The organism is Mucilaginibacter sp., assembly GCF_025362475.1.
Taxonomy (GTDB): Bacteria; Bacteroidota; Bacteroidia; order Sphingobacteriales; family Sphingobacteriaceae; genus Mucilaginibacter.
This window is the reverse complement of record NZ_JANYGH010000073.1, coordinates 1-91,311: the sequence shown is the minus strand read 5'-3', so window position 1 is coordinate 91,311 and position 91,311 is coordinate 1. Positions and strand designations below refer to the sequence as shown.

The 91,311-nt window shown below is 40.8% G+C and carries 75 protein-coding genes and 2 pseudogenes; 23 read left to right on the top strand and 54 right to left on the bottom strand.

All coding sequences use genetic code 11. The annotated features are described in order from the left end of the window. The 3 genes and pseudogenes from Q0R88_RS25720 to dcd all read right to left on the bottom strand — a co-directional run. A pseudogene (locus Q0R88_RS25720) lies at positions 1–390 on the bottom strand (TonB-dependent receptor); the annotation flags it as partial. Between the two features lie 67 nt (positions 391–457). After that, positions 458–3,184, bottom strand: a complete 2,727-nt coding sequence (locus Q0R88_RS25715) for a TonB-dependent receptor plug domain-containing protein (protein ID WP_295721397.1) — start codon at positions 3,182–3,184, stop codon at positions 458–460. Between the two features lie 255 nt (positions 3,185–3,439). Next, positions 3,440–3,976: a dCTP deaminase gene (dcd, locus tag Q0R88_RS25710; RefSeq protein ID WP_295721395.1), complete on the bottom strand. Its 537-nt coding sequence runs from the start codon at positions 3,974–3,976 to the stop codon at positions 3,440–3,442. Positions 3,977–4,176: 200 nt separating this feature from the next. Here dcd and Q0R88_RS25705 point away from each other — a divergent pair, with 200 nt between their 5' ends. The 3 genes from Q0R88_RS25705 to Q0R88_RS25695 all read left to right on the top strand — a co-directional run bounded on the left by Q0R88_RS25705 (position 4,177) and on the right by Q0R88_RS25695 (position 6,310). Beyond that, the gene (locus Q0R88_RS25705) at positions 4,177–4,821 is read left to right on the top strand and encodes a 4'-phosphopantetheinyl transferase superfamily protein (RefSeq protein WP_295721393.1); all 645 of its coding nucleotides are present in this window, start codon (positions 4,177–4,179) and stop codon (positions 4,819–4,821) included. Continuing rightward, the gene (gene lipB / locus Q0R88_RS25700; protein ID WP_295721391.1) at positions 4,821–5,576 is read left to right on the top strand and encodes a lipoyl(octanoyl) transferase LipB; all 756 of its coding nucleotides are present in this window, start codon (positions 4,821–4,823) and stop codon (positions 5,574–5,576) included. The genes Q0R88_RS25705 and lipB overlap by 1 nt, the downstream gene beginning before the upstream one ends. 68 nt (positions 5,577–5,644) lie before the next feature. Beyond that, positions 5,645–6,310, top strand: a complete 666-nt coding sequence (locus Q0R88_RS25695; RefSeq protein WP_295721389.1) for an SGNH/GDSL hydrolase family protein — start codon at positions 5,645–5,647, stop codon at positions 6,308–6,310. 45 nt (positions 6,311–6,355) lie between these two features. On the opposite strand, the gene Q0R88_RS25690 is transcribed toward Q0R88_RS25695, so the two are convergent. Beyond that, positions 6,356–7,783, bottom strand: a complete 1,428-nt coding sequence (locus Q0R88_RS25690; protein ID WP_295721387.1) for an L-serine ammonia-lyase — start codon at positions 7,781–7,783, stop codon at positions 6,356–6,358. 285 nt (positions 7,784–8,068) lie between these two features. Between Q0R88_RS25690 and Q0R88_RS25685 the strand changes: the two genes are divergently transcribed. Then, entirely contained in the window at positions 8,069–8,383 is a 315-nt protein-coding gene (locus tag Q0R88_RS25685) for a DUF2752 domain-containing protein (RefSeq protein ID WP_295721386.1), read from the top strand. Here Q0R88_RS25685 and Q0R88_RS25680 read toward each other — a convergent pair. Next, positions 8,365–9,093 (bottom strand): RDD family protein, encoded by a 729-nt coding sequence (locus Q0R88_RS25680; RefSeq protein ID WP_295721384.1) that lies wholly within the window; start codon positions 9,091–9,093, stop codon positions 8,365–8,367. The two genes, Q0R88_RS25685 and Q0R88_RS25680, sit on opposite strands and share 19 nt — an antisense overlap. Before the next feature lie 90 nt (positions 9,094–9,183). On the opposite strand from Q0R88_RS25680, the gene Q0R88_RS25675 reads away from it, so the two are divergent. The 6 genes from Q0R88_RS25675 to Q0R88_RS25650 are packed head-to-tail and all read left to right on the top strand — an operon-like array spanning position 9,184 to position 15,270. Then, positions 9,184–10,158, top strand: a complete 975-nt coding sequence (locus Q0R88_RS25675; RefSeq protein WP_295721382.1) for a stage II sporulation protein M — start codon at positions 9,184–9,186, stop codon at positions 10,156–10,158. After that, on the top strand, positions 10,142–11,026 hold the full coding sequence (locus tag Q0R88_RS25670) for a hypothetical protein (protein ID WP_295721380.1): 885 nt from the start codon (positions 10,142–10,144) through the stop codon (positions 11,024–11,026). The genes Q0R88_RS25675 and Q0R88_RS25670 overlap by 17 nt, the downstream gene beginning before the upstream one ends. A 4-nt stretch (positions 11,027–11,030) precedes the next feature. Further along, a complete protein-coding gene (locus Q0R88_RS25665; protein ID WP_295721378.1) occupies positions 11,031–11,759 on the top strand; it encodes a DUF4129 domain-containing protein in 729 nt (242 codons plus the stop codon). Continuing rightward, entirely contained in the window at positions 11,756–12,934 is a 1,179-nt protein-coding gene (locus Q0R88_RS25660; RefSeq protein ID WP_295721376.1) for a DUF4350 domain-containing protein, read from the top strand. Before Q0R88_RS25665 ends, Q0R88_RS25660 begins: the two co-directional genes overlap by 4 nt. A gap of 1 nt (position 12,935) precedes the next feature. Further along, on the top strand, positions 12,936–13,913 hold the full coding sequence (locus Q0R88_RS25655; RefSeq protein WP_295721374.1) for a MoxR family ATPase: 978 nt from the start codon (positions 12,936–12,938) through the stop codon (positions 13,911–13,913). 10 nt (positions 13,914–13,923) lie between these two features. After that, positions 13,924–15,270, top strand: a complete 1,347-nt coding sequence (locus tag Q0R88_RS25650; protein WP_295721372.1) for a DUF58 domain-containing protein — start codon at positions 13,924–13,926, stop codon at positions 15,268–15,270. 173 nt (positions 15,271–15,443) lie between these two features. Here Q0R88_RS25650 and Q0R88_RS25645 read toward each other — a convergent pair whose 3' ends face one another. The 9 genes from Q0R88_RS25645 to Q0R88_RS25605 all read right to left on the bottom strand — a co-directional run bounded on the left by Q0R88_RS25645 (position 15,444) and on the right by Q0R88_RS25605 (position 24,396). Then, positions 15,444–15,986 carry a mechanosensitive ion channel domain-containing protein gene (locus Q0R88_RS25645; protein ID WP_366088006.1) on the bottom strand — a complete coding sequence of 181 codons (543 nt, stop codon included), beginning with the start codon at positions 15,984–15,986 and terminating at the stop codon, positions 15,444–15,446. Between the two features lie 608 nt (positions 15,987–16,594). Next, positions 16,595–18,226 (bottom strand): chaperonin GroEL, encoded by a 1,632-nt coding sequence (gene groL / locus Q0R88_RS25640; RefSeq protein ID WP_295721370.1) that lies wholly within the window; start codon positions 18,224–18,226, stop codon positions 16,595–16,597. A 108-nt stretch (positions 18,227–18,334) separates the two neighbouring features. Beyond that, positions 18,335–18,610, bottom strand: a complete 276-nt coding sequence (gene groES / locus Q0R88_RS25635; RefSeq protein WP_076375713.1) for a co-chaperone GroES — start codon at positions 18,608–18,610, stop codon at positions 18,335–18,337. 246 nt (positions 18,611–18,856) lie between these two features. Further along, positions 18,857–19,198 carry a preprotein translocase subunit SecG gene (secG, locus tag Q0R88_RS25630; RefSeq protein ID WP_295721366.1) on the bottom strand — a complete coding sequence of 114 codons (342 nt, stop codon included), beginning with the start codon at positions 19,196–19,198 and terminating at the stop codon, positions 18,857–18,859. Positions 19,199–19,212: 14 nt separating this feature from the next. Next, on the bottom strand, positions 19,213–20,652 hold the full coding sequence (locus Q0R88_RS25625; protein ID WP_295721363.1) for a hypothetical protein: 1,440 nt from the start codon (positions 20,650–20,652) through the stop codon (positions 19,213–19,215). Between the two features lie 21 nt (positions 20,653–20,673). Next, complete coding sequence (locus Q0R88_RS25620; RefSeq protein ID WP_295721361.1) at positions 20,674–21,183, bottom strand: LptE family protein; 510 nt, start codon at positions 21,181–21,183, stop codon at positions 20,674–20,676. A gap of 4 nt (positions 21,184–21,187) precedes the next feature. Beyond that, positions 21,188–22,447: a sigma-54 dependent transcriptional regulator gene (locus Q0R88_RS25615; protein WP_295721359.1), complete on the bottom strand. Its 1,260-nt coding sequence runs from the start codon at positions 22,445–22,447 to the stop codon at positions 21,188–21,190. A 28-nt stretch (positions 22,448–22,475) separates the two neighbouring features. Continuing rightward, on the bottom strand, positions 22,476–22,826 hold the full coding sequence (locus Q0R88_RS25610) for a four helix bundle protein (RefSeq protein WP_295721357.1): 351 nt from the start codon (positions 22,824–22,826) through the stop codon (positions 22,476–22,478). A 70-nt stretch (positions 22,827–22,896) separates the two neighbouring features. After that, positions 22,897–24,396 (bottom strand): MiaB/RimO family radical SAM methylthiotransferase, encoded by a 1,500-nt coding sequence (locus Q0R88_RS25605; RefSeq protein WP_295721355.1) that lies wholly within the window; start codon positions 24,394–24,396, stop codon positions 22,897–22,899. A 153-nt stretch (positions 24,397–24,549) separates the two neighbouring features. Here Q0R88_RS25605 and Q0R88_RS25600 point away from each other — a divergent pair, with 153 nt between their 5' ends. Beyond that, a complete protein-coding gene (locus Q0R88_RS25600) occupies positions 24,550–26,355 on the top strand; it encodes a hypothetical protein (RefSeq protein WP_295721353.1) in 1,806 nt (601 codons plus the stop codon). Between the two features lie 114 nt (positions 26,356–26,469). Here Q0R88_RS25600 and sprA read toward each other — a convergent pair whose 3' ends face one another. From sprA to Q0R88_RS25530, 14 genes are all read right to left on the bottom strand, one after another. Further along, complete coding sequence (gene sprA / locus Q0R88_RS25595) at positions 26,470–33,471, bottom strand: cell surface protein SprA (RefSeq protein ID WP_295721351.1); 7,002 nt, start codon at positions 33,469–33,471, stop codon at positions 26,470–26,472. 60 nt (positions 33,472–33,531) lie between these two features. Beyond that, entirely contained in the window at positions 33,532–34,116 is a 585-nt protein-coding gene (ruvA, locus tag Q0R88_RS25590; protein WP_295721349.1) for a Holliday junction branch migration protein RuvA, read from the bottom strand. 10 nt (positions 34,117–34,126) lie between these two features. Continuing rightward, positions 34,127–36,439, bottom strand: coding sequence for an NADP-dependent malic enzyme (locus tag Q0R88_RS25585; protein ID WP_295721347.1), 2,313 nt, complete (start codon positions 36,437–36,439; stop codon positions 34,127–34,129). 119 nt (positions 36,440–36,558) lie between these two features. Further along, positions 36,559–37,821, bottom strand: coding sequence for a lytic transglycosylase domain-containing protein (locus Q0R88_RS25580; protein ID WP_295721345.1), 1,263 nt, complete (start codon positions 37,819–37,821; stop codon positions 36,559–36,561). 64 nt (positions 37,822–37,885) lie between these two features. Next, on the bottom strand, positions 37,886–39,310 hold the full coding sequence (gene gatA / locus Q0R88_RS25575) for an Asp-tRNA(Asn)/Glu-tRNA(Gln) amidotransferase subunit GatA (RefSeq protein WP_295721343.1): 1,425 nt from the start codon (positions 39,308–39,310) through the stop codon (positions 37,886–37,888). Positions 39,311–39,408: 98 nt separating this feature from the next. Beyond that, a complete protein-coding gene (gene tatA, locus Q0R88_RS25570; RefSeq protein WP_295721341.1) occupies positions 39,409–39,573 on the bottom strand; it encodes a twin-arginine translocase TatA/TatE family subunit in 165 nt (54 codons plus the stop codon). Positions 39,574–39,645: 72 nt separating this feature from the next. Then, positions 39,646–40,068, bottom strand: a complete 423-nt coding sequence (locus Q0R88_RS25565; protein WP_295721339.1) for a twin-arginine translocase TatA/TatE family subunit — start codon at positions 40,066–40,068, stop codon at positions 39,646–39,648. 54 nt (positions 40,069–40,122) lie between these two features. Beyond that, positions 40,123–41,406 carry a peptidoglycan DD-metalloendopeptidase family protein gene (locus Q0R88_RS25560; protein WP_295721337.1) on the bottom strand — a complete coding sequence of 428 codons (1,284 nt, stop codon included), beginning with the start codon at positions 41,404–41,406 and terminating at the stop codon, positions 40,123–40,125. A gap of 16 nt (positions 41,407–41,422) precedes the next feature. Further along, positions 41,423–42,211 (bottom strand): DUF4292 domain-containing protein, encoded by a 789-nt coding sequence (locus Q0R88_RS25555; RefSeq protein ID WP_295721335.1) that lies wholly within the window; start codon positions 42,209–42,211, stop codon positions 41,423–41,425. After that, on the bottom strand, positions 42,189–43,817 hold the full coding sequence (locus Q0R88_RS25550) for a tetratricopeptide repeat protein (protein WP_295721333.1): 1,629 nt from the start codon (positions 43,815–43,817) through the stop codon (positions 42,189–42,191). The genes Q0R88_RS25555 and Q0R88_RS25550 overlap by 23 nt, the downstream gene beginning before the upstream one ends. 184 nt (positions 43,818–44,001) lie before the next feature. Beyond that, complete coding sequence (gene dut, locus Q0R88_RS25545) at positions 44,002–44,436, bottom strand: dUTP diphosphatase (protein WP_295721330.1); 435 nt, start codon at positions 44,434–44,436, stop codon at positions 44,002–44,004. Then, positions 44,436–45,938, bottom strand: coding sequence for an oligosaccharide flippase family protein (locus tag Q0R88_RS25540; protein WP_295721328.1), 1,503 nt, complete (start codon positions 45,936–45,938; stop codon positions 44,436–44,438). Before Q0R88_RS25540 ends, dut begins: the two co-directional genes overlap by 1 nt. 40 nt (positions 45,939–45,978) lie before the next feature. Next, positions 45,979–46,257 (bottom strand): acylphosphatase, encoded by a 279-nt coding sequence (locus Q0R88_RS25535; RefSeq protein ID WP_295721326.1) that lies wholly within the window; start codon positions 46,255–46,257, stop codon positions 45,979–45,981. Positions 46,258–46,400: 143 nt separating this feature from the next. Then, positions 46,401–47,567, bottom strand: a complete 1,167-nt coding sequence (locus Q0R88_RS25530) for an amidohydrolase family protein (RefSeq protein ID WP_295721323.1) — start codon at positions 47,565–47,567, stop codon at positions 46,401–46,403. A gap of 155 nt (positions 47,568–47,722) precedes the next feature. Here Q0R88_RS25530 and rlmN point away from each other — a divergent pair, with 155 nt between their 5' ends. Both rlmN and Q0R88_RS25520 read left to right on the top strand, forming a co-directional pair. Next, positions 47,723–48,790, top strand: coding sequence for a 23S rRNA (adenine(2503)-C(2))-methyltransferase RlmN (rlmN, locus tag Q0R88_RS25525; protein WP_295721321.1), 1,068 nt, complete (start codon positions 47,723–47,725; stop codon positions 48,788–48,790). Between the two features lie 23 nt (positions 48,791–48,813). Continuing rightward, a complete protein-coding gene (locus Q0R88_RS25520; RefSeq protein WP_295721319.1) occupies positions 48,814–49,512 on the top strand; it encodes a phosphoribosyltransferase family protein in 699 nt (232 codons plus the stop codon). 227 nt (positions 49,513–49,739) lie between these two features. Here Q0R88_RS25520 and Q0R88_RS25515 read toward each other — a convergent pair whose 3' ends face one another. The 3 genes from Q0R88_RS25515 to Q0R88_RS25505 all read right to left on the bottom strand — a co-directional run bounded on the left by Q0R88_RS25515 (position 49,740) and on the right by Q0R88_RS25505 (position 55,036). Continuing rightward, positions 49,740–52,868, bottom strand: a complete 3,129-nt coding sequence (locus Q0R88_RS25515; RefSeq protein WP_295721317.1) for a PAS domain-containing protein — start codon at positions 52,866–52,868, stop codon at positions 49,740–49,742. A 3-nt stretch (positions 52,869–52,871) separates the two neighbouring features. Further along, positions 52,872–54,158: a serine hydroxymethyltransferase gene (gene glyA, locus Q0R88_RS25510; RefSeq protein WP_295721314.1), complete on the bottom strand. Its 1,287-nt coding sequence runs from the start codon at positions 54,156–54,158 to the stop codon at positions 52,872–52,874. 131 nt (positions 54,159–54,289) lie between these two features. Next, a complete protein-coding gene (locus Q0R88_RS25505; protein ID WP_295721312.1) occupies positions 54,290–55,036 on the bottom strand; it encodes a segregation/condensation protein A in 747 nt (248 codons plus the stop codon). Between the two features lie 226 nt (positions 55,037–55,262). On the opposite strand from Q0R88_RS25505, the gene dxs reads away from it, so the two are divergent. From dxs to Q0R88_RS25490, 3 genes are all read left to right on the top strand, one after another. Further along, positions 55,263–57,194 (top strand): 1-deoxy-D-xylulose-5-phosphate synthase, encoded by a 1,932-nt coding sequence (dxs, locus tag Q0R88_RS25500; RefSeq protein WP_295721399.1) that lies wholly within the window; start codon positions 55,263–55,265, stop codon positions 57,192–57,194. 467 nt (positions 57,195–57,661) lie between these two features. Then, the gene (locus Q0R88_RS25495) at positions 57,662–58,534 is read left to right on the top strand and encodes an ABC transporter ATP-binding protein (protein WP_295721310.1); all 873 of its coding nucleotides are present in this window, start codon (positions 57,662–57,664) and stop codon (positions 58,532–58,534) included. Between the two features lie 4 nt (positions 58,535–58,538). Beyond that, a complete protein-coding gene (locus tag Q0R88_RS25490) occupies positions 58,539–60,116 on the top strand; it encodes a hypothetical protein (protein ID WP_295721308.1) in 1,578 nt (525 codons plus the stop codon). A gap of 136 nt (positions 60,117–60,252) precedes the next feature. Here Q0R88_RS25490 and Q0R88_RS25485 read toward each other — a convergent pair whose 3' ends face one another. The 16 genes from Q0R88_RS25485 to upp all read right to left on the bottom strand — a co-directional run bounded on the left by Q0R88_RS25485 (position 60,253) and on the right by upp (position 76,852). Beyond that, the gene (locus Q0R88_RS25485) at positions 60,253–61,842 is read right to left on the bottom strand and encodes a gliding motility protein RemB (protein WP_295721306.1); all 1,590 of its coding nucleotides are present in this window, start codon (positions 61,840–61,842) and stop codon (positions 60,253–60,255) included. A 31-nt stretch (positions 61,843–61,873) separates the two neighbouring features. After that, entirely contained in the window at positions 61,874–63,010 is a 1,137-nt protein-coding gene (gmd, locus tag Q0R88_RS25480) for a GDP-mannose 4,6-dehydratase (protein ID WP_295721303.1), read from the bottom strand. 175 nt (positions 63,011–63,185) lie between these two features. Continuing rightward, complete coding sequence (locus Q0R88_RS25475) at positions 63,186–63,749, bottom strand: DUF3109 family protein (protein WP_295721300.1); 564 nt, start codon at positions 63,747–63,749, stop codon at positions 63,186–63,188. A gap of 8 nt (positions 63,750–63,757) precedes the next feature. Further along, positions 63,758–64,534, bottom strand: coding sequence for a DUF3108 domain-containing protein (locus Q0R88_RS25470; protein WP_295721298.1), 777 nt, complete (start codon positions 64,532–64,534; stop codon positions 63,758–63,760). 158 nt (positions 64,535–64,692) lie between these two features. After that, positions 64,693–65,208 carry a DUF2480 family protein gene (locus Q0R88_RS25465; RefSeq protein WP_295721296.1) on the bottom strand — a complete coding sequence of 172 codons (516 nt, stop codon included), beginning with the start codon at positions 65,206–65,208 and terminating at the stop codon, positions 64,693–64,695. A 345-nt stretch (positions 65,209–65,553) separates the two neighbouring features. Further along, positions 65,554–67,683, bottom strand: coding sequence for a peptidylprolyl isomerase (locus Q0R88_RS25460; RefSeq protein WP_295721294.1), 2,130 nt, complete (start codon positions 67,681–67,683; stop codon positions 65,554–65,556). 92 nt (positions 67,684–67,775) lie between these two features. Next, positions 67,776–68,357 (bottom strand): LPS export ABC transporter periplasmic protein LptC, encoded by a 582-nt coding sequence (lptC, locus tag Q0R88_RS25455; RefSeq protein WP_295721292.1) that lies wholly within the window; start codon positions 68,355–68,357, stop codon positions 67,776–67,778. Between the two features lie 7 nt (positions 68,358–68,364). Then, positions 68,365–69,678: a hypothetical protein gene (locus Q0R88_RS25450; protein WP_295721290.1), complete on the bottom strand. Its 1,314-nt coding sequence runs from the start codon at positions 69,676–69,678 to the stop codon at positions 68,365–68,367. Further along, positions 69,671–70,414, bottom strand: coding sequence for a type III pantothenate kinase (locus Q0R88_RS25445; protein WP_295721288.1), 744 nt, complete (start codon positions 70,412–70,414; stop codon positions 69,671–69,673). The genes Q0R88_RS25450 and Q0R88_RS25445 overlap by 8 nt, the downstream gene beginning before the upstream one ends. After that, a complete protein-coding gene (purQ, locus tag Q0R88_RS25440) occupies positions 70,414–71,106 on the bottom strand; it encodes a phosphoribosylformylglycinamidine synthase subunit PurQ (RefSeq protein WP_295721286.1) in 693 nt (230 codons plus the stop codon). Before purQ ends, Q0R88_RS25445 begins: the two co-directional genes overlap by 1 nt. A gap of 159 nt (positions 71,107–71,265) precedes the next feature. After that, positions 71,266–72,252: a DUF6427 family protein gene (locus tag Q0R88_RS25435; protein ID WP_295721284.1), complete on the bottom strand. Its 987-nt coding sequence runs from the start codon at positions 72,250–72,252 to the stop codon at positions 71,266–71,268. A gap of 126 nt (positions 72,253–72,378) precedes the next feature. After that, the gene (locus tag Q0R88_RS25430; RefSeq protein ID WP_295721282.1) at positions 72,379–73,386 is read right to left on the bottom strand and encodes a glycosyltransferase family protein; all 1,008 of its coding nucleotides are present in this window, start codon (positions 73,384–73,386) and stop codon (positions 72,379–72,381) included. A gap of 344 nt (positions 73,387–73,730) precedes the next feature. Beyond that, entirely contained in the window at positions 73,731–74,585 is an 855-nt protein-coding gene (locus Q0R88_RS25425) for a UDP-2,3-diacylglucosamine diphosphatase (protein ID WP_295721281.1), read from the bottom strand. A gap of 262 nt (positions 74,586–74,847) precedes the next feature. Next, the gene (locus Q0R88_RS25420) at positions 74,848–75,375 is read right to left on the bottom strand and encodes a DinB family protein (RefSeq protein WP_295721278.1); all 528 of its coding nucleotides are present in this window, start codon (positions 75,373–75,375) and stop codon (positions 74,848–74,850) included. Further along, positions 75,372–76,064, bottom strand: coding sequence for a YjjG family noncanonical pyrimidine nucleotidase (locus tag Q0R88_RS25415; protein WP_295721276.1), 693 nt, complete (start codon positions 76,062–76,064; stop codon positions 75,372–75,374). The genes Q0R88_RS25420 and Q0R88_RS25415 overlap by 4 nt, the downstream gene beginning before the upstream one ends. 143 nt (positions 76,065–76,207) lie before the next feature. Next, positions 76,208–76,852, bottom strand: coding sequence for a uracil phosphoribosyltransferase (gene upp / locus Q0R88_RS25410; RefSeq protein WP_295721274.1), 645 nt, complete (start codon positions 76,850–76,852; stop codon positions 76,208–76,210). Between the two features lie 150 nt (positions 76,853–77,002). On the opposite strand from upp, the gene uvrB reads away from it, so the two are divergent. The 6 genes from uvrB (at position 77,003) to Q0R88_RS27230 (ending at position 82,988) form a co-directional block, all read left to right on the top strand. Beyond that, positions 77,003–79,027 carry an excinuclease ABC subunit UvrB gene (uvrB, locus tag Q0R88_RS25405; protein ID WP_295721273.1) on the top strand — a complete coding sequence of 675 codons (2,025 nt, stop codon included), beginning with the start codon at positions 77,003–77,005 and terminating at the stop codon, positions 79,025–79,027. A gap of 150 nt (positions 79,028–79,177) precedes the next feature. Next, positions 79,178–79,429: a DUF4834 family protein gene (locus Q0R88_RS25400; protein ID WP_295721271.1), complete on the top strand. Its 252-nt coding sequence runs from the start codon at positions 79,178–79,180 to the stop codon at positions 79,427–79,429. 6 nt (positions 79,430–79,435) lie between these two features. Next, positions 79,436–79,732: a hypothetical protein gene (locus tag Q0R88_RS25395; protein ID WP_295721269.1), complete on the top strand. Its 297-nt coding sequence runs from the start codon at positions 79,436–79,438 to the stop codon at positions 79,730–79,732. A gap of 83 nt (positions 79,733–79,815) precedes the next feature. Further along, positions 79,816–82,305 (top strand): YfhO family protein, encoded by a 2,490-nt coding sequence (locus Q0R88_RS25390; protein ID WP_295721267.1) that lies wholly within the window; start codon positions 79,816–79,818, stop codon positions 82,303–82,305. Positions 82,306–82,397: 92 nt separating this feature from the next. Beyond that, entirely contained in the window at positions 82,398–82,628 is a 231-nt protein-coding gene (locus tag Q0R88_RS25385) for a DUF433 domain-containing protein (protein WP_295721265.1), read from the top strand. Continuing rightward, positions 82,629–82,988, top strand: coding sequence for a DUF5615 family PIN-like protein (locus Q0R88_RS27230; protein WP_366087983.1), 360 nt, complete (start codon positions 82,629–82,631; stop codon positions 82,986–82,988). A 5-nt stretch (positions 82,989–82,993) separates the two neighbouring features. On the opposite strand, the gene Q0R88_RS25380 is transcribed toward Q0R88_RS27230, so the two are convergent. From Q0R88_RS25380 to Q0R88_RS25360, 5 genes are read right to left on the bottom strand one after another with little or no spacing between them, the layout of a single operon-like run. After that, a complete protein-coding gene (locus Q0R88_RS25380; protein ID WP_295721263.1) occupies positions 82,994–83,746 on the bottom strand; it encodes a glycosyltransferase family 2 protein in 753 nt (250 codons plus the stop codon). Then, positions 83,739–85,016 (bottom strand): glycosyltransferase family 4 protein, encoded by a 1,278-nt coding sequence (locus Q0R88_RS25375; protein WP_295721261.1) that lies wholly within the window; start codon positions 85,014–85,016, stop codon positions 83,739–83,741. Before Q0R88_RS25375 ends, Q0R88_RS25380 begins: the two co-directional genes overlap by 8 nt. A 42-nt stretch (positions 85,017–85,058) precedes the next feature. Further along, on the bottom strand, positions 85,059–85,958 hold the full coding sequence (locus tag Q0R88_RS25370) for a sugar transferase (protein ID WP_295721259.1): 900 nt from the start codon (positions 85,956–85,958) through the stop codon (positions 85,059–85,061). Between the two features lie 12 nt (positions 85,959–85,970). After that, positions 85,971–86,744: a class I SAM-dependent methyltransferase gene (locus Q0R88_RS25365; RefSeq protein ID WP_295721257.1), complete on the bottom strand. Its 774-nt coding sequence runs from the start codon at positions 86,742–86,744 to the stop codon at positions 85,971–85,973. Positions 86,745–86,775: 31 nt separating this feature from the next. Beyond that, complete coding sequence (locus Q0R88_RS25360) at positions 86,776–87,786, bottom strand: glycosyltransferase (protein ID WP_295721255.1); 1,011 nt, start codon at positions 87,784–87,786, stop codon at positions 86,776–86,778. 53 nt (positions 87,787–87,839) lie between these two features. Here Q0R88_RS25360 and Q0R88_RS25355 point away from each other — a divergent pair, with 53 nt between their 5' ends. Beyond that, entirely contained in the window at positions 87,840–89,315 is a 1,476-nt protein-coding gene (locus Q0R88_RS25355) for a polysaccharide biosynthesis C-terminal domain-containing protein (protein ID WP_295721253.1), read from the top strand. Positions 89,316–89,339: 24 nt separating this feature from the next. Here the strand turns inward: Q0R88_RS25355 and Q0R88_RS25350 are convergent, their stop codons facing one another. After that, a complete protein-coding gene (locus Q0R88_RS25350; protein WP_295721251.1) occupies positions 89,340–90,422 on the bottom strand; it encodes a right-handed parallel beta-helix repeat-containing protein in 1,083 nt (360 codons plus the stop codon). A gap of 181 nt (positions 90,423–90,603) precedes the next feature. Then, a pseudogene (locus Q0R88_RS25345) lies at positions 90,604–91,311 on the bottom strand (translational GTPase TypA); the annotation flags it as partial.

The window sequence follows — 91,311 nt, the reverse complement described above, 5'->3', positions numbered from 1 at the left end:
CCAATTGGTATAGGCACGTATTTGATAACTGCCGGGCCTGGTTAAAACGGGCAGCGCAAAATCGCCCCAACCTATACCTGTACTTAGGGGTATAGCTATCCTGTTTATTACAGAATCTTTTTCGGTAAGTAATTCAACATGTACTATATTACTAATGACTGATAAACCATGGTTCTCGCCCGCAACCGTATATGCCTTAAACCAGATGGTATCGCCAGGCATATAGGCTTGTTTATCAAGATGCAGGTAAACCTTCTCTACCGGGTTCGCCAACGAATACCTATCAAGCGAATTTATAGTGTGGGCTAAAAAAGCACTATCCGTTTGGGCAAAACCTTTAAAAGCAACAAATAAAAGACCTGTTAAAATACAAGTAAAAATAAATTTCATATCAACTGATAATAAAAAGCAAGATTTTGGATAACAGATGCCATTGATAAAACATCATCAAGTGATATTACTCAACTTTATAGGTATACACCTGGTGGCCCAAATTACCATCAATATCTATTCCCTCAATTAAAACTCTGTAGGTGCCTTTGGCATCGGCGTTAAAGAATGATAGTGTAGCATTGCCATCCTTATCTGTTAAGATATCTGATTTCCAATAAATGGTTGATCGAAGATCCTGCATCTGGGTATTTGTTTTGGGATCATCATATTGCGGCGAATAAAATTCCCGTGCTTTATAGTACCCTTTTGGCGCATAAGTAACCACGCCCGGCGCATATTTATTATATCCACTGCCATCTCCGCCCCGCCTTGTTGTAATTACCAACACCCCGCCATTTCCCCTGAAACCGTATATAGCTGTATTACCAATTGTGCGTAAGACCTCAACGCTCCCTACATCGTTTGTACTTAAGGTATTTAAATAGTCGCTCTCTACCGGTATACCGTCAACCATTATGGTCATTGGTGTACTCTGGCTGCGGGTTGAATACGGCACCCCGTTTTTAAAGATCACGCCAAATATTTTCATTTGCAAGGTGCTGACAAAATTAGCGCCAAAATTTTCGAAATCTTTATAGGTAAGTACCTGGTCGGCATTACCGGGGCCATTTAAATTATTGGAGTTTTTAACCAGTTCTTTCTTATCTTTCACATCCCGTACAACAACCTCTTTTAATAGAATAGTATGGTTGCCAATACCGTATTTTATATCCTCGCTATACTTGTTTTTACTGTTTTTAAGGTATGCAGAAAGTCCGGCGCTTATATTTACCTGGATGTCGGCCGCATTTTTATTTTTCCCGGAAGCCTGTGGAACAACCTTATCCAGTTCAATATCAATACTTTTACGATCCTTTGCCGTGCGGGCCTGTATAACAAAGCGGATGCTGTCCCTGAAAACAAGATCTTTAAAAACAAAATTACCTTTGGCATCAGATACGGTATCAATTACAAAAACTCCGCCCGATGTGGTAAACAATGTTATTTTACCTCCTGCTACAGGCTTGCCCCAAAGGCTCTTTAAATGCCCCGATATCTGCAGTGTTTTTTCGGGCTGAAAAACTATAGGTTCAAAACTATCATCCAATAACTTTTTCCATTCAAAACGGCGATAGCCCTGGGTTAATAGCAGCACATCCAGATCGGCCTGCGGTGTTGCATTTATATTATGAAAATAATAACCCGGTTTTTCAATGTAACCTTTCAGATCAGACGTGAGTAATATGTTCGAGAAAATACTTTCTTCGGCCGTTTCATCTACAGAAACCTTCGACAAATCAATAACAGCTGCCGAAAAGCTGGCGCTTACGGGTTTACTTTGATTGTTTTTGGCATTAAGGCTGATATTTACCTTTTGGCGGGGAGCATAGGATTGCTTATCTGATGATATGGAAAGTTTAAGTTCATCACTGTTCCTTACAAACACCAACCGCTCATTTAATGGCACTCCTTTATCATTAAACAAGGTAAACTGCACAATGCCCGATGGGAATTTACTTTTGGGCACCACAGCAGCAAATGATTTACCTCCATCGGCGCTATTGCCTGCATAATAAATTTCGCCGCCACTTTGGGCAACCAGCATCAGACCGCCAGTAGGTGTATCAGTGGCCAGCAGATCCTTGCCCGGCAATATTTTCACAGCGATGTCATCATCGTAAGAATTATCAATACTCAAAACATACCCATTATCTATTGCCTTGGGCAAATCAAATACCCCTTCAGAACCATCGGCATAGGTAACGTGGGCTTTATAGGTTTTACCGCTAAACGGAATCAGCTTAAAAACGCCCATACCCAAATGTGTACTGCTAAATGTGGCAACCTGCTGGTTTTGATCGTCAACAACAGTTCCTTTAATATTAGCGCCTAAGCCATCGGCGCCCACAGCCTTAAAAGCAACCTTTGAATTTATGCCATTAACCAGGCTGCCGCTTTCCGGAAAAAACTGAACGTCAACTTTATTGGATACCGCTTTTATCGCCACTACTTTTTCAACTGTTTTTTTATCAGCAAGCTTCATAGTGGTTACAATGTGCCCGGTTGCGGCTATATCGCCGGTTGTATTTATAAAAGCAGACTCCAGATTCCCTTTATCATCGGTAATACCTTTGCCCTTAAAAACAGTCTTCCCGTTTAGCTCAACATGGTAACTTACCTCTTTAGCTTTATAGGGTTCGCCATTTATATCTGTATAATTAATTAGCGCGTTTACTTTTTGCTTCCCGTTTTGAATGCTGTAGGTAAATGCGGTTTTAGTGAAAACTGTATTATTAATACTATTAACAACAGTGAAGGTTTTATCAAAAAAATAAGCCTCGCTTTCATTACGCATCCAATTGGTATAGGCACGGATGCGGTAAGTGCCTTCTTTCATCGAATCGGCAAGGGCAAAATCACCGCTGGCCAACCCGCTTGTTAATGGAAGTTTAATGCTGCGTTTTACGGAATCATTTTCGTCTATCAGGTCAACATTCAATATTTCGCTAAGAGCCGATAGCTGGTGCTTGCTACCTATGGTAACATAGGCTTTGAACCAAATATCATCCCCTATGGCGTAGTTGGGTTTATCAAACTGCAGGTAAACTTTTTCCTGCGGATGATTGGCCCGCCACTTATAAAGCTGATCAACCAGATTATGTAAAAGATCATCGCCCGGACCTGTAAAACCTAAAATAGCTGTAATGATAACAGTTATTAATAAACCGATGGTTAATTGTTTATTTTTCATCAAGGTAAATAAAATTCAATCTACAGAAATATTGTAATACTGTTATAACAAGTATGTTACCGACTTATAGGTGCAAATTTTTGAGTATTCAGATGCCGGGCATCATGAGCGCCGTGAAGATAAAGTTCGTTTTTCATAATTAGGTTAGGTTATTAAGTAGCCGGTTTGACAATGGTATTAAATAAAGGTTTAATGTAATAAAAAATAAATTTCATTACACCATCAAAACCCAAATATAAAACCTGCCGCCGCAGCTTAAAACTTATTCTTCCACATCATGCTTTCAACCGGGCGGGTGGTAGGGTTGTTGTATTTGGCGTTGCTTTTGGTGTTATACAGGGTTTCAATTTCACCCTCCACAACAAAATATATTAGCTGCCCAATAGGCATACCGGGGTAAATGCGTACAGGTTGCGCGCATGAAATTTCCAGTGTCCAGGTGTTACAAAAGCCAACATCGCCTTTGCCGGCAGTGGCATGTATATCAATACCCAGGCGGCCTGTGCTCGATTTTCCTTCCAAAAAAGGTACGTGCTTGTGTGTTTCGGTGTACTCTACTGTTACCCCCAGGTAAAGGGTATTTGGCTGCAAAACAAAACCTTCTTTTGGTATTTCAAAGCTATCAATCTCGTTATGTTTTTTAGCATCAAGCACCCTATCGCGGTAAGTAGCCAGGTGTTTGCCCAAATGCACATCATATGAATTGGTGCCAAGGCAGTCGCGCTGAAAGGGTTCAATTATTATTGTTCCTTTTTCTATTTCTTCGAGAATGCGCTTATCAGATAATATCATAGCCTGTTTTTGGAAGGGCCTAAATTATAAAAATTAAAATAAAGGCACCGGTAATTATCCAAACATTGTTAAAATCGGCAAAAGCACAAGAATGATTGAATATCATATTAAAAATCAATACTTTACGAATATGATACGGCAATTATTATAATTAAAATTATTTCACATAAGTTTGCATCCAATTTTGCAATTTTACTTTTATGGCGATAGCATACAGGCAGCGTATTGATGATGATACAGAGTTTGCACTCTGGAAAATTGAGGAGGAGGCTAATGACCTGTATGTGCAGCTACAATTAAACGACGAGGAAAAAGCCTTTGTTGAAAAATTGAGCAAAGGCAAACGCCACCTGCACTGGCTGGGCACACGCGTACTGCTGCGTAAGATGCTGCGTACCGATGAATATATTGACTGCAGAATTGACTCGCATGGCAAGCCTTACCTGGTAAACCTCCCCTACCATATCTCGTTAAGCCACTCTTTTGACTATGCTGCCGTGATGATTAGCAAAACACATAAAGTGGGGATAGATATTGAGCAGATTCAGCAAAAAGTAGAGCGCATTGCCAGTAAATTTATGCAGCCCCAGGAACTTGCTTTTATTAACAGCAATAAAAAAATTGAACACCTGTACGTTTGCTGGTGCGCCAAGGAAGCCATTTACAAATGCAACGGGCAAAAGGAGGTTTCATTTGCCAATAATATTATTTTGGAGCCTTTTAATTTTGAACACCATGGCGCGTTAAATGCCAATTTGCATAAAAAGCACCTTAACATTGATTATACGGTGGGCTACATGCAGTATGAAAATTATATGATTGGTTATGTTAAAGGGGATATGTGATGAAAAATAAAAAAGTTTTTTTCCAGGATTGGGGATTGATAGATTACCAGCAAGCCTGGGACAGGCAGGAAGATCTGTTCTCGACCACGGTGAAAACTAAACTGGATAACCGCAACAACGAAATAGCTTATAGCGAAGCTGCTAAAAGCCTGGTTCCTGCGGATGCCTATAAACCTTTTGTTGCCGACGAAACCTTTAATTACCTGGTATTTTGCGAACATCCGCACGTATACACTTTAGGCAAAAGCGGCAAAGCCGAACATTTACTGTTAGACGAGGAAGGACTGAAAGAAAAACAGGCCGTTTATTATACCATTAACCGTGGTGGTGATATTACCTACCATGGCCCGGGCCAAATTGTATCTTACCCTATACTTGATCTCGATAACTTTTTTACCGACATCCACCTTTACCTGCGCACATTGGAAGAAGCGGTAATCCTCACCCTTGCCGATTATGGTTTGCAAGCCGGGCGTTACCCCGGCTATACCGGTGTTTGGTTTGATGCCGATAATGAAAAGGCGCGCAAAATTTGTGCTATGGGTGTGCGCTGCAGCCGTTGGGTAACCATGCATGGGCTGGCGTTTAATGTAAATACCAATCTTGATTACTTTAAAAACATAGTGCCCTGTGGCATTGATGATAAGGCTGTAACCTCCATGCAGCAGGAACTTGGCCACGAAGTTGAAATTAATGAAGTTAAAAAAATCCTAAAGCATCATATTTCCGTATTGTTTGATATGGAGATGATGTAATGAAAACACTATTTTTAATTCTATTTTCGATAAGCGCGCTATCCGCGTGCACAAAAAAGACTGATTCAATGCAGAATAACAGCAATAACACTACAACTACGCCGCCTGTTGTAGTGCCCGTAACTATTAAAGACACTTTAAGCTACCTTGCCCTTGGCGATTCATATACCATTGGGCAATCAGTTACGGCACAGGAATCATTCCCCTACCAGCTTGCCGCCCAACTACCCGATTTTAAGGTGACCGAGCCGCATATCATAGCCCGGACCGGCTGGATAACCGATCAATTGATATCCGCAATAAATGATGCCAATGATATAAAAGGTAAAACCTATGATTTTGTAACGTTGCTTATTGGCGTTAATGATCAATATGGGGGTTACAGCCAAACCAACTACCGGGTTAAATTTGTACAGGTTTTAAATACGGCCATCAAGTTTGCAAAGGGTAATCAGAAACATGTGTTTGTGCTATCCATCCCCGACTATGGTGTTACTCCTTACGCCCATGGCGATGATGGCAAAATTGGCCCGGAAATAGACCAGTTTAACGCCATTAACCTTGAAGAAAGCAAGAAGGCAGGCGTTAACTATATTGATATTACCCCTATATCCAAAGAAGCCGCTTTTGATCTTACCCTACTGGCTAATGACGGCCTTCACCCATCGGCCAAAATGTATAATATGTGGGTTCAAAAGCTTGTGCCTGAAATATTAAAGCAGTTTAAAAAGTAAGTTGCCAACCAATAAATCCAACTCCCCCTTCAGGGGGCTTGGGGGCTAACATTCCGGCAGGCTGATAGGAATATTAATCGCCAGTCCCCCGTCAGATGTTTCTTTATATTTCGAGTTCATATCCAGGGCGGTTTGCCACATGGTTTTAACCACGGCATCCAGGCTTACTTTGGCTTTTTCGGGATTACTCTGCAAGGCCAGTTGCGATGCGGTGATGGCTTTTATGGCTCCCATCGTATTCCGTTCGATGCAGGGGATCTGTACCAGGCCGCCAATGGGATCGCAGGTAAGGCCAAGGTGATGTTCCATAGCTATCTCGGCAGCCATTAATACCTGCCTTTGTGTGCCACCCAGGCATTCTGTTAAAGCCGCGGCCGCCATTGCTGATGATACGCCTATTTCTGCCTGGCACCCACCCATCGCTGCGGATATGGTGGCGCCTTTTTTAAATATGCTCCCAATCTCTGATGCGGTAAGTAAAAACTGGATAACCTGCTTATCGGTATTACAATCGCAAAAAATAATAAAATATTGCAGCACAGCTGGTATAACACCGGCGGCACCATTGGTTGGAGCGGTTACAACACGGCCAAAAGAGGCGTTTTCCTCATTAACAGCCAGCGCGAAACAACTTACCCAATCCAGTATATTTTTAAAGCTTCCACCTGTTTTGCGGATGGCGGCAACCCATTCATCATAATTTGAATAGGTATTACTACCAATTAGTTTACTGTTTAGTTTAAAAGCGCGCCTTGCCACGTTTAAGCCACCGGGTAACTGGCCGGTAGTGTGGCAACCACGATACATACATTCTTTTAGCGCTTTATATATATTTAAAACTCCCAAATGGGTTTCCTGCTCGCTGCGCCAGGCCAGCTCATTTTCCATCACTACTTCGGATATCTTTAAACCGGTTTTCATGCACCAATGGAGCAAGTCGGCAGCGGTATCAATCGGGAATGGCAGATCGACTTCATTTTTTGATTGTGCCGATGCACCCTCTTTTACCACAAAACCGCCACCTATAGAATAATAAGTTTCTGATATCGCCCTGCCATTACTTAAAAACGCCTGAAAAGTTACCGCGTTGGGGTGAAAAGGCAAGCTTTCGTTAAACAAAAAAAGCAGGTCATCAGCCACAGAAAAATTAATCGACCTTGTTCCGCCTAATATTAATTGATGCGATGATGTTATATGATCAATTTTAGGAGTGATCTGGTCAACCTCAAAAGTTACAGGATCATCGCCGCTAAGACCCAACAGAATGGCAATATCAGTACCATGGCCTCTTCCGGTTTTAGCAAGGGAACCATAAAGCAATATCTTCACCTGTTCAACCATAGGCAGTACCTCCTGTTGTTCAAGCGATTGTACAAATTGCTGAGCAGCGCGCCAGGGGCCAAGCGTATGCGAACTTGATGGGCCTATCCCTATCTTAAACATGTCAAATACCGAAATCTGTTCTCTTTGCATCAGGTCAAAATTAAAAATAATATATCATTGAAGCTTTGTAATAAATATGATAGATGAGGTAATTTTTAGTTAGAGGCTGTCTAAAAATGACTATTAAATATTTTTAGACTTCTAATGAAGCACATACCCACGCGTCATTGCGAGGTACGAAGCAATCTCTAAGCTGTACAGAGGGGCTCACAAGATCGATCTGCCTATTGGGAGATTGCTTCGTACCTCGCAATGACGACATGTTTTTTATTTTTAAACAGCCTCTAAAATATTTTTTTATAATTTGGTGCTATTATGAATTGGCTGCAGCATCATTTAATCCCATGCCCCTTTAAATATTTAACCGGCGTTGATTGCCCGGGCTGCGGCTTTCAGCGTTCTGTAATGGCCTTATTACAGGGCGACATTCACAAAAGCTTTGGGATATACCCTGCTGCCATACCCTTACTTTTATTTTTTGCATACGGCATTGCCGACAGGTATTTAAAATTGGATACATCAAAATCAACCATAAAAAAATCTTTTTTTATGGTTGCAGGCAGTATAGTGCTTATAAGTTATTGCATTAAAATGTGGGGGCTTTACAACCACTACAACATATCAGCCTGAGCTACTATGTGGCTGTAATCTTTAATTATGGTTTCTAAAAATTGCATATCGTTCATGCCGGGCGGCAAAGCAATTTGAAAATGATCCATAATACGCCGGGCCATATTATATACTATCATACTGTTACGGGTTCGCATGTAATTATGGAGCACATCGGCAATTAAATTAATATCATCATCTGTCAACTGGCTCACTTCTTTAAAAACCGGCACGTAGGTATCATCAGATGGCCTGAATACCAGGTTATTCATTTGCGTACGCGGATGTGTTTTCACCATAGCAGTGCCGGCAGCTATATCACCAATGCGCTGCCCATTATCAGTAACAATTGCCGAAACAAGAGCGCCGAGATAAGCGGTTAACGGGAAATCAACAAATCTTAATACCCAGCGTAATAAATACTGACTAAAAGTTGGCCGGTTACCATCAAGGCTGATCACCTTTATTTTAAGGATGCGCTTGCCCAGGCTCTGTCCGTTTAAAAAAACCTCGCAAACTAAATCGTAAAATGCAAAAGCTACGCCTACAACTATGAAATAAAAACTTACCCCAAATTCAGTCAATCCGTTGATGGCCAAAATCCCCCCAACGATACTTAATGCAATAAATATCCCATAATCAATTAACAGCGCCAGTATGCGCTCCCCAATACCGGCTATCTCATAATCAATATCAATGTTTTGGGTGGTATGGACTGTTATCGTTTGCATCTTAACAAAGATATATTTGTTATTTAAAAATATGATTGCTTATTAAAGTTTTGTGAGTATTTTAAACAAAAAAATAATCGCTAAAAAAAGATGCGCGAAGCCCTGTTTATTAAACAAAGTTCAAAAAAATGGAAGGAATACGAGGAGAATAAGACAAATGATCCGGATGAACTTGCATCGGCTTTTATCGCTATAACAGATGACCTGGCCTACGCTAAAACTTTTTATCCAAAATCAAAAACAACACAATATTTAAATGGCCTTGCTGCCAGTTTTCATCAATCTATCTATAAAAACAAAAAGGAAAAAACCAATCGCTTTATAAGCTTTTGGCAATATGAGCTTCCGCTTATATTTTATACTTACCGAAGGCAGCTTCTTTACTCTTTTATTTTTTTTATAATCTTCACGCTCATGGGTGTCCTATCTGCAAAGTACGATACCAATTTTGTAAAACTGATCATGGGCAATGATTATGTGAATATGACTAATGATAACATAGCCAAAGGCGATCCTTTTGGTGTATATAAAGATAGCTCATCTGTTGCCATTTATTTGATGATAGCTGCCAACAACACAAAAGTTGCTGTCATTTTTTTTGTACTGGGGATTTTCTTTTCGATAGGAACATTGTATGTGAGTTTGCAAAATGGCATTATGCTGGGCTCGTTTCAATACTATTTTTTTAGCAAAGGTCTTGGTCTGCAATCTGTGCTGGTAATATGGATTCATGGCACATTGGAGATTTCGTCATTTATCATTGCAGGCGCAGCCGGGCTCATTTTGGGGAACAGTTTACTTTTCCCTAAAACCCACACCCGTTTGGTATCGGTAAAAAACGGTGCAAAAGCAGGGTTAAAAATAACTATAGGCATAATCCCTATCATTCTTACAGCCGCCTTTTTTGAAAGTTTTGTAACCCGGCATACCGAAATGCCTGCCTGGTTAAGCATAACTATTTTAGCATCGTCATTGGTGTTCATCATTTGGTACGTAATATTGTACCCGGCATTACTAAATAAAAAACTAAACACAAACCTTATAATTAATGAAACAACCTATTGAATTAAGACGTGTTCGCGATTTTGGCGAAATTATAAATGACACATTTACTTTTTTAAAGGAAAACTTTAAACCCTTATTTAAAGCATTATTTATTATATGCGGTTTTTTTGTGCTTGCAGGCGCTGCTACAACCGCCCTTACCCAACTAAAATTAGTAGGCTTAACAACCACAAAATTCAATCCCGATACGTATGATTCTGCAACAACAGCTTACTCATATGCAATAACCGTTATTGTAAATGCGCTTATACTGGTATTTGCGCAGTTAAGCATATACCTGGTTACGCTTTGCTATATTGCTGTTTACCTGGAAAGAAAAGATAGACAGCCTACCTTTGCCGAGGTTTGGGGATTTTTTAAATACTACTTTTGGCGGGCGCTGGGCAGTAGCGTATTAATGGTACTGCTAATGTTTGTAGGTTTTCTTTTATGTATCATTCCCGGCATATACCTGATGCCGCCGCTTTACCTTTTATTTCCCATTATAGTGATGGAAAATACCTCATTCAGCTATGCTTTCAATAAAAGTTTCACATTAGTAAAAGATAACTGGTGGACGGTTTTTGGGGTTATCGTCATCATGAGTATCATCGTAAGCGTTTTGGGCGCCTTTATTAATGTACCCATGAGCCTGATACTTACAACCCGCTCATTTGTATCGCTTAAAAGCTTTAATACACCAATTGTGATATTTTTCAGCATTATGCGCAATGTGTTAATGCTTGCGTACACCTTACCGGCAATTGCATTAACGATGTGCTATTTCAGCCTTTCGGAGCAAAAGGATGGCACCGGTATTTTAGGCCGTATTGATACGTTTGGCAAAGGCACCGATAACAGCAATGATTTGCCTGCCGAACAATATTAAGCTTATGCAAAAACTGTTATTTACGTTTTTATTTGTACTGATAGCGGGTTTATTTTCGGGCGGGGCATTTGCTGCATCGGTAAAAAAAACACCTGCAAAATTACAAACAGATAGCTCGGCCATTGTTGTTAAAAGCTTTAGCGCCGACTCCATCAATACATACAAAAAGGCCAAAGAATTTAATTACAACGGTACCGTTATAGAGGCCCCCAGTGCCTGGGATAGATTTTGGGCGTATTTTTGGAACAAGCTTTTTGGCAAATTGAGTAACAGCCCGTTAGCCGGCGCGTTTATTAAATACACTTTGCTGGCGCTTGCAGTTGCCTTACTTGTATATGTAAGCTTTAAGCTTGTAGGGATGGACGCCGTTAAGCTATGGATGGGGCAGGCAAACAAAACCCTGCATTATACCGAGTCGCTTGAAAACATACACGAAATAAACTTTGACGCCGAAATTGAAAAAGCCATAGCCCTGCATAACTACCGGCTGGCCGTACGCCTGCTTTATTTAAAATGCCTCAAGCAATTAAGCGATAATGAACTTATACGCTGGCAAACTGATAAAACCAATTCGGCTTATATTTATGAATTAAACGATCCTTCATTACGGCAGGCTTTTACACTATTAACCCGCCAGTTTGAATATGTTTGGTACGGCGGCTTCTCTATTGATAGCAATGCATTTAAAAACATTAACCAGTTGTTTCAAAACTTTAAAAAACAACTGGCATGAAAGATCTTAAATATTATATCATTGGGGCAACCGCATTATTTACCATTTATATAGTCGCCAACTTAAACCGCCCCAAACCTATAAACTGGGCAGAAACATTTGTTAATAAAGATAAAACGCCCTTTGGCACCTATATAATTTACAAAAGGGTTAAGGATCTTTTCCCGGGAGCTACGTTAAATCCGCGCCGCGAACCCGTTTATAATGCCCTCACTAATGAGAGCCTGAAGGAATCTTCATACATCATTATATGCCCAGGGATTGATGTAACCAAAGTCGAGTATGGACAACTGGTAAAATACATTGCCAAAGGCAATGACGTTTTTATTGCGGCATCTGATTTTGGCACTTTACTCCAAAAAAAGCTACATATAGATACAAGAGCAGATTTTACTTTCCAGCAGGGGAAAACGCCTATAAGATTTTTAAACCCGGCCTTAGATACTGCAAAATTTCACCAGCTTGATAAAGGATGCGGCAGTTTTTATTTCAATAGCATTGATACCGCAAAGGCAACCGTATTAGGTCAGAATGATAGCCGCAAAGCCAATTTTATAAAATACCGCTTTGGCAAAGGCAATTTGTACCTCATGGCTAACCCTAAAATGCTGAGCAATTATAGCCTGCTTACACCCCAGGGCGCTGCTTATGCAGCTACGGCATTATCGTACGTTAGAAACACCAAGCAGCTGCTATGGGATGAGTATTATACCCAGGGATCTGGCGATGCAGAATCACCTATGCGCGTATTTTTATCAAATCCGGCTTTAAGCTGGGCTTATTACATATCACTTTTCAGTTTGCTGATTTTTGTATTGTATGAAGTAAAACGCAGGCAACGCATTATACCTGTAATTGCACCGCTGCAAAACTCAACCATTGATTTTGTTACTGTAGTTGGCCAGGTTTATTACGAAAAACGAAACAACGCCAATATCGCGCATAAAAAAGCCATCTATTTTTTAGAGTACCTGCGCGATCAGCATAAATTAAAAACCGGCAAACTGGATGAGGAATTTACCGAAATAATGACCAGGAAAACTGGTATTGAGCCCCAATTGGCACGTAATATTGTGAATGCTATAAATTTTATAAATACGCATGCACACATTACCGATCAGGAACTAATTAAACTTAACTATCTTATTGAACAATTTTATACCCAATCCAGGTAATATGGAAAATGAATTTTTTGAACAACGAACCGATTTGAGCAAGCTGGGCACAGCGGTTGAACAAATAAAAGCTACACTCGCAAAAATAATTGTTGGCCAGCAGGAATCAATTGATCTGCTGATTGCGGGTATCCTGGCAGATGGGCATATTTTAATAGAGGGCGTACCCGGGGTAGCTAAAACACTTACTGCAAAACTTATTTCAAAGGCTATTGATGCCCGCTATTCGCGCATACAGTTTACACCAGACCTCATGCCTTCTGATATCCTGGGCACATCGGTTTTCAATCCCAAATCAACTGAGTTTGAGTTTAAGCGGGGACCTATCTTCGGCAATATCATCCTGATAGATGAAATAAACCGGGCACCTGCCAAAACACAATCTGCATTGTTTGAGGCAATGGAGGAAAAACAGGTAACCGTAGATGGCCACACCTATAAAATGGAGGAGCCTTTTACAGTATTGGCTACCCAAAACCCCGTTGAACAGGAGGGCACCTATCGCCTGCCGGAAGCACAGCTTGATAGGTTCCTTTTTAAAATAGAGATCAAATACCCCTCACTGGCCGACGAAATAGCCATCATTACCCAACAACACCAACAAAAAACAACCGACCAGCTAAACCATATTGAACCGGTATTATCGGCAGCAGAAATTATTGCATTAAGGCAACAGGTAAAAGCCCTGCATGTTGAACATAAATTGCTTGAGTTTACCGCAAAAATTGTTTTTGAAAGCCGCAATCACAAGGCGTTGTACCTGGGTGGTTCGCCACGGGCATCACTGGCCATAATCAATGGGGCTAAAGCATTGGCGGCAATCAGAGGGCGTGATTTTGTAACCCCCGAAGATATTATCTACGTAGCTGCACCTGTTTTAAGGCACCGTATTATGCTTACTCCGGATAAGGAAATGGAAGGCGTAACACCAGATGAGGTTATAGCCCAGATTATACAAAAAATAGAAATACCACGATAACATACCCGGAGTGAAAAAAATATACGGCCTGTTTTATACGGATCTTTTTTTAACCAACCGCCTGTTTGCGGGTTTGGGGGCCTGCGCGGTGTTGTTCCTGCTTTCCTTCTTTTTCACATGGCTGGGTTCTATTCCCGAGCTGGTGTTTTGGTTACTGTTATCGTTGGTTTTAATTGATATAGTAATGCTTTACAAAACCAGGAATGGTGTATTTGCAAAGCGCCATGCACCCGAAAGGTTAAGCAATAGCGATAACAATGATCTTGGCGTATACATTGAAAACTGGTATTCTTTTAATATAAGCGCCGGCATTATTGATGAGATCCCTTTTCAGTTTCAAAAGCGAGATGTTTGGTTTAAAACAAACTTAAAATCACACGAGCGTAAACTGATCAACTACGTGTTACGGCCCACAAAACGCGGCGAATATGAGTTTGGCGATATTCACGTTTACGCAAAATCGCCTTTAGGCTTTATCAGTCGTCGTTACACATTTGAACAGGCGGAAACATTACCGGTATATCCATCGTTTCTGCAGATGCGTAAATTCGAGCTAATGGCGATATCAAACCGGTTAACAGATATCGGTATTAAAAAAATACGGCGCATTGGCCACAGCCTTGAATTTGAACAGGTGAAAAGCTATGTTGCCGGCGACGATTATCGTACCATAAACTGGAAAGCCACCGCGAGGCAAGGCAACCTCATGGTTAACTCCTATACCGATGAAAAATCACAGCATGTATATTGTGTAATTGATAAATCAAGGGCTATGAAAATGCCTTTCGATGGGTTGAGCTTGCTCGACTATGCCATAAATGCAAGCCTGGTGTTATCAAGCGTGGCATTGATAAAAGAAGATAAAGCCGGCTTGATCACCGCATCAGAAAAAATTGGCGCCGTTATTCCCGCCGATAGGAAGCCTGCGCAGCTGAATAAAATACTGGAGGTTTTATACAAGGAACGGACGCGTTACCTGGAAACCAATATGGAGCTGCTTTACAGCACCGTACGTAATGTAATAAAGCAACGCAGCCTGGTAGTGTTTTTCACCAATTATGAAAGCATGAACGCCCTGGAAAGGCAATTACCTTATTTAAAAAGGATTGCCAAATTCCACCTGCTGCTGGTCGTGTTTTTTGAGAACACCGAACTTAAAACCCTTAGCGAAAAACCGGCGAAGGATGTTGAAGGCATCTACATAAAAACCATTGCCGAAAAATTCGCCTACGATAAAAAACTTATTGTAAAGGAGCTGGCTAAATACGGGATACAATCTATATTAAGTCCGCCGCAAAATTTGACGATTAATACAATTAATAAGTATCTGGAGTTGAAGGCTAAGCAGAAGATTTAAGAAGAAAATACAGTGAAACTACAAAGGTGGAAATCACAAGCGGCGAAGACTTACGAAGTTTTAAAAACTTCGTAAGTCTGGGATTCTATAACTTGCCACGCTGCGCTCGCAATAACGTGGCGCATATAAAACATTATTTCTTAACTCTTGATTCTTACCTCTTGACTCCCTTATTATCCTGCCTTAGGGAAAGCAACTCCATTGGCGCTAAATTCTTTAAATATTTTTTCCTGGAGGTCAATTTTGGCGGTTAAGAAATTGGCGGGCACAACCCATACATTTATAGTGATCCTAACGGAATCTATTTCCATCGAGATAATGCCTACTCTTGCCGCTGGTTCATCAAGCAAATTTTCCGTGGTATTGATGGCGTTATTAATGATCGCCTTTACCTTATCCAAATCATTGGCATAAGCTATCTTAATCTCGAAATCAAGCCTACGCCTGCCTTCGCGCGTTACGTTCACTATAACCTCGTTAAATAGCTTACCATTGGGAATAATAACCTGCTTATTATCGGCAGTAATTAAAACGGTATAAAACATCTGGATAGATGTTACCCTGCCATCCTGCCCCTGGGCTACTATGCTATCATCAAGCTCAAATGGTTTTAATAAAAGTATAAGTACCCCACCAGCAAAATTTTGAAAAGTTCCTGATAACGCTAAACCCGCTGCAACACTAAAGGCACCTATTATGGTTGTGAAAATGGTCATTTCCCAAGTCATAATATTCATTACCCATATCACCAGCAGTACGTAAAGCGAGGTAATTGTTAAACTTAAAAAGAAGGGTTGTAATGAAGAATGAATGCCCCTTTTGAGCATTCTATCGCGGAGCCGCGTGCGTAAGAACCTAATTAACCAAAGACCTATAAAAAAAATAATTATTCCAGCTACGTATTTGGGGCCTTTAGTAATCAGCCAAACGTGGAACATTTGATAAAACTCTTTTACTTCCATAATTGGAAGCAAAAGTAAAAATTAATTACTTACCGTAAATAGTAATGAATAGTTCAGGGCCTTTAAACAGCAGCCAATCTACTATGGCACTGTGCAATTGTTTTGATTTTTGTGTAATATTTTTCATGACGATATCCTTTATTCAAATCCTGTGCCTAAGGTTGAACCTTTTAGGATTGTTACACAAAATTACGTATTAACGCCACATATAGTTTTCAAAATTAATCAAATGATTAATTAATGACTATCCGTTTACGTTTGAATGACTATACAGAGACCACAAAAGCAAAATCCCTGTATGGAAAACCATACAGGGATTTGCAATATATAACAGCTGACTATTTTATTAGCCAGGGGAGATATTACATCATACCACCCATGCCACCGCCACCCATTGGTGGACCAGCTGGAGCATCTTCAGGATCATCAGCCAATACAACTTCTGTTGTTAACAACATAGCTGCAATTGAAGCTGCGTTTTCTAAAGCTACACGACCTACTTTAGTAGGATCGATAACGCCTGCACCAATCAGGTTTTCGTATTTATCGGTACGGGCATTGTAACCGAAGTCACCAGTGCCTTCTTTAACTTTTTGTACAACGATAGATCCTTCAATACCTGCATTTTCGCAGATCTGACGTAGAGGCTCTTCAATAGCACGACGGATGATCTGGATACCAGTGTTCTCATCTTCGTTTTCACCTTTAAGATCAGCTAAAGCAGCAACCGCGCGGATGAAGGCTACACCACCACCAGCAACAATACCTTCTTCAACAGCCGCACGGGTTGCGTGTAAAGCATCGTCAACACGGTCTTTTTTCTCTTTCATTTCAACTTCTGTAGCAGCACCTACGTAAAGTACAGCAACACCACCAGATAATTTGGCTAAACGTTCCTGTAATTTTTCGCGGTCGTAATCAGATGTAGTTGATTCGATCTGAGATTTGATCTGGCCAACACGACCTTTGATCTCATCGGCAGAACCAGCACCATTAATAATGGTTGTGTTATCTTTATCAATGATGATTTTCTCAGCAGTACCTAAGTAAGTAAGATCAGCATTTTCTAATTTGTAACCTCTTTCTTCAGATATTAAAGTACCACCAGTTAAGATAGCGATATCCTCTAACATAGCTTTCCGACGATCGCCAAAACCTGGAGCTTTAACAGCAGCAACTTTCAGTGACCCGCGAATTTTGTTAACTACCAAAGTAGCTAATGCTTCGCCATCAAGATCTTCGGCAATGATTAATAATGGTTTGCCTGTTTGTACTTGTTTTTCAAGTATTGGAAGCAATTCTTTCATCGAAGAGATCTTTTTATCATAGATCAGGATGTAAGGATTTTCCAATTCAACTTCCATTTTATCTGCATTGGTAACAAAGTAAGGAGAAAGGTAACCACGGTCAAACTGCATACCTTCAACAGTTTTAACTTCAGTTTCAGTTCCTTTAGCTTCTTCAACAGTGATAACACCGTCTTTACCAACTTTAGCCATAGCTTCAGCAATTAATGAACCGATAACCTCGTCATTATTTGCAGAGATAGATGCTACTTGTTTTATTTTGTTATTGTCTTCACCAACAGTTTGTGATTGAGCTTTTAAATTCTCAACAACAGCTGAAACAGCTTTATCAATACCACGTTTTAAATCCATTGGATTTGCACCAGCAGCTACGTTTTTAATACCTGCAGTTACAATAGCCTGTGCTAAAACAGTAGCAGTAGTAGTACCATCACCTGCAATATCAGCAGTTTTTGATGCAACTTCTTTAACCATCTGGGCACCCATATTTTCTAAAGCATCTTTCAGTTCGATTTCTTTAGCTACAGTTACACCATCTTTAGTGATGATAGGTGAACCGAATTTTTTATCAATAATTACGTTTCTGCCTTTAGGACCTAATGTTACTTTAACTGCATTAGCTAAAATATCAACACCGCGTTTTAAGGCGTCGCGTGCTTCAACATTGTATTTAACTTGTTTTGCCATGTTTTTAATTTTTTTGTTGGAATGTTTTAAAGTTGGAATGTTAGAATATTATCATTGCAAGTTCAAGGCAACTTTAAAACCTTTAAACTTTACAACCTTTCAACAATTTTATAATACTGCGTAAATATCAGATTCACGCATAATTAAATACTCTTTACCTTCATAAGTAATTTCGGTACCGGCATATTTACCATATAAAACCTGGTCGCCCACTTTTACTGTTAAAGGCTCATCTACTTTACCGTCGCCTACTGCAACGATTGTTCCACGCTGAGGTTTTTCTTTAGCGGTATCCGGGATGATAATTCCCGAAGCGGTTTTCTCTTCGGCAGCTGCGGCTTCTACAACCACTCTGTCGCCGATTGGTTTAATGTTTAATGACATAGTTATATTAGTTTTTAATTTTATTTAAGTTGTGACTGCAAATGCTCATCAATTATGCCAAGCAAATATAATGGCAAATATTGGCATATTTAACTGTTGTAATGGCAGCAAATACACGTGTTTAATTTCTATCGTTAACGCTATTTTAACCTACCCGTGTCATGATGTCAGTACGATTATATCAAACAAAAAAGGCTTTGGTGTTATCCAAAGCCTTTTTTGTTTGATATAGAACCTATAACTTAATTACGGTTTTTTAACTGGAGCCGGAGCCGGTAATGACTGAGCAGGACCAGGAGCCGTAGTAGTAGGTTTGGATGCTTTTTCAATTTGGTTTTGCAAAGCAGGGTTTTCGCTGCTTGTTGAACCGCCTTTTGCAACAACGTTAATAGCTAATGCTAAAACCATGATGCCAATGGCCAGGATCCAGGTACCTTTTTCTAAAAAGTCGCCGGTTTTTTGAACACCCATTAATTGTGATGAGCTTGAAAAATTAGATGATAAGCCACCACCTTTAGGGTTCTGGATCAATACGATAAGCCCTAAAAGAGCACATACAATAATGGCAAGGATAATTAAAATGTACATTTCTTTATTTTATATTAATTCGTTTTCTTTTCTAACTGTTCAATTTGGTGGGCAAAGTAACGGCTTTTTTCCGGAAATTTCAACATCAATTTTTTATATGTCGTAATTGCTTTGTGATATAGCATCTGATCCGAATAAATCTGGGCCAGTGTTTCGCTCACCAGTTCGTTTTTATCTTCCGAACTCTTTTTAGCTTTATTTTCGTTATCCAGCTTATTTATAGATGGCGGCCTTATCTGCGGCTCTTCCTTTATAAATTTCTCGATGATGATATCTTCCTTACGTTTAATCTCCGGGGCATCAGGCACGGGGGCATTTTCAAGATCCAACAGCGATTTATCGTGAAAAATATTTTCAAAATATTGCTGTTGCAGTTCGTCGGCGGCTTGTTCCTTGCGCTCTTCAACCGTTATAGCAGGCTGAGGGACTGTTGGTGCCGGTGTTATATAAGGTTGATATGTTGATGCATACTCTTTACGTGTTTTATCAAGCCACCACATAAAGGTATACGGCATTTTTTCGTCGTGATACTTTGATACCGCTTCAGCATCAGCAGCAATCTCTTCGGTTTCAAGAGAAATCGGAGCCGGCATATCAATAACAGCCGGGGCTGCGTCATTAGCGCTACCCTTTTGGTCGGCTACCGAATTATCAAACATAAAATAATCAGTAGCCGCAATGCTGCCAATGATCCATTTTTCCGTTTCGAAATTGATCTCCGAATTATTCTTTTTCACTTCGCCGCCGGTGGCTTTATTCTCAACCGGCTCTTCAGTCTTGGTTTCTGCCGGGTGACCGACGAAAGTTATATTTTCAATCCCTACAATTTCATCAAATACTTCGTCCTCAATATCCTCATTACTATCTGTTGCACCAGTCTCAGGCTCTGCAACAGGAGCTTCTTCTATTGCTATTACCGATGGAGATATTTCATCTTCAACAGTTATATCGCTGATAGTTATTTCTGGCTCTTCTGTAATGGGATGGGTTAACTCTGTCTCAATATAATCGTGGTAGCGTGCTTCAGGTTCATCCTTATAATCTTCGGCAGGTGCCTCAAACTGGCTTACCTCTTCATTTTTATTTTCTGCAGCCTCGGCGTCCGCAGCGTTTCCTATATTAAAATAATTTTCACTTTCCTGCGTAGCAGTACCTTGCAGATATTCGGGCCGGGCGTTGTTTTTTTGAGTTACTACCTGCTCGGCCGAAACTAAAGCTAAGCTTTCGGGGCTATTAATTATCTTATGTAATAAACGGGGATTAAAATAAGTGGCTGCATGTTTTAAATCGCTGCCATTACCCGAGTGGGCAAGCATAGCCCTAAGTATGCCGCTTTGTGGATATTCATCAACCAATTGTTGCAAATCATAGTTATGCAACCGGCCACTATCAGCTGGATTAGCCAATAATTCCCATAATACTTCGTTTTGCCTGTTATTTAAATATTGATCCACGTGGTTGAAATTACAAAAAGCCTACCAATTAGAAAAGGCCTTGTTATAAATATCTTCGGTTAACTGCTTGGTAATTTCTTGTATCAGCTTTTGTTCCTGCGAATTAATATCTCCTCTATAATTGGCAAATCTTGTCATGCTTTCCTCAAAGTTAATCTTTTTGTCCTTATCGTAAACAAATTTCACTTTTACTGTTATACTTAGCCTGTTGGCATCAGCTATTGGCGCAGTATTGTTTGAGGTAGCTTCAATAGATACAGGAGCAATAGTATAACCTATAATACTGCCCGATAAAGTGGCATCGGCCTCACCACGTACCAAGCTTAAACGGCTTTGCGTACGCACCCTTTCTTTTAAAGCTTCGGTAAATATTTGGCTTAAGTTATTTACTACCAGTGGAGCGTTATTTTCAAAAAACTGAATATTCAACGTTTTCAGGTCTGTCGGGATGGCCTCATTTCTAAGCGTATAGCATGATGATAGTAAACCAAAACTTAAAACTATAATTACAGAACTGATTATTTTTTTCATTAACCTATAAATTTAATTCTTTTATTTTCCTGTACAATGTCCGCTCGGATATACCCAGTTCATTGGCAGCCAGCTTGCGTTTACCCTTATGCTTTTTTAACGCCTTACGGATCAGGTCTGATTCCTTCTCAATCAGTGATAGTGATTCCTCTACCTCCTCGGCTTCGTGGGTTATATTATAGGCATCATTACCGCCGCTGTTACTGTTGTTTCCCCCATTATTTGTATTAACGGGTTGCTGTAAAGTAAATTGCGTTTCGGCATTACCGGGCAGTTCAATATCGCGGTACAACTGGTTAATGGTTTGTGAATGATTGGCATAATTAGTTGCCACACCTCCATGTTCGATAATATCGGCCACCAACTTTTTCAATTCAACCATATCGCGCTTCATATCAAAAAGCACTTTATACAAAATATCGCGTTCAGAAAAATCTTCTTTGGCCTGGTTGCCTAAACGCATGGGTAAATTGCGGTTCCCTGTTTCATGGGGGATATAAGTCAGCAAGGTTGGGGCGGTAATGATCCGGTCGCGCTCGAGTACGGCCAGTTGCTCGGCCATATTTTTAAGCTGCCTTACGTTACCCGGCCAGGTGTAATTAATTAACACCTGCTGCGCCTCTTCATCCAGCTGAATGGGAGGTGTACGGTATTTATCGGTAAAATCTGATGTGAATTTCCTAAACAGCAAATAAACATCTTCTTTCCTTTCCCTTAACGGTGGTATTTTTAAGGGTACGGTATTTAAACGGTAATAAAGATCTTCCCTGAATTTGCCGCTCTTTACGGCGTCATACACATCAACATTGGTAGCAGCAATAACCCGCACGTTTGTTTTTTCAACCTTTGATGAACCTACCTTAATGTATTGACCAGACTCCAGTACTCTGAGTAAGCGCGCCTGGGTACCTAAAGGCATCTCTGCAATTTCATCTAAAAATATGGTACCGCCGTTTACCGTTTCAAAATACCCCTTACGTTCGCCAACAGCACCGGTGTAGGCCCCTTTTTCGTGCCCAAACAATTCCGAATCAATGGTACCCTCTGGTATAGCACCGCAATTCACGGCGATGAAGGGCCCATGCTTGCGCGGGCTCATTTGGTGAATAATGTGCGAAAACACCTCCTTACCACTTCCGCTTTCGCCGGTGATAAGTACAGAAATATCTGTTGGTGCCACCTGGTTGGCAATATTTATAGCCCGGTTAAGCAATGGCGAATTGCCAATGATCCCGAAGCGTTGTTTGATTTCTTGTATTTCCATGATTAAAAAAAGAGTCAAGAATTAAGAGTCAAGAATTAAGACTCTGTACTTCCGTTTTTAAAATGTATTCCCTAAAAGAGAATAACATTCTTTGAACTTCAGAAACTAAGTCTATACAACCTTTTAATTTGCTTATTGACCCATACATTCTACGCTCACATATTAATAATTGTGTTTCCAATTCAAATGACGATGAAATTGCTATCGATAAAAACTCAGCAAAATGTTTATCGGTATTCTTTCCAGATCCTTCAGCAATATTTGAAGGAATTGAACAGCAACTCCTGTTTATTTGGTCAATTAAATTATATCGTTCATTGGCAGGCAACTCCTTCCTAAAATCAAAACCATGTCTGTCAAATCCATTGCCTTCTGCCATATCTTTATATTCTTAAAATTATGCCGCATACAAGGCTCCTGTCTTAACTCTTGATTCCTGACTCTTGACTCTATACTACCTTCCCTATCAACGTAGCTGTAGTAGTTCTTTCTATCAGTACGTTCACGTATTCGCCTGGTTTGTAATTTTCGCCTACCGGGAAAATCACCATAGCGTTTTGATCACTGCGACCGCAATAGTCGTTTTTTGATTTTTTGGAGAAGCCTTCTATCAGTACTTTTTCTACTTTACCAATACGAGCCTGTGCGCGGTAAAAAGAATATTCCTGCTGTTTGGCTACAATTTCGGTTAAGCGTTTTTGTTTTACCTCCTCAGGGATGTCATCAGCATAGCGTTTCGCGGCTAAAGTCCCCGGCCTTTCGCTGTATTTAAACATGTAGGCAAAATCGTATTTCACGTAGTCCATCATGCTTACGGTGTCGGCATGCTCCTCGTCAGTCTCGGTGCAAAAGCCGGTGATCACATCTGTAGATATAGCACAATCCCCAATAATCCTGCGGATAGCATCGATCCTGTTCATATACCAGGCCCGATCATAAGTACGGTTCATCATATCCAGTATTCGGCTGTTTCCAGATTGTACCGGCAGGTGAATGTAATTACAAATATTTTCGTGTTTATTGATGGTATGCAATACTTCGTCGGTAATATCCTTAGGGTGCGATGTTGAAAAGCGAACGCGCAAATCTGGGTTAATGTGCGCTACCATTTCCAAAAGATTTGCAAAGTTGGTAACAGCCCCTTCTAAATTCCCTCCAGTGGGGGAAACTTGATCTGCTTGATGCTCTAAAGCTCCCTCTTCCGTGGACGGTTGGGTGGAACTTGCCGCATTGTTCCATTTATATGAATCCACATTCTGGCCAAGCAAGGTCACCTCGCGGTACCCTTTATCAAACAGGTCAATACACTCTGCAACTATTGATTGCGGATCGCGGCTTCGTTCACGGCCACGGGTAAACGGTACAACACAAAACGAGCACATGTTATCGCATCCGCGCATGATTGATACAAACGCGTTAATGCCATTGCTGTTTAAACGTACCGGGCTTATATCCGCATAAGTTTCCTCACGGGATAATAGTACATTCACCGCTTTTTGGCCGCTATCAACCTGTTCTATCAAATTAGGTAAGTCGCGGTATGCATCTGGTCCAACTACTACGTCAACCAGTTTTTCTTCTTCTAAAAATTTCGCTTTAAGACGCTCGGCCATACAACCCAGCACTCCCACCACCAGTCCCGGATTTTTTACCTTGGTAATGGTAAACTCCTTAAGACGGTTACGCACACGTTGTTCGGCATTTTCACGAATAGAACAAGTATTTATAAAAATAACATCAGCTAAAGTGTGGTCGGCTGTTGTTTCAAATCCCTGGTCAGCTAATATTGATGCAACTATCTCACTGTCGCTAAAATTCATGGCGCAGCCATAACTTTCAATATAAAGTTTACGGCCATTGTTTTTACCTGTCACCGGCTGCTCTAAAACTAAAGCTTCGCCTTGCCTGCTCTCATCATGTACCTTATCCGGAATAACCAAATCCATCATTTAATTAAAAATTAGTTTGCAAAAATACATAAAATTTAAATACATGAATGACATATTGTCAGTATTTAACAAAATCAAAATTTTATTGTTATATTTCTGATTCAATACGTATAAAGCCGCAGGTCATACGTCAAAACAAAGGAACATCGATAAATGAAGCTTAGATTTTTAAAGCATAAGTGGCAAAAAATAGTATTTAATTTTGTGTTGATACCGGTTGCGATCATCTTTCTTATCGCTATAATTCTTAACCATTATTTATCGCCCATTTTAGCCAATAAAGTGCGTGAGGCGGTTTTAACCGGCAGCGATAGTTTATACCGGGCTGATTTTTCTGATGCGGAACTGCATCTACTTGAAGGGAAAGTCACCATTTACAATATCAGCCTGATACCCGACACCGCCGTTTTTAATCGTAAAAAAAGGCAGCACCTGGCACCTAATAACCTGATAACATTACATGTTAAACGACTTATCTTGTTGCATGTGCACCCCATTAGTTATTACCTGGGGCATAAGTTAAAAATCAATAAAATTATATTAAACCAGCCCGAACTTAATATCAGCTATCAGCTTAACCATACAAAGGATACTATTGAAAAGGACCATCGAACAGCATGGCAAAAAATCTCCAAAAGCCTCCACTCCATCCAGGTTGGGCACATCTACTTTAATGATGTAAAATTTAAATATGAAGACTATTCGGGCCATAAACTGGTTATATCCGAACTTAAGGAAATGAACCTGAGCGCTACCGACCTGCTTATTGATTCGGCTACACAAAATGACAAAAGCCGCCTGTTGAATTGTAAAGATATAGTTACCGAACTTAATAATTATACCGGTAAAACAACCAATGGGCTCTATGATTATAAAATAAAGTACCTTAAGCTATCTACCCAAACATCCAAATTAACAATTCAGGGCTTGCAGCTTGAGCCTGCAAAAACAAACATTTTCTTTAACAAAAGCCAAAGCGACCGCTTTACCCTGAACCTGGATTCGTTAAAGCTTAACAACTTTGATTTTTTAAGATACCACAAATACCGTGTATTTAGAGCAACAAGCATGGAACTTAATGGCGGTATGCTGAGAGTATTTGGCAATCCGAACAAACAAAAAGGACTTGTCACCGATAAAATAAACACCTTCCCCAATGTGATACTCCGCAAGGTAAATGCCGACTTGGGAATTGATACCGTACATTTAAAACGTGTGAATGTAGAATATTCTGAATTTAATGTTGACTCAAAAAAAACAGGTACAGTTAGCTTTAACAACACCAGCGGCTATTTTTATAATATCACCAGCAATGAAAAGGCTATCGAAAAAAATAATTTAACTACCGCCAAGTTAACCTCCTATTTCATGAACCGTGGCCGGCTTGATGTTCAGTTTATGTTTAACTTAACTGATAAAGATGCCGCATTTAGCTATAAGGGCACCTTAGGCCCAATGAGTGCAAATAAAATTAACCAGGCCTCGGTGCCACTGGCAATGGTTAAGATCACATCGGGCGATATCAAACAATTCAGTTTTGATATCAAGGCCAACAGTAAAGCTTTTAAGGGTAACGTAACATTACTTTATAACGATTTAAAAATATCTCTTTTAAAGGCCGATACCGCAAACAACCAGTTAAAGAAACAGGCGCTGATGTCAATATTTGCCAACTTGTTTGTTATAAAACGCAACAACCCCGATGATATCAGCAGGGCTCCAAGAAGTACCATGGTTAACTATCTGCGACCAAAGGAATCGCCCTTCTTTAAAACTTTATGGAGAACATTACTGGAAGGGATAAAACCTGCCGTGGGCCTCGACAAAAAAAATCAAAAGGCTACCAATGACAGGATAGCCGAACACAATAAAAACAAACAGGAACGGCTCATTAAAAAGGCTGAACGCCAAAAACGAAAAGCCCAGCGCAAGCTTGACAAGGAATTGAAAAAGATTTGAAAATTTGAGGGTGTGGCAATTTGAAAATTATTAGAGGTTGCCTGAATTTATCCGATCGTCAATTGCGAGGCACGAAGCAATGACGATCTATTCAACTGCCAACCTCTCCTAATCCTATTGAAGCAACAGTTTTAGGTTTATCCCAAAGTTAGTGAATGCCGTGTTAAAGGTTTGTGATGTGTAAGGTCGGGTGATGTTTGAATCATAAAACAGGTTAAGATTAAAACGCTGATTGATCACATAATCAACCGATGGCCTTACGGTAATATTTTGCGCGCCCGATGATATTTCGGCGGCTACAACATCGGCACGGTAAATAAGCGTTTTATTATCGCGCAGCGAAAAATCAAGTTTAAAATTAACATCCTTAGGACTGCCATCCGGAAACAGGCCAAATGGAAAGTGGAAGTTTTTGGTATGATAACCAAAGCCAAAAACAATTATCCGTTCGTTTTGCTGGGCCAGCTGGCTATTGAGCAAGCTTAAACTAAGCATTCGGCTTTGGCGATACTCCATATTTGCGGTCATGCTGTTTTTGAACCGCACGTTGGCCCCCAGTAAAGGCACAAACTGCTCAAATATGGTAACCTGCGAAAACTGGTAAAGCGGCAAAAAATCGTTGTTTAAATCGCGCGCACTGCTGGCACCGGCGGCTTCCTGGTATTGCAGCAGGCTGGTAAAGCCGCTTACGTTGTAAGATGACCGGTAACCGTGGCTTAGATCAAAGGAATCAAAAAAATCAGCAAAGAATGGAATTTTAGCCAAGCCGCTATACCTGATATCCCAGTTGGGAATAGGTATTTTAGGAAACTGTGAAGTACTGCTCTTGGTTGCTTTTTTACCGGTATAGGCAGCTAAAAAAGCAGGCACCAATACATTCTGCGAGTTTTGGCCGTACCCGTCCACAAACCCGGCAGAATCTATTAGATGCGTTGAGTTGGGATTTTGAGCAGCAAGCCTTCCCGATATAATGGTACGGTTTGCCAGCAATTCCTGAAACAGTGGCGAAGTATTATCAATGCCTGTAGTTTTTTTAAATGCCGTCCCGATAGTTAAGAAAGAGATGCTGTAGTTACCTGTTGTTACCGGACTTAATGACTGGATACTATTGGTAGCTGCCAGGTATTTAAAATTTGACTGGTAATTATGGTCTTGCGTTTTAAATGCAATCAATTCAATACGCAGATCTTTAAATGGCTCTATCACTCCCCTAAAGTGCATATCCTCATTAAGCGATGTTGTATATAATTGATTTTGCAGGGTATCTGTGGTGATCCAGCCATTGGCTACCGCTTTGGCGCGAATATCTGTCTGGCTTCCCAGCAAAAACCCTATACCGGGTGCATTATAATCGCTATTCTGACCAAAAATACCCGATTGTGGCAGGTAGCCCGGTATATATGTACCTTGTTTTCGCGAGTAGGTTCCGCTAAGGTTTTTAACACTTGTTAAAAGTCCGATTAAAACTTTACTTAGTCCGCCTGGGGCATTTGGATTGCCGGCCTTACGGATGAAAGGGAATTTATTGTACAGTGAAACCATGTTAAAAGTAGGGTTCACCTGTATCTCGCGCAAATTACTTATACTATTACCTACATCGTACGATGGATCATTCAAGGCAAACAACGGCTGTGTTTGCCAGTTAAAATGCGCGCTATAACGGGTTACCACCGATGTCCAGTCGAGCCCCGGAATTTTATTGATAGGCAGGGTATAATTCAGGTTAATGGTATGGTTGTAATTGGTGGTACGCCCCAATTTTTTAAGGTTATCCCAAAGCGTATCGCGTTTTAAGCCATTAATGCGCCCCGCAGGCTCATCAACCACCGATAAGTTTGTAGCATCAATATCCAGCTGTAATGATTTTGACAAATTCCAGCCGATGCCGTATACTCTCGTAATATTAAAGTACTTATTAAAGGTTGTGGTTGGTATCGGGATAAAGTTATTGGGGTCATTGTCCCGCAGGGTATTTTCTGAATAAAACCGATCAAAATTGATACTAAAGTTTAGCCTTGTTGGTAGTATGCTAAAGTTGATATCACGTGCCAGTGCCAGTAAGTTACTCTTGATAATTTTTGCAAATGGACTATAGTATTTAGGTGAGTTTGTATAATTATAAGCCAGTGTAAAACGGTATGATTTTTCCAGATCGGTTTGGGTAGTAAAATCATGGTGCATAAATTGGGTGTAAGCATAACTGGCATTCAGGTTTTCCACATCCCAGATACGGCTTGGCGAATTTGGATTGGTTTTGGACTTGTGCACATTGGTAAAGTTGATGCTCTTGCGCATGGTATAATCAACAGCTGCGTTCCTGATCGAGTCGCGCTCCCGGGCGCTTGTAGCCGCAGCAAGAGTTTGTTTTAACTCGATGTCGGGCGAGCCGGGATCATATTGGGGCATACTTTTTTGCGATGATACATTGATATACGCAGGAATATGAATACCGCTTTTATCCGGGAAAAACTTACCCAGTTCGGCAGTGGCCGATATATCATATATCTGGTCATCGCTCTGGCTCCTATCGTTCAGCCTGGAATCCAGCGATCCAAACCCGACTGTAGTTTTACTGCCCGATACCGTAACGTCGGCAAAATCGGCAAGTTTGGTATCAAGCCTGGCAGTTGCCGCCCAGCCGCCACGCTGATCAAAATCAGTTAAGCGCAATTCATCAAACCACACGGTACCGGTTTTGTCCAGGCCATCATCTACAGCCGAAGGCTGATCGCCCTTTAAGGGGTTACGCACACCAACCATAATGGTACGCAAGCGGCTCAGATCGGGCTGCCCTTTTATATAAACTACCTGGTTGCCTTCGGTATATTTAAAAACCTGGTTAAAGGCAACATTGGAGTGGTTACGTTTAAGCTTTGCCCTGGTAAGCAGGCCCAGTTCCAAATCAATGGCATTTACATCCGGCCATATCGCATCAGGATCATGGGTACCTGGCTGCGTAATTTTAAGCGGAACCTCGTATTCATAATAGTTATCCTGGTAATCAACCCCAAGGCGTAAAAACGCGTTAAGGTCGTTATCTTTTAACATATCCCCTTCGGCATGCACAAACATTTGTATGCGTTTGTATTTACGCAGGTCGTTATAAAAAGTACGAAAAGCTGCTCTTGAATAACCATCGCGCAGGCTTTTTACATTTAATGATAATGATTGCTCGTTAAGTTTGGTATTGGTTTGCAGGTTATTATAATTACGTTGACGCTGTATGCCCGGTGGCACCACATATGGGATAGGTGTACGGTTACCATTTTCTTCAATATTTACGGCCTGAACATCCAGGGTTGAATTATCTATCGGCGGGTTGCTTATAGCAGGATCTGCAATTACGTTAAGGGGATTTTTTTCGATATTAAAAGCACGCCATTCGCCGCGTACCAGCTGTAAGGTTGCAAAACGCAATATCGCTGTATCGGCAAAATTGGTCATGAACATACGCATAAAACGGATGGCTTTAAAATCATCAATATTACCCACCTTGCTCTGATAATCAGTAATCGGGATCCTGAACTGGTACCAGTTTACAGATTGTGTAGTACCATTAGGCAGCTTTATGGTGGCAGTAACCTTATCGCTGATATTATTTTGCCCAACTATCATATCCCCCGGGCGGATAGATACTTTATACTGAAAGTATGAATCCTCCTGACTCATGTTATTATCCCGGTTAATATCTTCCCCATCCGGCAACGAAGTTGATGCTGAATTTTGGATGCCCAGATCGGCCTGAGATTGCTCAGATGTTTTTGAGTTACCATCTGTACCGTTGTATTTGCTATACCGGTCAAGAATACCCAGCCTTGCCTGGTCAAGCGCGGCACCCTGGTAATATTGATAATCATCCGATGAAGGGTCATTAGCAAAATTAGTAGCGGCCTGTCCGCTCAATTGCCCTTTAATTTGAGTTACTATAGGAGCAAATTTGGTTTGCTCATCAACATCATTCAGCCCATCCAAACCAACATCCTGTAACTTACGGGCGCTTGGATTATTATCAAAGGCGTTGATAACCGGTTGCAGTCTGGATACCCTGCCCCAGTTGGTTTCATCAACCTGGGTCTGGTCGCCATTTACAGGCAAACTGTTCTCTAAACTTTTACGGCCATCTTTTAATATATCTTCAGATATGCTCCCAAGGTTAAAATACAGATCGCCACCGGCCGAATTTGGTTTGTAAATAAAAGGATCAAGTACCCAAAACTCAATGTATGATACGTTTAACGATTCAAAATCATTGGTCTCCAGTTTCCTGAACATACCACCCCAGCGCGTTTTAGGGTTCTGTAATGTACCATCAGTATTGAAACCACTGGTTGCATAGTTATAAGGCCCGCGTATGTTGGGGTAAAAGGCCATATTGAGCGTAGCCAAAGTTAAAGGCTGCCCTGTAGCTGATTGTTTGTATGGAAACACCTCCTGCTCCAAAACCTGCCTCGCATAATGATTTGACAGTTCTGCGCGGGACATGGGAATATTTCCCGAATTGGTGTAAAATATAGGGTCGATGTTGTAAAATGCAAGCCGGGCGCGGTTGTAGCCATAGGTAAGATCATTAAACATGGATGCTTCTGAAAATAACTGCGGCGTGCCCGATATTTGCCAGGCATTGGCACTCTTTATATCAATAATGGATTGACTGTTTTCAAAATCATCAAGGTATGATGTTCCGTTTTTGGAGCCTGCAAAGTTCAATGCACCGGGGCTACCCGGCAATAGTTGGGCAAACTCGCCCGAGAAGGTAACCGATGAAGGTGCTTTGGTATGAATAAATGGAATTTTATCAACCAAACGGGTTAACATCCTCGAATCTGAACTATAGTTGGCATCAAAACCCCATATCGTATTTGAAATAGATTCCTCGCCGGCAATTTCATTTTGGGTGATGGGTTGCTCCGTAAGGTGCATAATGGTTCCGCCTAATGCCAGTTTATCATTTACATGATAATCCAACCTTGACCCATATAATGATTTTTGCTGCACGCCAAACAGTTCATTGTTTTCCAGCTTTACGCTAATAGGTTGCCCCGACGATAACAAAGCCTGGTTAAGGATCCTTATCCGCCCGGCATTATAATCAATGGTGTAATCGGTAGCTTCGGTTAATTTAAGCTGACCGGCGGTTACGGTTACTGATCCCTGGGGAATATTCACCGCATTTAACTGGTATTCCGATCCGCCGGTTGAGGTATAAGTCCCCTTTATCACATACCTGTTAAGGGCGGGAAAATACTGTTGCGCTATGGTTTTGGTTGAATCGTATAAAGGCTGGTAAACATATCGCTTCGCCAGGTCGGTTTCTCCGGCTGTGAACTTGGAGGCCAGGTCAGACCCAAAAGGTTCAATTGTTGGGAAAACTATCCGCCCGTTTTGCGAATCGATGGTTACGCCTTCTAAAAAATCGAAATAACCGTCGGGCTGTTTATCGCTTTGTTGATTAAGATTATCAAGCCCGGTAACCTGCAGCCATAATTTACCCTTGGTATTTACCCCTTCCTCCATCACCGTTTTTTCGATACCGGATTTATCATCAAGCCGGGTAACAGTAAGTTTAAAATTGGTTGGCGCTATTTGGTAAGCACCCAGCGAATAGATGTTTTTCATCATCAGATCCCAGGATGGCAAATTGGTTTTCAGCAACTCATTCTTCAGCAACTTTACAAACAGCACTTTGGGGGTACTGGGGCTAACCGCCACATCGCTGCTGAACTCGCCCACCTGGTATTGTACACCATTAACGGTATATTGATAGGCTACAGCCAGCACCTCATCATTATTTAAAGGATAATTAAGAGAGATGTAGCCCAACTGCGGATGCAGGGTATATTCCTTATCGGTAAGTTTACGCGCATAGGTAAGCTTGGCGTAATTATCTGTACTCCCTGTTGATTGAAAGTAGCTGGCAACAGCGTTTGAGTTTGTTTGCCGCGCATCAGCCGGCAAATTGGTTAGCAATGAGTTTGATTGCTGCGCAAACCCAGGCCCTTTAAAACCAGCAGGCAAGCCGCTAAAACCAGCGCCGCCCTGTATCCGGGATGTGTTATAAGGCTTATTTTCGCCCAGGTCAAGAAAAGCTAATATATCCCTTGAATCAGTAGTTACATTGGTGCGGTTGGTTGTCCATACTTCAATTTTGGTAATATTGATATTAGAACTGATGATGGGAATATTGGCCAGCGCCTTATTATAATTATTACGAAAGTATTGCGATAAAAAGAAATGCTTATTAGCCTCGTAATCAGCCGGGGTAAGTTTAAATTCTCCCTGCTGCGACCCATTGGTGATGGTAATGGTTTTTGATTGCGACCGCTGTTGCGACAAAATACTGGTAACATCCAGCCGGCCAAATTTAAGTTTTGTTTTAATACCAAAAAGTGCCTGGCTGCCGGTAATAAGTGTGGTGTTTAAAGGCATACTCACCGTTCCGGCCTCTACCTTCTGAATGATCTCATCCGGCGATCCGGTGTAATCCAGTTTTACCTGGTTTTCAAACTGGAACTGGGCATCGGTATTATAATTGGTAGTGATCTTTAACTTATCGCCAATATTACCGGTTACGTTTAGCTGGATCTTTTGATCGAAATTAAAATTGAACTGGCTACGCTGCCGGGTATTAAATAAAGGATTTTGATTTTTGTTAACCTGCCCTGCCATTATCATCTCCGCCGAACCCTGTGGGCGGATGTCAATATTCTGGCTTCCAAAAATCTGCTCAAAAGTCCGGCTCCGCACTTTTATAACCGGAATAAAGCCCGGTTGCTGTGAGTCGTAAGCATAATTATCTGCCAGCTGCCGGTAATAGCTGCGCTGGTTTGATTTTTCTTTTAGCTTTAAATACTGGGCAAAAGTGAGGTACTGCGGCGGTCGATATAGTAAATTACCTACCCGTTCATACAAAATATACCGGTTTGATGTGGCATCATATTCAATGGTACGCACCAGGCCTGGAGGGTCAGAACTGAAAATACCTTCCCTGAGCCTAACATTTTTGGGTTGAGCTAAGTTGAGGGGCGCATTTTTTTGTGTTGTATCGGGCTTAGCATTCGGAACCGGCTGCTGAGCAAAAGCACTCCCCAGCCCGCCGAAGGCGAAAATTAACAACACACTTATAATAATATTATAAGTAAATATTCTAATCAAATGTCAAGTCGAAATTATACGTAATTATAGGGTTTTTAATGCAAACTTAATCAGCTGTTCAACGGTTAAATCTCCACTATTATTATTCAGGTGTTGCTCCAATACCTTTTCGGCAGCATTTTTTGCAAAGCCCAACATTACCAGGGCGGTAAGTGCCTCATCTTTAGCTGTTTTATTTATTGGCACAACGGTTAGGGTATCAGGGCCCTCCTTGCGTAACTTATCCTGCAGCTCCAGAATTATTCTTTGTGCCGATTTTGGGCCAATACCCTTGATGCGTTGTATAAGCGAAACATTACCACTTACTATTGCCGCCTGTATTTCGGCAGGGGTAATTGATGATAACATCATTCGGCCGGTATTAGGCCCAATGCCCGATATAGATATCAGGTGCATAAATAAGCGGCGCTCACCATCATCGGCAAAGCCATATAGGGTGAGCGCATCTTCTTTTACATGCTGCCATATGTAAAGCCGGCAGTTTTCATCGGCCCCAAGGCGCGAATATGTATTTAACGAAATATTAATATGATAACCTATGCCTCCGGCATCAATAACAACATGCGACGGACTTTTAAAAACAAGTTTACCACCAATATAATCGTACATAATATTATTATTATTTCCCTTTAAGTTTCTCAAAAATACTTGTTGGCTTTTCCCGGCCGGCTTTAGCCTGGGCGTCAACTACGGCAATGGTAACCATGTTTACAATCTCGCGAACCGAGCTACCCAATTGTAATACGTGCACCGGTTTTTTAAGGCCCAATAGAATTGGACCAACTGCCTCGGCCCCGCCTATTTCCTGTAACAATTTATAGGCAATATTACCCGACTCCAGGTTAGGGAAGATCAATGTATTGGCAGGGGTTCCGTTCAGGGTAGAAAAAGGGAAATTATCAGCCAATAGATCTGAGTTAAGGGCAAAGTTAGCCTGCATATCTCCGTCTACCACCATATCGGGGTATTTTTCATGCAGAACTCTTGCAGTTTCCCTTGTTTTTTCTGGTATCTCTCCTTCGTTTGAGCCAAAGTTGGAGTACGATAGTAAAGCAACCCTTGGCTTGATGTTAAATTGTTTAACAGAGCGATCTATCAATACCGTTATATCCACCAATTCCTGAACGGTTGGGTTTACATTTACGGTGGTATCGCCAAAAAACACGGGGCCTTTTGGCGTAATCATCATATACATACCGGCAACCCGGTTTACACCCTGTTCGGTACCAATGATCTGTAACGCCGGTTTAATGGTGGTAACATAATCTTTAGTTAAACCAGAAATCAGTGCATCTGCCCTGCCGAACTGAACCATACAAGCACCGTAATAGTTACGATCACTCATCAATTTACGGGCTTCATACAAGGTGATACCTCTTCGCTGGCGTTTCTTGTACAAATACGCGGCGTAGTCTTCCATATTTTCGCAGCCTTCGCGCGGGTCAATTATCTGCACATCACCCAGATCCAGGTCATTATCCCGCATGATCTGTTTTATCTTATCTATATTACCCAGTAGTATCGGGGTAGCAATACCCTCATCCTTCACTATCTGGGCCGATCTTAATATCTTATAATTATCTGCTTCGGCAAAAACAACGCGTTTAGGGCTCTGTTTGGCCTTAGCGGTAAGGTTACGCAGCAGTTTATCATTTGTACCCAGGCGTGTTCTAAGCTCCTCTGCATAGGCATCCCAATCGGTAATTATCTTGCGTGCAACTCCAGAATCAATAGCCGCTTTGGCAACTGCCATTGATACTTCGGTGATCAATCGCTGATCCATTGGTTTAGGGATAATATAATCCTTGCCAAATTTTAAGTTGGTAATATTGTAAGCAAGGTTAACCGCTTCAGGAACCGGCTTTTTAGCCATCTCGGCAATAGCATGCGTGGCAGCTATCTTCATTTCCTCGTTAATGGCTGTAGCCCTTACATCAAGCGCCCCCCTAAAAATATAAGGGAAACCCAATACATTGTTTACCTGGTTAGGATAATCAGACCGGCCTGTGGCCATGATTATATCTTCGCGGGCTTTGATGGCCAGGTCATAATCAATCTCGGGTACCGGGTTGGCCATTGCAAAAACAACCGGCTTTTTGGCCATCTGCTTCAGCATATCAGGCGTAACCACGTTACCGGCAGAAAGACCAACAAACACATCGGCGTTTTTCATGGCATCAAAAAGGGTTTTGATGTCGGTACGGTCGGTTGCAAACTGCATGCGGGTATCATCCAGATCGGTACGATCCTGGCTTAGCAAGCCGTTGATATCAAACATCACCAGGTTCTCTTTTTTAACCCCTAATGACAGGTACATTTTTGAGCATGACACCGCGGCGGCGCCTGCACCATTAACTACCATTTTTATTTTATCAAGCTTTTTACCCTGGATTTCGCAGGCGTTCATTAATGCCGCTCCCGATATAATGGCCGTACCATGCTGGTCGTCATGCATTACGGGTATTTTCATTTCGGCCTTTAACCTGCGTTCTATTTCAAAACAGGTTGGGGCAGATATATCTTCGAGATTGATACCACCGAAGGTTGGCTCCAGTGCCTTTACTATGGTTACAAATTCATCAACCGTTTTGGCGTTAACTTCCAGGTCGAAAACATCAATATCCGCATAAATTTTAAATAACAAGCCTTTGCCTTCCATTACAGGTTTACTGGCCTCAGGACCGATATTCCCTAAACCCAATACGGCTGTTCCGTTACTGATAACAGCAACGAGGTTACCTTTGGCTGTGTATTTATATACATCTTCCACGTTTTCGGCAATGCGCAGACAAGGCTCTGCAACACCGGGCGAATAGGCCATGGTTAAATCTCGTTGCGAATTGGTAGGCTTTGTGGGCACTACTTCTATCTTTCCGGGGCGCCCCATGGAGTGGTAGTTCAGTGCGTCCTGTTTACGGTTGTTCTTGTTCATCTTTATCAAAATTCAAGCGCCCAAAATTACAATTCTTTTTATGGTAACCTGAAATAAAATAGCCCGACTTTGAATGATGTCAAAATCGGGCTATTCCTTTACCGGATATTATCTTTTACTTACAAACCTGCATTTGAATGAGCAGGAACACTTGCCGAGATATCACCACCAGCAGCAACTTTAATAGTTTGGCCAACCGGGGCACGGTTGCTCTCCAGGTTATTCCAGAGTTTAAGATCATGAATTTCAACTCCATATTTATCGGCAATACTTGCTAAAGTTTCCCCTCTTTTAACCTTGTGGTGTGTCGGCATCCGGCGTTCGGGTTTGCTCTCGGCATTTATGTTTGTCGCGGCGTAAACAGGCCTGGTAATAGCCATAGGTGCAACAGCATCAGTTGTACCGTTTAATACATTATATAAAGCAGCAAAATTCTCTTTGGATGTTTGTGGTAAAATAAGCCTGCGGGGCGCTGCCGGCGTACCATTGATTATTAACCTCTTATAAGCCGGGTTAAGTATGGCCAATTCGTTTATGCCCACATTTAAGGCGAGGGCGACATTGCTAAGCGATACAAACTTTTTCACCATTACGGTATCCGTTTTTAATGAAAAATTACAGGCCTGCGCTACTATATTGTGTTTCTTATAGTAGTTCATTACATAATTCATAGCTATAAAAGCCGGTACATACCCACGGGTTTCTGCAGGCAAATACTGGCGGATAGCCCAAAAATCGCTGCCGGGTCCTGCTTTTTCAACCGCATGTTCTACATTGCTTTTGCCGCAGTTATATGATGCAATGGCAAGCAGCCAATCGCCAAACTCCTGGTAGGCATCTTTTAAATATGCAGCGGCAGCGTAACTTGCCTGTATGGGGTCGCGGCGTTCATCAACGTAGCTATCCATATTTAAGCCGTAGGTTTTCCCGGTGGTTGACATGAACTGCCATGGTCCGGTAGCCCCCACTCTTGATACCGCGTTAGGATCAAGTTTTGACTCCACTATGGACAGGAATTTTATTTCTTCGGGAATACCGGCATCGCGAAAAGCTTTTTCATAAATAGGGAAGTAATATTTGGCTAAGCCCGCTACCTGCCCCATCTCATCGCGGTTATGCATGTACAGGTCTATATAACTCTGAACATATTCATTATAATCAAGCTGAATATCCTTGCGGACAGAATCCAAACGACGCTTATAAATGCCACCCTGCGCACCAATAGGTAAGGGATGGTTAATAACCGGCACTATAGTAGTATCAACATTAATTTCGCTGTGCAATACATTGAAACGACTTGTTTGACGTACAGACGGGAGCGCGTTACTATGGATAATATGAATTAGTGAAAAACAGATGGTAAGCGTAAATAATCTCTTCATTCGTTGGATTTGATTAAGTGATGATGCTTCCCGCACCAGATAATTCTCCTAAAATATTAAATTTTTATAGTTTTAGGAAATATTCAGAAAAATCTAACAGTTCTTGTTCGTTAAAATTTTTAGCCAGCAATTGTAATCCTAACGGCAAACCCTGGCTATTATTGCCGGCCGGTAAGGATATAGCGGGTACTCCGCTTAATGAAGCTTGTACGGTAAAAATATCAGAAAGATACGTTACAACCGGATCTTTTTCTTCTTTACCTATTAGATAAGCAGGTTCCGGAGCCGTTGGTATCAGTATAAAATCATATTCATCCAAGATCTGGTTTGTTTTTTCCCTAATCAGGCGGCGTACTTTTTGAGCTTTGGCATAGTACGCGTCATAATAGCCGGCACTTAAAACAAATGTACCCAGCATAATGCGGCGCTTAACCTCTTTACCAAACCCTTCAGACCGCGACCTTTTATAGGTTGATTGCAAGTCATCAGCAGCAGGGCTGCGGTAACCATAGTGCACACCATCATACCGGGCAAGGTTTGATGAAGCTTCGGCAGTTGCCAGTATATAATAGGTTGGTACCAGGTAATCCAATTGTTCAAAAGCAATAGGTTTCACGGTATGCCCTTCTGCACGTAACTTATCAATATATTTTACCAGCACATCCTTTACTTCGCCATCAACGCCGGGGCTTGATAAAGCTTCCTGCAAATAGGCTATCTTTTTCTTTGTTGGTTTTTGGGTGCTGATAGCGAAGGATGATACAGGTTGCTGTATTAAAGTATTGTCATATGCATCCGGACCAGCCATAACCTCATACAACAAAGCAGCATCCTCAACAGAGCGGGTAAAAGGACCAACCTGGTCAAATGATGAAGCATAGGCAATAATGCCATGCCTGGAAATACGACCATAAGTAGGCTTAAACCCAATTACACCACAAAATGATGCTGGTTGCCTTACGGAGCCTCCCGTATCGGTACCAATTGCCGCATGGCACATATTGGCCTGCACTGCAACTGCCGAACCACCGGAAGAACCACCCGACACCCTTTTTTGATCAGCATAATTTTTTACCGGCCCGTAGTGGGAGTTTTCGTTGGAGCCGCCCATGGCAAACTCATCGCAATTACAGCGGCCTATTATTATGGCATCCTGCGCAAGCAGGCGCTCAACTATGGTTGAAGAATATATGGAAGTAAACCCTTTAAGAATTTTAGATGACGCAGTTACCTGGTGCCCTTTATAGCAAATGTTATCTTTAATAGCGATAACCATACCGGCGAGCTTACCGGCAGTACCATTTTTTAAGCGTTCGTCAACATTTTTAGCATTGCTTAATGCTTCATTTTCAAACACTTCATTAAAAGCATTTAAATGGGCGTTCTTTTTGATCTCATTCAAATAATTTTTAACAAGATCAAGAACCGTAATTTCCCCAGATTGCAACCCGCTCTTTATTTCGGTTAAAGAGGAATAAAATTTAGCCATGGGGCTAAAATAAAAAAACTTATCCGATGAAATAAGAAATTATTTCACAGATAAGTTTATATTGTAAATAAAGCGGTAAACAGCTAAACCTTAAAGTATTAAACTTTAGGTTTTTCTTCTGTGCTGCCGTCTTGGTTTTGAGCGTCTTTAAATTCTTTAACGCCTTTTCCTAAACCTCTCATTAGTTCGGGTATTTTTTTACCTCCAAACAGTAAGAGTATTGCCATGATGATCAGAATAATTTCTGGTGCCCCTAAACCCATAATTTTTAAGTTTTATATAAATTAATATTATTGTTATGATAGAATTCCTTTTGTGCTGTAGCAGCTTTATTATTAATGTTTGTTAAGGTCGATCCTTGATTCAACAACCGGTTCTTCCTCCGTACTTACGTGAATATCCGAAACGGGGATTGCATGCGGTACTTTATTTTCGGCAATAACCGGGTTGGGATGATGATCTATACTTTCGGCAACCGGCGTTTCATCAGTTGAATATTCTTCAATAAGCGGTTTTGGATGCTCTTCAACTACAGGTGTTGTAGTGGTTGTTTCGCTTTTTTCGCTAAAACTATTTATCTGGTTGTTAATTTCTCTTTTAACATCCTCTGAAGCGTCTTTAAAATCACGAATCCCTTTACCAAGTGTACGCGCCATACCAGGAAGTTTTTCGCCTCCAAAAAGCATTAATGCTGCAAAAAGTATCAGTACCATTTCGCCAGTACCAATATTTAAAAATAAAAAAATTGTACTTAACATAGCATTTTTTTTAGGTTACAAATATAAACAATTTAAATTTCTTATATATCACAACTAATTAGGCGCCAGCCATAATTTAGGATTCATCGGTTCCTTTACCTTATAAACATCAAAGTTAACCTCTGTTTCGCCGGTTGAAGGATCGGTAGCAACAACGCCTATAGCTTGTTTGGTATTCACCTTTTGCCCCCGTGCCACACTTACCGACCGAAGGTTACCGTACACCGTAAAGTACTCCCCATGTTTTATCATCACCAAATATGTACCACTCACGTCAACTACCCTAATCACCTCGCCATCAAAAACGGCCCTCACTGTGCCTCCTGCATTGGTACGGATATCAACACCCGTATTTTCACTCCTGATACCTTCAGAGGTATATACCCCAAATCCCTGGGTTATAATTCCATTAGCAACCGGCCATGGCAACCTGCCTTTGTTACCCAAAAAGTCATTTGAAAGCTTAGCCGCCTCTGGCGTGGCATTCAAATAGCTTGAACTGGTGCGCACTACCGGTTTAGCAACTACCGGCGCAGGTCTGTTCTCGGCTTTTGCCTTGGCTGCGGCTATCCTTGCCGCTTCTTTAGCCTCTGCTTCGGCCTTCCGCTGGGCTTCTTCAATTTCCCGGCGTATAGCTGCACCAATCTCCCGGTTGGTTTTAGCAATTTTATTCTGCACATCGCGCTGCTGTTGTTTTAGCTGCCCTTCATGCTGCGAAAGATCTTTTACCACTTTCACCTGGCTATTCTTTTCTTTACCCAGGGTTTCTTTTTCTTTTTGCTGATCTACCAGCAAAGTACTTTTCTCCTGCTTGGTTCTGTCAAGCTCATTTATTTTTACATGCAGCTCTTTTTGCGTACCCTGTATGTAACCGGCCTGCCGCTCACGGTAGGTACCAAACTGTTGTAAATACTTTAAACGTTTATAGGCCTGGTTAAAATCTTTAGAAGCAAAAATAAACATCAGCTTATTATAGGCGCTTTGGTTGCGATAAGCAAAAAGCACCATCGCCGCGTACTCCTTTTTTAACTGATCGAGCTGGCTTTGTAAGCTATGTACGGTATTATTGCTCTCAGAGATTTGATTATCTAAATTTCTTACTTCGGAATTAATGATATTGATCTTTTCTTCGCGAAGATTGATCTGCGCTTTTAAAAGACTTAATTGTTTTAAAGTAGCCCTTTTATTACTTGAAGTTTCCTGGTAATCCTTATTTAGCTGCTCAAGCTCTTCAGATAATTTATCACGCCTGCGCTTTAATTCCTGACTGCTTTGAGCATGGGCGTTAACCGCTATAAATACTGCTACAATAAAGAGAACTGCTTTTAAAAATTTCATCAAACAAAAATAGGAATTATTTGGCCGGCTCATACCTGTCTGGAATACTAAATGGATATTCCAGTTGCTGATCAAAATCAACCTTTGTATAATGCAGGTTCACGTGTATTTTTTTATCTTTTACTACTGATGCAATATTTATTTGCGATGGCAGGATACGGTTATTGGCTTGTATAAAGGTATTGTTGGCCACTTGTAATGATTGCCCCTGGCTTTGGTTATCAAGGTTTGTTTGTGTAACCTTATTATCGGCGCCAATAATCAGTTTATAAACCAGGTCCTCCAGATCGCCGCTCAATGTGGTACTTCCTATAATGGATGTAATATCTGTTTTCTCGTTAAGCAATTCAGGAATGGCATTCCCTACCAATAATGATTCAAGTGTTTTGTAATTAACCTGCTTACTTGCGTAGGCATATACATAGCTAAAAGGCTTTTTAAGGTATACACCTTCTAAGCGGTTAATAAGCAATATACTATCTGGAGTAATAATTACGCGGGCAACTTCCACACCCAATATAGCTGTAATAGATACCCATATCTTTTTATCCTTACTGATGCGGATGTTCAGTGTTACATCATTGCTGTTGCCATTAATATCAAGATTGGTTTTGGCCTTTGCTGCAAAAGTGTTAAAATTTAACTGCTGAGCCCTTATGGCTGCAAGTTTGGTAGCCTTATCATCTACCGGTTTCACAACCGAATCGACTTTACGGGCAACTAAAACCTGTTTACGGGCTTTACAACTTACCATTGCAAGTAAGCAGCAAACAACCAGTAATTTATTCAATATATTTCTTTTCATTTATTTTACGCTCTAAAACCGGGGATTGCTCTCCATAGCCCCTGGCTTTTTTCCAGTTTTGTACGGCCCCATCCGTGTTACCAATGTAAAACAAAATATCGCCGTAATGTTCATATTTAACTGCACTATTATCTTTATCGTGTGCTAATGCTTTCTCAATCCACAATTTAGCATCAGAATATTTCTTTTGCATAAATAGTATCCATGCATAGGTATCTTCAAACGATGCTGTATTAGGCTGCAACTGGTTTGATCGTGCCGACATTTGCGCCGCTTTATCTAAGCCCTCATTTCTTAACGATAAATAATAGGCATAATTGTTTAAGGTATACGCATTATCGGGATTAACAGCCAAAGCTTTATCATAAGCATCATCAGAACTTTTATTGTTTTTCAAGTCGTGATAACAGTCTCCTAATAAAGAAAAACTAAGCGAAAGTAATTCCTTATCCTGAATTTCTAATGAAGTTGCATTTTTAACGTAACCCAGCGCCTTGTTAAAATTTTTCTTTTGCGCCCAGGCCACTCCCACCAGGTAGTTCATCCATGCCTGGTTAGGGAACAACGACAAAGCATTTTCGCCGTCCTTAATGGCGCCGTCCAAATCGTTTTGACTTAGTTCAATGCGCACCAACTGCTCATGTACAGCATATGCCTGCCCATCAAGTTCAATTGATTTTTTGTACGCTGCTTTTCCATCTTTCAACTTTTCGTTTTGCAACAGCATATCGCCGTACATGGCAAAAGCCTTACTATCATTTTTGTGGGCAATTGTTAATATTCTGCTTAATTCAAGTGCGCTGGCTTTGGCATTGGGCTCCGGAAATTTGGGGTAATAACCGGCAATGATCCTTATTTTTTGATCGATGTTAATATCAGGTATTGCAAAGGCCAATGTAAGCTCATTAAAACTTGCGTCGTTATTTTTTTTATCCCGATAGATATCGGCAAGAGCAAGGTGAACCATGCCATTACTGGCATCCAGCTTTTCGGCCTTCAGTAAAACGGCTAACGCTTTATCACTTAAGCCGTTTGAATTATATATTTCTGATAGCAGCAGGTAATAACGTATCTGACCCGGATTTGCAGCTATGGCCTTTTCAATATCGGCGGCAGCCCTATCAACTTTACCTTGTTTAAGATAAATTTTTTGACGGTTGGTCAACAGATCATCAGTAGGGCCGGAAATTTGCTCCACCTCATCATAAACCTTCAGTGCGTCATCGTATCTTTTTAGTATTAGATAGGCATTTGCCTTATCATAATAATACTCTGTTTTGTTGGGGTTAATACGGATAAGCTGGTTAAATACATTTTCCAGCTTGTTAATATTGTTACTCTTTTCGTAACTATCCGCAAGTGCTGCCCAGTACCACTCATTATTGGGTTTAACTGCAACGGCCCGCTCAAGCAGTGGCTGCGCGCCGGCATAATCATTTTGTATTTTTTTAAGATTTGCCAATTCATAAAGCGACGCGTCATTTAAAGGATCGGCTTGAATTACCCGCTCAAACAATTCTGATGCATGCTTCAGGTTTTCAACCGTTTTTTCGCGCAGGGCCGAGAAGAACAATTGTTTAACATCCATACTATCAAGCGAGCTCATAGTTTTGGAAACAGTTTGCTTTTGAGCATTTGCTTTAAGCGACAAAAGGCAGGAAACAAGACACAAGAAAACCGCAATTAGCTGGCTAAGCTTCCTGTTCCTTATATTGCTATATCTTAATCCCTGATCCTTCATACTTAAATTTACCTAAATCTTTTGATTTAAAGGCTATAATCTATCGATTCTATTTTACTGCAGTGTGTCCAAATCCGCCTTCGCCGCGGGTAGTATCGTTCAGTACTTCTACCTCGGTCCAGCTTACAGTTTCGTGTTTAGCTACCACCATCTGGGCTATCCTATCGCCGTTGTTAATCTCAAACACATCGGCACCCAGGTTAATCAGCAGCACCTTTATCTCGCCCCTGTAATCGGCATCAATAGTTCCCGGCGAATTTACTATACCAATACCATGCTTAAAAGCCAGGCCGCTTCTTGGCCGTATCTGCGCTTCAAAACCAACAGGAAGTTCAATATGCAAACCGGTTGGCACCAGTTTACGCTCCATTGGTTTAAGCTGAATAGTTTCCTCAACACTGGCCCGCAGATCCATACCTGCTGCATGAGCAGTTTCATAAGCTGGTAAACTATTTTTTGATCTGTTAATTATGCGTATGGTCATTATTTTTTAAAAATTGCTAAAAGTGATTTGCGCTCTAAGTAAAATGCTGTGCCTGCAAATACTATCAGCAAAGCGTTACCCACAAATATATTGCGTTTAAATATAGTGAACGATATATAAACGAGTATAACTGATGCGACAATATAAGCCAGGTTCTTTTTAATATTGTATGGTATAGGGTAATTTTTTTGCCCCCAGATATAGGAGAGAATCATCATGCTTGTGTAGGCTGCAAAAGAGATCCATGCGGATGCTACATAACTGTATTTAGGTATAAACACCACATTCAAAACAATGGTAAGTATAGCGCCAACGCCAGATATATATAAACCATACTTAGTTTGATCAGATAGCTTATACCATACCGAAAGGTTCATATAGATGCCTAAACTCACGTAGCCAAAAACCAGCGGTGGTACAACCTTAAGCCCCGTCCAGTATAATGCTGTTTGAGCATGGTCTTTGCCTCTAACAAAATACTTTAATATTTCAATATTGGCTATAAGCGCTACAAATATCACACATACGGCTATCACAAAATAATCCATAATGCGGGCATAGGTTTGCCCTGCATTTTTGCTTTTGGCGTGACTAAAAAAGAATGGCTCGGCACCCAGCCGGAATGCTTGCACAAAAATGCTCAGGAACAAGGATATTTTAGCACATGCCGCATAAATGCCTACTTCGCTTACACTTATATTCTGCGGAAGCAATTTACCTAAGAGTATTTTATCAAGATTTTCATTAACCAGGAACGACAAGTTTGCAATAAGAATGGGCCAACTGTATTTAAACATTTCGCCGAACATCTTTTTATCAAAGTCGAGTCCGAGTTTTAAAAACTCGGGCAGCAACATAAAAAGCGTGGCAATACTTGATACCAGGTTTGATACAAAAACATAGCCTACCCATCCCTTTATATACCAATGACTTATCCAATCGGCGCCAATAAAATGATGATTTAGCCAATAAGGAATAACCCAAATAAAAGTTAAGTTAAGCGTAATGAAAATTATAACATTAAGAAATTTGATAGTACCGTATTTCCCCGGCCGCCCGTCTGCACGGATCTTGGCAAAGGGTACCACACACCAGGCATCTATCACCAGTATAGCTATAAACGTTTTAATGAACAGCAGGAAATCGTTATGGCTTGTTGAATTACCTACTTGTATAAAGCCTGTAATAAAATTAAGGAAAGGGAGGGTAACCAATAAAAAGAATAGCGTTATTACAAAAACAGCTATGAATGAATTATTATAAACCCGCTTTTTATTGTCGGGATATTTATTCAAATACCTGAAATAGGTTGTCTCCATACCGAAAGACATCACAGCATTCAGGATAGAAACCCAGCCAAACATGGTGGTTAATATTCCATAAACTCCGGTTGAATAAGCCCGGGTATAAATAGGGGTAAGAAAAAAGCCAAGCACACGGCCGGCAATAGTACTTAATCCGTATACGGCTGTTTGCCCGGCAAATTTTTTAGCTGTTGACAATGGTGATGTTAGTTGTAATTAATTCAGGACCTGATCCTATTTATAAGCGCTTTTTTACAACCTCAAAATTACGATAGTTTTTTAATTCGCCCTCATGGGTTTCAATAGATGTAACCTCGGCATCTTCCGGGCCTTCGTTACACCAATCTATAAACATTTCCATAATGGTATTATCCGCTTCGGCTTCAATGTAAACATCTCCGTTGGGTTCATTTTTCACAAAGCCCCTCACCCCCAGTTGATCGGCCACCGCCTTGGTTGCTTTGCGGTACATAACGCCTTGAACTGTGCCTTTAACTGTGATATTAAGATGTTTCATATTTAGTGAGTGGTGAGTAGTTGATTAGGTGAGTAGTTTTTTTAAAATCACCCAATCAGCTATCTAATGTTTCTATCAAACGCAAATTAACTTAATCTAAATTAATCTACATAATTTAACTCCATCAACCATTCATCACTCCCCTAAATTAATTTTTTAACTTTTGATTCCGGCGTTAATTTCAACCCATCTAAACCTGTTATTAAATTAAGGCCTGGTGTTTTGCCGGGTTGTAATGAGCCTTTATCCTCATCAATACCCAAAAACTCCGCGCCGTTAAGTGTGCCCCATTCAATTAACCGCTGGGTACTTATTGCCGGAAATTTCTTTTGAATAGTACGCATTTCGCTAAGGATACAAAGGCTCTTGTTTGATGCCAGACTATCGGTACCTAATGTAATGTTAAAGCCCTGGTCAACAAAAAGTTCAATTTTGGGCAATTTTCCCTCTATATATAAATTGGCATTGGGGCAAAAGCACCAGTTTATTTTACGATCGAAACGTTTAATGAAGTAAATATCCTTTAAATTGGTACACGTGTTATGAACCAGCAGTATATTTTGCTTATTGGTTAACAGCGGAATGATGGATTGCATAGAGTTACGTGCCTGCGGCTTAAAGTAACTGATATCAATACCAAAATGCTCATAAAGATCAAGGAAGCCCCCAAGTTTATAGCGGTAAAACTTGTTTTCGTCCTCTGTTTCCTGGTTATGGATGCTAATGAGGTTCTGGCCGTCTTCGCAATATTTCTTAATTAGCTTAAACAGATCTTTTGATACCGAATAAGGCGCATGCGGCGTGATTGAACTCGGCATTGGCTTAAACTCATTAAGTAAAGCCAGCGCCTTATTAAACACATCCTCGGCATTTTGAGGTAAAAAGCCAAAGGCTTCTACAAAAGTATGATAGTACAACTTACTTTTAGCCTTCATTGGAATGCTGAAGTTGGCATTGGATATATCACCAACGGCAACAATACCATTATCATACATTTCCTTATCAGCCAATTCTATGGCATCCTCAACCAGTTTTTGGTCAGAATTTCTGAAGGATTGAATATCTTTAATAAAAGAAACCAATCCGTTGCCGGGTTTTATTTTCTCTTTTAAATGCGATAATTCTGTATGACAGTGGGTGTTAACAAATCCGGGGCAAATAATACCACTCAGTTGTTCAATGGGGCCATCTGGAGGGTTGTGATAATCTGTAACTGAAATGATCTTACCCAGATCATCAACAGTGACAATTCCATTCTTAACAGGATCGGCATAAACGGGAAAAACGTAATCGGCTCTAAAACTTTTCATTCAAATTTAAACTTGGTAACTCACTCATATCGTTTCATTAAACCAATCCCTGTATAGAATATCTACAATTAACTTTTAATTATTGTTTTTTATTCTACAAAAAAGAATGACTTTAAAAAAAGACAGATTTTTTTAAATTTAAGTACTTTTGCAGTGTGAACAATACAAAAGGTAAAATTGATATCCGAAGCCTGAGTTTGAAAGCCTTACAGGAGCATTTTATCCGTATGGAGGAAAAAAGCTTCAGGGCTAAGCAAGTATATGAATGGCTTTGGAAAAAATCGTGCTTTTCTTTTAACGAGATGAGCAATATTTCAAAAGAACTGCGCACTAAACTGGATGATAACTTTGTTATCAACAACGTTAAAATTAATACATCACAGATTAGTGCTGATAAAACTATAAAAAATTCTTTTATTTTACATGATACTCATCTAATTGAGGGTGTTTTAATTCCAACTCCGGGCAGAATGACGGCTTGCGTGTCGTCCCAGGTGGGCTGTAGCCTCACTTGCAAGTTTTGTGCAACAGGATATATGGAACGTAAAAGGAATCTGAATCCCGATGAAATTTACGATCAGGTAGTACTTATAGACCGGCAGGCCCGCGAAAACTATGGCATCCCATTATCAAACATTGTATACATGGGCATGGGCGAACCCCTGCTTAATTACAAAAATGTAATGGACTCCATAGAGCGTATTACGGCCGAGGATGGCCTTAATATGTCGCCAAAGAGGATAACGGTATCAACTGCAGGTATTGCCAAAATGATTAAAAAGCTGGGTGATGATGAAGTAAAATTCAACCTGGCCCTGTCCTTACATGCCGCTAACGACGAAAAGCGTAATACCATAATGCCTATAAATGAGCAAAACTCATTAAAGGCACTGGCCGAAGCGCTGAAATATTATTACGCCAAAACCAAAAACCCGGTAACCTACGAGTACATCATTTTTGATGGGGTTAATGATAATATACAGGATGCCATGGAGCTTGCTAAATTTTGCAAACACCTGCCTTGTAAGGTAAATATTATTGAATACAACCCAATTTCATTTGCCAGTTTTATTAATGCCGACGAAGATAAAGTAGAAGCTTTTGCTAATTACCTCATAAAACAAGGTATCAATACGCACTTACGCCGCAGCCGGGGTAAGGATATTGATGCGGCATGCGGTCAGCTGGCTATCAAAGAAAAAGCAAAAGTTGCCGAAGTTTAAAAAATCTGCGTTAAATTAATGGCATGAAATTACCTGGCGGTTACCTTGCCGATTTTGTTGCCTTGCTTTTTCCTGAACTTTGTGCTGCCTGTAACGCCAGCCTGGTGGCCAACGAGCATGTCATTTGCTCCGATTGCCGGTACAATTTACCCTATACCAATTTTCATACCCAGCCGGATAATATTGTTGCACAGCAGTTTTATGGTAAAATAAACATCGGGGCAGCTTATGCCCTTTACTTTTTTAACAAAGGTGGCAACGTACAAAACCTGATGCATCATTTTAAATACAGCGGGATGAAGCAAATAGGTAATATTTTAGGAAATATAGCGGGTAACCAGTTAGCAGAAAATCCTGTATTTAATACGGCAGACTATATTATCCCGGTACCCCTACATAAAAAACGGCTCAAAATGCGCGGCTACAATCAAAGTGCCTGCTTTGCTGATGGGCTGGCTCAAAAACTAAATGCCACCGTTGAGATTGATAACCTGGTACGTGTAATTGCAACAGACACACAAACCCATAAATCGCGCTTTGCAAGGTTTGAGAATATGCAGGAGGTTTTTGCCGTTAGCAAACCACATAGACTGGAAGGCAAACATATTTTACTGGTTGATGATATTGTAACTACCGGATCAACGCTTGAAGCCTGTGGAATTGAATTGCTAAAAGTACCGGGGTTGAAATTGAGCATCGCTACCATTGCGTATGCGGTGTAGCTTTTTTTTAAATATTGTCATCCTGAACGCAGTGAAGGATCTGCTATTCGCCATGCTTCTTCGCCCTGTAAAGTCTGTGATTAGATCCTTCACTGCGTTCAGGATGACAAACTTTTCAAAACGTCATTCCCCTTTCAGTGTTCTCAGGATTTTACCATTCTAAGACATGGTTTCAGCAACTCCCCGTTATGCAACTTAATTTGCACATCTGAAATCTGCACATCAAATTACTGATGCTGATATCGGCTTAATTTTTCGTAAAGTACTTTTGGGTCAAATGGTTTCAGGATATAATCGTTCATACCGGCATTGTCTATTTCGCCCATTTGGTTGCTAAGCATTGATGCTGTTAGGGCTATTATAGGCAATTGCTGAAAATACGACCCGGGATTTGAACGAATCACCTGGGTAGCTTCCAATCCTCCCATTTCGGGCATGTGAATATCCATCAGCACCACATTGTAGTTTTGATTAGCTTCTATTTTATTTATCGCTTCAACGCCATTCTCGGCAAAATCTGCGTCTGCGCCCCACTTTTTTAGTATCTTATTGATCAACAAACGATTTATCTGATTATCATCAACTACCAGTACGTTAATTTTCAGTCCTTCTTCCACGTTATTATAATTGCTTTTCAATTGATTATCTGCTCTATTAAAGGTTATCGTAAACCAAAAAACTGAACCTTGCCCGGGTACACTATCCACATTTATCCGTGAATCGTGCAGCTCGATAAGGCGTTTGCTTATGGCCAATCCTAAACCTGTTCCCCCATATTTACGCGTGGTGTCAACATCTGCCTGCTTAAACTGTTCAAATATTAAATTTATCTTGTCAGCCGCAATACCAATCCCGGTATCTGTTATTGAAAACCTAATCCTTACATCTTTATCGCTTTCCTGGATAATCTTCAGATCTATATTTACCCCGCCTTCATCTGTAAACTTAACAGCATTACTTACAAGGTTTAATAATATCTGACTTAAACGGGTACGATCACCTATTATAAATTGCGGTATAGCATCCTCTACAGTTTTGCTAAGGTATATATTTTTTTCGGCAGCTTTATATTGCAGGCTGCTGCTAACGCTTTGTATCAGCTCGCGGATGTCAACCCTAACTTTTTCAAGCTCCACATTACCCGTCTCCATTTTTGCAAAGTCCAGCACATCATTTATGAGTGTCAATAAATTTTCTGCAGAGAACCTCAATATTTCCAGGTTTTCCTTTTGCGATTCCCGCGGATCATCGTCCCTTAACAGGTGCGACATTCCAATTACGGCGTTTAACGGTGTACGGATTTCGTGGCTCATCACCGATATAAACATATCTTTGGCCCTGCTCAGCTGCAATGCCTCCTCCTTGGCGGCAATAAGTTCTATTTCGGCTTTCTTTTTGGCGGTAATATCAATAATTACCTCAACATATTTATCAACCTTGCCATGCCTGTCCAATATCACCGAATTGATGACCGAAACCCATAAAGGCTGTCCGTCTTTTCGATAGATAAGAAGGTCTACCTCAAACGATTGCTTATTTTTTGAAAGCTCGCGTGCACGTTGAATGATGGCCACATCGGTAAGTGCCCCTTTTAGCACATCGCCCAGGTGATTGCCATTTACGTCATTGATAGTGTAGCCGGTAATTCCCTCAAAGGCTTTATTTACCCATTCAACCTTACCGTCGCTATTATTTATTACAATGCCGCTTGTGGCCTTGCTTGCTACTAAAGACAGCAGGGTAACCTCTGCTTCATTTTTTTTCCGTTCGGTTATATCAACCATTACCCCTATTTGCCTGTCAACCTTGCCGGCTTCGTTAAATATCGGGCTATTGGATAAGAAGATCCATATTGGGGTGCCGTCTTTTTTATAAACTTTAATTTCAACCTCGTAGGGCTTATTCTCCTTTACGGCTTGTACCGCACTCTCAAACACGGTAAGGTCAGAGTCTTCGCCTAACAGCGAAGTGCCTAATGCTTTCCCCTCCAGTTCGGCAAAGGAGTAGCCAATAACATCTTCCAGCGCTTCATTTGCCCATAAAAAACGGCCCTCAATATCACGGATAAAGATCCCGCTTGGCGATTTCCTGGCCGCGAAAGATAAGATTTCAAGATCCTGTTCAATTTTTTTCCGGGCCGATATATCAATGATGACCCTGATAAATTTATCAACCTCTCCCTCACTGTTGCGTATAACCGAATTTACCACGGTTATCCATAAAAGTTCACCATTTTTGGTAGTTATCAGAAGCTCTGCCTCGTATGATTGCTTATTATTTATCGAAGCCTGTAATTTTGCTTCGGCGGCAGGATCAACCAACTTACCCTTAAGTGTAGTACCAAGGTATTTATTTTCAACATCGGCAAAGTTAAAACCTGTAATATGCTCAAAGGCATTATTTACCCAAACAACTTCATCGGCAGCATTACTTATTACTACACCATTGCTTACTTTGCTGGCCACTAATGCCAGTTGTTCAACTTCCTGCGATATGCGTTTCTGGTAACTTATATCGCGGCCGCTTGCAAACCATTTATTCCCACTAAAAGTAACCGACCAGCTTATCCATTTTATATCTTCAGCAGGGGTCAATAAAACAGCTTCAATATCAAATTTACGTTGCTGTTTGTTTAAACCCTCTTTAAGTATTTTTAATGATCTGATCTTCTCCTCTTCCGGGAAATAGTTCCAGATGGGCTGCCCTATTATTTCCTCCGGACTAAAACCTAAAATTGATTTTGCAGAGCGGTTTACCTGTTCAATATTAAAATGCCTGTCCATAATACAATGAATATCAGGCGAGCTGTCAAACAAATCGTAAAACTCCTTATAACGTACCAGGCTTTGCTCCAGCTCAAACTTTTGCCTACGCTGCGTAAGGTGCGACATTACCTCATCGGCCAGTGTACGCAGAGCATCCAGTTGCTCATCGCTGAGCTTACGTGGCACCATATCAATAACACAAACGGAGCCTAAATGGTAACCATCGGGGTCAATTAGGGGAGCGCCGGCGTAGAACCGAACATTTTGACTGGTTACAAATATATTATCCCTAAAATCATCATCCGCCAGTGCATCGTTTACTTCAAGGATACCATCATCTAAAATGGCTTTATTGCAAAAAGCACCGGCGCGGGGTGTTTCTCCCTTGCCGGTGCCAAATTTTGATTTGAACCATTGCCTGTCAGCATCAATTAAGGTGATCAGGGCAATGGGTACATTACATATATATGATGCCAAACGGGTTATGGCATCATACTCCCTCTCGGGCAACGTATCAAGCACATGGTATGATTTCAGCGCCGCTAAGCGCCTTTCTTCATCGTTTATAAGTCCATGTTGCTTGTTTATCATTCTTTATTCTGAGCCGTTCTCGCGGTACAACGGATAGTCGTACATTAGCTTATGCACCTTTTTACGAATTTTCTTGATAGAATGTTCATTTTCAGGATCTGAAATTACTGCATCTATCAGTTCCACAATTACTTCCATTTGTTTTTCTTTCATACCCCGGGTAGTGATGGCGGCAGTACCCACACGAATACCTGAAGTTACAAACGGCGATTTATCATCATAAGGAACCATGTTTTTATTAACCGTAATATCGGCAGTAACCAACGCATTTTCGGCAGCTTTACCCGTAATATTTTTATTACGAAGATCAATCAACATCAGGTGATTATCTGTACCGCCCGATATGATCTGATATCCACGCGCAACAAAGGCTTCGGCCATAGCTTCGGCATTCTTTTTAACCTGCACAATGTATTTCATGTAGCTATCGCTCAAAGCTTCGCCAAAAGCAATTGCTTTAGCAGCAATGATATGCTCAAGCGGGCCTCCCTGTGTACCAGGGAATACAGCCATATCTAACAATGACGACATCATCCTAATTTCGCCTTTTGGTGTTTTTACACCATAAGGATTTTCAAAATCTTTTCCTAACAATATTAAACCACCACGTGGGCCACGCAATGTTTTATGGGTAGTTGTAGTAACAATGTGGCAATGCGGCAGTGGATCTTTCAACAAACCACGGGCAATAAGGCCAGATGGATGCGAGATATCAGCCAATACCAAAGCACCAACTTCATCGGCTACTTTACGTATAAACTCATAATCCCAATCGCGCGAGTAAGCAGAAGCACCACAAATGATCAATTTTGGTTTTTGCTCTAATGCTACTCTTTTAAGTTGCTCATAGTCAATTAAACCGGTTTCTTTTACTACACCGTAAAAATGCGGCTCATATAATTTACCAGAAAAATTTACCGGCGAACCATGTGTTAAGTGACCACCATGTGAAAGATCAAATCCTAATATTTTATCGCCTGGTTGCAAACAAGCCAGCATTACTGCCGCATTGGCTTGTGCGCCAGAGTGCGGCTGCACGTTTGCCCACTCGGCATTAAACAACTGTTTAGCACGCTCAATAGCAATGGTTTCAATTTCATCTACTACCTCGCAACCGCCATAGTAACGTTTGCCCGGTAAACCTTCAGCGTATTTATTGGTAGCAACAGAGCCCGCTGCTTCCATTACCTGCCTGCTTACAAAATTTTCAGATGCTATAAGTTCAATGCCCTCTTCCTGGCGTTGCTGCTCTTCATCCAAAAGCTTAAATATTATTTTGTCTCTTTTCATTGTGTTTAATTAAACGGCGCTAAGTTAATAAAAAGCCAAAAGCTAAAGGCCAAAAGCATAAAGCTTTTTAAATAAACTCTTTAATTTCCATCTGCCATATAGGCTTTTTTTAATCTAAAAGCTTTTTGTCTTTAGCTTTCCTTACTTGATATCCAGAAATTATTATATCCTAATCCTATTTGTATATCAATGAGTTCCTGTTGCAGCATTTCTAACACTGCTAAAAAATTGTATACAAAGTGCACCTTGTTGTCTGATTCTTTTGCCAGGGCTTTAAAATCGAGCATTTTATTGATCTTAAGCAAATCGGCAACCGCTTTCTTTTGCTTTTCAATAGTGTAGGGATATTGTTCTACCGTGTGCTTTACTTCTTCGCTGCGGTTAAGATAATTACGCATCAGCCTATCATGCACCAGCATCAACTTATACAAAGTTATTTCTGATAGTTCCTCGCCCGGTAAAACTACTTTTTCAACCTGCTCCAGATCGTGTTTGATATTGCCGCGTTTTTCCTGCTTAAAACGCTCGTCTTCATAGGGGCGCAGCTCTTCGCACAGCTCCTTAAACTTTTTATATTCTATCAGCTTCCTGATCAGGTTCTCCTTGGTATCCGTGTCGTCGCCGGCTGCTTCGGCTTCATACCGGGGCAATAGCATTTTAGCCTTAATGCGCATCAGCGTTGCCGCAACAAATATAAATTCACTGGCCAGTTCCATATTAAGGCTGGTCATCTGGTGAATGTAGTTCAGAAAATCATCGGCTATTTTGGCGATAGGAATATCGTGAATATCAAGCTCATCACGCTCGATAAAAAACAGCAGCAGATCAAACGGACCTTCAAACTGGGGTAATCGTATGGCAAAGCTGTCGTCGGTCATATCTGTGCTGTAAAAATAGGGATGAGAGTCAAGAATCAAGAATTAAGAGTCAAGATTTTTGAATAATTTGTTAGCCAGTACCCGTTAAACTTCTGGCTCGATTCCAGGTTATTGGCCTTCGTTTCCGTTATTTTGACTATCTTCAAAAACAATTAATACATTTTGATGTCCTTTATTTATAAATAATTAACTTACTTTGTAGGTTAAAATACCTTTACAAATGTCAATGCAGGTACCGGCCGGAGATTTATTATCGAATATAAATTACCCATCTGATTTAAAGCAACTTAACGAAGACCAACTTGAAAAAGTTTGCCAGGAGCTGCGCCAATATATTATTGACGTCGTGTCTGTAAACGGTGGTCACTTTGCTGCCAGTCTGGGTGTTGTTGAGCTTACAGTGGCTCTTCAATATGTTTTAAACACCCCGTATGATCAGTTGGTTTGGGATGTAGGCCACCAGGCCTACGGCCATAAAATATTAACCGGCCGGCGCGAAGCTTTCCATACCAACAGGATTTATAAAGGCATCAGCGGTTTCCCCAAACGATCTGAAAGTGAATATGATACTTTTGGCGTTGGGCACTCTTCTACTTCTATATCTGTTGCTTTGGGGATGGCAGTGGCATCGCACTACAAAGGAGAAACCGACAGGCAGCACGTCGCCGTAATTGGCGATGGCGCCATGACCGCCGGAATGGCCTTTGAAGCACTTAACCATGCAGGTATCGAAAACTCAAACCTGCTGGTGATATTGAATGACAATAACATGTCTATTGATCCTAATGTGGGTGCTTTGAAAGAATATCTTACCGATATTGCTACTTCAAAACCGTACAATCGTTTCAGGGATGATATTGCTCATGTGCTGGCTAAACTATCAGCCATAGGCCCGGATGCTTTCAAAATAGCCCAAAAATTAGAAAAAAGCATTAAAGGTACGCTGCTTAAACGCAGTAACTTTTTTGAAGCTTTAAAATTCAGGTATTTTGGCCCGATAGATGGGCATGATGTAAACCACCTGGTAAAAGTTTTAAAGGATCTGCGCGATATTCCCGGCCCTAAAATATTGCATTGCGTTACTACCAAAGGTAAAGGCTATGCCCTTGCCGAAAAGGATCAGACCAAATGGCATGCGCCAGGCTTGTTTGATAAGATAACCGGCGAAATCAAAAAAACAAAATCCGAAAAACCGCAGCCTCCCAAATACCAGGATGTGTTTGGCATTTCTATCATTGAACTGGCAGAGCAAAACCCTAAAATTATGGGTATCACCCCTGCAATGCCATCGGGATGTTCCTTAAACCTGATGATGAAGGCCATGCCTAACCGCGCGTTTGACGTAGGTATTGCCGAGCAGCATGCCGTAACGTTTTCTGCAGGACTGGCTACCCAGGGTTTAATACCATTTTGCAACATATACTCCAGCTTTATGCAAAGAGCGTATGACCAGGTGATTCATGACGTGGCCATACAAAAGCTTAATGTAATATTTTGTTTGGACCGGGCAGGTTTGGTAGGCGCCGACGGACCAACCCATCATGGGGCTTATGACATCGCTTTTATGCGCTGCATACCCAACATGACGGTATCGTCGCCTATGAACGAAGAAGAACTGCGCAACCTGATGTTTACTGCCCAGCAGGATAACATGGGGCCATTTGTAATCAGGTACCCGCGTGGCAATGGTGTGATGGTTGATTGGCAACGCCCTTTTAAAACCATACCCATTGGTAAAGGCCGTAAGATATGTGATGGGGAAGACCTGGCTATACTATCAATAGGGGCTATAGGTAACGAAGTAGTAAAAGCCACTGCCGCACTTAACGCTGAGGGATATTTCCCTGCTCATTATGACCTTCGCTTTGTAAAACCCCTTGATGAGGCATTACTGCACGAAGTATTCAAGAAGTTTGATAAAGTGATCACAGTTGAAGATGGCTGCCTTGAAGGCGGAATGGGAACGGCTGTATTAGAATTTATGGCTGATAATGGCTACCAGCAAACCCAGGTAAAACGCTTAGGCATACCAGACAGGATTGTAGAACACGGTGAACAACCCGAGCTTTGGGCCGAATGTGGTTTTGATGCTGCCAGCATAGTTCAACAGGTTAAAAATTTAGGCATTCAAAGGAGCGAGCATACGATAGCGTCTTAAAAATCTGAGGGGTTATAAACTTTAATTAGTGACATAAAGCTCGTGGGGCATTTGAATGGCAAATGGTGTTCAAAAAGGGTTATCGTCCTCGGATTTTGCCAAGCACCTTTATTTCCACAGTTTACATTTGGGTAAGCTCTTACTACTACATTACTTGAGGATATTAACAGATTTTTGGAAAATCTGTTGCCGTTTTTTTTATTCCCTCCCCAACGGGAGGGGTGAGGCTGAAATGCGCGCAATGGCAGGGAGGGGTTTCGCCGACATGCCACCTGCAAGGATACTTGAACGCCTGATTTAACCCCTACCTTCCCTTCCCCGAGGAAGGAATCGCACATTGCCCCTGCCTTTTAATATCTTCTAAATACCTATGCCCACACACAAACCTCTAATAGCTTGATTAAATTTGCCGCTTTGCCTGTAACTTAAATCTTTAATAAGCATCTTACAGGGTATAAAAACACCCCATGTCCTTAGTCATAGAAAACCTCACCAAACAGTATAATAAACATAAAACCGGGCTTAGCGATTATTCCATTACCATTGAAAAAGGGGTATTGGGCTTACTTGGCCCAAACGGGGCAGGAAAATCAACCCTGATGAAAATTATTGCAACCATTAGTAAGCCCACCACCGGTACCTTATTTTTAAATGGTGAAGATATTGTTGCCCATCCGGATAGTATCCGCAAGATATTAGGCTACCTGCCACAGGATTTTGGTGTTTACCCAAACCTTAACGCCTACGAGTTTTTAGCATATATAGCCGCCATGAAAGGTGTGGGAGGCAAAGATTTACGCAAGCGGATAGATATGCTACTGGAGGGCGTTAATTTAACGGCAGATGCCAAACGACCGATAGGCACTTACTCGGGCGGGATGAAACAACGCATAGGCATTGCCCAGGCCCTGCTGAATGATCCAAAAGTTTTGATTTTTGATGAGCCTACTGTTGGCCTTGATCCCGAGGAACGGGTAAGGTTTCGCCAGTTGATATCTGACCTGGCTGATGACTGCATCATTATCCTTTCGTCCCACATCGTATCAGACATTGAAACCATCGCCGATAAAGTTGCTATTATGAAAAACGGCACATTACTTAATAAAGCCGCCCAGCCAGATATCATTAAACTGGTTGAAGGAAAGGTTTTTGAAGTAGTGGTGGATAATAATGCCCTGGCAGCTATAAAAAGCAAGCACCAGGTTATCGATACCAGCAGGCAAAAAGAGCAAACAAAAGTTCGTTTTATTTCTAAAACAAATGAACCGGAACCTGCCGCCACTTTAGCAAACGCCACTCTAGAGGATGCTTATTTATTTTTAACACAAAATAACATCTAAAATAGTGAGATACATATACAGCATTATAAAAGCCGATTACCTGCAGCGCACACGCAGCTATGCTTTTTTAATCACACTGGCTATTACTTTTTACGCGGCCTATTCTTTTGTACCTCCACCTACGGCATCTTACACCACACTAAACATAGTAGGCTATAAGGGAGTTTACAACTCGGCCTGGGTGGGTTATGTTTCCGGAATGATGACTGCCATTATGCTTTCCTTATATGGTTTTTTTTTAGTGAATGGCGGCATTAAAAAAGATATTGAAACCGAAGTAGGGCTAATAATAGCTACCACACCTATAACCAATTTCGGTTATCTGATAAGCAAGATGTTCAGCAATTTACTGGTGTTACTAACCATTGCTGGTTGCACTTTTGTGGTAAGTATCATCATGTTTTTTGTACGCACGAGTGGCTCGCCATTTATCATCGGCAACTTTTTAATCCCGTACCTGCTATTTGTGGTGCCCGCTATGTTTGCAATATCGGCCCTTGCTGTTATTGCCGAAGTATTTTTGGGCAAACGGAGTATATTACAATACATTGTGTTCTTTTTCTTTTTCGGGATATTGATGGCTAATGTTAACGGACAGAAAAACGAAACGCTGGCTGTTTTAATAGATCCTTTTGGGGTACGTACCATGACAAACAGCATCAAAAACCAGGTAAACACCCAGTTTCATGAACATATCACTGCGGTTAACCTGGGCTTTACCTTTGCCCGAAAACGAGCATTTCAAATTTTTGAATGGAATGGGATAACCATAACCAGCCTGTTCTTGTTTAGCCGCTTGCTATGGATATTTTTTGCGTTCGGAGTGGTTTACCTGTCGTCGCCTTTCTTCCATCGCTTTGATTTTAACCAATCGGCTGGTAAAAAGAAAAAGACTTCAACTGGTGAACATCAAAACATTACTCCGGAATTTGCATCAACAGGTATTAGCCGCGCGCTTATGCCGCCTTTAGTTACAGATTATGGCATACTTCCGTTTATAAAAACAGAATTGCTGTTACTGATACGAAAAGGCTCCAAATGGTTTTGGCTTGTAATTGGCGGCTTATCACTAAGCATGCTTTTTGCACCAATAGGTGTGGCCCACTCCTATTTACTGCCCGTTTTGTGGTTTTTGCAAGTAACCCGCTGGTCGGAGCTGGCCACTAAAGAAGAAACCAACAGGCTGCATTATTTTACTTATGCTTCATACAAACCCTTGCAGCGCATGCTGCCCGCCCAAATACTGGCGGGTGTAATATTGGCCATAGTACTGGCATTGCCTTTAATACTGCGTTACGCGCTGGCCCTTGATGGTTATTCCATCATCAACATTATCAACGGAGCTATATTTATTGTTCTGTTAGCCGTTTGTCTTGGGATAGTAAGCCGTGGAAAAAAGCTGTTCGAGATATTGTTCTTTTTACTTACTTATACGCTTACACAAAAGATTCCCTTTGCAGATTACCTGGGCGCGGTAACTCACGATAGCCAGGTTGTTTATATGGCTGTTGTATTAGGCTCGAATGCCGTTTTGGGATTGATCAGCTTTGCGGTAAGGAATTATCAATCCAGGCATTTGTAGATAATTGTATTCCAACGAGGTTTTTTATACATATTGAAAAACTGATAGGGAAACCTACAAAACTTTTGCACCCTTATGAAGTATTAAATACTACATAAGGGTGCAAGGCTAAATTCTATATCTCATTGTAAACTCATCAATGAGTTTTATAACTTGCCAAATCATTATATATGCTGCGGAATGAGCTGCGGATACCTAAAGTCACCATACCGGTTTTATCATCGAACTGGCTGTTTTTTTCGGAACGATAAAGACCTCCAAGTTCAATACGCAGGTTATATTTAGGATTGAGGAGATAGGCTATTTTACCTTCCAGGAAAACCATATTGGTGGTTAAACCCTGACCAGTGTAATTACCTGTTTGCCTGGAAGGATCAATATAAAGCTGAAAAAGGTCTTTTCCATAGTTCTGCCCATTAATATCTAAACCATAGTGGCCGTAGTCGGCTTCGCCAGAAAAGTCAAACCTTTTGTAGGAGTAATTTAACAAGCCCACCACCTCACGAAAGTTGGCACCCCAAGGGTGAGCAAGTGGTTCACCATTGTCTGTATAGTTTTGTACCGAACTGCGTTCAGAATAGGTATATGGTTTTACATTGTTGGTTTCTAACAGGTAGTTAAGTCCTTTTACAGCAAACAGGTTTGCTCCTCTTAAACCAACTTGCCATCCATATTTGTTCCTGGAGCTGCCGTTACTTGAAAAGAAACTTGAACTTTCAAATTCATCCAATGAAAATTGAGCATATGCTGTAACACCATCGCTTATTTTGTATTTACCGGTAAATCCTAATAAAGCATTATCGGGCGAACCATTTGATGCTTCAACCGGTCTTAAAAATATAAGGGGATTAACATAGGTAAAATCAAATCCACGCTGATGCCCCGCATCATCCTTTGCTCCCCATATAACAGAGTCAAAAAAGCCGAACGACAAACGGTTGCTTACATTCCAGTCTAAATAATGAAACACGGCAAATTTCTTTCTGTCGTTGTTATCAACCCGGGCCGACAGCGGATCATCCATATATGCCCACATGGCCATGTATTTAACATTCCCCAGCGTAGCAGTTACTTTAAAAAATGGATACGGAGAGGCATAATCAGACAAAAGCTCAGACCGGTAGCCATCGCCGATAAAGGTTTTATCACGGCCCGCAGTTATATTAAAATACTTGCTTGGCGTATAAGATACCAACGCCGTAATGTACGACCAACGGTACTCGCTGCCATAAAGACTTCCATAAGCCTGCCCGCGCGCTATACCCACCTGGTTGGTATACGTTGCCAGGTATTCTGGTAGTTGAGCCCTGTTTTCATAGGCACTCACGTTATAGGAAAACTGGTTGCCAAAAGTACCGCCTACCTGCAAGCCTAATGAGCCGAAGCTGGTATTCTTTTTGCCTGAAAAATCTCTGCTTAAGTTAAAATCGGGTAACAGATCCGCGTAGAAAGTAGAGTTACTTCCCTTTACATCAACCTGGTGTTCACTAAAAAATCTGCCTTTAAATTCGCCAATGCTGTTCATCAGCGAATCGTAATGATGTTTCAATAATGAATCATCACCCAAAAAAGGCTTTAAAGAACTATGAAAACGGGTTTTAGTAGAGTAAACATCTTCGTTTAGCTTTTGATAAAACTGGTATGAATAAGGTTGATAAACAGATTGAGCTTTCACAATTCCACCTGTTAAAACCAATAGTAAAATGCTGGTAAAAATTTTCTTCATATATGTAGAATTGCTATAAATCCTTTATTGCTTATTCAAAATAATTAAGTGTTGTAAACCCACCTTTTTTTAAGTACTCGTCTTTTTTAATTAAATGCAGGTCTGATTTCATCATATCAGTAACCAATGCCTGCAAGTTATATTTAGGCTTCCACCCTAATTTTTTAAATGCTTTTGAAGCATCACCAATTAACAGATCGACCTCTGTAGGCCTAAAGTATTTAGCATCTACCTTTACAACCGTTTGTCCAAATTTTAAGGCTTCCAGGTTAAGCCCAAGCTCCGAAGCTTTTTCCTGGTCAATATCAATGATCACACCGCGTTCATAGGCATCTTTTCCGCTAAACTCCACTTCGATACCAAGCTCATTAAAAGCCATTTTTATAAAATCGCGAACAGTAGTGGTAACGCCGGTAGCAATAACAAAATCCTCGGCTTTATCTTGTTGCATCATCAGCCACATCGCTTCAATATAGTCCTTTGCATGCCCCCAATCCCGTTGGGCCGATAGATTACCTACATAAAGGCAATCCTGCAGGCCTAAAGCTATTTTTGAGGTGGCACGAGTAATTTTGCGGGTAACAAACGTTTCGCCGCGTATAGGGCTTTCGTGATTAAATAAAATACCATTACAGGCATACATGCCATAAGCTTCCCTGTAGTTTACAATAATCCAATATCCATACATTTTAGCCACCGCATACGGCGACCGTGGATAAAATGGCGTAGTTTCACTTTGTGGTACCGCCTGCACCAAGCCATATAGCTCAGATGTTGAAGCCTGGTATATGCGTGTTTTTTGTACAAGGCCCAATAACCTTACCGCTTCCAAAATACGCAGGGTACCAATACCATCGGCATTAGCGGTATACTCTGGTGTATCAAAACTTACCTTAACGTGGCTTTGTGCTGCCAGGTTATAAATCTCATCGGGCTGTACTTCCTGTATTATCCTGATTAAATTGGTTGAATCCGTAAGATCGCCGTAATGAAGTTTAAACTTTACATTGGGTTCATGCGGATCATGATACAAATGGTCAATCCTATCGGTATTAAATAAGGAAGAGCGCCTTTTAACACCATGAACTTCATAGCCTTTTTTTAGCAGAAACTCGGCTAAATAAGCGCCATCCTGTCCTGTAATACCTGTTATTAAAGCTATTTTCATTAATATTAATTCACAAATACTTATAACTTACAATATTATCCAAATTAATTGTAAAATCGGGCAAAGCGAAACACTTATGCAGGCTAATAATTTATTCAGACAAGATTCTCCTCAACATAAGGAACAGAAATGAACTTTGTTTTGAAATAATAAAAGGATATTATTAAGAACGACCTCAGCTTCCAGCCACCTCGTCCTCAAGCTCCTGGTACCATTCAGCTCCATACTTACGAATAAGCGGGCCTTTCAAAAACTCGTGGACACGCACTTTCAATTCGTCGCCAAAAGAACATGCAGGGCTGCAAATGCTCCATCGATCATAATTTAACACATCAAACTCGGGGTACGCAGTGATGCGGATAGGATATAAATGGCAGGAAATTGGCTTTTGCCAGGTAATAGCACCTTGCTCATAAGCTTTTTCTATACCGCATTTAGTAACTCCATTTTCCCAGATAACATAAGCACACTCTTTGTTAACATCAACACATGGGGTAGTATAATCACCTTCAAAATCCGTTACATAGGTTCCAACAGCTTCGATAGTTTTGATACCCTTGGCCGTAAGATAAGGTTTTACTTTAGGGTAGATCTCTTTTAAAATATCAAGTTCATCTGCATTTAATGGCGCGCCTGAATCGCCTTCCAGGCAACAGGCTCCTTTGCATTTATTTAAATTGCAAACAAAATTTTCCTTTACAACATCTTCGTGTACTAAAACACTACCTACCTCAATCATATTTAATTTTACTTCTTTATTGGATTTAACGGATACTTCAATCCGCTTGCTGACTGCAGATCCATTGTGATACTACCTAAAATGACTTCAACATGCGCCTTTACAGGGATCCTGTTGCCATCATTGGTGATCCAAAGGTACAACTTACTATCTTTCCTGAAAATACGGCCAGGAATAATTGTTGGATTAAATTTCAGGCAGTTAAATGTACCCATACTGCACTTCACCGTTTCGGTACCCACATAGGTAACGCTTAGCGTATGGAAACCATCTTCCAAAAAGTACTGCATTTCAAATGTCTCTCCTATTTTTACTTTTGAAACATCAATAGTACGGGCAAAATAATAGGCCGATACAAAATCAAAGGTTTTGCCCGTGAACGGAAATACACCTTTATTGGCAGTTACTTTACTATCCTTTTGATCAAAGCTTACGTTATCACTATGTTTCCATTTCCCTTCGTGCCTGTTCTCGGTGTAAAAATATGGCTGCAGGGTAGTTTGATCTACATATGATTCATATTTATTGCGCACTTTATAAAAGATATCAAAAGTACCTGCCGTTTTACCTTCGGCTATAAGGTGAAAGGCCGGGCCAGGAAGTTTTTTATCACTTGCTTCCACGCGGATATCGGCGGCAGCAGCGGTAAAAAAACCATATTGCATTTTATAACTCAGCTTTTCGCCAATTTTAAACACGGGCTCGCTAATTTTGCTAAGCTCCTGAGAAAACACAACAGTGTGGCATAATATCAATAACAGCGAGCAGGAGAAGTATTTTTTCATTAATAGAGTTTGCTTTTTAATAAAGCTGTTTTTGTAAAACAGATTTAGTCGGCATGCTGATATGACACCTACTTATATAAATGGTTTAAATCCATTTTTGTTGTGCACGCATGCAAATACTAAACTATAGCTCACCTTATTAATCAAAAATAACTTCATTAATCCTTGCGCTTATAGATAGGCACGGTTGAACAGGGCTCCCCAAACATAATACTTTTAACTATCGGGGTTAACCTTTTTGTTAATTCAACATAGGCCGAAACCGGCACAGCGGTATCGCCGCAACCTTTTAATACAACACGCTGACCACTGTACTGCTCCAGATCGGCTTTGGCAATTTCCTTTTCAAACAGCACAGTTTCCAACACAGCCATGTCGCCAAAAACTATCTCGCGGGCGTAGGGGGCCATCCGGTTTGCCAGCAGCATATAAGCCCAGGTTGGCACTATGGCATCAGCAGAACAAGTGATGCCTACGTTTTTGCCTTCGTATTGTGTAAAGTCATGCTCCTTTATAAAATCTCTCAGATCTTTTTCCCGCAGCATTAACCCGTGAAACAGGTTATCTTTAATATCATAAATAACACGTTCGCCGGCCGGATAAAAAGCAGCAGGATCTAAAGTAACCAAACCACTTTGTGCAACCTTATTTACTATATTTTCCTGTATATCCATAATATTAAAAATTCAAAGCTTAAACACTAAATTCAAAAAGCTGTCTAAATCATTCCCTGGGATTACGAGGCCCGAAGCAATAACGAATTTACAATAATACTTTTTGTCATCCTGAACGCAGTGAAGGATCTGTTATTCGCAATGCACCTTCGCCCTGCAAAGTCTGCGAATAGATCCTTCACTGCGTTCAGAATGACAAACCTTTTTATTTTTCGCCCTTAATCGTACACCGGATTTTATACCTCCAATGACGGTTTCTTTTACTTCTCAGACAGCTGTAAACAAAAAAAATCCGGGAACAGTTATAAAACGCTGTTCCCGGATACAAAATTACGCTTATTTATATTATAACAGTTTAGCCCTGTTATCTTTTACAATAGCATTATCTTTCAAGGCATCCAATACCTGGCCTTGTGCACGTTGTACCAACGCCTGGCCAATTTGTTGTTTCTGCCTTACATTGTTAGTAAGCGGCGCAGGATTGGTAAATCCATCAACAAAATATACAAATACACCTTGCTGACCGTTAACCGGTTTTGAAAGCTTATTTGGCTGTGATCCAAAAATTGAACCTATAACCTTATACTCTGCAGCTTGACCTGGGATAACCGGGTTAGCAAAAACAATATTTTGTACAGGAACCGCTTTTGTACCGGCCTTTTGAGCTACCTGATCTATCGAAGTTGATCCGCTTAAAGCAGCCTGGAATTTCTCATCCAGTTGTTTAGCTTTTACTTCGTTACGTACAGCTGGTTCAATTTGTTTTTTAACCGCGTCAAGTGTTAGTGTACCTTTTGGTTTTATCTCAGTTAAACGAGAAATGATATATTGATCACCTACAGTAAATACTTTCTCAGTTAAATCGCCTTTATCTGCTTTAAATGCCCATCTAACAACATCACGTGCATTATCCAAACCTGGCAGGCCAGATGCTGTACCGTTAAGATCTTCGGCATTGTTAATTTTCAAACCTTCCTTTTTAGCTTCTGCCTCAAAGTTGTCTTTTGTTAAAGCTCCTAAAAATCCCTGGGCTTTGCTGTAAGCTACAGTTTGTGTTTTGCTGCTTGCCTGTATCGGTTTATCAACAATAGCAACTTTAACTACTTTAATAGAGCCTTTTTGATCCTCTACCTGGATAAGGTGCACACCAAACTGAGATGTAACTACAATCAGGTCGCCTTTATTAGCTTTAAACGCAGCGTTAGTGTACTCGGGAGTAATTTGTCCCTGACCAGCCATTGCACCGTTAACGTCAAATGCTGGTATATCGCCACCTTTTACAGCGCTACCTCTGTCTGTTGAAAAAGTAGTTGCCAACTCGGCAAATGATTTACCACCCTGAATCAGTTTTTTAATTGAATCGGCTTTCGCAATTGCTTTTTCAATACCGCCTGTAGTAGCAGGGTTAATTAATATATGTCTTGTTTTAACAGAATCGAAAGTAGTTTTAACCTCACTTAGCTTAGCAATTTTATAGCTGCCGTTTGATACATACGGACCATAAACAAAACCTTTAGCCGCGTTGAACATTAAAGTATCAAGCTTTGGCTCAAGTGTTCCCTTTTTTTGGAAGGCAAGCGGGTTTTTTGTTTCAGAATTGATCTGAACAAAAAGTGAATCATTGTTGCTTACTTTTATGCTATCAACCAATTTATTAACCTCGGTTTTGATAGCCGCGCTATCTTCTTTTGAAGGTGCCGCGTTAAAGCTTACATATTCAAATGATCTTACTTCCTGTGGGTTTTTAAATTCAGCTTTGTGAGCATCATAATATGCACTGTAATCAGCATCACTTAAAGTAACCTTTGAATCTGCAATAGATGCGTAATCAAGGGTTGCGTATTTAAAGCTAACCAGTTTGTTTTTTGCCAGGTAATCATCATTAGCCTCCAATGAGTTTACATATAAACCATTGGTAACAATGTTTACATATTTCATTTGCTGCTTAGCTACAATTAACTGCTTTAAGAAATCAGCCCAGGCTTGTTTTTGAGCAGGATCTGCTTTTGAGGATGATAAGTAAGCTAAGAACTGGTTCAGCTTATTCCTGTCAAACGCACCGGTTTGCTGATCGGCAAACTGACGGGCAATCTGTGGGTCGGGAGTATTACCGCTAACCATGTTAGTGCTTTCGTCATCGCCAACAGTTAAACCTAATTTTTCAACTTCTTTTTTGAAGAGCAGGTCACTCAATACTTGATTCCAGGTTGTTTCCTGAATGTAGCTGGTGATCTGGGAAGAAATATTTTGCCCCGACTGTTGTTTAAACTGGTTTGTATTTTGCTCCAGTTTTTTATTAAACTCATCATACGGAACTTTTTCGCCGTTTACTACGGCAAGTTCATTATTATCGTCCTTAAAAAAGGAACCGCCTGATCTTACAACCTCGCTTACAATAAAAGCAAGAAGCGCAAACCCTATAAAGAATGCGAGAATTGTCCCCATTCGTTCGCGCAAGAAACCCATTATACCCATTTCTGTAATTAATTATATTCTTTTTAAAGAGGGCGCAAGATACAATTTTTAGTAAAATTCTATAACACAAAATTTTCCTGAAAAAATTAACATCATTGTGTCACTTTTTCATCTACGTGAAAGATGCCCGTGCTACTTTTAAGTGTGGGGTGTAAAAATTTATCGTCGCTCTCAAAACTATCTCCGTTCATTACATTACCGCCAGCCATAGTTACCTGCACCGGCTTATGCGAATACACCTTCTTAGTTGCCTGGTCCCAGTACAATTCATCAGATTTATAAGTTTCACCCTTGGCATTGGTGGCCACTACATTTTTATGAAACTCAATCAGTTTTTGATCATCATGGGATATGCCCGTATCGGCAACAATATTACCCGATTCCTTTAACGTTTCCTTGTCGTAAAATATAACCTTTACGCCATGTGGCATTAATTTATAAGGCTTTTTGGTTTGATACTGCAACATCAATGGAGTTATCAGGTGCAGTTGAACCCGGGCAGAATCGCTCATGATCAAATCAACACCTTTTGTGGGTGATACCACCACCCCCATCTCTGTAGATGCTATTTCTTTAACCTTATTCAGGTCATTTACACATGAGGATATAAAAATGGCAAGCAGGGGCAACAACAGCAGGCGCAAGCCCTTTATATGTTTTACCCCGCTAAGCATATGATTATTAATCAAATTTATATTTCGTGAACCACCTGTCGTTAAGCGTGAAGCCCAGGTGCAGATTAATGTAGTTTTCTTTAACAAGCCCGTTTACCAATGATCCCCTTTGACCTAACTCGGCCGAAATATTGATCTTATAAAAACTACCATTACTTGGGCGCAAAGGCAAACCTAAACCTGCGGTAATAGCGTATTTTTTTATCCTGGTATTATTAACGGTCATATAAGTTTCATCGTAAATACCGCCTATACGATAATCAACCGTAGCCAGGTAATTACGAATTGTGGCAATATTTGGCGTATACTGCGCACCCACATTAAAAGTGCGGCTGTTTACCAAGCCCTGGTTTACATTAGATATACTCAGATCAGACCACTGGCCCATTGAATAATCGGCACCAACCAAAAACTTGCCATCATTTTGGAACGAGATCCCAAAACGGTTTATCTGCGGAAGCTTTAACTTTCCTTTAGCATTTTGCCTGTTTACAACACTATCAACCGCAATATTGGGGTTGCCACTTGCATCATTGGTATACTGGCTTACAATGTAGCTGGTTTGCGAATTAAGCTTTGTACCTGCTGAGGCAGAGTAGCCCAGGATAAGGTGTTTGGTTTCAGAAAAATCAAACGAGTATTGCAAACCGTAATCGTAATTTAAACCACCAATAGCATTGCTTTGTTCAATTTTTGAATTTAGCGTACCGGCCAGGCCAGGAATTTCGGTTGTGCTTACATCCTTAATATTACCAAATATATAAGATACGTTACCACCCAATAATAAATGCTTGCCTATACCAAAACCATAACCCAAATACGCTTTAGATAAACCACCATCACCACTGTAGTTATAATTGGTTACGTTGGTGTCAACAGGCGAAGAAGTGCCTAAATTTTTAACAGATTTTTTATAGTTATAACCGCGCTCGCTATATGGCAGCAAACCAAAGCTAAGTGCCGACTTTTTGGTTACCGGTATACCAAAAGCAATGTGGCTAAGCCTGAAGTTTTTATTGCTTTGGGTGGCCTGCCCTGTTTGGTTTAAGGTTGAAAAGTTACTGTAAATACCAACATCAATAACAGTTATACCAATGGCGCCGTATGATGCAGGGTTTATAACGTTTATATTATTAAACAAACTTATCCTGTTTGTTGCCACACCAATACCGCCAATACCTATATTTTGAGGCATTAACTGTGGGTCGATATCGCCCAAACCGAACCTTGAATATGGAGAGCTTGTGGTAGATTGAGAATGTGCTGCAAATGCAATAACAGCAAATAAAAGTGTTAAAAAAAACCTGGTATATTTAATCATTATGCTTTTGTATAGCTGCGTTTAATCCTTTTAAAACCAAATAAGGTTCAATTTTTATATAGGGGGCAAAGATGCTATTTTTTAGTAGCGTATCAAAAAAAATACTGTCGCCCCCGCTCAGTACAATATTCAGTTGGGGATTGTTGGCTTTATAGCTTTCAATAAACCCGGTTAGCTCATATTTTATACCGTTTTGTACACCCGAGCGTATGGCGGTTTCTGTATTATTGCCGTACTCCGCGGTAAAATCAGCATCGGTATTTATTAATGGCAAACCTGCTGTATAATTATTAACAGCCTTATAACGCAAATTTAAACCCGGTGATATACTGCCTCCAAAATAATTGCGGTTGCTGTCAACATAGTCATATGTTATACAGGTACCACCCGCAATAACCAGGCTATTTTTGCCCGGGTACATGTAGCTGGCCCCTATTACGGCTGCCAATCTATCGGTACCAAGTGTATCAGGAGTTAAATAATGGTTATGTATACCACTGGTCATCAAATAATTAAAATAAACCAGGGATAGTTTTTTTTCTAAACCGGCTTGCCAGGGTTCAACGCGCTTTTTAACCGATGAAATTATTGCCCTGTCAGCTTCATACTTATTTGATAGTTCATCAAGCCAGCCTGCATCAACATGTTCAAACTGCTCAACCATAAGCAGCTCATCAAGCTTAAAAACCGCAACCTTTGTTAATGTGTTACCAATATCGATAACCAGGTTGGTCATCAGGCCCTTACTATTGATAGTATAGATTCAAATATTGCCAGCCCATCTTCGTTTGCCAATAAACTATCAGCAGCGCGTTCCGGGTGAGGCATTAAACCAAAAACATTACGGCTTGCATTACAAACACCAGCAATATTCTGTATTGATCCGTTAGGGTTTGCATCTTCAATGATGTTACCAAACTCATCGCAATACCTAAATAATACCTGCTCATTATCATTAAGCCTTTTAATTACATCGGCATCGGCAAAATAATTACCCTCGCCATGTGCAATAGGGATCTTATAGGCCTGCTCCTGCTCTAAACCGGCTGTAAGTAATGATTTGGTTGTTTGTGGCTTTAAATAAATATTGCGGCAAATAAACTTACGGTTTGTATTGTGCAACAGAGCCCCATCCAGTAAACCAGCTTCGGCCAATATCTGGAAGCCGTTACAAATACCCATTACATAACCACCTTTTGCAGCAAATTGTATAACCTCCTGCATAATTGGCGAAAAACGGGATATAGCACCTGAACGAAGATAATCGCCAAATGAAAAACCACCTGGTAAAACAACAAAGTCAACACCCTGCAGGTCATGATCTTTATGCCATAACCTTACAACCTGCTGGCCCATTATTTTTTCTAATACGTATATGATGTCTTCATCACAGTTAGAGCCTGGAAATATAACTACGCCAAATTTCATTTGAATTGTTTTATTGTGTAATAATTGCCTTTAAAAAGACACCCAACAGGGCATCTATTTTTTAATATCATTTGCTTTTACGTTCATGTAAACTACAGCTAATGATGATTTCGCGTTACAAAACTAATATAACCGCTGAAATTTGAACGAATGTAAAAGTTAAAATTTGTTAAACTGGAAGTAGATGATGCTGATTAGCAGCAATAAAAACAGGCTTTCGTAAAACCATTTTTTTTTCGCGTATAAAAAATAATAGGCAAAAAACACCGCAGCAGGCGCTATACACAATAAAAAATGGTTAAGGTGGAAAGATGAATTAACATAAAATGAAAAGCCTGTTATTAAAAAAATAAAAAATAACAGTTGAAAAGATTTACGGATCTGCACGTAACTTTTAAAGAAATTTTGCTGCAATTTAAAAACACAGAGCACTAATATGAGCATAACCGGTATCAGCAGCAGGTAATTCAAAGAATTTATGCTGATATGATCCGGAAACTTTTTTGCCAGTGGAAGCCAGATTCTGTAAAAAATGGAGATCCTGTCGTTTAAAAAGTAAAACACCGCTAAAAAGAAAAAAATGGTACCATAACCTAAAACTCCTGATATCCACTCGCGCCAGTTAAAGGGTTTAAAAAGAATAAGTCCTATCCATATAGCCAAAAACAAATAGATAAAGGGGAAATAAAGAAGCGATCCCAATGCTACTATCATACCCACATCATATGATATTGATTTGGCATCGTCGCCTTTATACAAGCTCATTAGTTTAAAAAGCATCCAGATCAACAGAAAATTACAGATGAGCGGAGCGCTCAAAATTAAAAACGGCGAAAACAACCCTGATAATGTTACATACATTAACGCCGGTAAAAAAGAGGGCTTACCTAATAAATTATAGCGATTTACTAAATAGTTGAGTAATAAAGCCTGTATAAACACCAAGGCGGCAGCCAGGAATATATTTACCCCAGCCGAAAACGCGTACTCATACGCTACAGGCACCAACAGCCGTGCAAACGGCTCAACAAATACAAATTCAACCTTATCGGGCACATGCAGCAAATAGCCCACCCGCGACAGGAATAGCACCACAACCAGCCACAAAATATTCAAAGGATTAAAAGAGCGGAAAGCCTGGATCATATACGGCGATAATTTGCGGGGGTAAAATTAGTACAAAAAGCGAAAAGAGTGGTAAGAGTTTTCTGTGCAAATGAGGTGATGAGATTAAATCGCTGCCCGTTTTAGATCTCCCACCTGCATCATCCCTTACACCATAATACTTTGCGGCCTTGCGTATTGCTTTACCAAATTATCAACTATTTGCGCGGTTTCATCCGGAAAATCAACTACAATCTTCTTGTCGTCATGAATCCACTTATTTAAATAGCCAACAAAGTTTTCATTAATCTCGGCAACCACAGGCACTCCCATTTTTGAAGCGGCGAGGGCATTGCATTGCTGCTCATACTGCCCCTTCATGGGTATCATCATTACCTTCTTTTTTAGAAAAAGAGCTTCGGCGGGGCCTTCAAAACCACCGCCAGTAAGCAGGCCTTCGCAACTGGCCAGGCTTTTATTAAATGCCTCGTTATTTACCGGGAAGATCTCAACGTTGCCGGATTGAAAATACGTTTTTTGTCGTTTTGAAAATATCTGCCATTTAACATCACTTACTTTACTTAAGTATTTCAGCAATGTTTTATCATCATAAGCTGGCAAATAAACACTGTAATGGCCCAGGTTACTGGTTTCCATCTGCCGAATTTCGCTGCGGATAACGGGTGTGTTTATAAAATTGTCATATCGCTCAAAATGAAAACCCACATGATAGGTAGTGGGCGAATAATTTTTTAGCAGCCACTGGGCAAAAGGATCTTTCTTTTGAGGTCGCGGCGTATTTGGCGATACAAAGGAGCATTGATGACTTAATGACACGGACGGCACGCGATGAATTTTACAGGCCCAGGCGCTCACCGGTTCAAAATCATTAATGATAAGGTCATATTGCTTTAAGGGCAGGCTGTACAGATCGCGTGTAAACTGGCGCAGGTTCATAATTTTCCAGGTTGCCCAGTTATCAACGCCGCCATTGGTGCCAAACACAAAGCTAACGCCATGAAATTTGTACTTGAGGGGCTGAGCCAACGATACTTCGGCCTCGGTACCGCTTACCAGTAAATCAACCTCGCCATATTGCTGCAACAAAGGCACAATTTCGCGGGCCCGGCTTATATGCCCGTTGCCGGTTCCCTGTATCGCAAACAATATTTTCATGTAGATATAATTAGGGGCAATTTAGTAAAAGGAAATGTTTTGGGGAATGAAAAAAATAGTTCACCTATCTTTTGCGCTGAAATGCAAAAAGAGGTTTGACTTTGACCATTGATCTTCTCTAATCGTCATTGCGAGGTACGAAGCAATCCCCTACTAATTGACGTTTTAAAAGGTTTGTCATCCTGAGGCACGAAGGATCTATTCCCAGATTTACAGGGCCAAGAAGCATGGTGAATAATAGATCCTTCACTGCGTTCAGGATGACAAAAAGTTTTTTTGCAAAAAGAATCATGGGCAGGCACGAAGTAATGACGATGTTAAAGGTTGTTTGGTAGAAAATGCACTCATTCCGTTTCCTGCCTAAATCTGTCGAGCAGGTTTTTAACATCCATTTTGGCATCAAGGTCTTCGGCGTCGGTTTTGTCATCCTCGTCGGCATCGGTGTTAAAATCGTCGGCATTGTATTTAAATATCGTCCAGTTGCCCTCCTGGTACTCCAACGCGGTAAGACTCTCTACCCAATCGCCTGAGTTGAGGTAAAGTACTTTACCGGTTTGTTCGGTATCCTCTATCTCCCTGATTTCGGCATGGTGAATATGCCCGCATATTACGTATTGGTAGTTTTTATCAACGGCCAAATCTGCAGCGGTTTGCTCAAATTGGTTTATAAATTTCACAGCCTCTTTAAAGCGGGCCTTTATTTTTTGCGAAAAGCTCATTTTTTGCCTGCCGATAGCAGTTAGCAGCCAGTTAGTAAAACTGTTGATCAATATTAAAGTATCATACCCTACAGCGCCCAATTTGGCAAGCCATTTGGAGTGCTGCATAGTAACATCAAATATATCGCCATGAAATATCCAGGCTTTTTTACCATCAATATTTAATACTACTTTATTAAGCAGTTTAAAAGAACCCAAATCAAAATCGGCAAATTTACGCAGCATTTCGTCATGATTGCCGGTTAGATAATATACCGGAATACCATCGGTAACAAATTTGAGGATGCGGCGCACTACTTTCATATGCGCTTCGGGCCAATATGATTTACTAAACTGCCATATATCAATTATATCGCCGTTAAGGATCAACATTTTGGGCTTAATGCTTTTTAAATATTTAAGCAATTCTTTTGCGTGGCAGCCATAGGTACCAAGGTGCACGTCGGATATTACTACGATATCTACTTCACGTTTTGCCATTAAAATAAGGGGGTTAAATTCTCAGCCGGCACATTTTGCCGGTTATTTATTTGGATAGAAATACTGAACCAACGATTACTCGTCGTCTTCGTCTTCATTAACATTTAATTCATAGGGGCTGAAATAGAAAATACCTACCAACAGCAACAGAGCTATAACAACTAAATAAGTGTACTCAAAATTCATCATAAATGATTTTTACAAATATCAGAAAATCAACATTATCATACTGTTAAGACTCTGTTAAATGTAAAAGGTTTCATCACTTTGATAATTTTATTTTTATCCTTTCCAGTTGCTTTAAATGGTGTTCCAGGTGTATTCTGATGAACCTGAACCACTGCCGGGCGTTAAGCATTCCCATGCGTGGGTGCTTATAACGGCTGGCGGCAGAGGATGCTTCAATGAGCGGCGTATTATCTTCCATCCGTTTACGGCATTTGATGATCATATTCCTGGCCTCCTCTTTACTGATCTTTGTGGCAGCTATTTTACCGGCTACAGCCTCGGGCACTTTAAACTTTACCGGCGGGAACATGCCCAACATTAATAAAAGGCGTCCCTGCCAGGTAAGGCCATCCTTAGTTGGCGGGCAACTGCCATGCGCGCACCGCTCCAAAGCGATAGATGACCCTAAGGTTGCCTGTAATATATGGCTGTAAACCTCGGCGTATGACCATTGGCCTTCAGCAGGTGTTTCGGTAAACTGCTCATCAGGAATAGCATCAAGCTGCTTACGATAATTATCAAGCGCCGCGTCAATGGCGCGGTGTTCTTTGGCAATACTCATAATATTAAAGTTAATTCTTTTAAATGAGTAATCTGCACAGGCACCTTATCAGGCTTGGGCGCATTAAAAGGGTTAAAATAAATGGCATCCATACCAAAATTGAGTGCACCGTAAATATCAGCCTCCAGGCTATCGCCTATCATTACACTTTCATCAATAGCGGCGCCAGCCAGATCTATCGCATGCTGAAATATCGCTTTATCGGGCTTATTAACGCCTACATCTTCGGATATAATAACGTTTTGAAAATAGCCCGCCAGGTTGGTACCTGCAATTTTTATCCGGGTGGAATCTTTAAACCCGTTAGAGATCAGGTGCAAGGTGTATTTGGATTGTAAGTACTGCAACGCTTCATGCGCATGCGGAAACAGGTTTGTTTTTGTAGGACAAAGCTTTACATAGGCATCTTCAAAATCAGCGGGCATCAGGTCGGGGTGCAGGCCCAGATCGGTAAAGGTTGCCTTAAAACGGGCGTCGCGCAGCTCGTCTTTGCTGATTTCGCCAACATGGTATTGCGCCCAAAGCCGGTGATTGTTGCGGGTATAGGTTTCAATGAACAGATCAGGTGATGTAAGGCCGATACTTTCCAGTTGATGAATATGATAAAGCTCATGCAAAGCTTCCTCGGCATTTTTATCAAAATCCCAGATGGTGTGGTCAAGATCAAAGAAAATGTGTCGGTATTTCATTTTTAACATTTAGTTGTTTTCCGGCGATATTTAAAGAGGGTTTCGCCGCTTTTTGATTTCGGTGTTCTTATCCAATTCCGAAAATCCAAAATTAAACATCTAAATCTCAAAATCCCAAACCGAACGTCCTAATTCCGCAATGCCTATACTTTTTCCCCAAAAGCAAGGTCGCCCGCATCGCCTAAGCCTGGTACTATATAAGCCTTGCTGGTCATTTCATCATCAATGGCGCAAAGCCAGAGTTTTGCTTTTGGTAAATTGGCTCTAACATGCGCCACGCCTTCGGTACTGGCAATTACGGCGGCAATGTGCAGCTCTTTTATTTCATACTGAGCCATCAACTCTTTGCAAACGGCCACAACGCTTTGCCCAGTGGCCAGCATGGTATCGCACAAAATAAATACCTGGTCGTCCAGGTTTGGAGTGGAGATGTGATCAACCTGGATAAAGAAAGCACTGTTCCTTTTCACCTTACGGTAAGCCGTAACAAATGCCGATGCCGATTGATCAAAATAATTCATAAAGCCCTGGTGAAACGGCAGACCGGCACGCAAAATAGTACCCAAAACTGGTTGACATGCAGGCACATTTACATTTGTGGTACCTAAAGGCGTGTGCACTTCTTTCAACTCATATTTCAGCGTTTTACTTAATTCATAAGCCAGAATCTCGCCCAGCTTTTCCTGGTTCCGCCTAAAACGTGCTCTATCCAGCTGGGTAACGGCATCACGCAGTTCAACCAGGAATTGGTTGGCAATAGTATTGGTTTTATTGAGGACGAAAATCATAATTGTAGATTTGATTTATGAGCAACAATTGCTCATAAATATATAAAAAATTACGCCGATAAAACACTGTTGACATACGGTTGTCATTATCATGCACTTATTTTGATTTGCAAACCCTATTGTAGTATTATTTGTATTTTTACACAACACATGGATTTTAATTTAACCTCACAATACTTTCCCACCGGCGATCAGCCCGAAGCCATAAGGCAACTGGTTGAAGGTGTAAACAACGGCGATCCATTCCAGACACTTTTGGGTGTTACCGGATCTGGCAAAACGTTTACCATGGCCAATGTTATTGCACAAACACAAAAGCCAACTTTAATACTTAGTCATAACAAAACTCTTGCGGCGCAGCTTTACGGCGAGTTTAAGCAGTTTTTTCCCGAAAACGCGGTGAACTATTTTGTATCGTACTATGATTATTACCAGCCCGAGGCGTTTATCCCAACCACCAATACCTATATAGAAAAGGATTTACAGATAAACGAGGAAATAGAAAAACTGCGCTTGCGTACTACCTCTGCCCTCATGTCGGGCAGGCGGGATGTTATCGTGGTATCGTCCATATCCTGCATTTATGGTATGGGTAATCCGGAGGATTTTGCACAATCGGTTTTTAAATTTGCTGTAGGCACCCGCATCAGCCGGAATGCTTTTTTGCACCGCCTGGTAGAAATACTATATGCCCGCACAACTGCCGATTTTAAACGTGGTACTTTTAGGGTTAAGGGTGATACGGTTGATATTTTCCCGGCTTATATGGATCACGCCTACCGCATCTCTTTTTTTGGAGATGACATTGAAGAGCTGACCACTTTTGATGTAAGCACCGGCAAAACCATCGAAAAAATGACACATATGGTGGTTTACCCCGCCAACTTATACGTTGCCCCGCGCGAGCGTTTTGTACAATCCATCTGGGCGATACAGGAAGAACTGGAAACCCGCAAAAAGCAGTTCATCGGTGATGGCCGCTTTCTGGAAGCTAAACGCCTGGAAGAAAGGGTTAATTACGACCTGGAGATGATTCGCGAGCTGGGCTACTGCTCCGGCATCGAAAATTATTCCCGTTTTTTTGATGGCAGACTGCCGGGTGCACGCCCCTTCTGCCTGTTGGATTATTTCCCTAACGATTACCTGATGGTGATTGATGAGAGCCACGTTACTGTTCCACAAATCAGGGCCATGTATGGTGGCGACAGGTCGCGCAAGATGTCATTAGTTGATTACGGTTTTCGCTTGCCGGCCGCTCTGGATAATCGCCCGCTTAATTTCCAGGAGTTTGAACAACTTGCCCCGCAAACCGTATACGTAAGTGCGACGCCAGGCGATTTTGAGCTCGAAAAATCTGAAGGTGTAGTGGTGCAACAGGTGATACGCCCAACTGGGTTGCTTGATCCAATCATAGAGATTCGCCCGGTAATAAACCAGGTAGATGACCTGTTGGATGAGGTGGACAAGGTTATAAAAATGGGCGATCGCATATTAGTTACCACCCTTACCAAACGCATGGCCGAAGAGTTGGCCAAATATATGGACAGGCTGGGTATTAAATGCCGCTATATCCACTCGGAAGTTAAAACGCTGCAACGTGTAGAAATTTTAAGGGGATTACGCCTTGGTGAATTTGATGTACTGATAGGCATCAACCTACTTCGTGAGGGGCTTGATTTACCGGAAGTATCATTGGTGGCTATCCTTGATGCTGATAAAGAAGGTTTCCTCCGATCTGAGCGCTCATTGATCCAAACTATTGGCCGGGCAGCACGTAATGATCGTGGCCGCGTAATTATGTACGCCGATAAAATAACCGATTCCATGCAGATAACCATGGATGAAACCAACCGCAGGCGCGAAATACAGATAGCCTATAACACTGCGCATGGCATTACACCAACTACCGTAGGTAAAAGCCGCGAGGAGATCATGGAGCAAACATCGGTTGTTGATTTTAAAGGGGGTGTGCAAAAAGCCTATGTGGAGGCTGATATGGCATCCCTGGCTGCTGACCCAATTGTACAGTACATGACTAAACCCGACCTGAAAAAATCAATCGACAACACTAAAAAAGAAATGCTTGCCGCGGCCAAAAACATGGACTTTTTATTGGCCGCCAAACTACGCGACGAAATGTTTGCGCTTGAAAAAATGATGGAAGAGAAGTTTTGATTTGAAAGCTGGCCGATTTGAAAATTTGAAGATGACAGTCACCGTATCTTCAAATTTTCAATTTACCTAATTCTCAAAATACTACAAAAATCATATTCAAACAATTTTAGCGTTATATGCTTATATTTGTAAGCTTAAAGTTAAATCAAGATGCTATTAATTCGTTTCCTGATCATATCAATTTGTGTTTTATACATTATTCGCAGTTTAATGCGGTACCTGATACCTGCATTATTCCAGAGCGTAATAAACAAAGCCCAGCAACAGGCACAACAACAACAGCACTACCGCGAACCCCGGAAGCATGAAGGCGCTATAAAGGTTGATTATATTCCCGAAGGCAAAAAAAGCAAATTACCCGACTCTGAAGGAGAGTTTGTTGATTACGAAGAAGTAAAATAAACCGCCATGCTGCCAGACGAAGTATACAAACGACGCCCAAACCATAATAATACGCCAGAGTCGATAACGCTTATCATTGCAAACTTTATTGTTTTTTCATTAGCCATTCAATTATTTGCTACATGTAATAAAATCAATAACTTTTTTTGGGTGACCGTAGGCGTACTGATTATTTATAATTTTTTTAACGTTCGTAAATACCGCGAAGACTATAAAAAACCCCAGATTATAGCTTACGTTTTAAGTATTGTTATCCTTATTGGCTTCTTTTTCCTGATGCGTGGCAGGTCACAAAACTGTTAAGTAATTCCTTTACAACTAATAATTCCTAATCCCGTTCAAATTTCTATTTTTGAGGAATATATTATCCATTTCAAAAAACTTAGATGAATAACTGGTTCAAGCGTAATAGTGTTCACCTCATTATTGTAGCAATTTTAATAGCAATTTCCTTTGCTTATTTCCTCAGTCCTTTAACGCAGGGTAAAGTTTTATCACAAAATGATGTGATACAGGCCCAGTCCATGCAAAAAGAGATCAATGATGTCAGGGCCGCAACCGGCCACGCCCCATTGTGGACAAATCAGATGTTTGGCGGCATGCCGGCTTACCAGATCTGGGCTTCATTTCCATCAAACATTACATCACATGTGGTTGATATTTTGAAAGCTGTTTTCCCTAACCCTGTTGATACCGTATTGCTTTATTTATTAGGAGCCTATTTACTATTCAGCGTGTTAAGGCTTTCGCCATGGTTAGCCGCAGCTGGTGCAATAGCTTTTGCATTTTCATCGTACAACTTTATTTATATAACGGCGGGTCACTCCAACCAGGCTTATGCCATCGCCTTTTTTGCACCAATACTGGCGGGAATTATTTTAACCCTGCGCGGCAAATATTTGTTAGGGGCATCACTTACTGCTTTTTTCCTTGCTATGGAAATAAGGAGTAACCACGTGCAAATGACTTATTATTTGTTGCTGACTGTTGCCATATATTTAGGCATTGAGCTTTATCATGCCATAAAAGCAAAACAAACCAAACCTTTTTTAAAAGCTATAGGCGCTTTAGCCGCGGGTACATTATTGGCCATTGCCGTAAATGCAGGCACCTTATGGACCACCTACGAGTATAGCCAATACACCATCAGGGGTAAAGCTAATTTAACCTCAAAAGGTACTGTCGGCCCAAATCATGGTCTTGATAGGGACTATGCTTATACCTGGAGCCAAAGCGTGGGCGAGTGCTTTACCTTTTTAATTCCGAACGCCTACGGCGGTGGTTCAAGCACTGTTGTTGGTGAAGATTCAAAGGCCGTAAAAACGCTTGTTGATAATGGCGTTGATCCAGGTCAGGCGCAGGGTTTTATATCACAATCACTGTATTATGGTAATAAACCAGGCACATTTGGCCCATGGTATTTTGGTGCCGCTATATGTTTTCTGTTTGTTTTAGGATTACTGATTGTAAAGAACCGTTTAAAATGGTGGTTGTTAAGCGCTGTTTTATTAAGCATGCTTTTATCATTTGGTAAAAATCTGCCTTTCCTTTCCGATTTCTTTTTCAACTACGTACCCATGTACAACAAGTTCAGGGCAGTTGAATCAACTTTGGTTATAGCAGCATTTTGCTTCCCGATACTTGCCTTACTGGCTATTAACGAAGTTATTACCAATACGGATAAGGCTTTGATTTTTAAACGGGCCAAGATAGCTTTCTACATAACCGGCGGTTTACTGTTAATTATGATTGCTGTACCCGAAGTAGTTTTAAACTTTAAATCTGACGATCATTTAGGTTTCGTTAACAACCTTACCCAAATATTTAAAGGCAATACTGCATTAGCCAATACCGTAGCCAATGGTTTAATTGAAGATAGGGTAAGCCTTGAACGCGCTGATGCTATCAGGTCGTTAATATTTGTATTATTAACTGCTGGACTGGTATGGTTGCTCATTAAACAAAAGATTAAAGCAAACATAGCCGCATTGGTTTTGGCTGCAATTGTTTTGTTTGATATGTGGGGTGTTGATAAACGCTACCTTAAGGATGCCAATTTTGTAGCAAAATCCGACCTGGAACAGCTTTACAGCGCACCGCGCGAGGTTGATCAGTTTATCATGAAAGATCCCGATCCGAATTTCAGGGTATTTGATATGACCTCCGGAGACCCATTTCATGATTCACACTCATCTTATTTTTATAAAACAGTGGGTGGTTTTCACTCTGCCAGACTAAGAAGATTTGATGAGCTTATAGAAAGCCAATTCAGCAAAAGTGTAAATCACGATGTGTTGGATATGCTGAATACCAAGTACATTATTAACGCCGATCCAAAAACAGGAAATGCTACTATGCAAGCTAATCCTACGGCATGTGGAAATGTATGGTTTGTTAAAAGTGTGAAATTTGCAGAGAACGCGGATGAGGAAATGCAGGCTATCAGCAGCTTTTCACCAAAAGAAGAAGCTATTGTTGACAAGCAGTATAAAAGCATGATTGATGGTAAATCGCCAGGAACGGACGCAACTGCAACCATAAAATTAACAAGCTACACACCGGAACACCTTAAATACGAAAGCAGCAGCCCTGTAACCCAGGTAGCTGTATTCTCGGAAATTTATTACGATAAGGGATGGACGATGACTATTGATGGTAAAGAAGAACCTTATTTCCGTGCGGATTATCTTTTACGTGCTGCTGTAATACCTATTGGTAACCACAAAATAAATTTCGATTTCCACCCAACATCTTACTACGCAGGCGAAAATATCTCGTTAGCAGGATCGATCCTTTTAGTACTGGCCTTAGGTGGTGCGGTTTATACCGAAACCAAAAAGAAACCAGTTGCCAAGCCGGCGACGAAGAAGGTGTAGTGAAATTTAAATGATACTAAGAAAAGCGATGGGCGGATAGTTCATCGCTTTTTGCATTTATATAAATAGCAAATATTTTGTAAATTTACGTTATGAGCGCATTGTTAGAAAGGATTACGGTTGATGCAGATATATGCCACGGCAAGGCATGTATACGCCACATGAGGTGGCCTGTTGAAGTGATAATTGATCTGATTGCCTCAGGAATGTCTTTTGATGATATCATTAACGATCACCCCGAATTAGAAAAAGAGGATATTCTCGCATCGTTATCATATGCCAAAATCACCCTATCGGGTAAATCGTTAGAAGAAGTTAGCTAAATGAATTTTCTTATTGATGTCCATTTACCCATCAGCCTATCAAAATTTCTGAATAGTCAAGAACATTGCTCTGCAATTCATGTAAATCAAATACTGCAAAAATGGAATACTACAGATGCAGATATTTGTAAATATGCCGACCTAAATAATCTTGTAGTAATTACCAAAGATCAGGATTTTAAAAACTCGCATTTTGTAAATAAAACGCCTAAAAAAGTAATCAGGATAACCTTAGGTAATATTTCAAATAATAACCTAATTCTACTCTTTGAAAAATATATCCCACGTATTTTAACGTTGTCGTTGAACGAGACTTTTTATTTAGAAGTAAGCGATGAAAGAATTATTCTTAATAGTTGATTGCCTCAATCATTCGTCCTTTTATTTTTCAACCAATACCATCCCAAATTAAAAGCGATCACAAAATGGTTCACAATGGTTGGGATCAATCCATAATTCTGTTTCATGATATCAAAACGTTCCTGCAGGCTTTGCCGGTGCTTCTTTTTTGACATCCCTCCTACCAGGTATTTGGCAACGTAACGATCTACATTTACAATTTTACTGGCTTTTTTAGCCGCCCGGATTATCCAATCAATATCCGCGCTTAGTTGATATTTATTATCATACGGTTCTGTTAGCGCCCTCCGGATATAAATAGCCTGGTGGCTGATGCTCATGCCATATTTAAAGCCTTTCCAGGTAAATTGAGTTGGAGCTTTGTGCCTCCGCTGACCCAAACTTTGGCCATCACCGGCTATCATTTCGGTTTCGCCATAATAAATATCGGCATCATCGCCAGTAGCAAACACCGCGGCAACAGTTTCGACATCATAAAACTCATCGCCGGAGTTCATGAAGATCACATAATCGCCGGTAGCCATGGCCAGGCCTTTATTCATGGCATCATAAATGCCTTTATCCTTTTCGCTGATGAACTTACTTATGCTACCTGCATACTTGTTAATCACTGCTAAAGTGCCATCATTGGATAAACCATCTACAATGATGTATTCTATATTGTTATACGTTTGCCCCAATACAGAAAGCATCGTACGTTCCACATCCTGCACATTGTTATACACCACCGTAATAACGCTTAGCCTGGGGTTAAACATCAGCGCCTCCTTTTAGCAAACTTTTGTAAAGCGCGATATGTTTTTTTGCTATCACCTCTTCCGAAAAGGCATCCATTATGGTTTGCCGGGCCTGCTGCTGTAGCTGTGGCCTTTGTGGATGCTGAATAATCCACTCCATGCCATCAGTAAAGCTCTCTGCCGAACGATAAGTGGCCAGGTAACCGTTGTATTCATGCTGCACCATATCGGGGATACCGCCCGTAGTAAAGGCAATAACGGGCGTTCCGCAGGCAAGGCTTTCCATTACCGTATAAGGAAGATTGTCTTCCAAGGAAGGAATCAGGAAAGCATCAGCGGCGGCGTAGTATTGCGCCAGTTTTTCATCATTGCTTATAGTTCCTAAAAAACTGGTCTTAAAAGGAAAGTCAGGAACACCTTCCGTTCCACGATTGCCAAAAACAACCAGCTCTATATTATCCGCATCGCTACCCAAACGTTGTTTCAATAGTTCCATACTTTCCAACAGGTACTGAGTACCCTTGTGCAGGTCTTTGCGCGATGGCATAAAGCCACTCAGGAAAATAAATTTATCGGCTGGTAATCCGGCCTGCTCTTTTGCCAGTTTCTTATCAATAGGTTTAAAAATATCTGTCTCCAGCGTATTGGGGATCTGGTGAACCGCCTTTCCTTTCATTAAACTACTGGCTTTCACAGAATTTTGCATCCATGAACTGGGTGCAGCTATGGAAAAATCCAAAACCTCGTAAGCTTTATGTTTCTGTTTCCAGATTTGGTTTGAAATATCATCGTCAGCCGCATTGATCAGCAAGGGACAGTTGCCACATTGGCGCAGGTAATGATCGCAGGTATAACGTACATGGCAGCCACCGGTAAAAGCATTGCTATCATGAAAGGTCCATACAACCGGCTTATTCAGCCTGGCAATTTCGGCAATATGCCTGGGGTCAAGAAACCCGTGATTGATCCAGTGCAGATGGATGATATCGGCATTTTTAACATCAGGATGATGAATAACCGAGCGACCGAACCAGGCAAATGAGAAAGGCGTTTTCACCGGTTTTAAAAAGCGCTTGGCCAGTATCCGCTCAAATATGATCTTAAACGCGGTATATGATTTTTGAATTTTATTGGAATTAAAAGTGCCGATATGGGGGTTGTTCCCAAACTTGTAATGGACTACCATCTTTGAATCGACACCCTGCCCAAGTAATGCACGATTTAGACGCATACAACCGCGGCCCGCGCCACCATTACCATCATAGGTATTTAAATGCACTACTTTTAACATGCCTCAAAAATACATTAATCATTTAAAGCCCGATGAGTTAAGTTAACCAACCTTTTGCCGTACAAAACGCACTGCCCGCTGCAATAAACTACCCTTCCGGTGAGCCAGGAAATGTTTTATAGCATGATAAGCCTTTTCATTCTCCTCAATTAAATCAGGGAATTTTTTAACGGGCTGTTGGGAGATATGCACATCGTACATGTTTTCTTTATTGCTATGTACTCCTGTGCCATCATGCCCTATGTTATTAACGAGGGAGCGGGATGGGTTTAGCGTAAGGCCGCCTTTTAAAAATATGGAAGCATACCAGCGTATGGCCCATGAATTATTTTTGCCGGCCTTAAACTCCTGTATCTGTTTCCAGAAATTCATTTTGCCTTCAATAGAAAACCGGAGGATCTTTAAAGTATCAAACTGCGCTATCAGCTTATCAATGTCGGGTTCAAAACTATCCCAGGCATGTGCCCATGTTGCCCATCCCCAACTGCTGGCTGCCCGGTAAAAAAATGACTCGGGCAAATCTTTTTCCTTCAGATTATACATGTAAGCACCTATATGCATTACTTTGGGTTGGTTAGCATATAGCGTTAGCGCTTCATTAAAATATTGCAAGGTATAGGGTGATGATAACAGGTCATCTTCAAATACAATCACTTTACCATACTCGTATACCAATTGAGTAACGCCGCTAATGATCGATTCTGCTAAACCCAAATTATGATCGCGCAAAATAACTTTTACCGATTTAAATCCTGTTGTTTCCTTAGCTACCTGCCTCACTTCATCAACATTGGCGCGGTCGGCCTCTGTTTTGGGAGCATCGCAAAAAATGTACAAACGCGATTCATCGGCCAATACATTTTTTTGTAAATGTATAAGCGTCCGGCGCGTATGATCGGGCCGGTTGTACACAAACAAGGCTATTGGGGCAAGTTTTTGCATCGATCAAAAAAATCAAAATAATTCTGGTTGCTGACTGGCTTTTTTACACAAAACGGTATAAGCGTTTGCAAATTGTTCGCTAACCTTTTTTCCCATCAATTTACTTAATGTTTGTTTCACGGTAAACTCAGTCGCTATCCGCAGATTTTTCAAAAGACTTTTAGGTTTCTTTTGATTAACATACATATTAAACCTGGTTACCTCTGGCTCAATCATAGATGTAAGATCATTTTCAACCTCAAAACCCTCTGTACTCAACAGGTAACGTAAGGAGGTTGGCGTGTATACATTAATGTGCCCATAAGCCAAAAAGTGTTTAATACGGGTATCAACACCGGTTTTATAATCGCGCGGCACTTCAATTACGCAACGTTTAGCAACCCGTTTTATCTCGCGCAGCAACATACGTTCATGCTCCACATGCTCTAATACATGCGAAAGGATGATCAAATCAAAGCTATCATCGGCAAAAGGCAATTTATAACCATCAAATACCTGTGCCGCTTTCAGATTTTTTATCCCACGCGACAAGATGTACTCCACCCCACTACCCGAAATTTCTACCGCCTGGTATTCGGGCGCGAAGTTATTGTCAGATAAGATCTTCAAAATACTGCCGTCGCCTGCGCCAACTTCCAGCACATTGGCAAAAGTTAAGCCTTTGCATACATCAATGATGTGTTGTGCCTTATACTTTGCGCCAAGCATGCGCCAGGCTTCATCGTGTTTTTGATAAAATTGATCGTATGCGGTTTTAAATTCGCCGCCAATAATTGATTCCTGCATTATTATACGAAGGTAAAATTTTTATTGCTTATTAAAACTTTTCCGGAGCAGCTTTCCCCAGTTTGCCAGTAAGGCCATCATTTACTGCTGCAACTAATTTATTGTATTCTTTTTGTTTTGAACTCAGCCTGCTTACTACCCATAAATAACCGAGGTACAAGCCTTTATTTAACTTAAAAACCAGGTGGGAATGTATAGTCACCTTTGAATAAAAATACATCCGGTTACGTATGGCATAATAGGTTCTGAAACTCCACAGGTTCAACAAATGCGAATGGAAAGGTTTAGGCTGATAGTTTATACCCTGCGATTGATCAATATCAATAACCTTGCAGTTGGGTATCAGCCAGATGACAGCGCCCGATTGCGTGATGCGATAAGTATACTCCGAATCATCTACATAAACAAAGAACTTTTCATCGGGATAGCCAATCACCTCAACCAACGAGCGGTGCATCAACAAACCACCGTAGGGTACATAGGGCATCATCGCCTTATCCTGGTAAGGCACGCCCGTTCCAAACCTGTCGTTCTTTTTATATCGCTGATTTTTAAGAACATTAAAAATATTAAAGCCCATAAAATTATCGGGCACCAGGTAATACCTCGACGGGTTTTCGCCACGGGCTATTTTAACATGGGGCAGCCTGTCTTCGCGCAAGCAATAAAGCGCTTTTTTGTTATTCTCTCCTTCTATTTCATCCCATTTGGCAAGCAGGCCGGCAAGCGCGTTTTCGGCCGGCATATTATCATCATCAAGCAGCCACACCATATCGGCATCAGTTTGCTGATAAGCATATTCAATAGCCTGTTTATATCCCCCGGCCGAGCCTATGTTTTCTTCATTATTTAAAACAACAACACGGCTATCATTCAAGCCGGCAACCTTATCATCCACACTATAAGCCGACGCGTTATTAACTACCACAACCTGTGTTACCTGCGCCAACGATAGCAGCCGGTTTAGCACCTGCTCCAAAAATTGCCACCTATTTGCATAGGTAACCGTTAACACACACACTTTATATTTTATATTTGCCATCGAATGCGTCAAAATTATCATTTTACTTCATACAATACACGGCTAAAAACTGAATGGGCATAATAAAGCAACAAACAATTAAGGGTTCCATTTATTCGTACCTGGGTGTTTTAGTTGGTTTCCTCACCGTAACTGTCCTTCAGCCTTATTCATTAACACCGGCACAAATAGGGCTTATAACGCTACTTGCTTCCTTATCCGCTTTATTTGCCCAATTCTTCATACTTGGCTTTAATGGTACAGCAAGGTATTTCCCTTACTTCCGCAGCGAGGAAAAGCAACATCATGGCTATTTATTTTTGGCGTGCCTGGTAGCCCTGGTGGGTACCATATTACTTTTACTGTTCATGTATGCATTTAAAGATGTAATAGTTGGCCGGAATGCCAAAACCATTCTATTTAAACAGTACTACTGGTACTTGTTGCCGCTTACCTTTTTCACCTTATTCTTTAATGTATTTGATCTGTATGCCCGGATGCTTTATAACATCACCACGGGTCTGATACTAAGGGAATTTACTAAAAGAATTTTCATACTGGTACCTATTTTGCTGGTTTACTTTCGCTTGATTGATTTTGATTTGTTTATGATACTTTGGCTTGTAGCCAACGTGATCACCACCTTTCAAATCATGGCCAGACTTATTAAAGACAAGCAATTTTCGCTTAAGCCCAATTTTGAATTCCTGGATAAAGACATGATCAATAAATTAGTTGGTATTTGTTTTTTTACCATCTTAACAGGCTCGTCGCCTTTAATTATCCAGAATATTGATACGTTACTGATTTCAAAAAAACTGGACCTGGCCCATACTGGTGTATATGCGCTGGCTTTTAATTTTGGACTCATTATTTCATTGCCTTCGCGGTCATTATACAGCATCTCCTACACCATTGTTTCTGAATCATGGAAAACAAGCGATTTGAAAAACATCAACACCGTTTATGAGAAAAGCTGTGTAAACCAGATCATCAGCGCGCTATTTTTGTTTGTGCTGATATGGGCCAGTATTGACAATGTTTTTGCTTTTTTACCTCCCGATTTTAAGGCCGGTAAGTACGCCGTATTTTTTGTTGGCCTGGGGTATTTTATCGACTCTGCTACGGGTATTAACCTGGTGATATTGGCCACTTCAAAATATTTCAGATATGAGGCCCTGTTTAACTTACTGCTTGTACCGGTTATTATTATTTTAAATTTAGTCCTGATACCTAAATATGGCATTACCGGATCAGCCATCGCATCGGCAGCAACTTATTTTATTTTCAACCTTTTCAGGTACATATTTATCTGGGTAAAATTTAAAATGCAGCCGTTTGACTTTAAATGCTTGCTGGCATTAGTTACAGGCGTGCTGGTTTATTACCTGTCGTTATGGATCATTCCGCATGTGCAGAATTATGTTGTTGACACTGTTTTACGCACAGCTTTTATTACCGCGCTTTATTTACCGGCTGTTTACTTTTTAAAACTATCCGAGGACATCAACGGGATCATTGATAGCCTGGTGCTGAAGCTGAAACGCTAATTTTACTAAAAAGCCGGCAAATTATTATTGAGGAGAAGGCAGCGGCTCATACACCATATTTTCAGGAAGAATGCCTTCAAATAATTGAGCGTTGTAAATATTGGTACCCCAACCCGCAGGAATAACATCGGCAGGAAAAACATAGATATTGCTTAATTTATTCTCAGAATTTTTGAAATTCACTGCATTTTTGCCCATAAAAATATTTGAACTCGGCAGCCCCGAATAGTTACGATAATATAAACCCACATTAGTAAAGGATTGGGCCTTACCATATATGGTGTTATTAACTATAGACATATTACTACCCCCGGAAACGGCCATTCCATATTCACCGGGATTCACCAGGATATTATTTTTTGCTACCATATATGAACCACCGCCATCTCCCAGCATAATGCCACCACCTGAATGACTCGGTCCGCCGCCTCTTATCCAGTTGCCTTCTATTAAAATAGGGCTTAAAGGCAACCCATTGCTTTTTAACATGCTTATAGCATCTTCCGCGTAACTCTTATCTAAAACATTTTCAACTTTATTAAATCTTACCTGGTTGCCTGCTCCGCTTACATTTTTAAATTGTACAAATTGGCCTTCTGGAAAAGGCCCCAGCATATTTTTAGCCTGGCAATTGGTAACACTAATTGTTTGGCTATTTTCGGCAGATATCCCCGTCGGAACTTCGGAAAGGTAGCAGCTATCGATTTTAATATTGGTACACTTGGATACATTAATGCCAGGCCTTTTTCCATTACTTACCTGGCAATGTTTAATGGTAATATTCTCACAGCTTACCAGCGTTATTTGCGATGTTGATATTCCGCTTATAATCGCATTGTGAACGGATGTCAATGTTAGCGGTTCAGAATACCTGAACTGTATGTTTTGAGTTTCAGCTGCGTACATCTCTTTAACTATGGCTGCACCTATAGTGTTATATCCAGTATCAATACTGTTGGTATTGAGTTTTAGGGTGTCAACAACAGGGGGCGCGACATTATCGATGGCAGATTTCTTTTTGCAGGAAATAAAAAATGGAATCAATGATAAAGAGATACAGAACGCAGCAGCTTTTAATATTGAAGGTACTTTTGTACATCCACACATGCGGTTGATTTTTTGTGTAAGGTTTAATTATATTACCAAGTCAAGTACCATTGATTGCCAAAAATATGTTTTTTTGGCAATCAATGGTGCATAAAAAAAGCGTGCGAATAATAAAAATATCTGCACAAAAAAAGCCCTCCGGGATTACCGAAGGGCTTTTGTATTTTTATTTACTAACCTATTATTGGTTTGTAAATCTCTTAGCGTTAATACGTCTTTCGTTTTCGTTCAGGAATATTTTACGTAAACGGATACTTTGTGGTGTTACCTCAATGTATTCATCTGCCTGGATATACTCCATTGATTCTTCTAAAGAGAATTTAATAGCTGGTGCAATCCTAACGTTTGTATCACTACCTGATGCACGCATGTTGGTTAACTGCTTGCCTTTGGTTAAGTTAATAACCAAATCGTTATCGCGGATGTGCTCACCTAATACTTGTCCTTCGTAAACATCAACTCCCGGATCAATGTGGAACCTGCCACGATCCTGTAATTTATCAATAGCGAAAGCAGTGGTTTTACCAGTATCCATTGATACCAATACACCATTTAACCTGCCAGGAATCTGGCCTTTCCATGGCTCGTATGCTTTAAAGCGGTGTGCCATGATAGCCTCACCACCTGTAGCTGTTAATACGTTGTTACGTAAACCAATGATACCACGTGCAGGGATATCAAACTCTAAGTGTTGTAAGTCGCCTTTAGGCTCCATGATCAACAAATCGCCTTTACGTTGTGTAACCAGTTCAATTACTTTACCGGCAACTTCGCCCGGTACATCAACAATAAGGGTTTCTACCGGCTCACATTTAACTCCGTCAATTTCTTTAACGATAACCTGTGGCTGACCAAACTGCAATTCGTTACCTTCACGACGCATGGTTTC

Bases quoted from the DNA above. Each gene is read 5' to 3' on its own strand.
- Q0R88_RS25715 (WP_295721397.1), bottom strand. From the start codon at position 3,184: ATGAAAAATAAACAATTAACCATCGGTTTATTAATAACTGTTATCATT.
- dcd (WP_295721395.1), bottom strand. From the start codon at position 3,976: ATGATATTATCTGATAAGCGCATTCTCGAAGAAATAGAAAAAGGAACA.
- Q0R88_RS25705 (WP_295721393.1), top strand. From the start codon at position 4,177: ATGGCGATAGCATACAGGCAGCGTATTGATGATGATACAGAGTTTGCA.
- lipB (WP_295721391.1), top strand. From the start codon at position 4,821: ATGAAAAATAAAAAAGTTTTTTTCCAGGATTGGGGATTGATAGATTAC.
- Q0R88_RS25695 (WP_295721389.1), top strand. From the start codon at position 5,645: ATGCAGAATAACAGCAATAACACTACAACTACGCCGCCTGTTGTAGTG.
- Q0R88_RS25690 (WP_295721387.1), bottom strand. From the start codon at position 7,783: ATGCAAAGAGAACAGATTTCGGTATTTGACATGTTTAAGATAGGGATA.
- Q0R88_RS25685 (WP_295721386.1), top strand. From the start codon at position 8,069: ATGAATTGGCTGCAGCATCATTTAATCCCATGCCCCTTTAAATATTTA.
- Q0R88_RS25680 (WP_295721384.1), bottom strand. From the start codon at position 9,093: ATGCAAACGATAACAGTCCATACCACCCAAAACATTGATATTGATTAT.
- Q0R88_RS25675 (WP_295721382.1), top strand. From the start codon at position 9,184: ATGCGCGAAGCCCTGTTTATTAAACAAAGTTCAAAAAAATGGAAGGAA.
- Q0R88_RS25670 (WP_295721380.1), top strand. From the start codon at position 10,142: ATGAAACAACCTATTGAATTAAGACGTGTTCGCGATTTTGGCGAAATT.
- Q0R88_RS25665 (WP_295721378.1), top strand. From the start codon at position 11,031: ATGCAAAAACTGTTATTTACGTTTTTATTTGTACTGATAGCGGGTTTA.
- Q0R88_RS25660 (WP_295721376.1), top strand. From the start codon at position 11,756: ATGAAAGATCTTAAATATTATATCATTGGGGCAACCGCATTATTTACC.
- Q0R88_RS25655 (WP_295721374.1), top strand. From the start codon at position 12,936: ATGGAAAATGAATTTTTTGAACAACGAACCGATTTGAGCAAGCTGGGC.
- Q0R88_RS25645 (WP_366088006.1), bottom strand. From the start codon at position 15,986: ATGACCATTTTCACAACCATAATAGGTGCCTTTAGTGTTGCAGCGGGT.
- groL (WP_295721370.1), bottom strand. From the start codon at position 18,226: ATGGCAAAACAAGTTAAATACAATGTTGAAGCACGCGACGCCTTAAAA.
- groES (WP_076375713.1), bottom strand. From the start codon at position 18,610: ATGTCATTAAACATTAAACCAATCGGCGACAGAGTGGTTGTAGAAGCC.
- secG (WP_295721366.1), bottom strand. From the start codon at position 19,198: ATGTACATTTTAATTATCCTTGCCATTATTGTATGTGCTCTTTTAGGG.
- Q0R88_RS25620 (WP_295721361.1), bottom strand. From the start codon at position 21,183: ATGAAAAAAATAATCAGTTCTGTAATTATAGTTTTAAGTTTTGGTTTA.
- Q0R88_RS25615 (WP_295721359.1), bottom strand. From the start codon at position 22,447: ATGGAAATACAAGAAATCAAACAACGCTTCGGGATCATTGGCAATTCG.
- Q0R88_RS25610 (WP_295721357.1), bottom strand. From the start codon at position 22,826: ATGGCAGAAGGCAATGGATTTGACAGACATGGTTTTGATTTTAGGAAG.
- Q0R88_RS25605 (WP_295721355.1), bottom strand. From the start codon at position 24,396: ATGATGGATTTGGTTATTCCGGATAAGGTACATGATGAGAGCAGGCAA.
- Q0R88_RS25600 (WP_295721353.1), top strand. From the start codon at position 24,550: ATGAAGCTTAGATTTTTAAAGCATAAGTGGCAAAAAATAGTATTTAAT.
- ruvA (WP_295721349.1), bottom strand. From the start codon at position 34,116: ATGTACGATTATATTGGTGGTAAACTTGTTTTTAAAAGTCCGTCGCAT.
- Q0R88_RS25585 (WP_295721347.1), bottom strand. From the start codon at position 36,439: ATGAACAAGAACAACCGTAAACAGGACGCACTGAACTACCACTCCATG.
- Q0R88_RS25580 (WP_295721345.1), bottom strand. From the start codon at position 37,821: ATGAAGAGATTATTTACGCTTACCATCTGTTTTTCACTAATTCATATT.
- gatA (WP_295721343.1), bottom strand. From the start codon at position 39,310: ATGGCTAAATTTTATTCCTCTTTAACCGAAATAAAGAGCGGGTTGCAA.
- tatA (WP_295721341.1), bottom strand. From the start codon at position 39,573: ATGGGTTTAGGGGCACCAGAAATTATTCTGATCATCATGGCAATACTC.
- Q0R88_RS25565 (WP_295721339.1), bottom strand. From the start codon at position 40,068: ATGTTAAGTACAATTTTTTTATTTTTAAATATTGGTACTGGCGAAATG.
- Q0R88_RS25560 (WP_295721337.1), bottom strand. From the start codon at position 41,406: ATGAAATTTTTAAAAGCAGTTCTCTTTATTGTAGCAGTATTTATAGCG.
- Q0R88_RS25555 (WP_295721335.1), bottom strand. From the start codon at position 42,211: ATGAAAAGAAATATATTGAATAAATTACTGGTTGTTTGCTGCTTACTT.
- Q0R88_RS25550 (WP_295721333.1), bottom strand. From the start codon at position 43,817: ATGAGCTCGCTTGATAGTATGGATGTTAAACAATTGTTCTTCTCGGCC.
- dut (WP_295721330.1), bottom strand. From the start codon at position 44,436: ATGACCATACGCATAATTAACAGATCAAAAAATAGTTTACCAGCTTAT.
- Q0R88_RS25535 (WP_295721326.1), bottom strand. From the start codon at position 46,257: ATGAAACATCTTAATATCACAGTTAAAGGCACAGTTCAAGGCGTTATG.
- Q0R88_RS25530 (WP_295721323.1), bottom strand. From the start codon at position 47,567: ATGAAAAGTTTTAGAGCCGATTACGTTTTTCCCGTTTATGCCGATCCT.
- Q0R88_RS25520 (WP_295721319.1), top strand. From the start codon at position 48,814: ATGAAATTACCTGGCGGTTACCTTGCCGATTTTGTTGCCTTGCTTTTT.
- Q0R88_RS25515 (WP_295721317.1), bottom strand. From the start codon at position 52,868: ATGATAAACAAGCAACATGGACTTATAAACGATGAAGAAAGGCGCTTA.
- glyA (WP_295721314.1), bottom strand. From the start codon at position 54,158: ATGAAAAGAGACAAAATAATATTTAAGCTTTTGGATGAAGAGCAGCAA.
- Q0R88_RS25505 (WP_295721312.1), bottom strand. From the start codon at position 55,036: ATGACCGACGACAGCTTTGCCATACGATTACCCCAGTTTGAAGGTCCG.
- dxs (WP_295721399.1), top strand. From the start codon at position 55,263: ATGCAGGTACCGGCCGGAGATTTATTATCGAATATAAATTACCCATCT.
- Q0R88_RS25495 (WP_295721310.1), top strand. From the start codon at position 57,662: ATGTCCTTAGTCATAGAAAACCTCACCAAACAGTATAATAAACATAAA.
- Q0R88_RS25485 (WP_295721306.1), bottom strand. From the start codon at position 61,842: ATGAAGAAAATTTTTACCAGCATTTTACTATTGGTTTTAACAGGTGGA.
- gmd (WP_295721303.1), bottom strand. From the start codon at position 63,010: ATGAAAATAGCTTTAATAACAGGTATTACAGGACAGGATGGCGCTTAT.
- Q0R88_RS25475 (WP_295721300.1), bottom strand. From the start codon at position 63,749: ATGATTGAGGTAGGTAGTGTTTTAGTACACGAAGATGTTGTAAAGGAA.
- Q0R88_RS25470 (WP_295721298.1), bottom strand. From the start codon at position 64,534: ATGAAAAAATACTTCTCCTGCTCGCTGTTATTGATATTATGCCACACT.
- Q0R88_RS25465 (WP_295721296.1), bottom strand. From the start codon at position 65,208: ATGGATATACAGGAAAATATAGTAAATAAGGTTGCACAAAGTGGTTTG.
- Q0R88_RS25460 (WP_295721294.1), bottom strand. From the start codon at position 67,683: ATGGGTATAATGGGTTTCTTGCGCGAACGAATGGGGACAATTCTCGCA.
- lptC (WP_295721292.1), bottom strand. From the start codon at position 68,357: ATGCTTAGCGGGGTAAAACATATAAAGGGCTTGCGCCTGCTGTTGTTG.
- Q0R88_RS25450 (WP_295721290.1), bottom strand. From the start codon at position 69,678: ATGATTAAATATACCAGGTTTTTTTTAACACTTTTATTTGCTGTTATT.
- Q0R88_RS25445 (WP_295721288.1), bottom strand. From the start codon at position 70,414: ATGACCAACCTGGTTATCGATATTGGTAACACATTAACAAAGGTTGCG.
- purQ (WP_295721286.1), bottom strand. From the start codon at position 71,106: ATGAAATTTGGCGTAGTTATATTTCCAGGCTCTAACTGTGATGAAGAC.
- Q0R88_RS25435 (WP_295721284.1), bottom strand. From the start codon at position 72,252: ATGATCCAGGCTTTCCGCTCTTTTAATCCTTTGAATATTTTGTGGCTG.
- Q0R88_RS25430 (WP_295721282.1), bottom strand. From the start codon at position 73,386: ATGAAAATATTGTTTGCGATACAGGGAACCGGCAACGGGCATATAAGC.
- Q0R88_RS25425 (WP_295721281.1), bottom strand. From the start codon at position 74,585: ATGGCAAAACGTGAAGTAGATATCGTAGTAATATCCGACGTGCACCTT.
- Q0R88_RS25420 (WP_295721278.1), bottom strand. From the start codon at position 75,375: ATGAGTATTGCCAAAGAACACCGCGCCATTGACGCGGCGCTTGATAAT.
- Q0R88_RS25415 (WP_295721276.1), bottom strand. From the start codon at position 76,064: ATGAAATACCGACACATTTTCTTTGATCTTGACCACACCATCTGGGAT.
- upp (WP_295721274.1), bottom strand. From the start codon at position 76,852: ATGATTTTCGTCCTCAATAAAACCAATACTATTGCCAACCAATTCCTG.
- uvrB (WP_295721273.1), top strand. From the start codon at position 77,003: ATGGATTTTAATTTAACCTCACAATACTTTCCCACCGGCGATCAGCCC.
- Q0R88_RS25400 (WP_295721271.1), top strand. From the start codon at position 79,178: ATGCTATTAATTCGTTTCCTGATCATATCAATTTGTGTTTTATACATT.
- Q0R88_RS25395 (WP_295721269.1), top strand. From the start codon at position 79,436: ATGCTGCCAGACGAAGTATACAAACGACGCCCAAACCATAATAATACG.
- Q0R88_RS25390 (WP_295721267.1), top strand. From the start codon at position 79,816: ATGAATAACTGGTTCAAGCGTAATAGTGTTCACCTCATTATTGTAGCA.
- Q0R88_RS25385 (WP_295721265.1), top strand. From the start codon at position 82,398: ATGAGCGCATTGTTAGAAAGGATTACGGTTGATGCAGATATATGCCAC.
- Q0R88_RS27230 (WP_366087983.1), top strand. From the start codon at position 82,629: ATGAATTTTCTTATTGATGTCCATTTACCCATCAGCCTATCAAAATTT.
- Q0R88_RS25380 (WP_295721263.1), bottom strand. From the start codon at position 83,746: ATGTTTAACCCCAGGCTAAGCGTTATTACGGTGGTGTATAACAATGTG.
- Q0R88_RS25375 (WP_295721261.1), bottom strand. From the start codon at position 85,016: ATGTTAAAAGTAGTGCATTTAAATACCTATGATGGTAATGGTGGCGCG.
- Q0R88_RS25370 (WP_295721259.1), bottom strand. From the start codon at position 85,958: ATGCAAAAACTTGCCCCAATAGCCTTGTTTGTGTACAACCGGCCCGAT.
- Q0R88_RS25365 (WP_295721257.1), bottom strand. From the start codon at position 86,744: ATGCAGGAATCAATTATTGGCGGCGAATTTAAAACCGCATACGATCAA.
- Q0R88_RS25360 (WP_295721255.1), bottom strand. From the start codon at position 87,786: ATGGCAAATATAAAATATAAAGTGTGTGTGTTAACGGTTACCTATGCA.
- Q0R88_RS25355 (WP_295721253.1), top strand. From the start codon at position 87,840: ATGGGCATAATAAAGCAACAAACAATTAAGGGTTCCATTTATTCGTAC.
- Q0R88_RS25350 (WP_295721251.1), bottom strand. From the start codon at position 90,422: ATGTGTGGATGTACAAAAGTACCTTCAATATTAAAAGCTGCTGCGTTC.